Here is an 85,899-nt window from a genome sequence, read left to right on the forward strand (position 1 = left end):
CTTCCTCCGACTCGTCGGCAACGTCACTTGCCGAAGTCTGGTCGGCTTCGTCGCCGTCCGGTTCGCTGGCTTGTATGTCCTCTTCAGCTGTGACGCGCACATCGGCTTCGTCAGCCTTTTCGAGGGCGTCGACAGCCTCGAAGTACTCGCGCCAGGCGTCGTCAACTGAACTGGGATCCTCGTCGTACTGGACCCTCATGTGGTCAATCCACCACTGCTGATCCTTTTCGGACTCATGAGTTGATTCGTGTTGATCGGAGGCGTCCACCGTGGTCACTCCTATCGTGGAAACGTGAGGTTTGCTCGCCTCCAGCATAGAGGGTTTTGTGAGGAAGTCTCTCGATATTGAGATAATTTATCGAGTTTTTGTCAAACTGTGCGTGTGCTGGCCAAATACCCACCCAATACTTGTCTATTCCTTTACATATTGCTACGACGGTGGCCGCGCCGCATGTCCACCACTGTTCATGCCCGAACATTTGCCTGTACACTATTGGTCATCATGGACAGTGACAGTTGCCCCTTGACATTCACTTTAATGATGCCTAGCGGTGTGCCCAGTCAGTCGCACACACATGAGGTTGCCTCGTGGTTTTAGACATCATTTTCTTGCTGCTCGGAGTTGTGCTGACATTCGGCACCTTCATCTTTGTGTCCTCGGAGTTTTCTTTGGTTGCACTTGACCAGGCATCCGTCGAACGGCGAGCATCAGCAGGCGATAAGCGCGCAGCACAAGTCCTGAAAGCCACACGCACGTTGTCCACCCAGCTATCTGGTTCCCAGGTCGGAATCACGCTGACAACTATTTTGCTGGGCTATACAACTCAGTCGGTTCTGACCCGACTGATCAACGACGGCCTGATATCCGTGGGATTGGCCAGCGCCATTGCTGGAACAATCGGCGTACTCGTCTCAGCCGTGCTCATCAATGCATTTTCGATGCTCTTCGGTGAGCTGCTGCCCAAGAACCTTGCTCTGGCGCATCCGCTGAAAACCGCCGGTATGGTGGTGCCATTCCAGATGGCGTTCACGTGGATCTGCAAACCGATCATCTTCCTGCTCAACGGCACAGCGAACGCGATTTTGCGGCTAATAGGCATTGAACCCCAGGAAGAGATCTCCTCTGCCCGGTCGGCGTCCGAACTGGCCGCCCTCGTGCGTCACAGTGCAGAAGAAGGAACACTGGACACCTCCACCGCATCTTTGTTCACGAACTCTATTCGAGTCGGTCAGCTCTCCGCCGTGGACGTGATGTCCGATCGAGGACTGCTGTGCACGCTTGGATCCGACGCGGTAGCTGCTGACGTCGTGGCGCTGTCTAAGGAAACTGGTCACTCGCGTTTCCCCGTCATTGGTGATGACAGTGATGACGTGCTCGGTTTTGTCTCATTGCGCCGCGCGGTTGCTGTGCCGTGGGAGAAACGCTCTGACGTGTCCGTCCTGTCGTCCTCTCTGCTCAACCCCGCCCCGAAAGTGCCCGAGACGATGTCTCTTGCTCCGCTGCTGCTTCACCTGCGTGAAGAGGGCCTGCAGATGGCTGTTGTGGTGGACGAGTATGGCGGAGTTGCCGGCATCGTCACCCTGGAAGACGTCGTGGAAGAAATCGTCGGAGAGGTATCCGACGAGCATGATCATCGTCGCCTCGGTATACGCACCCAAGTTGACGGCACATACCTGGTGCCCGGCAGGCTGCGGCCCGACGAGCTGGCCGAACGGCTCGGAATTATCGTCCCCGACGAGGGCGGCTACGAAACCCTGGCTGGGCTGATCATTGACAATATAGGTCGCGTCCCCGAAACAGGCGACACAGTGGTGGTCGATCGTGTGCGCCTGACTGTCACGCAGATGCAGGGCCGGCGCGTCACGCAAATTGAAGTGGAGCCTCCCCAGACCGATGACCAGGAGCAGGAGGATGAGCTGATATGAGCCCCGCACTTGGCATCTTTCTGACCATATTGCTGTTGGCCATCAACGCGTTCTTCGTGGCGGGTGAGTTCGCCACCACCTCGACCAGGCGATCACAGATTGAGCCTCTGCGTGACAAAGGCGTGCGCGGCGCCAAGCAGGCGATGTACGCGCTCAAACATGTCTCCCTCATGCTGGCGATTTGCCAGCTGGGTATTACGGTGGCCTCCACGTCACTGGGATTCGTTGCTGAACCGGCGATCGCGCACCTCATTCACGACCCGCTGGTGGCAATCGGAATGCCGTCAGCAAGCGCTCACGTTGTCGCGTTTGTTGTGGCCCTCCTGATCGTCCTGTTCGCACATGTGGTGTTCGGGGAAATGGTGCCGAAGAACATCTCGATCGCCATGCCGCACACCGCGCTGCTGATATTGGCTCCGCCGCTCGTCGCGATGGGACACGTACTGCACGGTGTTATTCATGCAATGGACAACGCAGCGAACTGGTTCCTGAAGATCCGCGGAATCGAGCCACAGTCGGAAATTTCCGCGACCTTCACCGTCGAAGAAGTCGCTTCGATCGTCAAGCTGTCGGAGCGCGAAGGAACAATCTCGGACGACCTGGGACTGCTCAGCGGAGCACTCGAGTTTTCTGAAGAAACCGCGAAGTCGGACATGGTCGCCCTCGACGATCTGATCACGGTTCCTCGCGACGCGACACCCCACGATGTCGAGCGCCTCGTGGCGCAAACGGGATTCTCACGCTTCCCGGTGACTGGAGACGGCGACGAAATCATCGGCTACATTCACCTCAAGGACATCCTCTATGCCGATACTGAAAAGGAGCGTCTGGAGCCGATCACCGCATGGAGGATCCGGAAGATGGATCGCGTCCATGAAAATGACGAAGTGGAAGACGCCCTGCGACGCATGCAGAAGTCGGGGACACACTGTGCACTGGTGATGGGGGAATCGGGGGCAGTCATCGGTGTATTGTTCTTGGAGGACATACTCGAAGACCTGGTCGGTGAAGTCAGGGATTCCCTGCAGCGCGGACAGATCGGGTGACACTGTGCGGCAGAGATCTCGGCGGGGGAGTGCAACGTGCGTGATGGTGCCTACTGGCGACCTGATGTGATGAATGACCCGTGCGTCTCACGCGGATTAGGCTTCCCATCTGGCAGTGCATCAGCTAGCCTCGGTCACAGGCCGTTATAGTTTTGTGATCAGAGCTGTCGCGGGTTATATTGATGTCAGTGCTATGCGGCGCAATCAACAAGACGATGCGTCGAGGGCGATATCTGTGGAATTCAGGAAGGAACGGGCATGGGATCTGCGGAATTGACACCGCAAATCGATGCGCCACACACGGTACCTGAACAGGGTCACACTATCGCCTCCCCGTTTCCTCGTCGCAGCACGATCCACCAGCACACACGCCCTGAGTCCATCGACGCGCTCAGCGTGATCTCACCTTTCCCATCTCGCCGCTCGCTGCATGCGGACGCGTCGCCCTCGTCAATCGACGACGAAGCGGCTGACACCTCGCGAAATGAGGCTCTGGTCGGACTGGCCGCGCTTCCCAAACGGGCTGATCGCCACGCTCGTCCAACACGTTCACGACGCGTGCGACGCACCACGACAGCCTATACGAGGCAGAATAATGCGCCGTCGAGCCGCCTACGCACCCGCAAACCGCTGGCTCTCAGCGTCCTGGCTGTCGCCACTATTGGAATTGCGATCCCGCTGAGTGCATTCCTCAGCCCGCAGGATGTGTCCAACCAGCCGGTCGCAGCCACCTACAGCGGGCCTGCTCAGACCAGCTGGGCGACGATTGGAAGCACGACCACGCATGCTGGGACGCTCGAGGCGTACGCCGGTGCCGCATCTCGTTCACGAGCACGCCAGCCACTGGACGTCGACCCGTGTGTGCAAGCAGAAGGTGCCGCTGACGGAAACCGTGCGGTGCGTGAATCTGCCAATGTCATGTGGCCATTGAAGCAGGGCAGCTACGAAGTGACCTCACCGTTCTCCATGCGCGTCTCACCCATCTCAGGCCAGCTCCTCATGCATGAAGGCGTTGATATGGCGTCCACGCTGGGAGAGCCAATCCACGCGATTGCTGACGGCACGGTTGTCGAATTCAGCCAGGACTCCCGCTCAGGATCCTACGTGCGTATTGAGCACCGCCTCCCTGACGGAACCGTGTACTACTCGGCTTATGCCCATCAGAGTTCCAGTGACGTGCTGGTGAAGGAAGGCGACACCGTGACGGCCGGTCAGGTGATCGGTGCGGTGGGCAATGAAGGATGGTCCACAGGGCCGCACCTGCACTTTGAAATCCGTACGGCAGATGACACGCCGGTCGATCCGATGCAGTGGATGCCGGAGCATCAGGCACATTTCCTGGATCAGGTATGTCAGTAAATTCCCAGCGGGCAGATGAGCGAGGACCACTCATCATCGCTCACCGAGGCGGAGCTGACGAGAGGCCCGAAAATACGATGCGCGCCTTCCGCGGAGCCATCGACGCGGGCGTGATCCACCAGGAAACCGATGTGCACCTGACGCTGGACGGTGTCGTTGTCGTCCACCACGACCCCTCCATACAGGTCACACACGGTGAACCGGTCACTATTGCGCAACGTACGTTCGACCAGATCCGCAGCCTTGATACGGCCAACGGTGAGCCGGTTGAACGACTCGAAGACGTGCTGAGCAAACTGCCGCTGGCGCGATGGAACATTGATGCAAAGGTTGATGAGGTCGTCGACCCGCTGATCCATGTCATTGATCAGGCAGAGGCGTGGGATCGAGTTGTCCTTGCCTCGTTCAGTGAGCCGCGTCTGCGCCGCGTTCGCCACGCCCGCCCCTTCGCTTCCACGTCGCTGGGAATGTCAGGGATCGCGAGGCTCATGGGCGCAGCTTCGACCGCCTCAAGTGCGCGCACATGGAACGTTCCTGGACCTGACCAGGGAGTGCTTGCCGCACAAGTGCCACTGGCATTTAGAGGGATTCGCGTGGTCACGCCGCGTTTCATTGCCACGGCACACCGACATGGCCTGGCTGTCCACGTGTGGACACTGAACGCTGCCGCGGATATTGAACACGTCAGGCGAATGGGAGTGGACGGCATTATTACCGACCGGCCCACGATGGCCCTGGAACTCGCGCGCCTCTGATATTTGTTTACTGCACACAGAAGTAGCGATGCGACGTCCGGCGGTGCGAAAATCAACCTATGGAGATTCTGACTGCCACCGGCCTGTCAAGTGCTGCCGGCCTGAACGCGTACATTCCCTTGCTCATCATGGGCGTACTGGACAAATTCACGTCGTGGGTGAATCTGCCACCCGCGTGGAACTGGCTGTCATCATGGTGGTCGCTGGGAATCCTCGCAGTCCTTCTAGTCGTCGAAGTCGTCGCTGACAAGATCCCGGCCCTCGATTCAGTCAACGATATCGTGCACACATTCATTCGGCCGGCATCCGGTGGCATTGTCTTCGCCTCTGGTGTGGGTGCACAAACGGTTGCCACCAACGACCCGGACTCGTTTTTTGCCGACACGTCCAACTGGCTGCCCATCGTCATCGGACTGGTGATCGCGCTGGTCGTCCACCTGACGAAAGCATCCGCGCGTCCGATCGCCAATGTGGCAACCGCAGGCCTGGCCACTCCGTTCATCTCCGCAGGCGAGGACACGGCGTCCCTGGGGATCTCACTGCTCGCCGTGGTCGCCCCCATCATTGCTCTGATCCTGGTCGTCATTGTCATCGCATTCATGGCGTGGGCGATCGTGACGGTGCGCCGCTCCCTACAGCGCGTCCCACGATCAGGTCGTCACGAACGAGAGATCATCAGCGACGCGGACACCCTCGACAATTTCAACGATGCACGAGGGCGGCCTACGCGCGACTAAATGCCGGGTGATCCTTTCCACTGGCTGTGCGCGTGAGCAGGGGAGCGCCACTGCAGGCGGAAGTGCTAAAATCGACAGGCGTTGGCCCCGATAGCTCAGCGGATAGAGCGTCTGCCTCCGGAGCAGAAGGTCGCAGGTTCGAGTCCTGTTCGGGGCGCTCACAGGCAGGCGCTCAATGAGAGATTGAACGCGGGGTGCGCCACAGTGCGGTAACGAGTGGAAGCACGGTGCCGATGCCGTCTAATCTTGAACCATGACGCCTGAAGAACTTTCTGCACTGATCACGCGTATTGTGCGCGATGCCGCCCACGCCGGCACCATCACCCTGGATGAGGCTGACATCCCTGAAACAGTGACCGTGGAACGCCCTCGGCAACGCGAACACGGAGACTGGGCATCCAACGTTGCGATGCAACTGGCCAAGAAAGCACACACCGCGCCGCGTGCTCTGGCCACCGTCGTGGCAGACGCACTGCGTGAGAACGAGGGGATCGACAGCGTTGAGATCGCAGGTCCGGGATTCATTAACATCCGACTGGCCGCAGCCAGTGCCGGCGAGCTTGCGCGCACCATCGTGGAAGCAGGCGAAGCATATGGGCGCAACGACTCACTTGCCGGCACGCATATCAACCTCGAATACGTCTCGGCCAACCCGACCGGCCCGATTCATCTGGGTGGCGCACGCTGGGCGGCCGTGGGCGATTCGCTGGCCCGCTTGATCAGCGCGAGCGGCGCAGAAGTCACGCGCGAATACTATTTCAACGATCACGGCTCCCAGATTGACCGTTTCGCCCGCTCACTGGTGGCGCGCGCTCGCGGTCAGGAAGCGCCCGAGGACGGGTATGGCGGCCAGTACATTCAGGACATCGCAGACCAGGTGCGTCACGATGCGGCGGCAGCAGGGGAGCCTGATCCTGCCACACTGCCGGATGAAGAGGCTGTCGAGGCATTTCGCGCTCGCGGCGTTGACCTGATGTTCGCGCAGATCAAGGATCGCCTGCGCGCCTTCCGCGCCGAATTTGACGTGTTCTTCCACGAAGACTCCCTGCATACCTCCGGAGCCGTCACACGTGCCATCGAAATCCTGCGCGAACGCGGCGAAGTGTTTGACGAGGATGGCGCCGTCTGGCTGCGCACCACCGATTACGGTGATGACAAAGACCGCGTCCTCATCAAGTCGGACGGCCAGGCTGCCTACTTCGCAGGCGACGTGGCCTACTACCTGGATAAGCGCTCCCGCGGAGCAGACGCAGCAATCTACCTGCTCGGCGCTGACCACCACGGCTACATCGGCCGCATGATGGCCATGTGCGAAGCATTTGGTGACAAGCCAGGTGTCAACATGCAGATCCTGATCGGCCAGATGGTCAACCTGGTCAAGGACGGACAACCGGTGCGCATGTCGAAACGAGCCGGCACGATCGTCACCCTTGATGACCTGGTGGATGCTGTGGGCGTTGACGCCGCGCGCTACTCACTGGTGCGCGTATCGATGGATTCAAACGTGGACATCGACCTGGACCTGCTGTCCTCGCACACAAACGAAAACCCTGTCTACTACGTGCAGTACGCACACGCCAGAACCTGCAACGTGGCGCGTAATGCAGCTGAACACGGTGTCAGCCGAGACGCCGGATTCGACCCGTCCGCGTTGGACCATCCTGCCGACAGTGAACTGCTCGGAGTGCTTGCCACATTCCCGGCGCTTGTTGCGCAGGCCGCTTCAATGCGTGAACCTCATCGTGTGGCCCGTTACCTCGAACAACTTGCTGCGACGTACCACGCATGGTACGGGCAGTGCCGCGTCACCCCTCGCGCTGACGAGGACGTGACCGAGTCCCACGTGGCCCGCCTGTGGCTCAACGATGCGGTGACGCGGGTTCTGCGTAACGGACTGGCACTGCTGGGAGTGAGCGCCCCTGAGCGCATGTAGTGCACGCAGCTTGTCCAGCGCCAGGAATCGAGAAAGAGGACCACGATGTCAGCACATGATGCACAGGACGACCCGACTCTGATCCCCAGCGTGCCAGCAAAAGCAACCGTTGATACCCTCGTCTGTCCCGAGCCTTCCGAGCGTGCGGACATGTGGCCGTGGTCAGCTCGCCGCACAGATGATGGTGTCATCGAAATCGGTGGGTGCGCGCTGACGGAGATGGCCGAAGAGTTCGGCACGCCGCTTTTTGTTCTGGATGACCGCGACCTTCAGGCTCGCGCTCGTATGTGGGCGTCCACCATGACCGAGGAATTCTGGGACGGATACGGCATGAACGGTGGCGACGCATTCTATGCCGCCAAAGCTTTCATGTGCTCCCACGTGGCCCGCACCGCCACTGAACGTGGCATGGGCATCGACACCTCCACCTTCGGGGAGTTGACCAGTGCGCTGCGCAGCGGCGTGGACCCCGAGCGGATCGGCCTGCATGGGAACAATAAGTCGGACGAGGAAATCCGTGTGGCGCTCACTGCTGGTAACGGCCGAGGCATTGCCCGCATCTTCGTGGACTCACCTGGTGAAGTGGATCAGATTCAACGCATTGCGGCCGAGAGCGGCGTGACAGCGCGTGTCATGGTTCGAGTGAAGACCGGCATCCATGCAGGTGGCAACGAGATGATTCAAACCAGCCACGAAGACCAGAAATTTGGTCTATCGGTGGCAGGAGACGATGCGATGAGCGTCGTCCGTGCGATTCTGGATGCTCCGAACCTGACGCTGATGGGTCTGCATAACCATATCGGCTCGCAGATCGCTCAGGCTGAGCCTTTTGCCCACGCCGCACGGATAGTCATGGCTTTCCGCCACAGGATTCATGAGGAACTGGGTGTCCTCGTCGATGACATCGATCTGGGTGGGGGACTGGGCATCGCCTATACGTCAACCGACCCGATTCCACCCACACCTGCGCAGGTGGCGCGTGAATTGGCTACAACCGTTCGAGCACAAGCTGAGCGCTATCACGAACCAGTCCCGCGAGTGAGCGTGGAGCCAGGACGCTCCGTGATCGGCACGACAACGGTCACCGTGTACACGGTGGGTGCGGTGAAGGACGTGCAGGTCAGTGACGATCTGGTGCGCCGCTACGTGGCTGTCGACGGGGGAATGTCGGACAATATTCGACCCGCACTGTACGACGCGGAATATTCCGTCACGCTGGCGAATCGGCGGCTTAGTGCTCCGCTGGTGCGCTGCCGAGTGGTTGGAAAGCATTGCGAGTCCGGTGACATCGTCGTGAAGGACGTCGACCTGCCCGCTGACCTGCATCGCGGTGACCTGCTGGTGGTGCTGGCGACGGGAGCCTATGGCTGGTCGATGGCGTCGAATTACAACATGGTGCCGCGGCCAGGCGTTGTGGCCGTGCGCGACGGGAATGCTGAGGTTATCGTGCGTTCCCAAAGCGTGGAAGATCTACTGGCCTGCGACGTGGGCCTCGCCTGACCTGCGTGAAGCTGGGTGAAGCTTCAGGATCACTGGCAGCTGTGCGCCCTATTACGTCAATGCCACTTGCACGAGCGGCGCAGTGCGTTATGGTCGATGCATGGCTGATTCGACCTCTCACGTGAATGACATTGTGTTGAAACAGGGAATGACCATCCCGCAAGTTGGTTTTGGTACCTACCAAATTCCGCCTGAGGAAACTGCAGAACGGGTCGAACAGGCGATTGAGGCGGGATATCGGCACATCGACACTGCCGCTGGATATCACAATGAAGCCGGCGTTGGTAAGGCGATTCGACGTTCAGGTCTGGAGCGTTCCGATATTTTCGTGACGACGAAGTTGCAAAATAGCGATCACGGTGCTGACCGAGCCATTGAGGCGCTGGATAATTCCCGACGTGCGCTTGGTCTCGATGTCGTCGACCTGTATCTGATTCACTGGCCGGTTCCCTCGAAAGATCTTTTTGTCGAAACGTGGCGTTCCATGATCCGCATGCTCAACACGGGAGCCGTGCGCGCGCTGGGCGTCTCCAACTTTCTGCCTCATCACCTCGACCGTCTACGCGACGAGACGGGCGTGACACCGGTGATCTTACAAACCGAAGTTCATCCGTCTTTCTCGCAGCCTGACGTATTATCTGATGCTCGTAACCGGGGGATGGTCATCGAAGCGTACTCACCGTTGGGCCAGGCGCGCGACCTTGAGGACCCGGTGATCCTCGACATCGCTGAGCGTGCCGGTGTCACCGCGGCGCAGGCTGTTCTGGCGTGGCATATGCAACGTGGTCGCGTGGTCATTCCCAAGACCACGTCGCCTGAGCGCATGGAGGAAAACCTGGCTGCAGCTGGTGTGAGCCTGCCGGAAACTGACTTGGAGGCGATCGATGCGCTCCACAGTGAAAGCGGCCGCATCGGGGCGCATCCGGACGAATTTGAGTAAAGAGCGTTTAAACTGGCAGAACTGCGTGTTGCGTAGGGGCTGTTGTGTGTCGCGGCAGTTCAGGCGTAGTTTAGACCAGAAGATATTGACACCTGTAGTGTGTGATCACGTTGTGGACAAACTAATCAGAATGTGAAACCTTGCGTCTTTCTTGAATGCATCTGACTTAACCTGCGGTTTATCTGAAGTTATATTCTCAGATTTCTTTCAACATGGTAAAAGTGAGGTCAAGAATGCGTGTGCAGCGTAATGTAACGCGGGCTGCCCGGCTGACAGCAGTGACGGTTGCTCTTGGCGTGGCCAGCGCTGGCGTCGTCACGGGAGTGGGGAGTGCCCAGCCTGGAACACCAGCTGACGACGGTGCAGAAGTGGAAGTTGCTCAATCTGGAGATGCCCCTCAGTCACCTGATGGCGCCCAGTCAGGACAGCCAGTAGCGGCGAACCAGCCGGCCGCAACAGACAGGGCGGCAGACGAGGGAACCCCACAAGCGGACGATGCGAGCGATCCTGAGCCAGGTGTTCCCTACGTCCAGAATTTTGCGATTAACCTCAAGCGCGGCGTCAGTTCAGATCAGTTTAACTCTGCCGTGGCGGCCGTGCGTGACACGGGTGCCGTGATCCTGCAGCAGTACCCGCAGATCGATTCATTCTTTGCTCAGACAGCTGACAGGAACTTTGCGGAGCTCGTGCGCACAACACTGGCTGACAAGAAGGTGCCGTTGACGAACGTCGGACCCACCCGCTACGCCAAGGTTAAAGGTGACGAGATTGTCGTGGAAGCGGCTCAAGACTCAGCCCCGTCAGGGCAGCCAGGCACATCGACGAGGATGACGGGTCGCAGCCAGCTTGAAAAGAACAGTGAACTGGACCAGGAGTACACACCCGATCCTCAATCCGAAAAAGCGTGGGGTCTGAAGGCTGTCCGTGCCGACCAGGCAGCGGCCGTCGATGTCATGCTTGAGCCGGTCACGGTTGGTGTCATCGACTCCGGTATCGATGGAACTCACGAAGACCTCAAGGACCAGATCGATCACAGCAAATCCGTTGGATGCTCTCACAATGGTATTCCTGACACCTCGTTTGAGGCATGGCAGCCCTCCCCGACATCTGGATCTGATCACGGGACACACGTCGCCGGAACGATTGCTGCAGCGCACAATGGGATCGGCGTTGACGGTGTAGCACCGCATGCGAAACTTGCCGCGATTAAGGCAGGAAACGCTGATGGTCTGTTCTACCCCGAATACGTTACCTGCAGCTTCATCTGGGCTGCAGAACACGACATCGCGGTGACCAATAATTCATACTTCACCGATCCGTGGGAACACTGGCTTCCCACTGAAGAAAACCAGGCTGCAGGCCTGGAGGCCGTGACTCGCGCGGTTGCTTACTCCCACGACCACGACGTGCTCAACATCTCGGCTGCCGGCAATGACGATCGCGACATTGACAACGCGACGACAGACAGTGGCAGCCCGAATGATGTGGCTGGAGCTGCAATTGAGAACCGCTCGTCAGTGGGAGGCGTGGACCTTCCCAGCGATCTTTCCGGAGTGGTCGTGGTCTCTTCGGTGGCAAAGCCAGAGGGTTCAGATCCGCTTGACGGACCCTTCATTCGCTCATACTTCTCGAACTACGGCGCGAATGCTATTGATGTCGCCGCACCTGGATCGAGAATCTTTTCAACGATTCCACTTGGTTTCGACTGGAGGGATGAGACTGCACTGTACGCATCGAAGAGCGGTACATCTATGGCGTCGCCACATGCCGCAGGCGTTGCAGCACTTTTGCGGTCCGTTAACCCGACACTGAGTGCTGACCAGGCAGCAAACCTTCTGCGTGAACAGGCAGGTGGGCGCTACAAGGTCTTGGCCGACCCGAACAACGCAGAGGCGCCAGACGGCAAGGAATACCGCGGCACCGGTCTGGTGGACGCACTGGCTGCTGTCACAGTGAATCAGCCTCAGCCGACGGTTGCGGGAGTGGAGTACTGGGACTCTGAGAGCCAGTCGTGGAAGGCCATTGCGGATGCGAAAGTTGCGCCCCAGGGTGAGTACGTCAGGATTCGTGCAGCAGTGGCCGGGCCCTACACGAAAGCTGCTTTGCGAGTCAACGGTCGGTCCGTGGCCACCCTTGACGGGACTGGCGCCTTCGACTCGCAAGTTGCCTTTCTGGAAGCTGAGTTGAAAGTCGCTCAGGCATTCACTGCGGACAGGAAGCTGAATGTTGCAGTCGACGCGTGGGGACGTAATAACGATGCGCGTGCTGATGACGATGTGACGGTGGCTGTTCAGGGAACTCTGGACACGACCCGCAAGCACGACGAGCAAAATAAGCAGCCAGCTGCATACAGTGCAAAGCCCAGCGTTGCCCGTACCGGCGCATCGGTGCCCGCGATGGCACTGGCCGGTCTTGCGCTTGCTGGAGCTGGAGCGTTGACAGCTTCGCGACGCATGACGCGTTCCTGATTTAGTGAGGATGGCACCGGGTGTAACCGCAGCCGATGTCGCACTCAAACGTGGCGCCTGCACCGTGTGGTGTGGGCGCCACGTTGTCTGTCCAGGCCACCACAGGCAGCGCCGGCGGGAATCCTTCGCTCTTTGAGCCGCCCCGGCGAACCCTCGGCGTTCAACAACCGCCGTTCAACACTCTCAGCGGGATCGCCCTCGTCCCTTTGCGCGCGAGCTGGGAGTAGCCGACAGGGGGTCTTCAGGCCAGGCATGCTTCGTGTACCGGCCGCGAAGCTCGGAGCGAACCTGTTGGTAGGGACCAGCCCAAAACGACGCAAGATCGGAAGTGATCGCCACCGGACGACCGGCCGGATCGGTTAGGTGAATAATCAGCGGAACTCGGCCGTCGACGAATCTGGGCGTAGACGTCCACCCGAATGCTTCCTGGACTCGCAGCGTGAGCGTCGGCCCGTTCTCAGTCCACTCAATGCGCCGACGTGCTCCCGTTGGAATCTCAATATCGGGCGGAGTCAGTTCATCCAGTCGCGCAGCCTGAGGCCAGGGCAACAGCGAACGCAACAGTCGCATCGTATCGATGCTGGTCAGTGGTTTTCCCGAAGCCAAGGCAGGTAAATCCTCAGCTCCCCACTGCGGAAAACTCGAGGCCAATGCTGCATCCGACACATCCGGCCACGGATCTGTGACAGTCTCGTGAAGCGCTGCCATGCGGGCACGCAACTGCACGGCGGTCGGTGTCCACGTCAGCGCTGACATTCCGTGCTCATTCAAGACCTGCTCCATGAGATCTTGAACAGTCTGCGGTGGCAGCGTCCTGAGTGACCGTGACGCGAGTCGAATAGCACCCAGCATGGTGGCCTGTTCGCCGCGAAATCGCTGTGCTGCCGGATCATACCAGGCGCGCGTGTCCTCATGGACAAGGGCGCCCGCACACCCCAGCGCATCATCCTCGCTGAGGGGGAGCGCCGCCCGGATCAGCGCGGTTGAACTGCCTGACGGCCGTGTCATATCGCTCACCGCCAGCCACTGCTGTCCGGCGAGGGGACTGGTGGCGGGCAGGGACGCTCCCAGACCGGACACTGACTGGTAGGACAAGAAAGAATCGCCGCGCCTACGCATGATCCACTGCGGGTGAGCGGTGGCGGCGACGAGGGCAAGCTGGTCATCACGGCTGAGCTGGTCTGCAGGGGCGTGGCGCGACATGTCGGCAGCGTATCGACCCATGAGGCGTGTCAGTCGCGCCGACTGGTCGCGTATATGCGACCACTCGGCGTGCGAGGAGTGGCGCAGACGGCGCACGCTGGCAGCAAGATCGGCGTTGTCACAGCGAATCTGCTCATCAATGATCGCAACACACTCACACGCGGCCTCCACCCCGATGACCGGCGCGCAGGCTGCCAGTGCGTGAGCAAGCGAGGGCGCGACCGGCAGTCGCGCAATCATCTCGCCATGAGGTGTGGGCGCGCCCTCAGTGTCGAGCGCCCCGATAGCGACCAGCGCCTCGCGAGCAGCCTGGACATTGCCCGAGGGCGGCTGATCCATCAACGGCAAGTCAGCAAAGTCGCGCACGCCCCACACCGCGCACTGCAACAGTGCATCAGTCAGATCAGACTCCACGATTTCCGGGGCCGGGGTCTGCCGGCGGCGTGCCCACTCATTTTCCGCGCAGCACCGCACCGCCCAGCCAGGGCCGAGCCTGGCTGCACGCCCCGAACGCTGGACCATCTCAGCTCGTGACGCTGGCACTGTGACCAGGGTGGTGACACCGCGTGCCGGGTCGATGGACGGGTGGCGAGCCAGCGCAGAATCAACAACGACGCGCACTCCGGGAACAGTCAGTGACGATTCAGCGATCGACGTGGACACGATGACGCGTCGCCGTCGCTCGCAGCCCTCAGGCACAGGTGTCAGGATACGGTCCTGCTCGGCCGCCGACAGAGCAGACAACAGAGGCACTATCTCCACGTCGCCCCGCAGACGCGCACGCAACTCATCAATCAGCATGCGGATCTCGCGTGCACCTGGCACAAAGACCAGGACATCTGCGCTGGTGCGCTGCACAGTCTCATCGACAACGCGACCCATGTGAGCCAGGAACTCTCGACTTACTCCCACTCGACCATTGCCACCGACAGGTGCGAGAGCAGAAACGCTCGGTGCGGCAGGCGCCCACGACTGTTCCAGTGGAAACAGCACGCCCGGCGCCTCAATCGTCATGACATCTGCACCCTCGCACTCGCAGGCGTGGGCGCGGACGAAAGTCAGTGTCGGTGCCATATCCAGCGTTGCCGAGGTGAGGAAGATCGTCAGATCCTCACGCAGTGTCTGCCGTACATCGAGCAGGAACGCCAGGGCCAGATCAGAGTCGAGCGCACGCTCATGGAACTCGTCCAGAATGACGGCACTCACTCCCGGCAAATCCGGATGAGCCTGGAGGCGGCGCACCAACACGCCAGGGGTGACCATCTCGATACGCGTGTGCGGGCCGACGGCGCGCTCGCCGCGCACCGTGAACCCGACCGTTTCCCCCACACGCTCACCCAGCAGGGAGGCAATTCGTCGGGCGGAAGCGCGCGCAGCCATACGTCGCGGCTGCGTGCAGATCACCGTGCCGCTGACGCGTGCTGCGACAGCGGGCGCAATGAGCGTCGTCTTACCGGACCCGGCGGTGGCTGACACGACGGCAAACGTCCCCGGGTGCGCGGCGCGCGTCACCTGATCGAGGACTGACACGATAGGCAGGTCCGGTGGATGTGTGATCAGATCAAACAGCGATCGCCGGGGCTCGCTGGCACTCGACCCCGGATCCGTCACAGTGTCAGTGTGCTCACTCGACGAAGTCAGCACTGATCATGAACGTCATCGAGTAGTCCTCGCCCGGTTCCAGCACGATCAGGTCGATCCCGGAATTGAACGCATCAGGCGGGCAAGTCATCGGCTCAACAGCGGTGGCGATACGTCCCTGCTGATCACCGGAGTACACCTGAACCCACGGCGCGTCAGAGGTGACAGACACGGATGAGCCACCCTCGTCACACAGGCTGACTTGCCACGTGCCGTCGGGCAATTCGGTGAACGCGTGATCGACCGACTGGCTGCCGATGAGTCGCCCGGAGCGGAAATCCAGATCCAGATCTTCCACATCCTTCAGCTCGACGGGTGCCAAACGCTTATCGACATCGAAAACCTTGCCGGCCGGAACCGTCAGCGTCATCGCGTCGATCGACTGCTGACCGATCGTGATGTAGGGGTGGTGTGAGCAACCATAGGGGGCAGGTTCGCTGCCCACATTCTTCGCGTAGATCGTGATGCTCAGGCCGCGCTCCGCGCTCAGTGCGTACGTCACCGACAGGTCGAGGGCGAAGGGGTAGCCGTATTGCGGCGGCAGGAATGTGCTCATGGTCGCTGAATCAGAATCGGAGTGTACGACGGTCCAGTCGGTCCAGGACACCAGCCCGTGCAGAGCTGCCCCGGTTTCGATTTCGTTTCGCGGCACGTCCATGCGCTCACCGTTCCACGTGTACGTCGCCTCGGTGATGCGGTTGGGCCACGGTGCCAGCGTTTTGCCGAAGTAGCCCTTCGTCAAAACGTTCGGGTTGAACGGAAGCGTGACATCGCGGCCGTTGAACGTCAGGGAAGCAAGAGCCGCTCCCACCGACACCACGTGAGCGGTGTATGCGCCTGCGCGCAGAGTAATATCGTGTCCGGAAAGTGTGCGTGTCATCGTTCCCACCCATCTGTGCTGGCAATCGTCATAGATTTCTTCCAGTGTAGTGGCTCGAGGCCGCTGCGCTGACACCCCGAGCGCGGGTGACGGAACCCACGCCAAGGGTGGCGCGAGGCACTGCTACATCACCGCTGCAATATCGAAGCGGCGCAGCTGCTCGCGCACCTTATCCACGTGCTCCACACTCGGGGGCTTGACGTCCTCCAGCGTGTACGTCATCCCCAGGTTCTTCCACTTGTCAATCGCCATCTGGTGGAACGGAAGGACTTCCAGACGGGACACGTTCGGCCACTTTTCGACGATCTGTCCCACTCGGTCGATGTTGTCCGGATCGTCGGTCAAACCCGGCACCAGGACGAAACGTACCCATACTTCGGTGCCGTGCTGAGCCAGGCGATCCCCGAAACTGATGGTGGGTTGCAGGTCGCGGCCAGTGACCTTTCGGTAGGTATCAGGATCACCGGACTTCACGTCGAGCAGCACCAGGTTCGTGTCCTCGATCATTTCATCAGTTGCCATCGCACCCAGGAAGCCGGAAGTGTCCAGCGCCGTGTGAATACCCATTTCACGGGCGCCGCGCAGGATGCGTGCAGTAAAAGCAGGCTGCATCAGTGCTTCGCCGCCCGACAGCGTGATTCCGCCGCCGGTGGTACGGAAGATTCTGCGATAGCGCTTAATGCGGCGCAACAGTTCATCGGACTCGATGGGCTGGCCGTCGCGCATATTCAGAGTGTCAGGGTTGTGGCAGTACAGGCAGCGCAGCGGGCACCCGTTGAGAAAAATCGTCATGCGGGTACCAGGTCCGTCCACCGCGGTCACGAGTTCCCACGAGTGAATCGACCCGAGTGTTCCTTCGCGCATACGGCGCAGACGATCTGTTCGCTCAAGGTCGGTCAGCTCCTGCAGGCCGGCTGTGCCCGCCCCGGCCATCCGATTAGCTGGCGGCTGAAAATCCTGGTCGCCGAGCAGCTCAATAGCCACTGGCTGTGACTGTGTCGTCATGTATGCACCTCCTGCCATAAAAAGCGCTTGGCTGCCTGCCATCGTTGAATCGATCGGCAGGCAACCAAGCGGCACGTTTCAGTTTTCTGATCTTCGCATTGCGGTGTCATCGCGCAGTGCCGAGGACGCCCTCGTACCTGCGGGGATCAGGCTGAGTGGTGGAACGTACGGGACAGAACATCCAGCTGCTGCTCGCGGGTGAGCTTCACGAAGTTCACTGCGTAGCCGGACACACGCACCGTCAGGTTCGGGTATTTCTCAGGATGGTCGATCGCATCTTCCAGGGTGGAACGGTCCAGCACATTAATGTTGGCGTGGTACAGCCCCTTGATGCCGCCGTTCTCCTCACGCTTGTCCTTCATGTCGGCTAGGCGCTCATCAAACGTCTTCGTTGCCATGATCTCTCCTTCTCAGGTTGTTTCTAGTATCTCAAAAGAACTGTTCGTCGTCTCAATCAGTCTTCAGGAATGAAGCCGGAATCGAGGATGCCGACCAGGTTCGTGACCTGCTCGCCCTTGTTCCGACCCAGACCTGATGGCGTGATCGTGTTGGTCAACGAAATGCCGTCAAGGGCATCGTTGTAGTCCAGTTTACCGACCGACAACATGGATGCGACCATGCCGTGCGTGTCCACACCGTTCTGCGGGTTGGCGCCCGGCGCGAAAGGCGTGCCGGCCTTGTGTCCGCAGGGGAACGCGCCGGTTGCGCGGCCGTAAACCACGTTCGAGGTAATGGTCAGCACCGACTGAGTCGGGATGGCATCACGGTACAGGGGGATCTGACGGATCTTGTCCATGATGGTGTGAACAACGGTGGCGGCGATTTCGTCTGCACGATCATCGTCGTTGCCGTAGGTCGGGAAGTCACCTTCGACCTCGTAGTCCACAACCAGGCCGGTCTCATCACGCACGGGGACGACCTTGGCGTACTTGATGGCAGCCAGGGAGTCGGCCACGATGGACAGGCCGGCGATACCGCAGCCCATGGTGCGCACGATATCCGAATCATGCAGTGCCATTTCCATCGCTTCGTAGGCGTAACGGTCGTGGCAGTAGTGGATGATGTTGAGGGCCTCAACGTAGGTGCCCACAACCCAGTCCAGCATGTCCTCGTACTTGGCCCAGACCTCATCGAAGTCCAGCGGGCCGTCACCCTTGATGGGCTCGTACTCGTCAACGATCTGCTTGCCGGTCATCTCATCGCGACCACCGTTGATGGCGTACAGCAGAGCCTTGGCGGCGTTGACGCGTGCGCCGAAGAACTGCATCTGCTTGCCCACGCGCATCGGAGACACACAGCATGCGATCGCTGCATCGTCGCCCCAGTGAGCGCGGATCTGCTCATCGGATTCGTACTGGATGGAGGACGTCTCGATCGAGATCGAGGCGCAGAATTCCTTGTAACCTGCGGGCAGGTTCTCATCCCAGAAGATCGTGATGTTTGGCTCGGGAGCCGGTCCCAGGTTGCGCAGTGTCTGCAGCAGACGGAAAGACGTCTTGGTGACCAGTGTGCGACCGTCCTCTGAGAAACCGGCATCTGACCAGGTTGCCCAGTAGGGATCGCCGGAGAAGATCTGATCGTACGCCTCGGTGCGCAGGAAACGCACGATACGCAGCTTGACAACCAGGGCGTCGATGATTTCCTGAGCGTCCTGCTCGGTGATCACGCCTGCCTTGAGGTCGCGCTCGAAGTAGATATCGAAGAATGCGGACAGGCGGCCGATCGACATTGCAGCGCCGTCCTGAGACTTCACGGACCCGAGGTAAGCGAAGTAGGTCCACTGCACAGCTTCCTGCGCGTTCTTCGCGGGGCCGGAGATGTCGAAGCCATAGCTGGCAGCCATGCTCTTCAGTTTCTTCAGAGCCTTGATCTGCTCGGCGTGTTCTTCACGGTAGCGGGCCCAGTGCTCGGAGAACGGCTGATCAGCGTAGCGGTCCTTGTCAACCTGCTTGGCTTCGATCAACGCGTCGACACCGTACAGAGCGACGCGGCGATAGTCACCGATGATACGGCCACGGCCGTAGGCGTCCGGCAGGCCGGTGATGATGTGGGAAGAACGGGCTGCGCGAATACGAGGTGTGTAAATATCGAACACGGCATCGTTGTGGGTCTTGCGGTACTGAGTGAAGATCTTCTTCACGTCAGGGTTGACCTCTTTGCCGGCTTCCTTGATGGCGGTTTCCACCATGCGCCATCCGCCGAACGGCATCATCGCGCGCTTGAGGGGTGAGTCGGTCTGCAAGCCGACGATCACATTGTCGTCGTCGCTGATGTATCCGGGGCCGAACGCGTCAACGTCTGCCGGTGTATCCGTGTCAACGTCGAGTACGCGCTTCCTGCGCTCCTCGGACAGGTAATTCTTCTCCAGTGTGTCCCACAGGCGCAGTGTCTTGTCTGTAGGGCCAGAAAGGAAGGAGGCGTCGCCCTCGTATGGCGTGTAGTTGCGCTGAATGAAATCACGAACGTCGATGTGCTCGGTCCATGCACCGCGCTCGAACCCATCCCACGGGTCTTCGCTGACGGATGTTGGAGCGGTCATCTGGGTGGTCATAATCCCTCTTCTCCGGTTCCGGTCCCTTCGATCTGAAGGGTTTCGGTGGCGTGGTTCGCGGCCAGCCAATGTATGTCTGTTTGACATCTGACCTTATTGTCTCTCGAAAGCGCTGGGCCTTCTAGGAGGATCCTGAATCAGGACCTATGGACTACGTCTCACTGCGCGTGGTTATGCTGACGGCATTCTGAGCAATGGGACAAAAGTCCCATGACGAATGTCGCATTATGCAGTAAGCGACGAGGGAGTCCTGTCCGCGCCGGATCAGAAGCGTGGAATGTTGCGCATATTTGACGTTGCCATTGACACTGCTTCGCCGGCACCGCGGTTCAACACGATCTTCGACATGGCCGTGGCAAAGCCGAACAGCTGCTCGCCGGTAATTTCAGGTGGAAGGCTCAGCGCGTTTGGATCGGTGATGACTTCGACGAGGGAGGGACCGCGATGGCTGAGCGCCCTCGTCAAGGCGTTGCGCACATCCTGAGGATCGTCCACGCGTTCAGCTTGGAATCCCATTGCGGACGCGACATCTGCATAGTGCATGTCGTGCACGTCGGTGCCGAAGTCAGGCATTCCGTCCACGAGCATCTCCAGCTTGACCATGCCCAGCGTTGAGTTATTGAACACGATGACCGTGATGGGCAGGTCATGCATGCGGGCTGTGACCAGCTCGCCGAGCAGCATTGACAGGCCGCCGTCGCCTGAAATGGAGATCACCTGGCGGTCCGGGAATGCTTCCTGAGCGCCGATGGCCTGAGGCAGAGCATTCGCCATTGATCCGTGCAGGAAGGAGCCGATCAGTCGGCGCGACCCCAGCGGATCGATGTAGCGGGCTGTCCACACGTTGCACATGCCGGTGTCGGCGGTGAAGATCGCGTCGCGTGCGGCAATCTCGTTCAGGACGTGTGCGACGTATTCGGGGTGAATCGGCTTGATGTGCTCGACCTTGCGCGTATAGGAGCCGACGGGTGCCTTCATGATCTTGGCGTGCTTCTTGAGCTGCTTCTTCAGGAATGCTGATGAGCGGCGTCCCTTGAGCTGCGGCATGAGGCTGTCAATCAATGCCTTGACATCGGCGCAGATCGGCAGGGACACGTCGGTGCGTCGTCCGAGTTTTTCGGGGCTGTTGTCGACCTGTACGGTCAGCGTGTCAGGCAGGAACTGGTTGTACGGGAAGTCTGTTCCAAGCAGCAACAGGACATCCGCATCGTTCATGCCTTCTGCAGCTGCGCCGTATCCCAGCAGGCCGGTCATGCCGACATCGAAGGGGTTGTCGTACTGAATGAAGTCTTTCCCGCGCAGGGTATGCCCGATTGGTGCCTGCAGTGCGTCTGCCAGTGCAATGACCTCATCATGTGCGCCCGCCACACCGATACCCGCGAAAATCGCGACCTTCTTGGCTTTGTTGAGCATGGTGGCAAGCTGAGCAACATCATCGGGGTTGGGGTGCAGAATCGGACGGCGAGCCGGAACGAACTGGGGTGTGGGAGCCTGCGCCTTCTGGTCAGACACGTCACCGGGAATCGTCACCACTGCGACACCCTGAGTGCCAATCGCGTGACGGATCGCAGCGTTCATGACGCGCGGAGCCTGTTGAGCGGTGGAAACCATTTCGCAGTACGACGAGCACTCCACAAAAAGCCGGTCGGGGTGGGTCTCCTGGAAGTAAGACTGTCCGATCTGCACGCTGGGAATGTGTGAGGCGATAGCCAGGACAGGCGCGCCGGAACGCTGCGCATCAAAGAGGCCGTTGATCAGGTGCAGGTTTCCCGGGCCGCATGAACCCGCACACACTGCCAGTTTTCCGGACACCTGAGCATCAGCGGCAGCGGCGAACGCGGCCGACTCCTCGTGGCGCACGTGCACCCAGTCGATACCGCCCCTGGCGGATCCTCCGGTTTTGCGCACCGCATCAACAATTGGGTTGAGCGAATCGCCCACGATTCCATAGATCCGATGTACTCCAGCTTCCACCAATTGGCTGACGAGTTGTTCTGCGACGTTCATTGCGTCTTTTTCCTTAACCGTCGAGGATCGATCTGCGAATCACCACATACATGCGGCGCATCTTTTACTGTACGCAATCTTGCTGCCATATACCTCGTGATGACGCTCACGAGGGAGCCCTCGCTCGCAGTGACGGTCACCATTGACGAGGGGCGAGCATCAACGACGCGGATCCATGTGCCGCACACTGGACACTGTCGCATCGGGCCTCTGGCCTTGGTTAGGATCACTATCGAAACGTCTGATCAATGAAGGGGTGCACGATGTCGGAACAGCCGCGCACAGTGCGAGTCGCCATCCTGGGAGCGGGAACCGTCGGCTCGCAGGTCATTCGACTGATCCACGAACGAAGCGCTGACTTGAGCGAACGATGCGGAGCGCAGCTGGAAATCTCAGCTGTCGTCGTGCGAAATGTGCACGCCCCGCGTGATGTTGACATCGATCCGGAACTGCTGACAACGGATGCGGCAGAAGCGATCGACCATGCAGACATCGTCATCGAACTGATCGGCGGCATTGAACCGGCACGTGAATACGTGCTGCGGGCCCTGAATGGTGGGGCAACGGTCGTGACCGGCAACAAGGCACTGCTTGCCGCCCACGGTCCGGAACTGTACGAGGCTGCGGCCCAGGCGGATACGGATCTGTACTTCGAAGCGGCAGTGGCTGGAGCCGTCCCAGTTGTCTACGGTCTGCGTGAATCGCTGGCAGGTGACAAGATCAGCCGTATTGTCGGCATCGTCAATGGCACGACGAACTTCATCCTTGATTCCATGCTCAACGCACACGCCAGCTACGAACAAGCCCTTGCCGACGCGCAGAAACGAGGCTACGCGGAAGCTGACCCCACTGCTGATGTCGAAGGGTATGACGCTGCCGCTAAGTGCGCACTGCTGGCCTCTCTGGCGTTCCATTCACGCGTATCCATGAACGATGTCAGCGTCGAAGGCATCTCGCAGATCACCGCTGACGACATGATGGAAGCGGCGCGCACCAATCACGTGATCAAACTGCTCGCCGTGGCTGAGCGTTGCCTCGACGATCTGGGCAATGAAGTGATCAACGCGCGCGTTCATCCGGCCCTCGTGCCGACAGGACACCCACTGGCCACTGTCGACGGCGTGTACAACGCCGTCATCATCGAAGGCGAATCTGCCGGACGGCTCATGTTCTACGGGCAAGGCGCAGGCGGTGCGCCAACTGCCTCAGCGGTATTGTCCGACCTGGTCGCCGGGGCGTCCCACCGTGTGCACGGTGGCCATGCTCCGCGCGAATCCACCTACGCGCATCTGCCGATCATTGAACAGGGCATGACACGCACCCGCTATCAGCTTCGTCTGCATGTTCATGACGATCTGGGTGTTTTAGCTGACGTGGCCTCCGTATTCGCCCGTCACGGCGTATCCATCCACTCGGTCGACCAGCGTGACGGTGAACCGGGTGCGCAAACCACCATCGTGATCGCCACGCACTGTGCCCGTGAGGCTGACGTGCTGGCAGTAGCTGAAGCACTCCGTCAATCTGACGCCGTCATCGACGTGGCGTCGCTCCTACGTATGGAAGGTGAATAACACATGGCTCATCAATGGCGCGGATTGCTGCGTGAATACGCTGAGCGGCTCCCACTGGAAGAATCCGACCCGGTTGTCACACTGCTGGAAGGTGGCACACCACTGGTAGAAGCTCCTGCCATTTCGAAGCGCGTCGGAGCGCGCGTCTGGCTGAAAGTGGAAGGCGCCAACCCGACTGGCTCGTTCAAGGACCGCGGCATGACAATGGCCGTGTCCAAAATCGCCGCCACCGACACCCAGATGATCGCCTGCGCCTCCACCGGCAACACGTCAGCCTCGGCTGCAGCCTATGCTGTGGCTGCCGGACTGCAATGCGTCGTGATCCTGCCCGCCGGAAAAATCGCTGCAGGAAAGCTGGCCCAGGCCATCATGCATGGTGCCCGCCTGGTTCAGGTCGACGGAAACTTCGACGATGCGCTGCGCATTGTGCGCAAGCTGACGGAAACCTACCCTGTCGCACTGGTCAACTCGGTCAACCCCTACCGCCTACAGGGGCAAAAGACCGCCGCATTCGAAATCGTTGACGCGCTGGGCGATGCGCCCGACATTCACATACTGCCCGTGGGAAACGCCGGGAACATTTCCGCCTACTGGATGGGTTACAACGAATACGCTGGCCAGAAAGCTGTCACCACGATGGAAGAGTCCTACCGGAACCTTCCAGCCGTTGCCACACACGTACCGCAGATGTGGGGCGTGCAGGCAGCCGGAGCGGCACCATTTGTTGCCGGACACCCCATCGACAACCCGGAAACAATTGCGACCGCCATCCGGATCGGATTCCCTGCGTCGTGGGATTTCGCCTCACGTGCGCGCGACGATTCCAAGGGACTCATCACCGCTGTTCCCGACGAGGAAATCATGCGCGCCCAGCAGATCATCGCCGGCGAAGCCGGAGTATTCGTCGAGCCGGCATCTGCCGCATCCGTGGCCGGGCTGCTCCGCGCAGCTGAAGACGGACGCGTTCCGCGCGACGCACGAATTGTGTGCACGGTGACGGGCAATGGCCTGAAGGATACGAAGACGGCGCTCGCGGCTCTGCCTGACGGGGGTGTGCAGGCCGAAGTCGTTGCACCCGACACGCACGAAGTTGCTGAACTGCTGGGGTTGAAGTAGCCGACGTTACCGAGGTGCACGCAGGCGCATCGCTGTGCCGTTAGTGGGCGATTCGGCGCCGTGTGCGGTCTAGACTAAGTTTCATCGCCTCATGAACGGCGGCGAGCGCCGCCCTCGTTCACTGTTAATCAATGTGTGGGAGACCATCGTGCAACTGCGTGCGGATTTTGCTCGTGTCAGCGTGCCGGCCACCAGCGCCAATTTGGGGCCGGGTTTTGACTGTCTCGGGATCGCACTGGATCTGCGCGACATCGTGTCCGTTCACGCCACTGCCGGCCCGACCAGCATTGTTGTCGAGGGCGAAGGGGCAGGCACTGTCAGCGAGGGCGACGACAACCTGATCGTGCGTGCGATGCGAGTGGGCTTGGATCATGTGGGCGCGCCGCAGGTAGGCGTGAGAATGCACTGCCATAACGTCATTCCGCACAGCAGGGGATTAGGCTCATCGGCCAGTGCCGTCGTGGCGGGACTGGCCCTGGCGCGCGAGCTGATCCGCGACGCTGAGGCGCTGGATGATCACACGATCCTGCAGCTCGCCACGCACATGGAAGGACATCCGGACAATGTGGCCCCCGCAATCGAAGGCGGCATGACAGTGGCGTGGATGGGTGATGATGACGCTCAGGCCCTGCGATTTGAGCCCCCCGCGTCGATGACGCCCACCGTGTTTATTCCTGATTTCCCACTCGCCACGTCGAAGGCGCGTCAGGTCCTGCCCGACGTCGTGCCCTATCGCGATGCTGTTGCCAACATTTCACGTGCAGCTGTGCTGGTTGCCGTCATGTCCGACAATGCGCGCACTGTCGGCTCGGACGATGCGGATATCAGCCGCTGGCTTTTCGACGCAACTGAGGACCATCTGCACCAGGAATACCGGCGCGCCGTGATGGAGCCGTCACTGGCACTGGTTGACTGGCTGCGTGAAGCCGGCGTGGCGGCAGTGGTCTCCGGCGCAGGACCCACTGTCATGGCGTTGAACCACGTGGATGATGACATGCGTGCGAGCGCGCAGCGGTCGGGTTGGACTGTGCGCTCTCTGGCTGTCAGCGGGGATGGAATCCGAACAGATCGCCCGCAGCGTCCCAATGTGTGATTTTCCGCTCAACAATCCTCGCATTGCCACGCGAAAGATGGCATAGTGGGGGGAGAAGTGGTTAAACTTTTCAGCGGTGACTGTGTTGTACAGTCATAGCCGCTGTGTCGGCCATCCTGGTACTCGTCACAAGACTTGTTCGACGTGTACACCTCCGTTTGTGTATCTTTCAACGGATTTCATCTGCCCGCATAGGGCGATCAAGTGAGGAACAATTAGTGAGCAACGATCACACTGATGGCGCATCGAATCACGCGCCATTGTCAGCCATGAAGCTGACGGAGCTGAAGGCACTTGCAGCGCAGATGGGGCTCCGCGGAGTCTCGACCATGCGCAAGGCCGATCTGGTCTCCACCATCGAAGCCGCCCGCCGCGGCAACAATTTGTCTCAAGCACGCTCAGAGCACAAACGCCCTGCCGCTGACGCCTCTGAACGCCACCAATCTGAATCGACAGGCGAACAGGCCTCGACACCGACACGGTCACGAGGACGTCGCCGCGTCGCCACTGCCGGTGCTGTCGAGCCGCGTCAATTCTCACTCGACTTTCCTGGGTCGGACTTCCAGAGCAAGCCGCTGGCTCCCAAGGGTGACGGCCACGACGAGGGCGACTCATCTGACGAGCACCGCGAACGCAAGCCACTGGCCCGCAAGGGCAATGGTCACGGACGTTCACGCTCCAACCAGTATGAGCGCAACAACGAGGCGCGTGAGAATCGCGCGGCTGCCCTCGATGTGCGTGCTGAACTCGCCGGTGTTCACAGTGATGATGACTCGGCCGACGCCGAGCAGTCCGGTAGCGAGTCAGCTCACCGCAAACTCAATGAGATTGAACTGCCTGAAGGCGACAACGCGAACAACTCCCGTGGGCGCGGTCGCAGAGAACGCAATGCGCGCCGCCGCGGACGAGACCGTGACGAGCGCCGAGACCGCTCAGATCGTTCGGAGCGAAATTCGCGCAACAACCGCCGTCGCGACAATGAGCCGGAAATTCGTGAAGACGATGTGCTGGCACCTATCGCAGGCATCCTGGACGTTCAGGAAAACCACGCCTTTGTTCGTACCTCGGGATACCTGGCCGGCCCGAACGATGTGTACGTCACTTTGGGCAATGTGCGCCGATGGAACCTGCGCGCAGGCGATGCCGTCTCCGGTGCGGTGCGTCAGCCTCGCGAAGGCGAGCGCCAGCGCCAGAAGTACAACGCACTGGTCAAGGTGGACACCGTTAACGGAATGTCTGTCGAGGAAGCCGGCGAGCGCCGCGAATTCGGCAAACTGACACCGCTGTACCCCAATGAGCAGCTGCGCCTGGAAACCACCCCGAAGGCCGTGACGCCTCGCGTCATCGACCTGGTGGCACCGATCGGCAAGGGACAGCGAGGATTGATCGTCTCCCCTCCGAAGGCCGGTAAGACGATGATTATCCAGCAGATCGCCAAGGCAATCGAGGTCAATAACCCTGAGGTTCACCTCATGGTCGTCCTGGTTGACGAGCGTCCTGAAGAAGTCACCGACATGCGCTCTATTGTCAAGGGTGAAGTCATCGCCTCCACCTTCGACCGCCCCGCTTCCGACCACACCACGGTTGCCGAACTTGCCATTGAGCGAGCCAAGCGCTTGGTCGAGCTGGGACAGGACGTTGTCGTGCTGCTCGATTCACTCACGCGCCTGTCACGCGCCTACAACCTGGCGGCACCGGCGTCAGGTCGTATCCTCTCCGGTGGTGTGGACGCTTCCGCGCTGTACCCGCCCAAGAAGTTCTTCGGCGCAGCCCGCAACCTCAAGGAAGGCGGCTCACTGACCATCGTGGCCTCTGCCTTGGTGGAGACCGGGTCCAAGATGGACGAAGTCATCTTTGAAGAGTTCAAGGGCACCGGCAACATGGAACTGCGCCTGTCGCGCGCGCTGGCAGATCGTCGAATCTTCCCGGCCATCGATGTCAACGCCTCGGGCACTCGTCGCGAGGAAGTCCTGTTCAAGCCTGAAGAGCTGCGCATCATGTGGAAGCTGCGCCGCGTCCTCGGATCCCTTGAGCAACAGCAGGCACTGGAAGTGGTTCTGGACAAACTCAAGGAAACCCAGTCCAATGCTGAGTTCCTCATGCTGATCCAGAAGACCACGCCGAACGCTGACTAGATTACCCACCGGCGGTGCGGGTGGGTAATCTCACCTGCACCGCCGGTACATCATCTGGATCTATCGGCCGGAAAGTGGCACAATTGCAACTCGGTTCCGGTTCACCGCGTAATGCGCGATGTCGATGATTGCGCATGCGGACCCGGCGTCCTCGAATCCCGTAAGGAGAAAACCATGAAAAAGGGTATCCACCCCGAATACGTTCCCACCACGGTGACGTGCACATGCGGCAACTCGTTTGAAACACGCTCGACGATTACGTCGGGTCAGATGCGCGTGGACGTGTGCTCCCAGTGCCACCCGTTCTACACGGGTAAGCAGAAGATTATGGATACTGGTGGCCGCGTGGCTCGCTTCGAAGCCCGTTACGGCAAACGCAGCAAGTAGCGTTTGACTTCAGCGCCGGTGACCCGTCAGGGCACCGGCGTCTTTGTATCGCACATCTTTTCGCCACAATCGGAGGAGCTCGCATGGCATCGGCATCACACGCAGATGAATTCCCGACGCTGCAGGCACTGCTCGAAGAGCACCATAGTGTCGAGCAGCAAATGGCAGATCCTGCACTGCACAACGATCAGGCAAAGGCTCGTAAAGTGGGGCGGCGCTACGCCGAACTGAACCGTGTTGCCGAGGCTTACCAGCGCTACTGCGCAGCCAGTGACGATATGGAAGCAGCTCGCGAACTCGCCGAGGAGGATCCGTCATTTGCGGATGAGGTGACAAGCCTGGAGGAACAGACCTGCCAGGCGCACGATGCCCTCGTCGATATTCTGACGCCGCGCGACCCTGACGACGCGCTCGATGTGATCCTGGAAGTCAAGAGCGGTGAAGGCGGCGAAGAATCCGCCCTGTTCGCAGCAGACCTGGCACGTATGTACGAGCGCTACGCCACCACGAAGGGATGGTCGGTCACCGAACTGTCCTCCACGCCCACCGAGCTGGGCGGTTTCAAGGACATCACGATGGCGATCCGCGCCAAAGGCACACCCAGCCCGGAAGAAGGCGTGTGGGCTCATCTCAAGTACGAGGGTGGCGTTCACCGCGTCCAACGCATTCCTGTCACCGAATCGCAGGGACGAATCCACACCTCTGCTGCCGGCGTATTCGTCATGCCGGAAGTCGAAGAAGATGACGAAGTTGAAATCGACCAGAACGATCTGCGCATCGACGTCTACCGTTCGTCAGGGCCTGGCGGACAGTCCGTGAACACGACGGACTCGGCTGTGCGCATCACTCACATTCCGACCGGCATCGTCGTGTCGATGCAAAATGAGAAATCGCAGCTGCAAAACCGTATCGCAGCTATGCGCGTGCTGGCATCCAGACTTGCTGCTGAAGCCAGGGCCAAGCGTGAGGCTGAAGCCAGCGCACAGCGCCTGTCTCAGGTACGCACCGTTGACCGCTCGGAGCGCATCCGCACCTACAATTTCCCGGAAAACCGCATCTCTGACCATCGCACCGGTTTCAAGGCCTACAACCTTGACCAGGTGTTGTCCGGCTCCCTGGATCCTGTCATCCAGTCAGCGATCGACACTGACGAGGCAGCGCGCCTGGGCAAAGCGGGCGATGAATAGGGCACTGAACGAGCAGCTGGTGCTGCCGCGTTCAGCAACCTATACGCCACGCGAATTGTTCGCGTGGGGCAGACGCGCCCTTCAAGCAGTCAACCTGGAGGGAGCACACGCCGACCAGGATGCCCGTGAGCTGCTGGAATGGGTACTGGGCTGTGACAGCCTCGTGAGCGCCCCGGACCAGGTGGGCGCGCGCGCAGCAGAACGCTACCGCTGCGCCATCGCATCGAGGCGCACCAGCATTCCTCTGCAGCACATCACGGGTCGCATGTATTTTCGGATGCTCACCCTGCGCGCAGAGCCCGGCGTATTCGTTGTTCGACCCGAAACCGAAATGGTCGCGCAGCACGCCATTGACGCGGCGCGAACCTGCAGTGCGGATGAGCCTGTGGTGGTGGACCTGTGTACAGGGTCGGGAGCCATCGCACTTGCGGTTGCCACCGAGGTACCCGCCTCGCGCGTTCTTGCCGTGGAGATTGACGAGGCTGCCTGTCAGCTTGCCGCTCGCAATATCGCTGACATCGAGCCGGTGCGCGTTCATCTGGTACGCGCCGATGCATTATCCGCCCTCGTCGAATACGAGGGGAGGGCCGACGTTGTCGTGTCGAACCCGCCGTATGTTCCCGGCAGCGCCCACCCTACGCAACGCGAAGCGCAACTGGACCCGCCGCGTGCCTTGTATGGCGGGGGAGAAGATGGGCTGGTGATCCCACGTGGCATCATGACCCGGGCGCGCGCCCTGCTGGCTCCGGGCGGCACACTCGTTATGGAGCACGCCGAATCTCAGGCAGAGGATCTGGTGGCATACGCTACAGCTCAGGGCTTCACGAATGTGCATACGGCACCGGATTTGACGGGACGGCCCCGCATGGTTATCGCAACCGCCCCCGTCGTGGAACAATAGCCGCGTGGCACATTCGACTATTCTTCACTGTTCACATGGCATCTCAGCGCAGGATCTGCAGCGCATCCGCACGTGTGTCAACCGTGGTGGCCTCATCGTCATGCCGACCGACACGGTCTACGGGATCGGCGCAACCGCACACGACCCTGCCGCCGTCGAAGCTGTTCAACACGCCAAGGGGCGAGGACGCTCCAAACCACCGCCGGTTCTGGTCGCAGATAATGAAGCGCTGGACGTGCTTGGCACTGACATCAGTGAGAGCACGCGTTTACTGGCGCGACGGTTCTGGCCTGGAGGCTTGACGCTGATCGTCCGCGCCCACCCCGACCTGGGCTGGGATCTGGGCGACACGGGCGGCACGATCGCACTGCGCATGCCTGATAGTGAGGTGGCGCTGTCGATTTTGCGCGAATGCGGTCCAATGGCCGTCACATCAGCGAATCTGACGGGCGAGCCTCCCGCCACCAGTGTTGAGGCGGCCGCTGCCTCGTTCGAGGATCACGTCGACCTGTATATTGACGGTGGTCCAACGGCGGGGGCGACTCCCTCGACGATCATCAATATGGCCACGGAGCAGCCCACACTGATCCGCCTGGGCGTCATCGACCCGCGCGACCTGGAAGATACGGCGGGCTGCACTTTTAAAAGTCCTGAGGACAAGTAGAGGCCGCCACCGATGAAGGTCTACCTGCTGCTCATGCTCATAGCCAGTGGTGTCACCGCGATTATGACGCCGCTGGTGCGATGGACATGCCTACGGTGGGGGATTGTGCCGAAGCTGCGTGAACGCGATATTCAGGTCACACCGATACCGCGACTGGGTGGCATCGCCATGACCGTCGGTCTGCTCATCACTTTGCTGATCGGCTCACGAATCCCGTACATGGCGCCCGTGTATTCGACCAGCATCCCGTGGGCAGTGATGGCAGGTGCTGCAGCCATGTGCGTGCTGGGCGTGCTCGATGACCTGCTGGAGCTGGACTGGCTGACCAAACTGACCGGACAGATCCTGATCGCCGGTCTCATGGCACTCCAGGGTGTTCAACTCGTTTCATTTCCCATCTTCGGCATCACGATCGGGTCGTCACGGTTGTCGCTGATTGCCACCGTGTTCGTCATGGTCGGCATCGTCAACGCCGTGAACTTCATTGATGGTCTGGACGGTCTGGCGGCCGGAGTCGTGGGGATTGGTGCGGCCGTGTTCTTCGGGTATTCCTACCTGCTGTCACGCCAGCTTGGTGCACAGTCATATGCGACAACCGCGTCACTGATCGTGATTGCACTGGTCGGGATCTGCGCCGGGTTCTTGTGGTACAACTATCACCCCTCGTCCATCATGATGGGCGGGGGAGCTGAGACGCTGGGATTGATTCTGGCTGCCTCCGGTGTCATCGTCACCGGTCAGATCGACCCCAACGTGCTGGAGCGAAGCCAGATCATCGCCGGTCTCATGCCGATTATTTTGCCCCTGGCTGTGATCGTCGTCCCCATCGGAGATCTGATGGTGACGGCAGTTCGACGCATGATGCGTGGGAAGAGCCCATTCCACGCCGACCGCTCCCACTTCCACGATCGCCTATTGGCACGAGGACGTTCCCATCGCGCCGTTGTCATGATTTTGTATTTATGGACGGCGATCATTTCGACTGCCGCATTGTCCTTGCTGCTGGTTGAATGGAATCGGACAGTGATGATTTTTGTGCCGTTGATTGTCCTGGCCACGATCCTGACCGCATCTGAATTCCCGTGGAAGATATCAGCGCGCGCACGCCCGCCACAGTCCGAGGCAGATGCGCCCGACCCGAGATCCGAAAGGTAGCCATGTCACTCGACCATGACCACACGCCCACCCGCGCAGCTACTCAGCCAGCGATGAATCGCGCCATGACAGCGCTGCGCCGGTTCATAGTGCTTGCAGGCGTCGTGATGACAGGCGGGGTCCTGGTGTGCTGGGCGTTGATGTCAACGGTCGGCTGGACGACCGCGCTGGTCAGCATCCTGGTTGTGGCAGTCCTGTGCGCCGCCGAATTCGTTGCACTGCCGCGCATGGTCGCGCAGGGACCGAATCTGTTTCTGGCGTGGATCGGCGGGGGATATTTGCTCAAGCTTGTGGCAGTGGCGGTCGCGCTCTTGGCATCGCGCCCCCTGGGGCTCAATCACCGCGTTGTCGCGATGACAGTAATCGTGACAATCCTCTCATTGATGGTGATTGAACTCGTGATTTTGATGCGTACACGCATCCCCACGGTGGTCCCAGTTGCGACGCAATCCGGTCAAGTGGCGCAAACTCGCGACCACTCCCGCACGCGGTTAGGTGAGCACGATCCGGGTGCTGACACCTCAATGTGACGTTTGTCCCGCGTATCAGGTGGTTTTGGCACTAAAGAGGGTCTGAACCCTGTTAGAGTAGGGACGCTGCAACGCTCGTGACACCACGTGTCGGCTAGCCTGTAGAGCAGTGCATGCGGATCGAAAGGAGGCCGTCCTCGGCGATGTCAACGACCCAGGTGTCCACACAGGTCACGTCACGCTCCGCTGAGCCCAGGCGACGTAACCTTCCGCTCTGGTACTGGATTGTCACGGCAGGTCTGGTTCTTCTGATAGCTCTGACAGCTATCCCTGCGCTGCGCAGCCATCCCCACAGTCCCGGTGTGACAGATTTCTTCCCGCCATCACTGTTCGGACCTGAACACGGTACGGTGGTCAACCGCCTGACACTGGCACGCATCATTGCTGCGGTGCTGATCTGCGCTCTGTTTGTTGCTGGCGCAATGAGGGCGAAGATCGTCCCCACTCGCTTCCAGCAACTGATTGAAGCATGTGCCCTGTTTATCCGCGATTCGATCTCCATCCCGATGTTGGGGGAGAAGCGAGGGCGACAGTACGCGCCACTGATCGGCGTCTTTTTCTTCGGCGTGATCGCAATGAACATCACCGGTATCGTTCCCGGTATCAACATTGCCGCCTCGTCGGTAATCGCTGTGCCGCTGGTGTTCGCAATCTTCTCCTACGTGTCGTTCATCTGGGCGGGTATCCGTACCCGCGGCGTCGGCACGTTCTTTGCTGAGCAGCTCTTGCCGAAGGGACTCCCTAAGCCGGTTTACCTGCTGATCACTCCCATCGAGTTTTTCTCAACATTCATTGTCCGCCCTGCAACGCTGGCGATCCGACTCCTGTGCAACATGATGTCGGGACACCTGTTGCTCGCATTGACGTTCTTCGGGACGTCAGCCCTGCTGGCGGCGGCAGGCTCGCTCAAGGCTCTGGCGGCCGTCACATTCGCGGCAGCCATTGCAATGACGCTTTTCGAGATCTTCGTCGCCTTCCTGCAGGCCTACATTTTTGCCACGCTGACTGCTGTCTACATCAAGTTGTCGGTGGAGTCCCATTAGTCAAATACACAGCCGCTCGGCACACACAGAAAAGGAAGAATCCATGACCGGAACAATCGCCTACATCGGCTACGGAATTGCAACCCTCGGACCTGCTTTGGGTATTGGCATGCTGGTGGGCAAGACCCAGGAAGCAACCGCCCGTCAGCCTGAGGTTGCCGGCCGTCTGTTCACCAACATGATCATCGGTGCCGCACTTGTCGAAGCCCTCGGCTTGATCGGCTTCGCAATGCCCTTCGTCGTTCAGTGATATTCATGTTGCCAATGCAAGAAGCAGGAGATGCGGCGGCTGGGACGAGCGTCCTCGTCCCACCAGTGGCCGAAGTCTTTCTGTCTGCCATCATTTTGCTGGGAATCTGGCTTGTCATCGGCAAGTTCGCTCTTCCCCGCATCTACGCGATGATGGATGAGCGCGAGGAGCGCATCGAGGCCGGTCTGCATGCTGCTGAACAGGCACGTGAAGACCGTGCACTTGCTGAACGCGAACGCGAAGAGGCGTTGGCGCAGGCCAACGTTGAAGCTCATTCCATTCGCGAGCAGGCAAATGCTGACGCGAAACGCATCAGGTCTCAGGCTCGCGAATCCGCCCAGGAAGAAGCCGCCCGCATTCAGGAGAACGCCCAGCGCCAGATTCAGGCTGAACGCCAGTCAGCAGTGGTTTCGCTGCGCTCGGACATTGGTGAGCTGGCAACCCAGCTGGCCGAACGCATCGTCTCGGAGCAGCTCAGGGATCAGGATCTGTCACATCGGGTGATGGACCGCTTCCTCGATGACCTTGATGACATGTCGTTGAGCACAGCTGCGTCGACCTCCGCACAGCCGCAAGGAACGAACGCATAATGCGCAGATCAAGCCGCATGAGTGTCGATGCCGCACAGTCAGTTGTGTCGCGCATCTTGTCGCCCACGTTCTCTGAAACTGACCAGGGACTGCGTGTGGCGGAAGAGCTCTTCGCTATCGCAGATATGGTCAGGGACGATTCACGCTTGGGTCGCTCATTGACCGATCCGGCGCGCGCTCGTGAGGACAAGGTGCGTCTGGCTGACGACTTGTTCGCCGCCACGGTCACCTCTCAGACGCTCGAGGTGATTCACACTCTCGTTGAGGGCGAGTGGTCATCGTCCAGTGACATTATCGAGGGTCTGGAGCAGGTGGGTATTCACGCTCTTCTGCGTGACGCGAAGTCTCATGACGGCTTGGACCGGGTTCTTTCCGAATTGTCCGACATTCACCAGGTCCTCCTGTCCAACCGGGAGCTGCGCACGCAGCTGTCGGTGCTGGGGCGTGGATCATCTGACGATCGGGCAGCTCTGGCGGAAAAGATTTTCGGACCTCACGTCAGCGCATGGACTCTGCGGATTGTGCGCCGCCAGGTCGGACGGCTCAACAAAGGACAGCTGATGTCGCATCTGCGCCATATCGCGCAGGACGCAGCGTCCCTGAAAGACGAAAACCTGGTGTCCGTCATCAGTGCCGGCCCGTTGACAGATGCTCAGATGCATCGCCTCCAGACGATGCTCAACGAGAAACTGGGCGAAACGGTCAGCATCGACATGACATATGATCCCTCCCTGATCGGAGGATTCCGAATCATTTCCGGCGACCTCGTCATAGATTCATCGATAGCAACGCGACTACGACAGTTGCACCAATCCCTCGCGCACTGATAGATGATGGCGCACCACAATACACAGACAAAGGAAACGCTCAATGGCTGAACTCTCGATTAGCTCCGAAGAGATCCGCTCGGCTCTCGATTCTTTTGTGGACTCCTACAAGCCCACTCAAGCGGCAGTCGAAGAAGTCGGACACGTCACCGAAACGGCCGACGGCATTGCCCGCGTGGAAGGCCTGCCCGGTGCAATGGCAAACGAGCTTCTTCGCTTTGAAGACGGCACGCTTGGCGTGGCCATGAACCTCGACGTGCGCGAAATTGGTGCCGTTCTGCTGGGTGATTTCAGCGGCATTGAAGAAGGCCAGCCGGTTCACCGCACAGGTGACGTTCTGTCTGTGCCGGTTGGTGACGGATACCTGGGGCGCACCGTTGACCCCCTCGGCAATCCGATCGACGGTCTGGGCGAGATCCAGGATCTGACGGGTCGACGCGCCCTCGAACTTCAGGCACCCGGCGTGATGATGCGTCGTTCGGTCCACGAGCCGCTCCAGACCGGTCTGAAAGCTATCGACTCGATGATTCCGATCGGACGTGGCCAGCGTCAGCTGATCATCGGTGACCGTCAGACAGGTAAGACCACCATCGCGATCGACACGATCATGAACCAGCGTGATAACTGGCTGTCGGGCGATCCGAGCAAGCAGGTGCGCTGCATCTACGTGGCGGTTGGCCAGAAGGGTTCGACGATCGCATCGGTGCGCTCCACACTGGAAGAAAACGGGGCGATGGACTACACCACCATCATTGCCTCACCGGCATCCGACCCCGCAGGCTTTAAGTACCTTGCGCCCTACACCGGATCCGCTATCGGACAGCACTGGATGTACGAGGGCAAGCACGTCCTCATCGTGTTCGATGACCTGTCCAAGCAGGCCGAGGCCTACCGAGCCGTGTCCCTTCTGCTGCGTCGCCCACCGGGGCGTGAAGCATACCCCGGCGACGTGTTCTACCTGCATTCACGTCTGCTGGAACGTTGCGCCAAACTCTCCGATGAACTGGGCGGCGGATCGATGACGGGTCTTCCCATCATCGAAACGAAAGCGAACGACGTATCGGCCTACATTCCGACCAACGTCATTTCAATCACCGACGGCCAGATCTTCCTGCAGTCGAATCTGTTCAACTCGAACCAGCGCCCTGCAGTCGACGTCGGTATCTCGGTGTCCCGCGTGGGTGGCGACGCTCAGATCAAGGCCATGAAGAAAGTGGCGGGCACGCTGAAACTGACGCTGGCCCAGTACCGTTCGATGGCGGCGTTCGCAATGTTCGCTTCCGACCTTGACGCCACGACCCGTTCACAGTTGACTCGTGGTGAGCGTCTGATGGAACTGCTCAAGCAGCCGCAGTCCACGCCGTACCCCGTGGAAGAACAGGTCGCATCGATCTGGGTGGGTACGCACGGCTACCTCGACAAGCTGGACGTGTCTGACGTGAGTTCCTACGAGCATCAGCTTCTGGACTACCTGCGCTCACACTCCGACGTGCTGACCACGATCCGCGAGACTGGCGTGCTGGATGATGACACGGAGAATGCTCTGCGTGAGGCCGCAGAGAAGTTCACGCAGCAATGGCTGAGCGCTCAGCCAGGTGAGAACCTGGAGGACGGCGAGGTTGAAGCTGAACATTCACGTGAAGAGATTGTCCGTCGTCGCCGTGAGAAGAAGGCCTGATCGATGGCTGGTCAGCAGAGGATCTACAAGCAGCGCATTGCGTCTACGCAAACGCTGAGCAAGGTCTTCCGCGCCATGGAGATGATTGCAGCCTCCAGGATCGGCGCGGCGCGTCGCGATGCGACCGAAGTGGGACCCTACGAGCAGGCGATCACGCAGGCTGTGGCCTCAGTTGCCATCCACACGGATATGGGGCACCCGCTGACCGACGTGCGAAACGACACGCCTCGCGTGGCCGTGCTGGTGGTCGCTTCTGACCGAGGCATGGCGGGTGCCTATTCAGCGACAATTCTGCGTGAAACAGAGCACCTGATCACCACGCTGCGCGAAGAAGGGAAGACCCCGATCCTGTATACCTGCGGGCGTCGCGCCAAGAATTACTTCAGCTTCCGTGGCGCTGAGATCGAGCGTTCGTGGGAAGGTGAATCGGACGAACCCAGCCTGGAGATGACGCACAGCATCGCCGAGGAACTGCTGAAGCGGTTCCTGGATGAGGACAGGATGACCGGCGTGTCCGAGGTTCACCTGGTCTACACGCGATTCAGGAACATGATGAGCCAGATTCCTCAGGTCAGGCAGATGCTGCCGCTGACTGTCGTGGATGCCTACGGTGAAGGCGAGACAAATGAAGTCGATCCGGTAAAGGACGACGGATCGCTGCTTTTCCCTGAATACGAATTCATCCCGTCTGCGCGCGACGTCCTCGATGCTTTGCTGCCTCTTTATGTGGAAAGCCGCATCCGCAACGTTCTGCTTCAAGCCGCCGCATCGGAACTGGCGTCGCGTCAGCGAGCGATGCACACGGCAACCGACAACGCTGAAGAATTGATTACGAAGTACACGCGTTTGGCGAATTCGGCCCGCCAGGCGGAGATCACGCAGGAAATTAGTGAGATCGTGGGCGGGGCCGACGCCTTGGCTAACGGCTGAGCCCACATGATGGAGAAGATGACCATGACAGAATCACCAGAAACCGGCGAAGGCCGAGTTGCCCGCGTCGTCGGCCCCGTTGTCGACGTCGAGTTTCCGCCTGACCGGATCCCGGCCCTCTACAACGCACTGCAGGTGGATGTGGAGCTGCCTGACCAGGGCGAAGGATCCGAATCATTCGTCATGACGCTGGAAGTCGCACAGCACTTGGGTGACAACCTGGTTCGCACAATCGCACTCAAGCCGACTGACGGCCTGGTGCGCGGTGCCCGCGTGCGCGACACCGGCGGCCCCATCACTGTCCCGGTCGGTGACGTCACCAAGGGACACGTCTTCAACGTGATCGGTGAACCGCTCAACCTCAAAGATGGCGAACAGCTCGAAATCACAGAGCGCTGGCCTATTCACCGTCAACCACCTGCATTCGATCAGCTTGAGCCACGCACCAAGATGTTCGAAACGGGCATCAAGGTGATCGACCTGCTTACCCCCTATGTGCAGGGCGGCAAGATCGGCCTGTTCGGCGGCGCAGGCGTGGGCAAGACCGTGCTGATTCAGGAAATGATTCAGCGTGTTGCTCAGGATCACGGCGGCGTGTCCGTGTTCGCCGGTGTGGGCGAACGTACCCGTGAAGGCAACGACCTGATTCACGAAATGGCTGATGCAGGCGTCTTCGACAAGACCGCACTGGTCTTTGGCCAGATGGACGAGCCGCCGGGGACCAGGTTGCGTATCGCGCTGACCGGCCTGACGATGGCGGAATACTTCCGCGATGTACAAAACCAGGACGTGCTGCTGTTCATCGACAACATCTTCCGTTTCACTCAGGCAGGTTCCGAGGTGTCCACCCTGCTGGGCCGTATGCCCTCGGCCGTGGGTTACCAGCCGAATCTGGCGGACGAGATGGGCCAGCTTCAAGAGCGCATCACCTCTGCCGGTGGTCACTCCATTACCTCGCTGCAGGCCATCTACGTGCCAGCCGATGACTACACGGACCCCGCGCCGGCTACCACGTTCGCGCACCTGGATGCGACCACGGAACTGTCCCGTGAGATCGCGTCGAAGGGTCTGTACCCGGCGGTTGACCCGCTGTCATCGACCAGCCGTCTGCTTGACCCGGCTGCGATCGGCCAGGAACACTACGATGTGGCAATCCACGTCAAGGCCATCTTGCAGAAGAACAAGGAGCTGCAGGACATCATCGCCATTCTGGGTGTCGACGAATTGTCCGAGGAAGACAAGGTCACGGTTGCGCGTGCACGTCGAATCGAACAGTTCCTGTCACAGAACATCTATATGGCTGAAAAGTTCACCGGCCAGCCAGGCTCCACCGTTCCGCTGTCAGAAACCATCGAAGCCTTCAAGCGCATTGCCGAGGGCTACTACGACAAGGTTCCTGAGCAGGCATTCTTCAATATCGGCGGCATTGAGGATCTGGAGCGCAAGTGGCACGAACTTGAGGCAGAATCCTGATGGCCGAGACAGGGGCGCTGAGCGTCAAAATCGTGACGAAGCGAGGCCTGTCCTGGCAGGGAGCTGCGCAGTATGTGCAGGTCCCAGTCGAAGACGGCTCGCTGGGCATTTTGCCTCATCGTCAACCATTGTTGGCTAGATTGAAAGAAGGTCCCGTCATTCTCACCATTGGCGACGACACGAAGACATTTCCGGTAGCCGGCGGATTCGTCTCCGTGGATTCTGACGTTGTCACCGTTGTTGCAGAAGGCATGGAGTCCTGAGAACACTGAGAACTACGTCCGTGATGAGCATTCATCACGGACGTAGGCGATATTACTGCATGGAAGGAGCTACAGCATCATGAACACTGCGTTGGTGTGGGCGCTGTGGCTCATCGTCATACTCGCCGTCATCGCTATGCTGATCGTCGGCTATATCAATGTGCGTGCCCGCCGGCTGGACACCTACCTGGGATCGTTTAGATGCTGGGCGCGCCGAGACTCTCAGTCCGGCTGGACAGCCGGAGTCGCCCATTACGGAGTCGAAACCCTCACCTGGTACCGCCTGGTGGGGTTTTCCATGCGGCCGGTTTTCTCAATGCCTCGACGTACCCTTGAAGTCTCAGCGCCCGACACTCGCTCTGTTGACGGAACCATGATCGAAGTGCATCTGGTCTCCGGTGATGATCGCTGGCAGGTGGCGATGGCCGCATCCAGTTACAACGGCCTGGTGTCATGGGCAGAATCTGGCCCTCCGCGTTCCTCGCAATCGTCCATCGACTAAAACGAGCAAAAAGGCAGGCACGCTTTCGTGCGTATCGTAGTAGCAACATGTTCAGTTGATTATTCAGGCCGGCTAACCGCGCACCTGGACAAAGCCCCGCGCGTCATCATGCTGAAGGCAGACGGCTCGGTCCTGGTTCACTCCGATGGCGGCTCCTATAAGCCGCTGAACTGGATGAGCGCCCCGTGCCATATGCGCATCGATGAGCCCAGCACCGATGAAACGGATCTAGGCGTGAGCGAGGTGTGGACTGTTCAGGCCGCCAAGTCTGACGACCAGCTGCTCATCCGTATTTTCGACGTTCTCCACGACGTCAACGAGGACCTCGGCGTGGATCCGGGCCTCATTAAGGACGGCGTGGAAGCCCACCTGCAGGCTCTGCTGGCTGAACAGGTGCCCTTGATCCTGGGAACGGGATACTCGCTGGTTCGCAGAGAATATCCCACGCCAATCGGGCCGGTGGATCTGCTGGTGCGCGACGAACACAATGTTCCCATCGCTATCGAGGTGAAGCGACGCGGTGGCGTCGACGGAGTGGAACAGCTCACTCGCTACCTGTCGCTACTGGCCAGAGATCCCCTGCTTTCTGACATTCGCGGCATTTTCGCTGCTCAGGAGGTCACGCGGCAGGCACGCACACTGGCAGAAGACAGAGGAATCCAAGTAGTCGTACTCGACTACGACGCAATGCGAGGCGTCGATGACGCAGAATCTCGCCTGTTCTAGGAAAAGAGAGACCATGACGGATCAGACTGATCAATCCACTTCACTCGTTGCTCTTCGAGGACGGGTCGTCACACCGGATACGGTGATCGACGATGGGGCAGTGGCGTGGGACCGCGACACCATTATCTGGGTCGGTGATGCGGCGGCGCAGGAGGCCCCCTCGTCAATTCGTGAACAACTCAATGATCTGAAGCCGAGCGATGACATCATTATCCCTGGCCTCGTCGACGTGCACTGCCACGGCGGTGGTGGCGAATCGTTCCCGAACGCGCAGACCCCCGAGCAAGCGATGACGGCTGTTACCGAGCACCGCGCTCACGGGACGACCTCCCTTGTTGCATCGCTGGTGACTGCTGACGCGCAGACCCTCAAGGAACGTGCTGCCATGCTCGCCACGCTGGCCGATCGAGGGGAGCTGGCTGGAATCCACTTTGAAGGTCCGTTCGTGTCTCATGAGCGCTGTGGCGCGCAGGACCCACAGTTCATCTGCGACCCGGATCCCGTGCTGACAGCTGAACTGCTGGACGTGGCTGGCGGGCACGCGGTGACCATGACCGTGGCGCCGGAGAAACCGCACGCCAGCGGTGAGGGTTCAGTGGCTGAAGTACTGCGCGAGGGGGGTGCTCTGCCATCGTGGGGGCATACGGATGCAGAGCCGGACGACGTTCGAGCCGTCTTTGAGGACGCCCGAGGACGCTACGCTGATCAGCTGAAAGACCCGGACCATACACGTCCCCTGGCGACGGTGACGCACCTGTTTAACGGCATGAAGCCGATGCACCACCGCGATCCCGGTTCCATTGCAGAGTTCCTTGCAGCGGGTGCGCGAGGTGATGCGGTCGTGGAGATGATCTGTGATGGTGTGCATGTCAATCCCACGCTGGTGCGCTGTGTGTACGAGGTTCTCGGACGGTCGCGCTGCGTCTTCATCACTGATGCGATGGCTGCTGCCGGAATGGCGGATGGCAGCTACCAGCTTGGGCCTCAGGCTGTGACGGTAACTGATGGGATTGCTCGTCTGACTGATGGCGGAGCGATCGCCGGTGGAACAGCTCACCTGCTCGATTGCGTGCGCGTCGCAGTAGGCGCTGGAATTCCGCTGGTCGATGCGGTATTTATGGCATCTGCTCAAGGTGCGAGAATCCTTGGCGATGAGACGGTGGGGGCACTCGAAGTCGGCAAGCGTGCTGACGTGGTCTGTCTGGATTCTGAGCTGCACCCCTTGCGCGTGTGGCGCGCGGGTGTCGTGTGCGATAGGAATAAGTAAGAGCGGCAAGACGACGTAGGCGGCCAGAGGAGCGATCACGACATGGGGCGGGGCAGACGGTCACGAAAACGACCTTGGGGCGGCGAACATCCGCGCCTCGATATGAGTCGTCTGGCCTCCATGCCGCTTAGTGCCGAGGGGCCTGGTGGGCTGCACTATCAGGTGTCGTACGTGTCGGGATCGCAGAAGACGTACACGTGTCCTGGTTGTGTCCATCCGATTGCTCCTGGCACACCTCATGTGGTCGCGTGGCCCGAAGAAGCACCCTTTGGATGGGATCAGGGGGTGGAAGCCAGACGCCATTGGCACCGGCATTGCTGGGAGCACCGGCTTCGGCCCCTCTGAGCCTGACTTGTTGGGCCTGTCTCGTGAGCCCGTCAGGCACTGCCCTTTTCGACTCTGCGATATGATGGATTATTACCATCGGTTCTGCGCTCACATCAACGGGCACTGTATTGTGAATGACATACGAGGAATTTTTGCGGAGGAGCGGACACTGTGAGTGGTATCAGACGTTACGCCAGCGCTTTAGCCCTTGCAGCAGTGGCTCTTGTTGCTGGCATCATCGGCATTTTGACACTGACCGTTTGGGCACCTGGACAGCACATTGAGGCCAAGGCTGACCCAGATCAGCCCTATGTGATGACGCGTGCGCGTGTGCTCCCTTTGAAAGCAGAAGACGTGACAGTGACCGTCGAAGCTGCCGATGCGTCGACGCCCGTCAGTGTCGTGGTTGGATCCACTCCTGATGTGATCGGGTGGCTCGGTGACGAGGCTTATACCGAAGTTGTGGGCCTGGAAGCTGGTATGACACAGCTGAAAGTAACCGACCATGCGGAAACGGATGCGAATCAGGCGCAATCGTCGGATGTGGCTGATGGCGAGCAATCCGCAGCTGCTCCTCAGTCAACGGCCGATGGCCAGGCACAGTCCGAAGCTCAGACTGCCAAGGAAGAAGCTCAGTCGGGGGCCTCGATTGCGAACCCGTTGGATAATGACATGTGGTTGGATCAGGCAGCCGGCCAGGGGAGCGCGTCGCTCACACTGAAAGCCGTTCCTGACACGGTGTCCGTACTGGCCACGACAGACGGTTCGAAAGCCCCGACATTGACGTTGACTTGGCCGGTTGAGCGCACCAATATCGCAGCGATCGCCGTTTGGCTTTTGACCATTGTCCTGGCACTGATCGCCGCAGTCATGGCGGTCATCATCTGGCGCAACCAGCGTCGCCGCGCGGCACGTGCCGACGAGCTGAAGTCTCGTGACCAGGCTGATACCACCGACACCGCCCCGATCGACATCTCCCAGATGCCAGACGCCGAGGAAGCCTCTGACGAGGCAGACGATGAGGGTGACGTGTCGCAAGCTGAGGACGGTACCCATGAAGCAGACAAGGCTGAGTCGCTTGATGTCAGCGAGCCGGTCCCGGTAGCCGACCTGACAGATGAAGCTGACGGCTTGCCTGAGGAGCAAGCCCACCGGCAAGAACACGATCACTGTGAAGAGGTGAAACGCTCCGAAGAGGCGAACCAGTACGAAGCAGCGGAAGAGCCGGAAGAACTTGCTGAATCCGCTGAACCTGTCGAGCCGGCCATGAACGGCGAAGCTGAAGACCTCGTCGAACAGAAACAGGCTGCCGAACCCGCTGAGTCGGAGGAAGCTGTAGAACCGGCTGAGCTTGCTGAGCCGGCTGAGACTGCAAAGCCAGCCGAACCAGTCGAACATTCGGCCCCCACCGATTCGGGTGTCATTGACATGTCCGTGGCTCGTGTACCGATGGTCTTCCCGACGCGACGCGCATTACGCGAAGCGCGCTCCCGAGGCGAAGAATCGGTGAATATCGATGGCCACGAATTCAACACTGGCCTCATCCCGATCGTCCCGTCGGCGCACCAAGCAGACAGCGGCGACACCCTCGTACGTCAGACAGACGGCGACCGTGCGGAAAACGAAGCCGACCATGTGAGCGGCACTGGACACGCGAGCCGAACCGACCGTTCACAGGACGGCGACGATCCACGGGGCGACGATACACAAGCTGACGCCGAACGACCTCAGGACACTGGCCGTTCCCAAAAGGGCGCATGGACGTCCATCATGTCGAACTGGCTGCATCGTGACGGAACAGGATCGACCAAGGAGGAACAGTGATACGCCGCCGCATCTGCGCTGCCGTGGTGATGCTCGCATCACTGTCGATGGTCAGCGCCTGCTCGTCAGGAGAAATAGAAGTACCGGCCACTGAACAGCCAGCGTCCGGCGCAAACGGTGCGGCCAACCTGGATGCCAACCGCATCAACGCGATCCTCGGACATATCCAGGCCGCACTCGACCAAGCCAGTGACGAGGGCACGACCGAAGCCCTGTCCGGACGCGTCAAAGACCCGGCTCTGCGCATGCGCGGTGCACAGTTCGTGCTCGCCAAAGCCAAGGACACCACGGTGCCGCAGCTGAGTCTCACCGGGGAAATGGTGACATCGACCAACTCAACGACGTGGCCGCGAATGTTCCTGGACATCGAGCAAAGCTCGGACGGGGAACTGCCGATTGTTTACGTCATCACTCAGCAGGATGCGCGCTCCAATTACGAACTGGAGAACTGGGTGCGCCTTCTGGGCGGCTCAGAATTCACGACAGCCCCACTGGAGACGGGTGCAGCATACGTACCTGCCGATGCCGACGGCTTCATCATGACGCCCAGCGAAGCAGTGGAAAAATATGTCGAAATGCTCAATTCTGGCACCGCCGGATCCGACATGTTCGCAGAAGACGAGTATGCGCGCTCGCACTTCGACGAGATCGCATCGCTCGGACAATCCGTGCAGGCCGCCGGTACCGTCACGGCTCACGCACAGACGGAGGGATTGCCGATCTCAGGACTCGTCTTGAACAACGGATCAGCCCTCGTGTCCGCATCGTTCGCAATGACGCACACCTACCAGCGCACGGTTGCCAGATCCACCATGCAGCTGGGCGGCTCCCCTGCGGCTATTAACGAGGGAGACCCCAAGGTTATCGGATCGGCATCTGCGAAATATCTGGTCTCGGTTTTGATTGAGCTGCCGCAGGCCGGATCCGATCAGAAAGCTCGCGTCATCGGCGCTGAACGTGTGATCGAGCAGGTCACGCGCGATGATTCAACCAAACCCGAAGGAGAATAAGTGGCAGAGAGTGATCCATCAATGGCGCAGCACAATTCGCAGCGGGAACCAGCCTCGCGTGCAGCGCACAGCGCGGAGGCCTCCGAACAGTCTCACGTGCAGCGTCAGGTCGCCGATTCTCACGGTGCCGTTGACCTGTCCGCTTCGGGCGTCCCTGCTGCCGCTCCTGCCGACGGTGATGCCGGGGTGCAACTGAACGTGCCTTTGATTCGCGACTGCGATGACGCTCAGTTCGAGGACATCATGGCAACGTCACGCACTGTTCCTGTGCTGATGGCACTGTGGTCATCGCGCTCCTTGGAGTCATCGTCCGTTCTGTCCATGCTGGAGGGGATCGTCCGCGAAAGGAGCGGCGCCTTCCAGTTGGTGAAGATCGAGGTGGAGAAAGCTCCGGGCATCACTCGCGCACTTCAGGTGCAGGCCTTGCCGACGGTGTGTGCACTGATCGGTGGGCGCCCGATCCCGCTCTTCCAGGGAAATGCGATTAAAGAACAGGTCGTGCCGGTCCTGGATGAACTGTTGACGGCAGCCCAGCAGATGGGGGTTACGGGCCGCGTCGCAGTCAGCGGGGAGGACGTGAAGGCGCCCGTACCGCCTGAACACCAGCATGCGTTGGACCTGGAAGAATCAGGTGACCTCGACGGCGCGATCGCGGCGTGGGAGAAGATCGTGGAGCGCAATGCGCGCGACCACGATGCCGAAGCCCAGTTGGCGCGCGTGCGTCTGCTTGAGCGCGGCACGGCTGGGAATGCGGATAACGACCTGGATCATGCTGATGAGCTGTTTAACGCCGGCCAGCACGCTCAGGCCTTCGACGTTCTGATCAGCGCTTTGGAGCACAGCACCGATGATGACAGGCGTGAAGAGCTGCGCACACGCATCCTGGACTTGTTCCGCGTGGCCGGATCCTCACCGGAAGTCAACGCTGCCCGTCGCAGGCTGGCAACCGCTCTCATGATCTAGAGGCTGGTGTGGTGATCGCACCTGAGGCAGCTCGAATCGGCTCGTCCGCGCGTCGGGGCAGTCTAGTGCTCGCCGGCGACGCTGCGCCATACGTGCAGGGCTCGGTCATCAAATAAGCAGAACACGATCCTGATTGCGTGCTCGTCCTGTTCGCTTTCATAGGTGCGAGCCGCCTCTATGCCGATACTCGCAACCTGTTCCATATCCCAGCCGTACACTCCTGCTGAAATTGCAGGGAACGCTACGGAGCGTGCACTGATGTCCTCGGCAACCCGCAGACTCGACGTGAAGCAGGAGCGTAGCAGATCCGGGTCAGTCTGCCCGCGATGCCGGTTAGGTCCGACAGTGTGGATTACCCAGCGCGCCGGCAGTCTGAAACCCTCAGTCGCTACAGCGTGCCCCACGGGAAGACCATCAGGGAACTGGCTGGCACGCACTTTCTTGCAGGCGGCGAGCAGGTCGGGCCCAGCTCCGCGGTGAATTGCCCCATCCACGCCGCCACCACCCAGCAGTGACGAGTTCGCAGCGTTGACAATGGCGTCCACCTCAAGTGTTGTGATGTCGCCGCTGATCAGTTCCATCATTGCTCGCATATCTCACGGGCGGTTGAGCGAGCAGGCAGGAATTGCTGCCCGTCCGCTCAACCGTCCGTGTCTAGTTCTCAGATGTGACAGGACGCAGCCAGAGCGCACCCAGCGGTGGCACGCGCAGCTCAGCCGATGCTGGCCGGCCGTTCCATGGAACATCTTCAGCGATGACCGGCCCCATGTTGATCACACCGGATCCGCCGAACTCTTCGCTGTCAGTGTTGAGGATTTCCTCCCACTGGCCGCTGAACGGCAGCCCCACGCGGTAGCCCTCGTGAGGTGTGCCGGCAAAGTTCGTGACGCAGACAAGGAGGTGCTGCTTGTGATCGGAGCCCATTCCCTTGCGGATATGGGAGATCACGTTGTGATCGCCGTCTGACGCGTCGATCCACTCAAAGCCCGTGTAGTCGTCGTCCCACAGCGCGGGATCGTCGCGATAGATCCTGTTGAGAGCCGACACCAGCGACAGCAACCCGGAATGCAGATCGTCATCGAGCAGCCACCAATCCAGAGAATGCTGCTCGGTCCATTCCTGTTCCTGCCCAAATTCCTGTCCCATGAACAGCAGTTGTTTGCCAGGATGTGACCACTGGTAGGCGTACAGTGCGCGAAGCGAGGCCATCTTCTGCCACTTATCACCGGGCATCTTCGAAACGAGCGAGCCTTTGCCGTGAACGACCTCATCATGGGACAGCGGCAGAATGTAGTTCTCGGAGAATGCGTACACCAACGAGAACGTGAGTTCACCGTGGTGCCAGCGACGGTTGACAGGGTCTTCCTGCATGTACCGCAGCGTGTCGTTCATCCAGCCCATATTCCACTTCATGCCGAACCCCAGGCCGCCTCCTGACGTTGGCGCGGTCACGCCGGGCCACGCTGTTGACTCTTCAGCCACCATTACGATGCCGGGGTGACGCCTGTAGGCAGTTGCGTTGGCTTCCTGCAGGAACTGGATAGCTTCCAAGTGTTCGCGACCGCCGTACTGATTCGGCCGCCACTGGCCTTCCTTGCGTGAATAATCCAGATACAGCATGGAGGCCACCGCATCGACACGCAAGCCATCGACGTGGAACTCCTCGAGCCAGTACAGCGCGTTGGCAACCAGGAAGTTGCGCACCTCCCGACGCCCGAAGTTGAAGACGTACGTTCCCCAATCCGGATGTTCACCACGCAACGGATCGGGATCCTCGTACAGGGGAGTGCCGTCGAAACGGGCAAGCGCCCAGTCATCCTTCGGGAAGTGGGCTGGCACCCAGTCCAGGATGACGCCGATACCTGCCTGGTGGAGGCGGTCCACCAGATAACGGAAGTCGTCGGGCGTGCCGTAGCGTGAGGTCGGCGCGTAGTACGAGGTGACCTGGTAGCCCCACGAACCGCCGAACGGATGTTCAGCCACCGGCATGAATTCGACGTGCGTGAAACCGGCTTCGGTGACGTAGGCGATCAGCTCATCAGCGAGCTGACGGTAGCCCAGCCCCTGTTTCCAGGATCCAATGTGGACTTCGTACACTGACATGGCAGCGGTGTGCGGGGTGGTGTGAGCACGCCTGTCCATCCACTCATCGTCATCCCACCTGTGGAAACGGTCGGTGACAACAGAGGCAGTTGCCGGAGGAATCTCGGTGGCACGTGCCATCGGGTCAGCCTTTTGGAACCAGTTACCGCCCGGCCCTCGGATCTCGAATTTGTAGCGCGCTCCCACGCCCACACCTGGGATGAACAGCTCCCACACGCCGGACGATCCCAGTGAGCGCATTGCGCTGGCGCTGCCGTCCCAGTAGTTGAAGTCGCCGACGACGCGCACGGCAGACGCGTTGGGCGCCCACACCGCAAATGCGACGCCCTCGACGTCACCCATCGGGCCGGTGTAGTGAGTCAGATGTGCTCCCAGAACTTTCCACAGTTCTTCGTGTCGTCCCTCGGAAATGAGGTAAATATCCATTTCGCCCAGTGTGGGCAGGAAACGGTAGGGGTCGTCCATCAGTGTCGTCTGGTCACCGTAGGTCACGCGCACTCGGTAGTCGGGAATATCGTCACATTCAAAGACGGCAACCCACACGCCGGATCGTTCGTGAACAGCGTCAACTGTTTGATCGGGCGTGACAATTTGGACAGCGTCGGCCAAATGATGCACCGTGCGGATCGTCACTGACCCGTCACTGAGGTGCGCTCCGAGCACGGCATGAGGCAGGTAGTACTGCCCCTGCGCCACTGTATCAAGGAGGTCTGGATCTTGAGGAATCGGTGAGGCGTTCATGACCTCATTTTCCCATGCACACGGTCACGGCGTGGCCGTTCGGATGGTCGTGGCGTTCTTTGCAACAAACGACCGTCCGATGTGCTCCACGTGTCGACCGTTTTACCGCTCAGCCAGTTCGGTGAGCGCATCGAGGGGAATACTCAGCCAGTCTGGACGCATCCTATGTTCGTAGATCGACTCATAGGCTGCCTTCTCAATGATCAGTGCAGTCATGAGTGCGTCGTCGCGACCCGAGAAATCAGCGTGATACCCCTCAAGGAACGCACGCTGGTGCTGGCTGACCCACTCGTGAGCGACGGCATCGTCAATCGCTGAGTCATCATCGGCAAGGCGTCGTGCCTGCGCCATCGCATAGTCGAAGGAACGCAGCATCCCGGCAACGTCCTTGAGCGGTAGGTCAGGGGCGGTGCGCTCGGCCAGGGGGCGCAGCGGCTCGCCCTCGAAGTCCAGAATCTTCCACCCATCATCGCTGAGCAGGGTCTGCCCCAGGTGGTAGTCGCCGTGAATGCGGGTCGCCTGAAGCGGCTCGTCCCATTGTGCGAGCTGGTCCAGCTCGCGGCCCAATGTATCCACGAGTTCGCCGGTCAGGCCAGGGACCTCAGCGTGCGCAGCATCGAGGTTGTTGCGCACCCGCGCAGCGATCTGCGATGGCGTCGGCCCGTCAGCAGTGGGCAGAGCCCTCGCCAGAATCTCATGCATCTGAGCTGTCACGGTACCCAGTGAACGTGCCTGCTCGGTAAGATCTTCACCGCGGGAGGCACCATCGACAAAGAAGACGAAACCGTCGCGCCCATCGCGTACCAGCTCACTGATAATGGTCGCCACACACAGTTCCGATTCCTTCTTGGGCCACGAACGCACGCGTGCCGGGACGGCAACGTAGCCGAAAACGCGTGGCACGTGGTTCCAGTCAGCCTCGCATAGCGCGGTGGGCACCTCAACATCCGGGTGAGCACCCTCCGTGAGCACGCGCAGTACCTTCGCGATGATTCCAGGAGTCTCGTCTGTGGTACCTCGGAAAATAACCGAGGTGTTCGACTGCTCGCCTCCATACACCTGTACCTGGTCACGCATGTCGCGCATGCGTTCAACGGTGTCAGCATCCACCGTTCCAACGGCACGACCCATCGCCAGCCACGTGTCCCAAAATGCCCACACCGACACGCCGTCCAGAATACTCAGGTCACCAATCGATCCGATGGGGTCGCCCTCGTCAACGTCCGTCGCAGGATTGTCGAACGTTTCGGCAACGTCGTCTCCGGCCTGCGGAACGAGAACGAGGGGGACGTTGAGCAGTTGCGAGCCGGCCTGGATGATCAGCAGGCGAACTGACGCTAAATCACCGGAATCGGACTCCGGAGTTCCCGGCGGTTCCAGATAGCCTGAATCGGCATTGAGCTCGCCAATGACCTGCAATGTGCGGTCGCTGGTGCGTGGGAACCATCGCCTCGACGTGAGCCACGGGGCGATCGCTTCCAGGAGTTGAATGGAAGACGGTGCGTTACTCATCTTCTTCCTCACTTTCTGGTTCAAGGAACGTCACGCCCAGCCAGTAAAAGCCGTGGCGCGGCAGCGTGATGTCCACCGTCTCATCGTCACGCACATCCGGGAACGCGTTGCCCGATCCAAGATCGTACAGATGCCAGCCGGCCATGCCGGGCAGGTGGATCTTCGCGGAGTGCGGTTCAGTGGACAGGTTGTTGACGCACAGAATCGTTTCGGATTCGTCTCGGCGCAAGAACGCGAGCACAGCATCGTCAGAGGACCACAGCAGCGTCATGTCACCAAATCCGAACGGCGCATGCTTGCGGCGCGTGTTCAGCATCTTGCGCGTCCAGTTCAGCATCGAGGTCGGGCGGGTGGCGTGCTCGGCCACGTTCACTGCGCGCTGGTCATAGGTCGGTGATGAAATTCCCGGCAGGAACCACTGATCCTGCGGGGCATCGGAAAAGCCCATCGTCGGCGTGTCATCCCACTGCATAGGGGTGCGCACGCCGAAACGGTCAGGCAGATCCACGTTGTCACCCATACCGATCTCATCGCCATAGAACAGGAACGGGGAACCGGGCAAGGACAGCAGCAGCGCGTAGGCCAGTTCAACCTCGCGGCGCGAGGCATGCAGCAGCGGCATGAGTCGTCGACGTATACCGACATTGGAACGCATGCGCTCTTCAGGGCAGTACCACTCATACATCCTGGCGCGTTCCTCGTCCGTGACCATCTCCAGGGTCAGTTCATCGTGATTGCGCAGGAAAACACCCCATTGGCCACCCTTGGGCAGGGGAGGGGTGGCAGCCAGGATTTCGCGCAGCCCGTGGGAGGATTCTTCGCGCAGTGCGGCGAAAATGCGCGGCATGATCGGGAAGTGGAAGCAGATATGGCACTCGGGTGCCTCATCGGTTCCAAAGTAGGCGACAACCTCGTGAGGCGGCTGGTTCGCCTCGGCAATCATGACGGTGCCGGGGAACTCTTCTTCGACCATTGCGCGCAGGTCCGCGATGAACTCGTGCGTGGCCGGGAGGTTTTCGCAGTTCGTACCTTCTTCTTCGAACAGGTAGGGGATGGCATCCAACCTGAAGCCGTCCACACCGGTGGTGCACCAAAAACGCACCACGTCTTTCATGGCTTCGCGCACCGCAGGGTTTTCATAGTTCAGGTCCGGCTGGTGTGAGAAGAAACGATGCCAGAAGAACTGGTGGCGCTCCTCATCCCACGTCCAGTTCGATACTTCCGAGTCCACGAAAATGATGCGCGCGTCGGCGTATTCGTTGGGTCGGTCACGCCAGACGTAGAAATCGCCGTACGGTCCGTTCGGGTCGGAGCGTGAGGACTGGAACCACGGGTGCTGGTCGGACGTGTGGTTCATGACCATGTCCAGCACGATGCGCAGGCCTCGTTCATGTGCGGCTTCCACGAGGGCACGGAAATCATCCATCGTGCCGAAGCGTTCGTCGATGCCCTTGTAGTCGGAAATGTCGTAGCCGCCGTCGGCCAGAGGGGAAGGAAAGAACGGGGGCAGCCAGATTGCATCGATACCGAGCCACTTGAGGTAGTCGAGCCGCGAGATCAGGCCGGGAATGTCACCCACGCCGTCGCCGTTGGAGTCCTGGAAAGAGTGGATCAGCAGCTCATAGAAGACTGCGTGGCGGTACCAACTGGGGTCGTCGGCCACAGGGACGAGGGCGGCTTCATCCTCGTGTGGCTGGTCCACCGTCATATTGTGGAATGGTGAGAGTTGCGCATAGTGGCTGGAGGTGGCGGTCGTCGTCTCAGGTGCGGCGTCCAGTTCAGCGCGCGATGAATCATCAACGGTCATGGCATCATACTGCCAGTTACGGCGCGCTGATGCACGGTGTGTATGCATTTCATGCCCGGCGAGTGGGACCCGCGGCGCCTGGAGGCGCGCGGTGCATTCTACTGTTGCTGTTCAACCCCAAAGACGTGTCCGATGCGGGTCCACGGGCTCAGCCGCACCACATTCGACGCACCCCAGCGGTACTCCATGCCGTCCAGTTCATCGACAAGGTTCAACCCGCCGCCGTGGCCAGCGTTGAGCAGCTCCATGCCGGGCGCGTTGACATCGAGGTCAACAGAGCCCCACACTTCATGATGCGGATCCAGTGAGACCACCACGATCACCGTGTCCGGGTTCCCATCAGGTGTGAACTGTCCGGGAATGTGCCGTGAGAAGCACAGCAACTGGTCGTTGGATGTACGGTGAATGCTGATCTGGTGAAGCTGCTGCAGGGCACGATGTCGCCCTCGTGCAGTGTTGAGCAGGGTGAGCAACTGAGGAATACCCGTGCGCTCCGCATCCTCCCACCTGCGCGGACGGTACTCGTATTTCTCGTTGTTGATCTGTTCTTCAAAACCGGGGCGCGGTACCGATTCGACCAGCTCGTAGCCGGAGTAGATGCCCCACGTCGGAGCGCCGCATGCGGCCAGAATCGCGCGGATTGCAAACATGGCGGTGCCGCCCTCGGTCATCTGCGGCGTCAAAATATCGTGCGTCGTCGGCCAGAATGTCGGGCGCATCAGGTGCGGTGTCTGCTCGGAGACTTCCTTGAGGTACTCTTCGATCTCCTTCTTATAGGTACGCCACGCGAAGTACGTGTAGGACTGGTCAAAACCGACGGCACCCAGCGTGCGCATCATGGCGGGGCGAGTGAACGCTTCAGCCAGGCAGATCACGTCTGGATATTCGCGATGCAGCGTGTCCATCATGCGTTTCCAGAAGTTCACTGGCTTGGTGTGCGGGTTGTCCACTCGGAAAATCTTCACGCCGTGTGCGATCCACAGGCGGAACAGGTCGTGGATCGCTTCGAACAGGCCTTCAGGATCGTGATCGAAGTTAATGGGGTAGATGTCCTGGTACTTCTTGGGCGGATTCTCCGCATACGCGATGGAGCCGTCGGCTCGCTGCGAGAACCATTCGGGATGGTCCCTGACCCACGGGTGATCCGGTGAACACTGCAGGGCAAAGTCGAGTGCGACCTCCATGCCGCGTTCGTATGCGGCAGCGACGAATGCATCGAAATCGTCAAAATCTCCCAGGTCAGGGTGAATCGCGTCGTGGCCCCCTTCATCTGACCCGATGCCGTAGGGGGAACCAGGATCGGTTTCCAGAGCATTCAGCGTATTGTTCTTGCCCTTGCGGAACGTCGTGCCGATGGGGTGAACTGGTGTGAGGTAGATGACATCAAATCCCATCGCACTGATGCGATCGAGTTCCTCAATTGCGGTGCGCAGTGTGCCTGAGACCCATGTGCCATCAGGGCGCTGGAATGCTCCGGCTGAGCGGGGGAAAATCTCATACCAGGAGCCCACCAGGGCGCGGGTGCGCGCGACATGCAGCGGATAGGCCTCAGTGCGACCGACCAGGTCACGCAGTGGGTACTGACGCACAATGTGGCGCACAGAAGACGATATACCGGCCGACAGGCGCTGCTGGTTTGATCGGGTGGCATCGCGCATGATGGAGATTGCACTGTGGAGGACGCGCGCATGGGGCTCAGCCAGACCCTGCTGGTCAGAATTGGCCAGTGCCTTCCCTTCGATCATGCGCTCAAACAGGCGTGCGCCCTCTTCCAGCATGAGGTCAGCGTCGATGTCGGCATCGACTTTAATGGTGGCATCATGTCGCCACGTAGCGTAGGGATCTGACCACGTCTGAATGCAAAATGACCAGTTGCCGGGTCGGTCAGGCATCACCCATGCCTCGTAGCGATCCAGACCGGGTGCAATATCCACCATTGGAGCAATCGTGTGGTCATGTCCGTCGGGGTCAATCAGGACCGCTTCGGCCTGATAGGCGTCGTGTCCCTCGCGAAACACCGTTGCGCGAATGGGGAATGGCTCACCGGCGGTCGCCTTGGCTGGAAGTCGCCCGCCTTCCACAACGGGGGAGAGTTCCACCGCGGGGATGCGTGTCACGGTCATGTCGAGTGGTCGAGAAGATTTGTGGCTCACATTGTTAGGGTACTGAATTTGGGAGGCACGTGGGGGACCATGGGTGGTGTGCGCATCGCCGAGAAGAATTCCCATGCCGTATCTTGTGGTCGCATCAAGGCTGAACGTGACTGAGCCATGACACGTTCGAGACCCCACGTGAAACGTCAATGAAATTTTCTCACCATGCATTCAGCGGAGTTATTCACCATTCGACGCTGAATGCAGGGACCACTAGACTGCTGTGTGTGAGAATGATTCAGCGTATTACACGCGGGTGCTTCAGCTGCTGCAGCGTGTCTAACTGAAGGGATTGATTACTAGATGTCGTATAGCCTGGCTGATGCAGCCACTTCGCAAGTCCGCTCCTTTTCAGGTCGACCAGCAGATCGCTCCACCCTCATGGAAATGTGGCAGGGCCTTTCTGCGGCAGTTGTTGACCGCGTCGCGAGCGACTGGGATCGTACCAACCGTCTGTATGCAACCAAACGACGGGAACACTATTTCTCGGCCGAATTCCTGATGGGTCGCGCCCTGCTGAATAACCTGTCGAACCTCGGCCTGACGAACGAAGCAGAAAAGATCGTCAATTCTTTTGGCCAGACGCTGTCCGATGTCCTGGAACAGGAACCGGATGCAGCGCTGGGCAACGGTGGCCTCGGGCGACTGGCAGCCTGCTTCCTCGACTCATGCGCCACACTGGACTACCCGGTGAACGGCTACGGAATCCTGTACCGCTACGGCCTGTTCAAGCAGCTGTTTGAGGACGGCTTCCAGCGTGAACAGCCCGATGCGTGGATGGAGGAGGGCTACCCCTTCATTGTGCGCCGCGAGGAAGAACAGCGCATCATTCACTATGCCGACATGGATGTGCGAGCCATTCCCTACGACATGCCGATCACCGGATACGGCACACGCAACGTGGGAACGCTGCGACTGTGGCGTGCAGAGCCGGTTGAAGAATTCGACTACGACGCGTTCAACTCGCAGCGCTTCACTGACGCCATTGTCGAGCGTGAAGCCGTCGCCGACATTTCACGCGTGCTGTACCCCAATGACTCCACGTTCGAGGGCAAGATCCTGCGCGTGCGCCAGCAGTACTTCTTCTGCGCCGCCTCGCTGCACGACATTGTTGCCAACCATATTGCCCAGCACGAGGGCGACCTGACAACTCTGGCTGATTTCAACGCGATTCAGCTCAACGACACTCACCCGGTTCTGGCTATCCCCGAACTGATGCGAATCCTGCTGGATGAGTACGGCTGGACGTGGGAAGCAGCATGGGACGTCGTCAGTCACACGTTCGCGTACACGAACCACACGGTGCTGGCTGAAGCGCTGGAGAAGTGGGAGACATCGATCTTTGATCGCCTCTTCCCGCGCATCATGGAAATTGTGCGCGAAATCGACCGCCGCTTCCGCATCGACATGACTGAGCGCGCCATCGACGAGGGAACCATCAACTACATGGCTCCGGTCCAGGGCAACATGGTGCACATGGCGTGGATCGCCTGCTATGCGTCGTATTCGATTAACGGTGTGGCCGCGCTGCACACAGAAATTATCAAGCGCGAAACGCTGCGTCAGTGGCATGACATCTGGCCCGAGCGCTTCAATAACAAGACGAACGGTGTGACCCCTCGTCGCTGGCTGCGTCAGTGCAACCCGCGCCTGTCCGCCCTGCTTGACGAGGTGACCGGCTCAGACCAGTGGGTCACCGATCTTGACGTCCTCGCACAGTTCACTGACAGCGTTGACGAGAGTGTTCTGCAGCGACTGATCGACATCAAGCATGACAACAAGGTTGACTTTGCTCAGTGGATCAAGAACCGCCAGGGCATTGAGGTCAATCCTGATGCGATCTTCGACGTGCAGATCAAGCGTTTGCACGAGTACAAGCGCCAGCTGATGAATGCGTTCTACATTCTGGACCTGTACTACCGCCTCAAGGAGGATCCGTCACTGGATCTGCCGCCGCGCGTGTTCATCTTCGGTGCGAAGGCAGCGCCGGGATATGTGCGTGCCAAGGCGATCATCAAGCTGATCAACTCAATCGGGGATCTGGTCAACAACGATCCTGACATTGACGGGCGCATCACAGTTGTCTTCGTGGAAAACTACAACGTCTCGCCTGCTGAGCACATCATTCCGGCTGCTGACGTGTCTGAGCAGATTTCAACTGCCGGCAAGGAAGCGTCGGGCACCTCGAACATGAAGTTCATGATGAACGGTGCACTGACGCTGGGCACGCTCGATGGTGCGAACGTGGAGATTCTGGACGCTGTTGGCCAGGATAACGCCTACATCTTCGGTGCCACGGAAGATGAGTTGCCTGAGCTGCGCCGCACATACGATCCGCGCTGGCACTATGAAAACGTACCTGGACTGAAGCGTGTGCTCGATGCAATGACTGACGGCACGCTGGATGACGGCGGCACAGGTGATTTCCATGACCTGCGTCTGTCACTGCTGGAAGGTAGTTACGATCCGGCCGACGTGTACTACGTGCTGGGTGATTTTGATGCCTACCGCACGGCTCGCGACCAGATGGCGCGTGACTACTGTGACCGCCAGGCATGGGCACGCAAGACATGGGTCAACATCACGAAGTCGGGACGTTTCTCATCGGACCGCACGATCCGCGACTATGCGCGCGAGGTGTGGAAGCTTGAGGCAGCCCCGATCGACCAGTGATCCTGTCACGCTGAACTATTCAGGCTCGCTACATGTCGTAGCGAGCCAATAGTTCGCAAATTCGACGTCTCCTTGCTGGATACGGGGAATGACGTCACGGGCGTGTCCTTCACCGACTTCGGGGTTAAAACGCTGGATGACGTCAAGATCGGGGAATTTGCTGATCTGCGTCACTGCTGTGTTCACACGGTCCGCGTTTCCACTGTTCGTGGCGATAACGAATTCCTTGATCCAGGCACACTCCCAGTCAAGGGCTGCGAGGACCGCAACATCTCCTTCGGCGGTGACGACTGTGACGGGAGTGTCGGCAGACGGGTCAGTTTGCTGTGCCTGACGCATTGCTACGGGGTTATCGGCGCCGGACGTGTACTGAATGTGATCGGTGCTTACTGAATCCACTTCAGCGCCTACTGCCCATGGAAGCAGGTCGGCAACGGTGGGAGGGGTGGCGCCGGGCGGGTATTCCTCGCCCACTTGTGCCATTTCCTGCTGTGCCTGAGTGGTGATCTGCTCTGGAATATCGGCGCTTTGAGCGTATTGTGCAAGATCAGGATTGCGCGCTTCAGTCCTGTTTGCCTGCGTGCTGGGCGTGAGGACGAACAGTGCAAGACAGGTCGCTGTGATGCATAAGAGTCCTGCTGCGATCAGAAGAATGCGCGTGGCGCGCATGTGATTCGTGATGGATGTGTGCATGAGTACTGGATCACTCCCCATACTGATCGAGATTCTTCCCATGGCGGCGCGCCTATCTGACACGAGCGCAACCGTATCTGCTTTCCAACTACGTCGTTAGTATTGAGTCTGTAGTAAAGCAGTGTAGCACGGGCATCGCGATCTCGTCAATCACACCATTGACGCACTTTCCAGCAGTCGACCGATCGCGTAGGTGATGATCATTGCCGCACTGCCGGCGCACACCAGTCGCAGGACCGACCTCTGGCGCGGAGAGCGTCCCAGCCACGCGCTGATCCACCCTGTCAATGCGAGAGCCACAAATACAGACACAAAGGTTGACACGATGCGAAGCGGTGGGGGAGCCAGAACCATTGTCAGCATCGGCAGGGCAGCACCGCTGACGAATGCGATGAAGGAGCTGCCGGCCGCAGCCCACGGACTGGTCAGTGAATCCGAATCGATGCCGTACTTGAATGAAATGACGGCATTGACCGGCTCATGTGAGGACAGGTCCGAGGCAACCTGGTGCGCGCTCTCCTCGCTCATGCCGCGTTGCAGACATACCTGCTTGATCTCGTTGAAAGCGTGGCCGGGATTGCGGCTCTGTGCCACGTGCTGCAGGCGGACAATTTCGCGCTCAGTGTCACGTTGAGTGGATACCGATACGTATTCGCCGATTGCCATTGACAGTGCTGCCGAGGCGATACCGGCGATTCCGGCAATCACGATGGCATGTGTGTTCGTGGGGTCGACAGCGGCGATGCCGATCAGTAGACCGGCGATCGACACAATGCCGTCATTGGCTCCCAACACTCCTGCACGCAGCCAGTTGAGCTTGGAGGAAATGAAGCCCTGCCGTTCACTGCGCACCGCTTCGACAACAGTACTCATGAGAGCACATTATCGCAGGTCAAAGCGGGTTTCTAGCAAGGAAAAGCTGATCTAAAAATGGCCAGCTTACGCAAACCTTGGCTCGCTCAGTACACCATATCCATCGCGCGACGCACCTCAGCCAGCGTGCGATCAGCCTGCTCATTGGCGACTTCATCACCGTGATGGAGAACCTCCAGCAGGTAATCCTCGTTAGCGGCCAGCTCTTCACGGCGCTCGCGGATCGGCGCGAGGAACTCGTTGAGCGCGTCGGTCACGACTGATTTGAGCGTGCCGCCGCCACCATCGCCGATACGGTCGGCAATGGCGTGGGGATCCTCGCCAGTGGCCAGTGACGCCATCATCAACAGGTTCGACACCTCGGGTCGATTCTCCGGGTCATAGGTGATGACGCGATCAGGATCAGTCTTGGCTTTCTTGAGCACACGCGCCGTCTCATCGGCAGTCATATCCAGCTCGATCGTGTTGCCACGAGACTTTGACATCTTGTTGCCGTCGGTGCCCAGCAGCAGCGGAGTCTTCGACAGCAACGCGTCAGGGCGCGGGAAAACAGGATGCTCCTTGTCGGCGCGCCCGTAGCGGCGGTCAAAACGCTGAGCGATCAGGCGTGTCTGCTCCAGGTGGGGGAGCTGGTCCTGTCCCACCGGCACGAGGTTCGCCTTGCAGAACAGGATATCTGCGGCCTGATGCACCGGGTAGGTCAGCAGCAATCCCGACATGGCGCGACCGTTCGTCGCATCAAGCTCTGACTTGACCGTAGGGTTGCGATGCAGTTCAGACTCGGTGACCAATGACAGGAACGGCAACAGCAACTGGTTCAGTGCCGGCACTGCCGAGTGGTTGAAGATGATGCTGCGCTTTGGGTCGATACCCACGGCCAGGTAATCGGCAACGAGGCCCAGGACGCGCTGGCGCAGCGGGCCAACAGCGTCGCGGTCAGTGATGACCTGATAATCGGCCACCAGAACCCACGTTTCAACGCCGCGGTTTTGCAGTTCCACGCGGTTCTTCAACGTGCCGAAATAGTGCCCCAGGTGCAGCTTTCCGGTCGGCCGGTCGCCGGTGAGGATGCGGAATCGCGACGGATCCTGATCAATGGCTTCCTCAAGTTCAACGGATCGGGCCTTTGCCCGTTCCAGCGAAGCGTGGTTGGTGGAATTTTCAAGTTGGTCTTCACTACTAGTCACGCCCGTAGTCTACCGAATGATGAGGGGTGCGTGCTGACAACATGACGATCACGGACTGTGGCTCGATCGTCACTTCGTCCCCACAACGGACAACTTCCAGTCTGTCAGGAAGCCCGCGTTCCAGGCGCTCGATGTCTCCCTCGACGTTGATACCGCCATCGGAAGGGCACGACCAGGAGGTATCCATGACGACGTACCAGTCAGAGCCGCGCCCGCTCACCAGACGAACCGTGGCAACATCCAATGTTCCATTCACCACAACGAGGGCGTCGCGGTCACCCAGCTGATACCCCGAACGGAGCATCTGGAAGACACGGTTGTGCTCCTGAGCCCAGCCATCCTGCGCAATGTCGTGAGCGTCACGATCAAACCACCCCAGATCGGCTATGACATCGCCCTCAGCTATCCTGCCATCTGCGAAAAGGGAGGGACGCAAGACCGGATGATGACGTCGCAGGGCCAGCAGCCAGCGAACAGTGGCGAGCTGCTGCTTCTGCGAGTCCGACATGTTCCAATCGATCCATGAGATGGGAGAGTCCTGGCAGTAGGCGTTGTTATTGCCGAATTGCGTGCGCTGAAACTCATCGCCCGCCACAATCATCGGAGTACCAGACGAGGTGAGCAGCGTCGTCAGCAAATTGCGCTGGCTCCTGTGACGCGTGGGGTAAATGTCCTGCAGGAAGTCAGAGCTGGCTGGCGACCCGTTCAGCGCGTCGTGAGCGTCATCGACCGGAGTCTGCGCAATAGTGCCCTCAATGCCGTGGTTCCACGAATGATTATTCGTCGTACCATCGCGGTTCTGTTCCAGGTTCGCCATGTTGTGTTTGTGATCAAAAGCGGTCAGGTCAGCCAGGGTGAACCCGTCGTGAGCTGTCACGAAATTCACGGAGCGCCGCGGTCCGTCAAAACGGTGACCACCGTGAGCAAACAGATCAGAAGAGCCGGACACGCGTGTGGCCAGCTTCATCGGGCCGATCGCACCGCGACCCATTGCCAGGGACCTGAAATCGGAAAGCCAGAACTCGCGCACCGTGTCGCGGTAACGATCATTCCACTCAGAAAATGGTGAGGGGAAATTACCGGTCTGCCACCCGCCCGGGCCAATGTCCCACGGCTCGGCAATGAGCTTGTCCTGGCACAGGTCCTCATCGGTTCCGATCCCGATAAGCAGAGGGTGCATCGGCGCAAAGCCCGTTGAGAAGCGTCCAAGCGTGGCCGCCAGATCGAAGCGGAAGCCATCGATCCCCATTTCGCGCGACCAGTAGCGCAGTGAATCCAGCACCATTTTCATGGCCAGTGGCTCGTCCGTGTTCAGCGAGTTGCCCGTTCCCGTCACGTCGATCATGCGACGAGGGCGCCCATGATCGAATCGATAGTACAGCGGTGCATCAAAACCGCTCCACGACAGTGTCGATCCCGTTTCCGACCCTTCGCATGTGTGGTTATAGACCACGTCCAGAAGCACCTCGATGTCGGCCTGATGCAGGATCGACACCATGCCTCGGAACTCATCAATCACACCCTGAGCGCCGCGCCTGCGTGCAGCCTCGGTAGCGTACGACGGTTCAGGGGCAAAGAACGACAGCGTCGAATAACCCCAATAATTCGTCAACCCGCGTTCAATCAGGAACGTCTCATCGTGTTTGGCGTGGATGGGCAGCAATTCCACAGCCGTGATGCCCAGCTTCTTCAGATAGTCCACCGCTGCGGGGTGCGCCAGTCCTGCGTAAGTTCCCCGCAGGTCATCCGGAATGTCAGGCATATTGAGCGTGAAGCCCTTGACGTGCAGCTCATAGATCACGGTCTGGTCCCACGGTGTGCGCGGTTTGTCGGCAATGTCGAACTGCGTGGACACGACAACCGAGTGCGGCATGTAGGGTGCTGAGTTCAGGTCAGACTGTTCCAGCGGATAGGTTGCCGGGTACAGGTCCTCGTCAACGGTGTGCGCGTGAACGGCAGCCCCCATCTGGACCGAACCGGCTAGGCCGCGCCCATAGGGGTCCAGCAAAAGTTTTGCCGGATTGTGAAACATTGCGGCGTCAGGATCCCACGGGCCGTGGACTCGGAAACCGTAGTGCGTTCCCAGGCCTGCGCCGTCCAGGTGCCCATGCCAGATTCCGTCTTCGGGTCCGAGCAATGACCAGCGCTTTTCATGTGCCGTACCGTCATCTGCCAGGATGCACAGATCCACGCGCGTCGCATGGCGCGCCACAACAGCAACGTCGATTCCGCCTTCACGCGCATACACTCCGATCCGGCGAGGTGTGGGATTCGGTGAGGGGATGCGCGGTGCAGGAGCGGCGAAGTCGTGATCGGAGCTGGGCACCATGTTTCTTTTACTATCCATTTACTCTCAAACGTGTGTCAGGCAGGCACAATTCCTGTCTCGATTGTAAGTGATCACCCCCAGTCATGCGTCTCAATGACGGCTCTGACCGCGCATTTCTTCGCGAGGAGCTGAGACGCTTCTGGTGGACGTAACGTAAGCCACCACGAGGTTCGCCTCAAAGTGTGGCACGCTAAAGGCATGAGAATTGCAGTATGTGTCAAGCACGTACCTGACGTCCAATCGGAGCGTCGTATCGAAGACGGGCGGTTGGTACGCGGAGAAGATGACGTGCTCAATGAACTCGATGAAAACGCGATCGAGGCTGCCGTCTCCCTGGTCGAAGAACACGGCGGTGAAGTGATCGCAGTGACAATGGGGCCGCAGGACGCTGAAGATGCCCTCGTGCGCGCACTTCAAATGGGAGCCGACCGCGCCATCCTCGTCACTGATGAGCGTCTCGAAGGCGCAGACGTGGTCACCACGGCGCGGGTGCTGGGAGCCGCACTCGACCAGCTGCGCGAGGATGAGCCTCTCGACATGGTGATCACCGGAATGGCCGCACTTGACTCTCTCACCTCGGCGTTGCCGGCGGCACTGGCCACGATCCTGCATCTGCCATACCTGGGTCTTGCCCATCAGATGAGCCTGACGGGCGAGGAAGAAGGGCCGTGGACTGTGACGATTCAGCGCACCGCTGATGGCTTTGATGACACGCTGACCAGTTCCACTCCTGTCCTCGTGTCGGTAACCGACCAGATCAATGAGCCGCGCTATCCCTCGTTCAAGACGATGCGTGCTGCGCGTTCCAAGCCGCTCGACGAGCTCTCACTGGACGATGTGGACGATGCGTCGCTCGATGAGATTCGCCAGGACGGCGCTCCGCGTGCCATTAACGTCCTTGATGCGCAGGAACGTGAACGCGACGGTGAGGGCACGATCGTGGCCGATTCGGGAGACGGCGGTCACCAACTGGCTCGCTACCTGATGGAGGAGTGCTGATTATGGCAGAAACACTTGACCAGCCGTTGCTGGTGATGACCGACCACACGGGTGACGACGCGCAGGGATACACGCTGACCCCGGCATCGCACCAGCTCCTCACACTGGCACGCTCACTGACCACCGGGCCGATTACAGCGATCGCTCTGAACAGTGCGCCGGACATGGAGGCGTTGGGAGCGCAGGGCGTGGCGCACGTCCTGAGCCCGGACCTTGCCGACCATTCGCCGCGCATCAGTGCTGTTGTGGCGGACGCGGTTCGAGCCTGCTTCGACCGCGTTCCAGATGCTGCCGCCATTTTGTGTGTGGCGAATTACCGAGGGCGAGAGGTTGCCGCTCGGCTGGCTGTCCAGCTCGACTCGGGTGCGGCTGTTGACGTGTCAGATGTGCATATCAGCGGCGGCGTTCTCCACGCAGCCAAGACAGTTCTGGCCGGAACATGGGAAACGACAATGGAAATCACTCGCGGCACGCCGATTATCGGTCTGCGGCCCTCGTCTGTTCAGGCCGAGGACGCAGAGACGGCGACCACGCCTGACGTGACCACCGTGCCCGTGAAGTTCAGTGCAGAAGCCGACGCCGTTCAGGTCCCACAATCCGTTCACGCCGCGGGTGACGGACGCGTGTCACTGACCGACGCAGACGTCGTCGTGGTCGGCGGGCGCGGCACCGGCGGAGACTTCTCACTGGTCGAACAGCTGGCTGACGAACTTGGAGGTGCGGTGGGTGCAACCCGCGTTGCCTCAGATGAAGGGTGGGTACCGCGTTCCATCCAGATTGGCCAGACCGGCGTGTCAGTGGCACCGTCGGTGTACATCGGCCTGGGCGTGTCCGGCGCAATCCACCACACTGTTGGTATGCAAGCCTCCGACACGATCATTGCCGTGTGCGATGACCCGGATGCTCCGATCTTTGAGATCGCTGACTTCGGCATCGTTGGCGACATCTTCGAGGTCGTTCCGCAGGCTCTGGAGGATCTGCGGGCGCGAAAGGACCAATGACCACGCCCACGCACTATCTGGATTTTGCGGCGACCACGCCGCTTCGGCCCGTTGCCCGGGAAGCCTGGCTGAAAGCCCAACATGACTTGACGGCCACCCCCGGCAACCCGTCCTCCCTGCATGCGGGTGGGCGTGCTGCCCGCCGGATGCTGGACGATGCGCGCGAACAGATCGCAGACCTGCTGGGTGTGAACCTGCACGAAGTGCTCTTCACATCCGGCGCCACTGAATCTGACGCCCTCGCCGTGGCGGGGACAGCTCGCGCGGTGCGGGCTGTCAACCCTGCACGCAGCGTTGTGGCAGTGTCCGCCCTCGAACATGACGCAGTGGCACATCAGCGCGAGGTCCTTGAACCTGCCGGATTCACGTGGCAGGTACTGCCTTCCAGCGCTCAGGGCATCACATTCATTGGCGAGCTCGACGCTGCACACCTCAGTGAGCACTTGGCGGTGGTGTCGGTGTGCACGGTGTGCTCGGAAGTGGGAACCATTCAGCCGGTTGCCCAGCTTGCCGACATATTCGGCGCTGCCGGTAATGATCCGGTAAGAGCTGCGCGTGGTCAGCGCCCCATCATTCACACGGATGCGGCTCAGGCCTTTTCATGCCTGCCGATCAGCATGGACACCCTCGGCGCTGACCTGCTGAGCATCGGGGGACATAAAGTGGGTGCGCCTGTGGGGACGGGCATCCTGGTCGCGCGGCGCGGCATCCCGTTGACAACGGACCGACCCGGTGGGGGGCATGAGCGCGGAATCCGTTCGGGAACACCGGACGTGGCGGGCGCGGTTGCCCTGGCTGCCGCGATGGTCGAATGTGTTTCCGAGCGGGATCAGATGCATCGGCACTGCTCGCAGATGCGTCGCGAGATCCTTGACCACCTGCCTGAGGGCGTGTCAGCGACGGTGGGGGATGCGCCCACCGTGCCCTCGATCATTCACCTGTCGATGCCGACCGCACATCCCGAAGTGGTGCTCATGGCGATGGACCGAGCCGGTGTGATGGTGTCAGCAGGCTCTGCTTGCCATGCTGGTGTGACACGCCCATCTGAGGTGGTCACGGCAATGGGCAGATCGGAACGTGAAGCACTGGGCGTGCTACGTGTGTGCGTCTCCACATCAACAACCCTCGACGATGTGCGCGCACTGTGTCAGGCTCTACCTGACGCGCTTTCGCAGGCGCAGGCAATGGACGGATTCGATGAACGGGGACATGTTGTGAAGGAGGACAGATGAGGGTACTGGCTGCACTATCAGGGGGAGTGGACTCTGCTGTGGCGTGTGCGCTCGCTGTCGAAGCAGGCCACGATGTGGTTGCCGTTCACATGGCGCTGTCCAGCCAGCGTCAGGAATGCCGCATCGGTTCACGCGGATGCTGCTCGGTGGAGGACGCAGGGGACGCCGCCCGCGCGGCGCAGACACTGGGCGTGCCGTTCTACGTGTGGGACCTGGCAGAGGAGTTTGAACGAACTGTCATCACCGACTTTGTCGATCAATATCGCCAGGGGCATACTCCCAACCCGTGTGTGCGATGCAACGAATTCGTGAAATTCCGTGAACTGGCCGATCGCGCCCGCACCCTCGGTTTCGATGCCGTGTGCACCGGGCACTACGCGCGCGTTATCGACGGTCCGGATGGTCCCGAGCTGCATCGCGCCCGCGACGAAGCAAAAGACCAGTCCTATGTGCTGGCCATCATGGGGCGCGAGGAGCTTTCTCGTGTTATCACACCGCTAGGCGATGCGCCCGATAAAGCGTGGGTGCGTGCCGAGGCGGATCGGCGCGGACTGGGCGTGTCCAACAAACCCGATTCCTACGACATCTGCTTTATCCCTGACGGCGATACGCAGGGCTTCCTGCAGCGCGCCCTTGGCAAGGACATGGGTGAGATCGTGGATGCGGACGGCAACATCGTGGGTGAACACGGTGGATACTGGAACTTCACGGTGGGGCAGCGCCGCGGATTGCGTTTGGAACGACCGGCCGCTGACGGCAAGCCGCGCTACGTTCTGCGCACCAATCCACAATCCAATCAGGTGATCGTGGGGCCTGCTGAATTGCTGAGCGTGGATCACATTTCGACCACCGACGTGGTGTGGATGGCGCCGCGCTCCCTCGCCACTGTTGATCAGGAGGCGACCGTCGCGTTCGGGTCTGCGTTGGCCGGACGGATGCTGGCAGATGTCCCCGAGGATGTCCTGACCGCGCAGGTGCGCGCTCACGGAACGCCCTCCGTTGTCGCCGGGGTTCATATTGACGAGGGCGACGCTGCGCCTGCACTGAGTGTGGATCTGGCTGATCCGATCCGCGGCGTGGCTCCGGGCCAGTCGCTGGTGCTGTACCGAGGTACGCAGGTGATCGCTGAAGCAACGATCGAGTCGACCGCTCGGCGGGGAAGTGTGTCCGGTGTCTCGCGAGGCGTGAGCCATGAGGGAGCCCGTGCCAGCTAGAAACCGTTAGAATAGATGCCGCGTAAGATAAATGTCGCGCGCGAGTGGCGGAATTGGCAGACGCGCTGGATTTAGGTTCCAGTGTCTTTGACGTGGGGGTTCAAGTCCCCCCTCGCGCACTCTTGTGATGTATCGGGACATCGTGGACATTGTGTTGGCGGTGTCCCGGCTTTTTTGTGTGTGGCGGTGGCCCGATCCGGGGCTAATGCCCGAAATATGTGTATGGGGTGGGCGTGTCCGGTCCTTCATAAACTTCCTAATGCACTGACGCTACTGCTCTGCCAGTGCCCGGTGTGCACAAGCCCCTAAAAAGTAGCGCGAAAGTGCACATTCCCCTAGATTTAAGTGGTCGGCATGCACATACCCCTAAATCTTGGGCCTTCCCGTGCACATGCCCCTAAAAAGTAGCGCGAAAGTGCACATTCCCCTAGATTTAAGTGGTCGGCATGCACATACCCCTAAATCTTCGGCCTTCCCGTGCACAAGCCCCTAAAAAGTAGCGCGGAAGTGCACATTCCCCTAAATCTTCGTGATCCGGTTTCCGCGCTATTTCTATAACCGCTGGTCAGAGCCTTGTTCCTTGTTGGCCTACCCGGCAGCACGGAGTTTAGCTAGGGGAATGTGCAAAATTCGCTTTAAATCTAGGGGTATGTGCACCGTTGCGCGGCAGTTTTAGGGGTATGTGCACAATTTGTCTTGAATCTAGGGGAATGTGCACTGAACGATCGCGCTGCCTCGGCCGGCCCCTCTGTACGAAAGGTCGCGGGCGGAGGTTTTCGGAATGCTGTCATACTTGATCATGCTACATAAGAAGTTGGCTATGCTGTGAGTGCAGTGATGCGCGCGAATCGTGTGAGTGGCGTTCGTGTGTGTCATGTGGAGTGTTCTCGTCCCACAACTCGGGTGAATCCAAAACTTACTCGGGTAAAAGAAAGGTCACGTGAGGGCAATGAGTACGAGTGGTGGAGTTCAAGAAAACGGCGTGTTTTCGCGGTTTGTGAAGAACCGCAAGGCTATGGTCGTGGCGGTGTGCGTCGCGGTTGTCGTCGCACTGGTGGTGGCGATTATTGGCGTGAGCGCCTACCGCTCTCATGCGGCACACCAGGCGCGCAGCGAGTTTGACATGGCGCAGTCTGCTGCCAGTGGCGCATACACGTCCCTGGCGGACGCGATCAGTGGGGGTGAGCAGCTGTATGCCGACTCGGAGGGCAAGGTGGCTGACGATGATTCGAGCCGGGCTGACCTTCGTGCCGCACTGGACGAGGGAGCAGCATTGACGATGCCTGCCGCCCAGTCGGGCACCACCCGTGAGCTGGCTGATGGTGCGCAGTCATTGAACGATTCGGCTGGAGTGTTCACCAGTGCCGCCGAGAAGATTGAGGATGCCAGCACTCAGGTTCGCTCCGCGATGACCTCCCATTCGAAAGACCTGATGGTGGCTGCGCGCGACACTCTCAAGGCGGAAGTAGACAAGGCTATCAAGGTTCTGTCCGACACGACCGGCAAAGTGAGTGACGACGCGACACGCACCACGGCTCAAAAGACTGTGGACGAGGCGACAGCCCTGATCGGTCAAGCTGACGCTCTCAGTGGCGAGTCGGCTGACCCGTTCGACGAGATGAGCGCGAAACTGACTGAGATGACTGGCCAGGTGAAGGCTGCTGCTCAGAAGGTGTCGGATTCTCACGCCGCGTGGAAGAAGGCCGAGGAAGCCAAGGCTGCGGCCAGTGAACCTGCTGGCGACTCGGGTTGGGTGGAGCCGACGTATTCGGAGCCTGACTACACGTCGGGCGGCGGCTACGTGGAGCCGGACTACTCTGCGCCCGCACCTGCTCCAAGTGCTCCTGCCACTGGCGGGAACACCGGCGGCGGGGACGAATACACGTGGGAGTGGCAAGATGCTGGGGAGCAAGACCTGTGTTTTGAAATGGATACTAAAGGTAACTCATGGCTTGTCCCGTGTAACTGACATCTGTCCCGGTGCTCCGTGGGGTCTGCTGGCTGGAATGCTGGCAGGCCCCCTTTTTTGTGTTACCCGACTCACACAGCGCGGTGTGGGCTTCATGTTTGTCGCATTAGAGGTAGATGACGGAGGTTTTGCCGCTTCCGCCACTCTAGCTAGAGAAGAACAAGGAGTATCACAATGCAGCAGTCGACGCCCATTGGGCGAATTGCAGGCCGTGTGGTCGCGATCCTCGTCGCGTTCGCGCTTGCCTGCGCCGGTGTGATAGCGGCACAAAGACCCTCCCATGCGCTGTACTTCCTCGACAAGGGAATGCACATTCCGATCAGCGTGGGTGCGCAAGAGAGCGGCCAGGGATTCTGGTTCGGCCCCTACGACTCCCCTAATGGCGTGCCTGGAGAAAACGTCTGGTGCGTCCAGATGTGGAAGTACAACCCTCAACCAGGCCAGAACGCTACGCTATCGAAGATGAGCGGGACACGCTCGTTCGCCCCAGCCGACCTGAAAGTCACCAACTCTCAGGCAGCATGGCTGCTCGACAAGTATCAGCCGAACCTGGATAAACGACACGGCGCGGCACTCGGCTTTCTGATCCATCAGAACTTCGACCAGGATCATGCCAGACACAACATCGCCCAGGACGTGAAAACCATGTACAACGATGTCAAGCGCGTTCAGCCTGATATCCTCTCCCTTGCGCAGGCAATGGCACAAGAGGCTCGCAATTCGGGCGGCTTCAACGCGAAAGATGCAACAGTGACCGGTGAGGGTGATCGTCAGGGCGCTATCCACAACATCGGTGCCGCCGATAACAAGGGCAACTGGATCGCCGGGGCAAACGCGAAAGTCACGCTGTCGGGTCCGGCTGTCTTCACGTCAACCGGCACGAACGTGTGGACCGGCAAAACGAGTAACACACCGATCAGCCTGGAGTGGCGCTCCACCGGAAACGGAACGGTCTCCAGCACTTACACTTACAGTCATATTCCGCGTTTTTCTCTGAACAAGGTGCATGTCAGCGGCCAAATCCAAGACACCGTCACCTACCCACCCAAGTTCCCCGGCGACCCTGAAGAAATCAACAAGCCTGTGCCGCACTTCGAAGTCATCTTCGACTTCCAGCCCCAAGCCACCACCGTGGCCGACCCCAAAGTCGGTGACAACGGCACCATCTCCGACAAGGTCACCGTCATGGCAGACCCCACCTACGGAGACGGCAAATGGGTCCAGATCGACGGCACATACGTGCCCGTCACCTTCGAAGGCACCGCTTACCACACCGGCATGACAAAACCCACCGTCGCCGACACAGGACCGAGCAGCGCCGGAGCAAATTGTTGCTGAATATGCGCGACACACTGTCCGAAGCGGCCTCAAGCTTGGCGCTGCTCAAGAGCCCTGATGCTGGTCAGCAGCTGTCTATCGCAGCGGAATTTGCGCGCTGACATGCTGGACGGTTGTCCCGACCTGTGTGCGACGAACGATGAGGAGGAAGGACTTGTGGGGCCTCCCCGTCGATACATCATGCAGATCGTGGACGACGACGGTATCGACGCACTGACCATGCGACGGCTCGGACACGACCTCGGCGTCGATCCGATGATGATCTACCGGCATTTTTCCAACAAAGCGGCGGTGCTTGACGGCCTGATGGAGGTCATGTGGCGCGACGTCACCGTACCGGCAGCCGCCCAGACAACACCTTTGTGGCGCGAGCACCTGGTCGCTGTGATGCACACTTTGAGACGCGCATTGCTCAGACACCCTCGTGCCATCTCAATCGTCGGCACACGCCCCGCAACCGGACCGGAACTATTCGCCCTGATGGAACGCCTGCTGGCGTCTCTCGCGGAGGCAGGAATGCCTGTGAACTCCCAGGCTGCCGACCAGTTGAACGCTCTGGTGAACTACACGGTTGGTCATGTCCTCGCAGAGGCGGGGGAGCCAGTGGGCGGCGAGGCCGACCAGATGAGCCACCAAACGGTACTTCCAGCCTCGTTTCCGCTCCTGGCGGCCGTCTTCAACAGCGGATGGCGCTACGATGCAGACCGCCAATACGACTATGCGCTGCGAGCAATGGTGTACGGCTGGAGCGAAGCTACGAGGGAGGCCGACGGCGCACTGACCGAGGGAAAGAGCACGAACGCCGAGGGTGGCGCGACTGCCTCGCAAGCCATGTTGGATGGACGCGACTGAGATGAGCACCGCTTCATCCACCGGCACGCCTTCGCCAACCGACGCGCCGCCACCAACTGGCGGGCCCTCAGGGGCCAACTCGTCTGCACCGACCAGTACTCCGACGCTTACCAACTCACACGAACACGAAGGCCGGCGCCGCTTCGCCCTGGTCTGGCTGGCGCAGCTGATCGCCAAGACCGGCAACGGCTTGACACCGTTCGCTCTGACCATCTATGCCTACCAGCACACCGGCCTGAGCACGTCGGTCGCGCTGATCACGCTGGCAGGCTTCCTGCCCGCCGTCCTGTTGGCACCGCCCGCCGGAGTGCTTGCCGATCGATTTGACCGCACACGCCTGATGGCGATCGGCAATATTATCTGCGCCGTTGCACTTGGTCTGGTGTGGGCAACAATGCGCATGGCCGCAGACAACATGGTGCTGATCTGCCTCACACTCGCACTCGTGTCTGTGGGAGCGGCACTATTGGATCCTGCGTACCGCGCAGTTATCACGGACCTGCTGCCACCTGAACGTTACGCCAAGGCCAGCGGCCTGGTTCAACTGGCATCTGCCGCCCAACTGATCGTCGCGCCTGCCGTAGCCGGAGTGCTTATGGCTCGCAGCACGATCCTGGTAGTCATCGCGATTGACATCGCGATGACTACTGTTGCGGCGCTCCTGATGGTGCTGATCGCGATGCACGCTCACCCGGGGCAAGATTCGCAGCGAGCATTGATCGACGGTTCGCAAAATACCGGCGTGCAGGAGGCTGGCTTTCAGGATGCCGCCCAGCAAGGCGACGCTCCGGAGGGTGCCGCCCAGCAGGGTACTGGGCTGGAGAGTGCCGCCCAGGAGGATCTTGCTCCGCAGGCTGCTACCCAGCATGACGGTGCGACGGCATCCGGCAGTGGTTTGCGCGACGCACTCGAATACCTGGCGGGTGCACGCGGAGTACTCGCACTGGTCGGCCTGGCAACCCTCATCACGTTCTGCATGGGATTCCTGCAAACCCTGCTCACCCCGTTGATGCTGGACCTGACCAGCGAGGACACGCTCGGAATCATTCGCTCTGGCGCCGCGGTGGGAATGCTGGTGTCCAGCCTGATCATCGGCGTGGTCGGCATGGGCACACACCACCGCCGCTTCATGGCAATCTTCCTGACACTGGGCGGCATCCTCGTCGCCGGTATCGGGATGACCACCAACGTCCTCGCCATCGGCGTACTGTGTGCCGCGTTCTTCATGACGCTGCCACCGCTCAACACCAGCGTCGAAGTCCTGGCCCGCTGCGCCATTCCCAACCAGGCACAGGGCAGAGTCTGGGGTCTGATCGGCTTCATCTCCCAGATGGGCTACATTCTTGCCTACGCCGTCTCCGGCATCCTCGCTGATCACGTGTTCACCCCGCTGCTGCAGCCCGGCGGCCCGCTCGCCTCGAGCCTGGGAACGATCATGGGAACCGGCCCGTCACGCGGCATCGGCATCATGTTCGCCCTGGTGGGCCTGGCGCTGATCGCCCTGGCCGTCGCCGTGCCATTCATTGCCCCCGTCGCCCGCATCGAGCAGGCTTTACGCCTGGATCTAGACCATCAACGAGGACGACTATGACTCCACCCATGATGCTGCGTTTCATCCGCAACGACCTGCGCCGCGACAAAGCAATTGTGGCCATCTTGATCATGGTGATGACCCTGAGCGCGTTCCTCATGGCAAGCGGAGCAATCGTTTGTGAACGACTGAGCGGCGCGGTCGATCGCATCTTCGACAAAGCCCAACCGCCTCACTTCCTGCAAATGCACCAAGGCGAGGTCGACCACGATGCCCTCGCTGCCTTCGCGCAGGACAACCCCACGATCGACAGCTGGTTCATTGAGGACATGATCGGCATCGATGGGCAGGCGATCCAGTGGGAGAGCGCCCACGACAGTCAGGCCGGCGATCTGTCAACCAGCATGATTGACAACCTCTTCGTCACGCAAAACGACCAGTTTGATTTCCTACTCGATGCGACCGACGACAGCTTGGCACGCCCCACACCCGGCCAGGTATTTGTTCCCGTCGCCTACCGCGAGCAGTTCAATTGTGCCGAGGGCGACCTTCTCACACTCCAAGCGGGAAAACAGCCATTGGCACTACGCATAGCAGGATTCGTGCGAGACGCGCAGATGGCCTCGTCCATGTCATCGTCCACACGCTTCGTCATCTCAGACGAGGACTTCAGCGCGTTAGCGAACAGCGAGATGACGAACCGGGAAATCATCGTGGAATACCGCCTGACGGATCCTGCAATGAGCGGCGATATCCAACGAGCCTTTGAAAGCAACCATGCGCTGCCCCATAACGGCCAGGCCGTCACCGGCACGATGATCCGCATGATTAACGTTCTCAGCGATGGGCTGACCGCACTGGCGTTTATTTTCGCCAGCGTCATCCTGATCTTCATTGCACTGTTCAGCGCCAGGTTCGTGATCCGAGGCAGCCTGGAAGACGACATTCACGAAATCGGAGCAATGCGGGCGATTGGTGTGCCGGCACGAACCATTCGCACGCTATACGTGGCACGATACGCAGCGATGGCACTGGTGTCATGTGTCGTGGGCGCAGTATTGGCTGCGTTCGCCTCACGCTGGTTCACCGCCACCATTGCGGTGAACTTTTCACAAGCCCCGATCAATGTGTGGACGGTGTGCGCGCCGATCATCGCACTGGTCATCCTGTTCGCCTTGATTGTCGGTATCTGTGCACGATTACTGCGAGCCGTCGGCCGCGTCAACATTGTCGACGCACTGATTCACGGTGATATTCGCACCGCGCGCCCGCGGCGGCGTGCGGGCCGATCCCTGGTTGCGCTCGGCCAGCCAGCTCCCGAAGAACGCACGCTAGGCCAGCGCAGGTCTAGTCATCGCGCGTCCGGCCGGTCAGCGCCTGGGAAACGCGCGTCTCGGAAAAACTCACTCCGGCACCCTGCTCGCCTCAACAGCCGTATCTCATCAGCCTTGCTGCGCAGCAGCCACGGCTCACTGAATACGCGCCTGGCACTGGCTGACCTGTGGGAAAAGCGCGGGCAGTGGTTCCTCATGCCGATCCTGTTCTTCGCCACAGCCGTCCTGGTCACAATACCCATGAACCTTCTGACCACGTTCGACAGCCCGAAAATCGTCACCTACATGGGGGTGCCGGAAGCCGACCTGATGATCAACATCCAATTCTCCTCACCCCAGGGCACAACACCTGACCAGATTCGCACCGACGTTGAGGCCGCCCTCGTCAATGACCCGAGGATCGAGCGCGTTGAATCGTACGCGCGACTCCTGTGGGAAACCCCGACGGAGGAAGGATTTGAACCTGTACTCACATACCCCGTACAACCCTGATACTACGGGGTTTCCGCGTCGCTGACCACCAACTCCGACCCCCGCGCGTCACATATGCGTCAGATGAGGCGTGATCGCAGCGGTAGTTGAACATTGAAACAAGGCGCGGTTTATAGATAGAGACGACCCCGAGCATCACGCCCGAGGTCGTTGCTGTCCACTGTGGTCACCGCCGGGCGCAGCCCGGCCGGGAGGGTTCATGAGGGGTCGCAGCGCCGGGTGCGACCCCTCCACAACAACCCGGCTTCCCGGCCAGGAGACACCATGACCACCATCACCGACGAACAGCGCGAAAAGCTCGAAACCGCATGGAACGCCCTCGACAAAACGACCCCCGTGAGCGTACGCGCCCTGGTCGCAGCGACGCGACAGGTCAGCCCCGACGGCAAGGGAGTCCGGCCCGAGGCCGCAGGCCTGTATCTGAAAGAACGCAACGAGGCCGACGCCGCGCAGGCCGAAGCAGGCGAGCCCCCGACCAGCGTCACCGAAGCCCTTCACCAAGCCACCGGCAACGTCTTGGGCGTCATCTGGACCGAAGCGCTACGTCAAGCGCGTGCCGAGACCGCCGAGGCCCTCCAAGCCGCGCAGCAGCGCGCCGACAACGCCGACGTGGCCGCCGCCGAGGCCGATGAACAGGCCGCCGAGGCCCGAGCCGCGCAGCAGGCCGCCGAAGAACAGGCAGCCAAGGCCCGCGAGGAAGTCAACGTAGCCAATGAGCAGGCCGCCGAGGCCCGAGCCGCGCAGCAGGCAGCAATAGCGACCATCGACGCTCTGAGCGCGCACATCGAGAAGCTGACTCGAGTGATCCACGACCAGTACGAGGAAACACGAGGAAACGTTTCCCACTGTTTCCGGGATACACGCAACAGACACGCGAAGACCGACGACAACGGCCCCGTGGGTGATCCCACGGGGCCGTTGTTTTTCTCTCCACTCGTCACCGACGCCGCAGCCAGCGCGGCCAGTCAGGCATCTCCCGGTCACGCCAAACGCCGATCACACCGGCGACCCAGTGCACACACCAGATCACGACCCCCGTGCCTGGTATCAGGTGCGGGGGGGTCCTGTTTTTCTCCCATCAACAGGAACATGAGGAACGAAATGACCACCTCGTGATAGGAACATCAGGACCATACGAATACGGAGTTTGCTAACAGTACGCGGTTTCACCGCTACTGATGGTCTCACCGCCAACAGCCGAAAACCCTTGTCTACCAGCACATTCTCCACTTTTCCGTTCACCGACCAGACTTCTGTCCATTGGTCATGTGCGCCGTTCAGAACTGACCGACGCCAATTTTGTTCCTATCGGTCCTACTCGTCATCCGGCGTTTTGTTCCTTCTGTTCCTGCTCGACCCGTGCCTGGGCGACCAGTGCGTACATCCGCGACCGGCTGATGCCCACCACACGGGCAACCTCGTGGCTGGTCAGGTCGGAGTTGTCGAGCAAGTCCATCCGCTCCACCGTTGCCGGGGTTGGTCTCGACCACAGCGTCGTAGGTGACCTCATGGCCGGTCGTAGTTGGCCCGACGCTCGTACTGTGGCGTTGCTGGAAGTGGCCCTCGATGTGAGCTTGTCTAGCTCTGCCTAACGCCCCCAGGCAGAGCTAGAGCTTGTTAATGCATTCTAAAAACGGAAGAGCCTGATTACTCGGGGATCTCGCTGAGTTGGGCCTCAATCCGATCCAACCGCTCGGTGATGTTGCGTAGGTGCTCCACGATGAGTTGGTTTGAACCATCGATCGCCGTCGCCGTTTCGCGTCGTGCGCTGGTGACGGTGCGTACCACCCAGACGGTAAGAACAACGAAGACCGCGAGTGGTAGTGCGGCGGCGAGGATGATAAGAAATACGGTAGCGGTAAGTGTCACGAAGATTCCCTTTTCTGTTCTTGATTAATCAGGTGCCTAATGTGGTCTGGAGTTACTTCAAGCTGAAACGGAGCGACCCAGTAGTGCTTCCTCACTCGGCTCTCTCCGAGCTGTTCCAGGCCACTCTCGATGAGTCCAGCAGCTTCCAAGCGGTTGAGGTGCTGGTAGAGCAGTGGCCGAGACATCCCGAGTCGGCGGGCCAGCTCACTGACATGGGTCGACTCCGTCTCTAGGGAGGCGATAATTCGCAACCGAGGCTCACTTCCGAGAGCACTGAGCATCTGAGCGAGCCGTGCTGCGTCCATCACTCCTCCGTATCGTAATCGAACGATGTCAGGTGTAAGTATATGCTTACAGTCAGCGGTGCGCAAGTTCTGCCGGGTCTGGCGGAGACGCTGGCTGCTCACCCGGGGTGGCCGGTCGGACTGCGGGCCGGCCTGCACCGCCGGCGAGTACGGGAGGGGTCGACCTCATGGGGTCGGGTGCCCTGGCCCGCTGTTGTGCCGAACAGCAGTCGGTAGGCGGCCCCGGTTGCGATTTCCGAGACATTTCACCGACCGGACTCCCGCCCACTGGTCATGTGCGCCGTTCAGGTCCGACCGACGCCAATTTTGTTCCTCGTGTTCCTACTCGCTATCCGGCGTTTTGTTCCTTCTGTTCCTATCCTTCAGGTTCATGGGGGCCGTCAGGTTGGTCGCGTCAACGTCGCCTCAGCCAGCGCGGCCAGTCAGGCATCCCCCGGTCACGCCAAACGCCGATCACACCGGACACCCAACGAACACACCAGATCAATGCCGCCACCGCACCAGCGGTGCCCAGACCAGCGACCAAGAACCGCCCCACCGTCCCCCAGGTCGAGATCGCACCCCCGGCCCACTGGAACGCCGCGACGAGACCTGAAACCAACATCCACACCCCGGCGACCACCGTCGCGACCGGCAGAAGCGCCAAGGCCATCGCCGCAGCGGCTAACCACGCCTGCCTTGAGTCGATCCGTTCGGCTCGCTCGGTAATCGCCTCAGCACGTTCGTTCACGGCGTCGAGGTTCGCGGTGATCCGTTCACCGATCACCTCACCGGCCCGCGCGGCAGCAGCGTCGATCGACGAGGCGGCGCGTTGCTCGATCCGGGCGACCACGTTCATGGATTGAGAGTTGAGCTTCTGGTTCTCGTCGGCTTGACGGGTCAGACGGTCAATCCCCGAGACCATACCCGCGTGATTCCGTTGAGCTTCTTTCGAAATCAGGCGGGCTGACTCGCGTAGCTGCTTCCCGTCGAGAGCGCTGGCGAAGGCGTTCAGCGTCTTCTCGATCTCGTCGAGCCTGTTCAAGACGGGCTGCATGTTGTCGGAGCGCGGCATGTCGAGCTGAACGCGCAAACTCTCCCGCAGCTCCGTCACCTGTTCGATCAACGCGTTCAGCGCGTCGGTTATCTGATTCACAAGGAGGATCATCTCTGGAGACGGTCCGGACGGGGGTGAGGGCGGGGGAGCTTCCTTCTCCCTGAGTTTGTCGAGTGACGACATGGTTGTTGGTCTCCTTCTCTCGTTCTCGGTTGGCAGCGAAGAATTCCTCGACACCCTCAGGTGTGAACTGCTTCGACAGGCGCGAGGTGCGGGCGCGGTGCTCGGAGCGCTTGCCCTCACCCCGAAGGTCTTGGATGTAGAGCGTCCAGGTCTCTTTCCCGGACTTCTTGGACGCGGACGAGTGAATCCGCATGGTCGGCATGAGGTCGTCAGGGTTGTCTTTGTTATGCCGCCGGACCATCTGGTTCTGTTCTTCGATGAGGTCGAACAGGGCTTCCCGGTCAACACAGCGCGGGTCGGTGAGCGCTTCGTAGAACCGGTCACCGGCTTCACGGTCCAGACCACCAGCGGCGAAGTCCTCACGGCGAAGCTCCCAATCCGCCGGAGCCTTCTGGGGAACCTTCACCACCGACAGACCATGCTCACGCATCAGTTCATCGTTGACCCCCTTGACACCGATCTGACCACCGCGCTCGGGTCGGTCATGGAAAGTTCGATACTGGGACAACGCCTTACCGGTCTGGCGGTCGTGGTTGATGACAAGGATGTGGTTGTGGACCTTCCCGCCCTTGCCGTCGGTGTGGGTGACGATCATCGCGTCCGAGTTCGGGTGCATGCGCTTGGCGAGTTCGTAGCCGAGGTCGTTGGCACGTTGGATGTCGTCGCGGTCGTCGCGGTCGAACTCCGGCCCGAAGGATTGCCGGTAGGTGAGCACTTCCACTTCACGACGGTGCTGCACCGCGAGCGCGTGCGCACGAGCCGCGAACGCCCCCGGCGGACCGGGTACGTCCGAGGTGAGGGCGACAGCGCGATCATCACCCTTACCCCGGACGTACCTCTCTGTGTTGGCAGCCGACCGGCTCGGAGCGTAGAAGCTGGTGCTCACGAGGCGGTCCGATCACCAAGGAGTTGACGGACCTCACGCAACAGCTCAACCAACTCACGACCCTCAGACCCCAAGAGGACGGGCTCACCGGCCCGCGCCCGACGGTCGAGATCATTCACATTGACGGCCAACGGTCGAATCTGTCTCGCCAGGACGACCGCATCGTCGGAGACCGACGCCGAGGTCGCAAGCTCGGACACCCGAGCCGCGACCGCCGCGTCGATCTCGTCGGTCCGTCGAGCGTCCAAGGCGTCCCGGACGACGGCCCTCACCCACGCGGACACCGTGACGCCCTGCCGACGAGCACGCCGCCGCACAGCGGCGAGCGTGGCATCGTCGCAGCGGACGTCAAGATGACCGGACCCTTTCCGACGGCTCGCAGACCGAGCCGCCGGAGCAGGGTCCCGAGGTACCGCGCGTGAGGTACCTCGCACATCTGGTGCGCAGCAAGCAGTAACGCTGTCGGACACTCGGCTAGCGCCTCGGTCCTCCACCGCTGCTTGCGGGGGGCCTACGGCCCCCTCGACCCCCGTCCGGTGGTCCCGCAACACGTACCGTGTCATGCCTGCCCACCACCGTTCGACGCTGCCGCGTCGGTACCCTTCGCACGCTTGGCATCGCACTCATCGACGTACGCCGCGTACATGCGATCGGAGGTCTCGGACCGCAGACCATTGACCCACTCGGCCATGTTCGGGTCAGCCTTCACGACCTCAGCGAGCACCGCAGCGTCCACCTCAGCGGCGTGAGATTCCTGCCACCGCTGACGCCGACGCAGGTCCCTCAATTGCTCGTTCATGGTGTCGCGCTGGGTCTCGATTTCCTTGATTTGATCCTTGAGATTCTGGGTCATGTTCAAGTCTCCTTCAGGTAGAGAATTGGTTACCAATTTGGCGTTGGCCAGGTACGTTGTGGTTGGGCTGATGGGTTACTTTGAGCGTGAATCGCACCGCTGCTCCGGTGGTCACCGGCCTGTGGTCAGGGGGCCGAAATCACCCCTCACAGATTCGTTCACCGAGGCCGTCCAGGACATCGGAGAAATCATCCGTCGAGGCCGTGAGTTCGTTGGCGATGAGTTCACGCGCTTCGTTCACCGGGGCGAACTGACGAGCGAGAATTTGACCTTCAAGTTCACGGCGTGCTTCTGGTGGTTGGACGTGACGCGCCTTATTCATGGCGTCCACGAGGCCCAGTCGGAAGTTCCCCAGAGCCTCGACTTCCCGGTAATCCCCGACCCCGATCACCGCCGCGTTCACGTGAATGGAAAGTGTGTCGTTCGTGAACGGCAGACGGATCGGCAGATGAAGGAACGAGGTTCGTTCGGCGTCTGGATCGGTGACACCCATCAACTTATCCACTTCGGACAGCGAGTAGAGACACCTTTGCAACCGACGTTGCACGGACTCGAAATCCTCACCACTGACCACCAAGTGATCGTGGACGAACTGTGTCATTCCGTATCGTGTTGGCACGTGACGAGGCGATGGCGACAGCGCGAACAGCGAGGCCACATCGAGGTTGTCCCAACCCCGCATGTATTGGCCTTCTGGACGGGCGAGATTCCGCCACAAGAGAACACGCTCACCGTCGTACTCATCCGCCGAGAAAGGCAGCTCACAGACCCCCGCCGGATCGCCCGCCAACTGCCGCGCCAGACCCAACGCGATGGTGTCGCGGAGGACAGAATCACGCCCGGTAACGGCGTAGGTGAATCGCATCGGCGGCAACGGTGCGGTCAACAGGTACGCGGCACGGTTTCGACGTAACGCGTTCAACGACGTGGCCCCACGCCGCACCGCCTCACGCACGCTCATGCCATTCGTGACGGCCATTGCGAGTGACTTCGAACGACCACGGGCCGAGCCGCCGGACAAACGACGTTCCATGAGCTCGTTCACCTCGGCACGCCAGTCCCAACCGGGCGAGGAATGCACCTTGTCATCCGGGTAGCGGACCTTCCCCAACGTCTGGTGCTGGTAGGGGTCCTCGTGGGTCAGGTAGCGCAGGCAGTCCACCAACCCGGCCCGACCCCCACGCACCCGCTGAACGGCCCGATCCGGCAAGTCCAACCAGCGGGCGATGGTCTCGGGAGAAATGTCCTTCTCCGTAGCCAGGACACCTTGAACGTGATCTTCAGCGGCGTCTTCGTCGTGGAGGATCACGGCCCACTTCTTGATCGTGCGACGCTCGCTCAGCTCCGATTTCAATCGATCGAACGAGCACAACAGCTCCCCAGTTTCGGGGTGCCGGACGTGCTGCGTGAATCGGTAGACGCGCGTGGGCGTGGTCATCGCCACCACCCCCCAGTGGCATGAGGTACAGAAAGTGCAAGCGTTGAGGTCGAATCTGTACCCAAAATGGGTACAGAAGGTACAACGGGTACAGGGCGATCTGTACCTGAACTCCACTGTGTATGACGCCCCCGCGCGCGGCGCAAACGCCCGTATATCAGCGTTTCGTGATTGTGACGGGGAGGGCGAGGTACAAAAGGTACAGAATAATGCGTACACACGCACACACACGCATAAGGAGAGTCTCCAAAAAACGTGTCACATGTGTCACAACATGGAGCAAATGCTGATATACCAGCGTTTCCGCTGTGACACGTAGAAATCGCTCGTGTCACAGCGTTTTGGGGGTTGATCGAGAAAGCCTGATATACCAGCGTTTTCGGCTGTGACACGAGAAACGCGCACGTGTCACAGCTCGTGTCACACCTCATCACAGATCACCGCCGATCAGCGGTTTGACCATGTGACTTTCGAGTTCGTCAACGCGGACGCGGACGGTGCGAGAGTCAGCGATCCGGTAGCCCTTGATCACGCCATCGGAAATCCGGCGACGGATAGTACGAGCTGAAACGCCGAGATAGAGGGCAGCGTCTTCGAGAGAGATATAGCGGGCTGCAATTTCAGCCATGAGAGTCTCCAGACAGGTTCAACTGTCCGGAGAGGGATGCTTTCCCGGCTTGTCATCTGGGCGGTGTGAAGTACCGTGCGCAGCTCGCCAGCGGGCATCGCCCGCCATTGCATTACAAGGGGTGCTACCCCTCAACCCAGCCTCTCTAGCTGCCCCACCTGCCGAGCAGGGACTTACGCGTTCTGTTTCTCGTCGGAGGATTTGCCGGTCGCTACTCCGTTCGGCGCGCTACGCCGTGGGGCGATGGTCGCGGTGATCGCCTCCACCCTCGGGGTTATCCCTCTTCTATCACCTTGCGATCGCGGTGCTATGAAGACTTGCCGCGATTCTATACACAGCAGTCAAGCCACGTCAAGCCGTGCAAAGACATGAAAAGACCCCCGGACACCCACGTCCGAGGGTCCAATCAGATTGGTCAGATCGCGCCCACCAACTGAGCGTCGAGCCGCCGAGCCCGTTCGAGGTCGCGCTGATCATCGGCGGTCTGGTACCGCATCGCCATGTTCGGCGTCGTATGACCGAGCATGCGCATGAGTTCTTTGGTGGTGGCACCGCCCTGAGCAGCGATCGTCGCCGCCGTCCGCCGCAGGTCATGGATACGCAGCTTCGGACGATCGAGCGCCTCACGCCCCTTGCGGTGGGCAGCGTCGAGCACCGAGGAATTCAGCGGGCTCACGCCATCCCCAGCGGGGAACACCAGACCGTCCTTCCCGTTCATCGGGGAGGCCTGCAGATGCTCACGCAGCGCCGCCACCAGGACCTTCGGCATCGCCACCGACCGCGAGGCCGCGCGGGTCTTCAACGATTGGTCGGAGTCCCAGCCCCACGAGTGATCGTCCACACGCACCCGCTTCACCGCCTGCTGAACCCGCAGGACGCCGGAGTCGAGGTCGATGTCACAGCGGCGCAGCCCACGCACCTCACCCGACCTAAGCCCGCACAGCGCCGCCACCATCACCATGACCCGGCGTTTCTGGGGAACGGCGGCGAAATACTGACTCAACTCATCGACACTCAACGACTCACCGGTGTTCACCGGCTCAGGACGCCCAGCACCCTTGATCCGGCACGGATTCACCGCGATCACCCCGTCATGCACAGCATCATCGAGCAAAGACTTCAACGTCTCGTATGCCCTCCCGTTGGCTGTCGGACGCGACGGGTCCAGACCCACCCACCACGACCGAACGTCGGCTTCAGTCAAGCGTTTGAGCCTCTTGGAGCCGAGGACGGGCACCACGTACAGCCGAAGGTCCTTGCGATAGAGGTCCGCCGTGGTCTGTTTGAGAGGTTTGCGAGCCCGACGGCACCGCGCCTCAACAGCCTGCTCACACCACTCTTGCAACGTGGGACCCAGCTCGCGGGCCGCTTGTTTACGGTCCGCCGGTGGCGACCAGCGATCTTCACTGATCAGACGGCGCTCACCGGCAAGCCACGCTTCAGCGTCCATGCGGTTGATGAAGGTATGTGGGGCGTTGTGCCATGTCCCGTCCGGGCCGGTGTACCTCGCTCGGTATCTACCCGACCGTTGCTTGCTGATGCTTCCAAACCCTCGTTTCTGTGTCATCTTGCCCGCCTCCCGAGTGACGCGCGTCAGATATGCGTCACTTCAAAGTCATTTCTAGTCATCTCGTGTCATCTCCTGGCATGTACGGTGATACGAGAAAACCCCGCCGTAGCGGGGTTTTCTCAAGATCGGCGGAGTACGCCGAACGTGCGCGAGAGAGGATGGGAAACTCTGCGCGCCGATGCGGGCGACTATTCGAACACCACGATGCAGTTCGCCAGCGGTACCGCGCCAGCAGACGGGCAGATCGCACTGAGTGTACTCAATGCTCGCAAACTGTCCGCAGACGTGGGGGATCTGCTGACCGTGCGCCGCAACGGTGTCGAGCAGCACCTACAAGTCAGTGGAATCTACCAGGACGTCACCAGCGGCGGCTACACCGCGAAAATCCAGCACACCGCCAGCATGTCAGAAAGCGGCGCACGAGACGGCGATGGCGCAGCCACCGGCGAGAATCCCGACACCAGGTGGACGATCTTTGCCCACCTCAGTAGGCAGGCACTACCAGACGGCATGTCGGCCGAGGCTGCAGCACGCGCGCTCGCAGAGGAATACGGCCAGGCACACCCGGGTGCCAGCATTATCGCGATGCGCCAATATATTCAGCAGACCCTCAGTCACATTACCGGCGGGCTGAGCATGGCGTCACTGGTTTCCGCCGTTTTCGGATTCGCTGCCGCTGCACTGATCACTACGCTGTTCGTGCGCCTGCACACGAAGAAAGACCGGCACATCATGGGGATCTATACGGCTCTGGGCTTTTCCTGGAAGGAACTCAGCGTGCAGATACGCATCAAAGTCGTGGTGAGCTGTGTGCTGGGCATCGTCTGCGGTGTCCTGTTCTGCGCGACGCTTGGGCAGTACTTCGTCGGTGCTTTCCTGGGAACCAGCATGGGACTGGCAGGACTCACCTTCATTGTCCGCCCCCTCATCGTCTACTGCCTGTACCCGCTGATCATGATTGCGCTTGCTGTGGCAGGCGCCTTGGTGGTTTTGGCAGGTTTGAGACGAACGGATCGAAGTCAATGGCTCAGATAAGGCGGCAGCCTCCCTCGTCAATGAAAGAGCCAATGAAAGGACGACATATGGAAGCGCGCGAACCTGCAGGTCACACACAGCAGGCGGGGCAGACGCTGCTGCGCGTGAAGGACCTGACGAAGACCTTTTCGACGACGGAGCCGCCCACGCAGGTGCTGCGAGGCATCGACCTGGAGGTGCAGCGCGGACAGTTCGTGGCCGTGATGGGGGCGTCAGGTTCGGGGAAGTCCACATTGTTGTATTGCATGAGCGGAATGGATCGACCCACCGGCGGTTCCGTCGAACTGGCAGGGCATGAGCTCACCGAGCTGAGCGACTCGCAGATGAGCCACGTGCGCCTACATGAGATGGGTTTCGTTTTCCAACAGGCGCACTTCCTGAAGAACTTTACGATTCGCGACAACATTGCGCTGCCCGCCTTGAAAGCTGCCGGACGGTCAGGGACGAGGGCGGCCGAGGAACGCGTCAACGCACTGATGGAGCGATTCGACCTTGGCGCAGTAGCTGATCATGAGATCACCCAGGTATCCGGGGGACAGCTCCAGCGCGCCACCATCTGTCGCGCACTCGCCACCCAGCCATCGATCGTGTTCGCTGACGAGCCAACCGGTGCGCTGAACACCTCCATGACCGGTGAGGTGCTGGAAGCGCTTGAGGAAGCACATCAGGATGGCACCACCATTGTCATGGTGACACATGACCCGATGTGCGCTGCGCGCGCGGACCGGATCGTCTACCTGCGTGACGGGGTGATCGTGGATGCCATCGACAGCAGGAAACTCGATAGGAGGCACGAGGGCGACGCGGCTGACCGGGATGATTACCAGGCGGCCAGGACAAGTGAATTGATGAGATGGTTGCAGTCCAAAGGATTCTAGCGTTGCCGTGATACGGCAGGATGGTTCCTTCATGAGCGCTCGCAGCGGGCGTGACCTACAGTGGTGGATGACGACGGACAAATACGGCGGACACATGAGGAGGCTGCCATGGCTGAACTGAAGGTGGGGGACAAGGCTCCTGAATTCACTTTGGATTCCACGCACGGCACTGTGTCACTGACTGACATGCTGGCTCGTGCTGCACGCGGCGTGGTGGTGTACTTCTACCCGCGTGCGTCCACGCCCGGATGCACTACCGAGGCGTGCGATTTTCGTGACTCGCTGGCCTCGCTGCAGGGGGCAGGCTATGAGGTTGTCGGAATCAGCAAGGATGACATGGCGGCGCTGGAAAAGTTCGAGGCAAACCAGTTACTGACATTTCCGCTGCTGTCAGATCCGGAAGGCACCGTGATCGACGCCTATGGGGCCTTTGGCGAAAAGATGAGTTTCGGCCGCAAAATTCTGGGACCAAAACGTTGCACATTTGTCGTCAACCCTGACGGCACGATTGCCCTTGCACAATATGGCGTCAGGGCTTCAGGTCACGTCAAGCGTCTGCGCAGGGAACTCGGCATCGACTGAGTCGTACAGCGACGGTCTGCGCCTGCAGGTTTGGAGGGCAGGTGCCCGTGTCCCAAACGAGGCGCGACAGCTCTGTGCGCGTGTCGGCTGAAGGTGTGACGTGTGTTTCATGGACGGGATGACGTGCAAACTCGTATATACGTTGTGTGGATGAATTTGATGAGGCGCATGATGCGGTTGACTGTCAGGTGGCGGGCGCTGAGCGTCATGCCCAAGCGGCGGTGAGTTTTCAGCGCCGGG

72 protein-coding genes and 2 tRNA genes (1 of these 74 running past the window's edge) are annotated in these 85,899 nt (G+C 60.3%); 49 read left to right on the top strand and 25 right to left on the bottom strand.

Annotation, left to right across the window (positions count from 1 at the left end; translation table 11 throughout):
• Positions 1–316: the 5' end (the start) of a multifunctional oxoglutarate decarboxylase/oxoglutarate dehydrogenase thiamine pyrophosphate-binding subunit/dihydrolipoyllysine-residue succinyltransferase subunit gene (locus tag AC1EJZ_RS06900; protein ID WP_092648701.1), read on the bottom strand. The gene continues 3,467 nt to the left of window position 1, outside the view; only the first 316 of its 3,783 coding nucleotides appear in the window; it begins with the start codon at positions 314–316; its stop codon lies beyond the left edge, outside the window.
• Positions 317–588: 272 nt separating this feature from the next.
• Between AC1EJZ_RS06900 and AC1EJZ_RS06905 the strand changes: the two genes are divergently transcribed.
• From AC1EJZ_RS06905 to AC1EJZ_RS06950, 10 genes are all read left to right on the top strand, one after another.
• Positions 589–1,926, top strand: coding sequence for a hemolysin family protein (locus AC1EJZ_RS06905; protein WP_092648700.1), 1,338 nt, complete (start codon positions 589–591; stop codon positions 1,924–1,926).
• On the top strand, positions 1,923–2,972 hold the full coding sequence (locus AC1EJZ_RS06910) for a hemolysin family protein (RefSeq protein ID WP_058237005.1): 1,050 nt from the start codon (positions 1,923–1,925) through the stop codon (positions 2,970–2,972). Before AC1EJZ_RS06905 ends, AC1EJZ_RS06910 begins: the two co-directional genes overlap by 4 nt.
• A gap of 258 nt (positions 2,973–3,230) precedes the next feature.
• Complete coding sequence (locus tag AC1EJZ_RS06915) at positions 3,231–4,331, top strand: M23 family metallopeptidase (protein ID WP_058237004.1); 1,101 nt, start codon at positions 3,231–3,233, stop codon at positions 4,329–4,331.
• Positions 4,322–5,086, top strand: a complete 765-nt coding sequence (locus AC1EJZ_RS06920; protein WP_070726404.1) for a glycerophosphodiester phosphodiesterase family protein — start codon at positions 4,322–4,324, stop codon at positions 5,084–5,086. Before AC1EJZ_RS06915 ends, AC1EJZ_RS06920 begins: the two co-directional genes overlap by 10 nt.
• Positions 5,087–5,145: 59 nt before the next feature.
• Positions 5,146–5,823: a DUF4126 domain-containing protein gene (locus tag AC1EJZ_RS06925; RefSeq protein ID WP_074026192.1), complete on the top strand. Its 678-nt coding sequence runs from the start codon at positions 5,146–5,148 to the stop codon at positions 5,821–5,823.
• A gap of 84 nt (positions 5,824–5,907) precedes the next feature.
• Positions 5,908–5,980, top strand: a tRNA-Arg gene (locus AC1EJZ_RS06930).
• A 96-nt stretch (positions 5,981–6,076) separates the two neighbouring features.
• Entirely contained in the window at positions 6,077–7,756 is a 1,680-nt protein-coding gene (gene argS, locus AC1EJZ_RS06935; RefSeq protein ID WP_058237002.1) for an arginine--tRNA ligase, read from the top strand.
• A 45-nt stretch (positions 7,757–7,801) separates the two neighbouring features.
• Entirely contained in the window at positions 7,802–9,256 is a 1,455-nt protein-coding gene (gene lysA, locus AC1EJZ_RS06940; RefSeq protein WP_058237001.1) for a diaminopimelate decarboxylase, read from the top strand.
• Positions 9,257–9,356: 100 nt separating this feature from the next.
• On the top strand, positions 9,357–10,196 hold the full coding sequence (locus tag AC1EJZ_RS06945; protein ID WP_480294372.1) for an aldo/keto reductase: 840 nt from the start codon (positions 9,357–9,359) through the stop codon (positions 10,194–10,196).
• 239 nt (positions 10,197–10,435) lie between these two features.
• The gene (locus tag AC1EJZ_RS06950; RefSeq protein WP_480294374.1) at positions 10,436–12,664 is read left to right on the top strand and encodes a S8 family serine peptidase; all 2,229 of its coding nucleotides are present in this window, start codon (positions 10,436–10,438) and stop codon (positions 12,662–12,664) included.
• Between the two features lie 183 nt (positions 12,665–12,847).
• Here AC1EJZ_RS06950 and hrpB read toward each other — a convergent pair whose 3' ends face one another.
• The 6 genes from hrpB to AC1EJZ_RS06980 form a co-directional block, all read right to left on the bottom strand.
• Positions 12,848–15,478: an ATP-dependent helicase HrpB gene (gene hrpB, locus AC1EJZ_RS06955; RefSeq protein WP_480294375.1), complete on the bottom strand. Its 2,631-nt coding sequence runs from the start codon at positions 15,476–15,478 to the stop codon at positions 12,848–12,850.
• A gap of 13 nt (positions 15,479–15,491) precedes the next feature.
• Positions 15,492–16,388, bottom strand: a complete 897-nt coding sequence (locus AC1EJZ_RS06960) for an aldose-1-epimerase (RefSeq protein ID WP_480294376.1) — start codon at positions 16,386–16,388, stop codon at positions 15,492–15,494.
• Positions 16,389–16,511: 123 nt separating this feature from the next.
• Positions 16,512–17,393, bottom strand: a complete 882-nt coding sequence (gene pflA, locus AC1EJZ_RS06965) for a pyruvate formate-lyase-activating protein (RefSeq protein WP_058236998.1) — start codon at positions 17,391–17,393, stop codon at positions 16,512–16,514.
• 146 nt (positions 17,394–17,539) lie between these two features.
• Positions 17,540–17,791 (bottom strand): autonomous glycyl radical cofactor GrcA2, encoded by a 252-nt coding sequence (grcA2, locus tag AC1EJZ_RS06970; RefSeq protein ID WP_058236997.1) that lies wholly within the window; start codon positions 17,789–17,791, stop codon positions 17,540–17,542.
• Positions 17,792–17,847: 56 nt separating this feature from the next.
• Positions 17,848–19,944, bottom strand: coding sequence for a formate C-acetyltransferase (gene pflB, locus AC1EJZ_RS06975; RefSeq protein ID WP_058236996.1), 2,097 nt, complete (start codon positions 19,942–19,944; stop codon positions 17,848–17,850).
• A 264-nt stretch (positions 19,945–20,208) separates the two neighbouring features.
• Positions 20,209–21,951 (bottom strand): pyruvate dehydrogenase, encoded by a 1,743-nt coding sequence (locus AC1EJZ_RS06980; RefSeq protein ID WP_070726417.1) that lies wholly within the window; start codon positions 21,949–21,951, stop codon positions 20,209–20,211.
• 263 nt (positions 21,952–22,214) lie between these two features.
• On the opposite strand from AC1EJZ_RS06980, the gene AC1EJZ_RS06985 reads away from it, so the two are divergent.
• The 24 genes from AC1EJZ_RS06985 (at position 22,215) to AC1EJZ_RS07100 (ending at position 46,363) form a co-directional block, all read left to right on the top strand.
• The gene (locus AC1EJZ_RS06985) at positions 22,215–23,522 is read left to right on the top strand and encodes a homoserine dehydrogenase (RefSeq protein ID WP_480294378.1); all 1,308 of its coding nucleotides are present in this window, start codon (positions 22,215–22,217) and stop codon (positions 23,520–23,522) included.
• Between the two features lie 3 nt (positions 23,523–23,525).
• On the top strand, positions 23,526–24,638 hold the full coding sequence (thrC, locus tag AC1EJZ_RS06990) for a threonine synthase (RefSeq protein WP_285015672.1): 1,113 nt from the start codon (positions 23,526–23,528) through the stop codon (positions 24,636–24,638).
• A 148-nt stretch (positions 24,639–24,786) separates the two neighbouring features.
• On the top strand, positions 24,787–25,731 hold the full coding sequence (thrB, locus tag AC1EJZ_RS06995) for a homoserine kinase (RefSeq protein ID WP_070726485.1): 945 nt from the start codon (positions 24,787–24,789) through the stop codon (positions 25,729–25,731).
• Between the two features lie 218 nt (positions 25,732–25,949).
• Positions 25,950–27,866, top strand: a complete 1,917-nt coding sequence (gene rho / locus AC1EJZ_RS07000; RefSeq protein WP_480294379.1) for a transcription termination factor Rho — start codon at positions 25,950–25,952, stop codon at positions 27,864–27,866.
• A 174-nt stretch (positions 27,867–28,040) separates the two neighbouring features.
• Entirely contained in the window at positions 28,041–28,253 is a 213-nt protein-coding gene (gene rpmE / locus AC1EJZ_RS07005) for a 50S ribosomal protein L31 (protein ID WP_058236992.1), read from the top strand.
• A gap of 83 nt (positions 28,254–28,336) precedes the next feature.
• The gene (gene prfA / locus AC1EJZ_RS07010) at positions 28,337–29,440 is read left to right on the top strand and encodes a peptide chain release factor 1 (RefSeq protein ID WP_480294380.1); all 1,104 of its coding nucleotides are present in this window, start codon (positions 28,337–28,339) and stop codon (positions 29,438–29,440) included.
• Positions 29,433–30,341, top strand: coding sequence for a peptide chain release factor N(5)-glutamine methyltransferase (gene prmC, locus AC1EJZ_RS07015; protein WP_070726427.1), 909 nt, complete (start codon positions 29,433–29,435; stop codon positions 30,339–30,341). The genes prfA and prmC overlap by 8 nt, the downstream gene beginning before the upstream one ends.
• A 4-nt stretch (positions 30,342–30,345) precedes the next feature.
• Positions 30,346–31,005 (top strand): L-threonylcarbamoyladenylate synthase, encoded by a 660-nt coding sequence (locus tag AC1EJZ_RS07020; RefSeq protein ID WP_070726430.1) that lies wholly within the window; start codon positions 30,346–30,348, stop codon positions 31,003–31,005.
• Between the two features lie 12 nt (positions 31,006–31,017).
• On the top strand, positions 31,018–32,160 hold the full coding sequence (locus AC1EJZ_RS07025) for a glycosyltransferase family 4 protein (RefSeq protein WP_092648683.1): 1,143 nt from the start codon (positions 31,018–31,020) through the stop codon (positions 32,158–32,160).
• A 2-nt stretch (positions 32,161–32,162) separates the two neighbouring features.
• Positions 32,163–32,690 carry a hypothetical protein gene (locus AC1EJZ_RS07030; RefSeq protein ID WP_480294381.1) on the top strand — a complete coding sequence of 176 codons (528 nt, stop codon included), beginning with the start codon at positions 32,163–32,165 and terminating at the stop codon, positions 32,688–32,690.
• Positions 32,691–32,833: 143 nt separating this feature from the next.
• On the top strand, positions 32,834–33,733 hold the full coding sequence (atpB, locus tag AC1EJZ_RS07035; protein ID WP_285015655.1) for a F0F1 ATP synthase subunit A: 900 nt from the start codon (positions 32,834–32,836) through the stop codon (positions 33,731–33,733).
• Between the two features lie 43 nt (positions 33,734–33,776).
• On the top strand, positions 33,777–33,983 hold the full coding sequence (gene atpE / locus AC1EJZ_RS07040) for an ATP synthase F0 subunit C (RefSeq protein WP_092648680.1): 207 nt from the start codon (positions 33,777–33,779) through the stop codon (positions 33,981–33,983).
• A 5-nt stretch (positions 33,984–33,988) separates the two neighbouring features.
• Positions 33,989–34,573, top strand: coding sequence for a F0F1 ATP synthase subunit B (locus tag AC1EJZ_RS07045; protein WP_092649113.1), 585 nt, complete (start codon positions 33,989–33,991; stop codon positions 34,571–34,573).
• Positions 34,573–35,400: a F0F1 ATP synthase subunit delta gene (locus tag AC1EJZ_RS07050; RefSeq protein WP_480294384.1), complete on the top strand. Its 828-nt coding sequence runs from the start codon at positions 34,573–34,575 to the stop codon at positions 35,398–35,400. The genes AC1EJZ_RS07045 and AC1EJZ_RS07050 overlap by 1 nt, the downstream gene beginning before the upstream one ends.
• A 43-nt stretch (positions 35,401–35,443) precedes the next feature.
• Positions 35,444–37,078, top strand: coding sequence for a F0F1 ATP synthase subunit alpha (atpA, locus tag AC1EJZ_RS07055; protein WP_092648678.1), 1,635 nt, complete (start codon positions 35,444–35,446; stop codon positions 37,076–37,078).
• Positions 37,079–37,081: 3 nt separating this feature from the next.
• Positions 37,082–38,008 carry a F0F1 ATP synthase subunit gamma gene (locus AC1EJZ_RS07060; RefSeq protein WP_058236983.1) on the top strand — a complete coding sequence of 309 codons (927 nt, stop codon included), beginning with the start codon at positions 37,082–37,084 and terminating at the stop codon, positions 38,006–38,008.
• An 18-nt stretch (positions 38,009–38,026) separates the two neighbouring features.
• The gene (gene atpD / locus AC1EJZ_RS07065; RefSeq protein WP_371935771.1) at positions 38,027–39,481 is read left to right on the top strand and encodes a F0F1 ATP synthase subunit beta; all 1,455 of its coding nucleotides are present in this window, start codon (positions 38,027–38,029) and stop codon (positions 39,479–39,481) included.
• A complete protein-coding gene (locus AC1EJZ_RS07070) occupies positions 39,481–39,744 on the top strand; it encodes a F0F1 ATP synthase subunit delta/epsilon (RefSeq protein ID WP_058236982.1) in 264 nt (87 codons plus the stop codon). The genes atpD and AC1EJZ_RS07070 overlap by 1 nt, the downstream gene beginning before the upstream one ends.
• A gap of 79 nt (positions 39,745–39,823) precedes the next feature.
• Positions 39,824–40,246, top strand: coding sequence for a DUF2550 family protein (locus tag AC1EJZ_RS07075; RefSeq protein WP_058236981.1), 423 nt, complete (start codon positions 39,824–39,826; stop codon positions 40,244–40,246).
• A gap of 27 nt (positions 40,247–40,273) precedes the next feature.
• A complete protein-coding gene (nucS, locus tag AC1EJZ_RS07080; protein ID WP_058236980.1) occupies positions 40,274–40,972 on the top strand; it encodes an endonuclease NucS in 699 nt (232 codons plus the stop codon).
• Positions 40,973–40,985: 13 nt separating this feature from the next.
• A complete protein-coding gene (locus AC1EJZ_RS07085) occupies positions 40,986–42,239 on the top strand; it encodes an N-acetylglucosamine-6-phosphate deacetylase (protein ID WP_058236979.1) in 1,254 nt (417 codons plus the stop codon).
• Positions 42,240–42,737: 498 nt separating this feature from the next.
• Complete coding sequence (locus AC1EJZ_RS07090; protein WP_141757307.1) at positions 42,738–44,390, top strand: hypothetical protein; 1,653 nt, start codon at positions 42,738–42,740, stop codon at positions 44,388–44,390.
• Positions 44,387–45,400 (top strand): DUF8094 domain-containing protein, encoded by a 1,014-nt coding sequence (locus AC1EJZ_RS07095; protein ID WP_480294387.1) that lies wholly within the window; start codon positions 44,387–44,389, stop codon positions 45,398–45,400. The genes AC1EJZ_RS07090 and AC1EJZ_RS07095 overlap by 4 nt, the downstream gene beginning before the upstream one ends.
• Positions 45,401–46,363 (top strand): tetratricopeptide repeat protein, encoded by a 963-nt coding sequence (locus AC1EJZ_RS07100; protein ID WP_227469280.1) that lies wholly within the window; start codon positions 45,401–45,403, stop codon positions 46,361–46,363.
• 62 nt (positions 46,364–46,425) lie between these two features.
• Here the strand turns inward: AC1EJZ_RS07100 and AC1EJZ_RS07105 are convergent, their stop codons facing one another.
• From AC1EJZ_RS07105 to AC1EJZ_RS07125, 5 genes are all read right to left on the bottom strand, one after another.
• The gene (locus AC1EJZ_RS07105) at positions 46,426–46,947 is read right to left on the bottom strand and encodes an O-acetyl-ADP-ribose deacetylase (RefSeq protein WP_058236975.1); all 522 of its coding nucleotides are present in this window, start codon (positions 46,945–46,947) and stop codon (positions 46,426–46,428) included.
• Between the two features lie 70 nt (positions 46,948–47,017).
• Positions 47,018–49,207, bottom strand: a complete 2,190-nt coding sequence (gene glgB, locus AC1EJZ_RS07110; protein WP_092648671.1) for a 1,4-alpha-glucan branching protein GlgB — start codon at positions 49,205–49,207, stop codon at positions 47,018–47,020.
• Between the two features lie 102 nt (positions 49,208–49,309).
• Positions 49,310–50,719: a phosphotransferase gene (locus AC1EJZ_RS07115; RefSeq protein WP_058236973.1), complete on the bottom strand. Its 1,410-nt coding sequence runs from the start codon at positions 50,717–50,719 to the stop codon at positions 49,310–49,312.
• Positions 50,712–52,427, bottom strand: a complete 1,716-nt coding sequence (treS, locus tag AC1EJZ_RS07120; protein WP_058237816.1) for a maltose alpha-D-glucosyltransferase — start codon at positions 52,425–52,427, stop codon at positions 50,712–50,714. The genes AC1EJZ_RS07115 and treS overlap by 8 nt, the downstream gene beginning before the upstream one ends.
• A gap of 197 nt (positions 52,428–52,624) precedes the next feature.
• The gene (locus AC1EJZ_RS07125) at positions 52,625–54,649 is read right to left on the bottom strand and encodes a maltotransferase domain-containing protein (RefSeq protein ID WP_092648670.1); all 2,025 of its coding nucleotides are present in this window, start codon (positions 54,647–54,649) and stop codon (positions 52,625–52,627) included.
• 333 nt (positions 54,650–54,982) lie between these two features.
• Between AC1EJZ_RS07125 and AC1EJZ_RS07130 the strand changes: the two genes are divergently transcribed.
• A complete protein-coding gene (locus AC1EJZ_RS07130) occupies positions 54,983–57,352 on the top strand; it encodes a glycogen/starch/alpha-glucan phosphorylase (RefSeq protein WP_058236971.1) in 2,370 nt (789 codons plus the stop codon).
• Between the two features lie 15 nt (positions 57,353–57,367).
• Here the strand turns inward: AC1EJZ_RS07130 and AC1EJZ_RS07135 are convergent, their stop codons facing one another.
• The 4 genes from AC1EJZ_RS07135 to glgX form a co-directional block, all read right to left on the bottom strand.
• The gene (locus AC1EJZ_RS07135) at positions 57,368–58,045 is read right to left on the bottom strand and encodes a hypothetical protein (RefSeq protein ID WP_092648669.1); all 678 of its coding nucleotides are present in this window, start codon (positions 58,043–58,045) and stop codon (positions 57,368–57,370) included.
• 150 nt (positions 58,046–58,195) lie between these two features.
• The gene (locus AC1EJZ_RS07140; protein WP_092648668.1) at positions 58,196–58,918 is read right to left on the bottom strand and encodes a VIT1/CCC1 transporter family protein; all 723 of its coding nucleotides are present in this window, start codon (positions 58,916–58,918) and stop codon (positions 58,196–58,198) included.
• An 86-nt stretch (positions 58,919–59,004) separates the two neighbouring features.
• Positions 59,005–60,105, bottom strand: coding sequence for a tryptophan--tRNA ligase (gene trpS / locus AC1EJZ_RS07145; protein WP_092648667.1), 1,101 nt, complete (start codon positions 60,103–60,105; stop codon positions 59,005–59,007).
• Entirely contained in the window at positions 60,098–62,452 is a 2,355-nt protein-coding gene (glgX, locus tag AC1EJZ_RS07150; RefSeq protein WP_257590276.1) for a glycogen debranching protein GlgX, read from the bottom strand. Before glgX ends, trpS begins: the two co-directional genes overlap by 8 nt.
• A 180-nt stretch (positions 62,453–62,632) precedes the next feature.
• Between glgX and AC1EJZ_RS07155 the strand changes: the two genes are divergently transcribed.
• The 11 genes from AC1EJZ_RS07155 to AC1EJZ_RS07205 all read left to right on the top strand — a co-directional run bounded on the left by AC1EJZ_RS07155 (position 62,633) and on the right by AC1EJZ_RS07205 (position 75,512).
• Entirely contained in the window at positions 62,633–63,433 is an 801-nt protein-coding gene (locus tag AC1EJZ_RS07155) for an electron transfer flavoprotein subunit beta/FixA family protein (RefSeq protein WP_058236966.1), read from the top strand.
• Positions 63,434–63,435: 2 nt separating this feature from the next.
• Positions 63,436–64,434: an electron transfer flavoprotein subunit alpha/FixB family protein gene (locus AC1EJZ_RS07160; RefSeq protein ID WP_480294390.1), complete on the top strand. Its 999-nt coding sequence runs from the start codon at positions 63,436–63,438 to the stop codon at positions 64,432–64,434.
• Positions 64,431–65,666 carry a cysteine desulfurase family protein gene (locus AC1EJZ_RS07165; protein WP_480294392.1) on the top strand — a complete coding sequence of 412 codons (1,236 nt, stop codon included), beginning with the start codon at positions 64,431–64,433 and terminating at the stop codon, positions 65,664–65,666. The genes AC1EJZ_RS07160 and AC1EJZ_RS07165 overlap by 4 nt, the downstream gene beginning before the upstream one ends.
• The gene (gene mnmA, locus AC1EJZ_RS07170; protein WP_480294394.1) at positions 65,663–66,880 is read left to right on the top strand and encodes a tRNA 2-thiouridine(34) synthase MnmA; all 1,218 of its coding nucleotides are present in this window, start codon (positions 65,663–65,665) and stop codon (positions 66,878–66,880) included. The genes AC1EJZ_RS07165 and mnmA overlap by 4 nt, the downstream gene beginning before the upstream one ends.
• Before the next feature lie 38 nt (positions 66,881–66,918).
• Positions 66,919–66,999 (top strand) — tRNA-Leu (locus AC1EJZ_RS07175).
• An 830-nt stretch (positions 67,000–67,829) separates the two neighbouring features.
• On the top strand, positions 67,830–68,849 hold the full coding sequence (locus AC1EJZ_RS07180; RefSeq protein WP_480294396.1) for a hypothetical protein: 1,020 nt from the start codon (positions 67,830–67,832) through the stop codon (positions 68,847–68,849).
• Between the two features lie 174 nt (positions 68,850–69,023).
• The gene (locus tag AC1EJZ_RS07185; protein WP_480294397.1) at positions 69,024–70,187 is read left to right on the top strand and encodes a hypothetical protein; all 1,164 of its coding nucleotides are present in this window, start codon (positions 69,024–69,026) and stop codon (positions 70,185–70,187) included.
• A 102-nt stretch (positions 70,188–70,289) separates the two neighbouring features.
• On the top strand, positions 70,290–71,039 hold the full coding sequence (locus tag AC1EJZ_RS07190) for a TetR/AcrR family transcriptional regulator (RefSeq protein WP_480294398.1): 750 nt from the start codon (positions 70,290–70,292) through the stop codon (positions 71,037–71,039).
• A 1-nt stretch (position 71,040) separates the two neighbouring features.
• Positions 71,041–72,630, top strand: a complete 1,590-nt coding sequence (locus AC1EJZ_RS07195; protein WP_480294399.1) for an MFS transporter — start codon at positions 71,041–71,043, stop codon at positions 72,628–72,630.
• A complete protein-coding gene (locus AC1EJZ_RS07200; protein ID WP_480294400.1) occupies positions 72,627–74,396 on the top strand; it encodes an ABC transporter permease in 1,770 nt (589 codons plus the stop codon). The genes AC1EJZ_RS07195 and AC1EJZ_RS07200 overlap by 4 nt, the downstream gene beginning before the upstream one ends.
• Before the next feature lie 264 nt (positions 74,397–74,660).
• Complete coding sequence (locus AC1EJZ_RS07205) at positions 74,661–75,512, top strand: DNA-binding protein (protein WP_480294401.1); 852 nt, start codon at positions 74,661–74,663, stop codon at positions 75,510–75,512.
• A gap of 205 nt (positions 75,513–75,717) precedes the next feature.
• On the opposite strand, the gene AC1EJZ_RS07210 is transcribed toward AC1EJZ_RS07205, so the two are convergent.
• The 9 genes from AC1EJZ_RS07210 to AC1EJZ_RS07250 form a co-directional block, all read right to left on the bottom strand.
• Positions 75,718–75,906 (bottom strand): hypothetical protein, encoded by a 189-nt coding sequence (locus AC1EJZ_RS07210; RefSeq protein ID WP_480294403.1) that lies wholly within the window; start codon positions 75,904–75,906, stop codon positions 75,718–75,720.
• A 137-nt stretch (positions 75,907–76,043) separates the two neighbouring features.
• A complete protein-coding gene (locus AC1EJZ_RS07215) occupies positions 76,044–76,265 on the bottom strand; it encodes a hypothetical protein (RefSeq protein ID WP_480294404.1) in 222 nt (73 codons plus the stop codon).
• Positions 76,262–76,570, bottom strand: coding sequence for an ArsR/SmtB family transcription factor (locus AC1EJZ_RS07220; protein ID WP_005882021.1), 309 nt, complete (start codon positions 76,568–76,570; stop codon positions 76,262–76,264). The genes AC1EJZ_RS07215 and AC1EJZ_RS07220 overlap by 4 nt, the downstream gene beginning before the upstream one ends.
• A gap of 394 nt (positions 76,571–76,964) precedes the next feature.
• The gene (locus AC1EJZ_RS07225; RefSeq protein ID WP_480294406.1) at positions 76,965–77,474 is read right to left on the bottom strand and encodes a hypothetical protein; all 510 of its coding nucleotides are present in this window, start codon (positions 77,472–77,474) and stop codon (positions 76,965–76,967) included.
• A complete protein-coding gene (locus tag AC1EJZ_RS07230; protein WP_480294407.1) occupies positions 77,458–78,675 on the bottom strand; it encodes a relaxase/mobilization nuclease domain-containing protein in 1,218 nt (405 codons plus the stop codon). The genes AC1EJZ_RS07225 and AC1EJZ_RS07230 overlap by 17 nt, the downstream gene beginning before the upstream one ends.
• A gap of 559 nt (positions 78,676–79,234) precedes the next feature.
• Complete coding sequence (locus tag AC1EJZ_RS07235; RefSeq protein WP_480294409.1) at positions 79,235–79,528, bottom strand: hypothetical protein; 294 nt, start codon at positions 79,526–79,528, stop codon at positions 79,235–79,237.
• Between the two features lie 139 nt (positions 79,529–79,667).
• Complete coding sequence (locus AC1EJZ_RS07240) at positions 79,668–80,966, bottom strand: hypothetical protein (protein WP_480294410.1); 1,299 nt, start codon at positions 80,964–80,966, stop codon at positions 79,668–79,670.
• A gap of 430 nt (positions 80,967–81,396) precedes the next feature.
• A complete protein-coding gene (locus tag AC1EJZ_RS07245; protein WP_480294411.1) occupies positions 81,397–81,594 on the bottom strand; it encodes a helix-turn-helix transcriptional regulator in 198 nt (65 codons plus the stop codon).
• A gap of 415 nt (positions 81,595–82,009) precedes the next feature.
• Positions 82,010–83,161 (bottom strand): tyrosine-type recombinase/integrase, encoded by a 1,152-nt coding sequence (locus tag AC1EJZ_RS07250; protein WP_480294412.1) that lies wholly within the window; start codon positions 83,159–83,161, stop codon positions 82,010–82,012.
• A 147-nt stretch (positions 83,162–83,308) separates the two neighbouring features.
• Here AC1EJZ_RS07250 and AC1EJZ_RS07255 point away from each other — a divergent pair, with 147 nt between their 5' ends.
• From AC1EJZ_RS07255 to AC1EJZ_RS07265, 3 genes are all read left to right on the top strand, one after another.
• Complete coding sequence (locus AC1EJZ_RS07255) at positions 83,309–84,199, top strand: ABC transporter permease family protein (protein WP_480294413.1); 891 nt, start codon at positions 83,309–83,311, stop codon at positions 84,197–84,199.
• Positions 84,200–84,231: 32 nt separating this feature from the next.
• Positions 84,232–85,077, top strand: coding sequence for an ABC transporter ATP-binding protein (locus AC1EJZ_RS07260; protein ID WP_480294414.1), 846 nt, complete (start codon positions 84,232–84,234; stop codon positions 85,075–85,077).
• A gap of 108 nt (positions 85,078–85,185) precedes the next feature.
• Positions 85,186–85,659 carry a peroxiredoxin gene (locus tag AC1EJZ_RS07265; protein WP_092648661.1) on the top strand — a complete coding sequence of 158 codons (474 nt, stop codon included), beginning with the start codon at positions 85,186–85,188 and terminating at the stop codon, positions 85,657–85,659.
• Positions 85,660–85,899: the final 240 nt, after the last annotated feature.

This window comes from Pauljensenia sp. C0170B5 (assembly GCF_056590195.1).

What these genes read in the sequence shown, in the direction of transcription:
- AC1EJZ_RS06910 (WP_058237005.1), top strand. Translation starts at nt 1,923, where the DNA reads ATGAGCCCCGCACTTGGCATCTTTCTGACCATATTGCTGTTGGCCATC.
- AC1EJZ_RS06915 (WP_058237004.1), top strand. Translation starts at nt 3,231, where the DNA reads ATGGGATCTGCGGAATTGACACCGCAAATCGATGCGCCACACACGGTA.
- AC1EJZ_RS06920 (WP_070726404.1), top strand. Translation starts at nt 4,322, where the DNA reads ATGTCAGTAAATTCCCAGCGGGCAGATGAGCGAGGACCACTCATCATC.
- AC1EJZ_RS06925 (WP_074026192.1), top strand. Translation starts at nt 5,146, where the DNA reads ATGGAGATTCTGACTGCCACCGGCCTGTCAAGTGCTGCCGGCCTGAAC.
- argS (WP_058237002.1), top strand. Translation starts at nt 6,077, where the DNA reads ATGACGCCTGAAGAACTTTCTGCACTGATCACGCGTATTGTGCGCGAT.
- lysA (WP_058237001.1), top strand. Translation starts at nt 7,802, where the DNA reads ATGTCAGCACATGATGCACAGGACGACCCGACTCTGATCCCCAGCGTG.
- AC1EJZ_RS06945 (WP_480294372.1), top strand. Translation starts at nt 9,357, where the DNA reads ATGGCTGATTCGACCTCTCACGTGAATGACATTGTGTTGAAACAGGGA.
- AC1EJZ_RS06960 (WP_480294376.1), bottom strand. Translation starts at nt 16,388, where the DNA reads ATGACACGCACACTTTCCGGACACGATATTACTCTGCGCGCAGGCGCA.
- pflA (WP_058236998.1), bottom strand. Translation starts at nt 17,393, where the DNA reads ATGACGACACAGTCACAGCCAGTGGCTATTGAGCTGCTCGGCGACCAG.
- grcA2 (WP_058236997.1), bottom strand. Translation starts at nt 17,791, where the DNA reads ATGGCAACGAAGACGTTTGATGAGCGCCTAGCCGACATGAAGGACAAG.
- pflB (WP_058236996.1), bottom strand. Translation starts at nt 19,944, where the DNA reads ATGACCACCCAGATGACCGCTCCAACATCCGTCAGCGAAGACCCGTGG.
- AC1EJZ_RS06980 (WP_070726417.1), bottom strand. Translation starts at nt 21,951, where the DNA reads ATGAACGTCGCAGAACAACTCGTCAGCCAATTGGTGGAAGCTGGAGTA.
- AC1EJZ_RS06985 (WP_480294378.1), top strand. Translation starts at nt 22,215, where the DNA reads ATGTCGGAACAGCCGCGCACAGTGCGAGTCGCCATCCTGGGAGCGGGA.
- thrC (WP_285015672.1), top strand. Translation starts at nt 23,526, where the DNA reads ATGGCTCATCAATGGCGCGGATTGCTGCGTGAATACGCTGAGCGGCTC.
- rpmE (WP_058236992.1), top strand. Translation starts at nt 28,041, where the DNA reads ATGAAAAAGGGTATCCACCCCGAATACGTTCCCACCACGGTGACGTGC.
- prfA (WP_480294380.1), top strand. Translation starts at nt 28,337, where the DNA reads ATGGCATCGGCATCACACGCAGATGAATTCCCGACGCTGCAGGCACTG.
- prmC (WP_070726427.1), top strand. Translation starts at nt 29,433, where the DNA reads ATGAATAGGGCACTGAACGAGCAGCTGGTGCTGCCGCGTTCAGCAACC.
- AC1EJZ_RS07025 (WP_092648683.1), top strand. Translation starts at nt 31,018, where the DNA reads ATGAAGGTCTACCTGCTGCTCATGCTCATAGCCAGTGGTGTCACCGCG.
- AC1EJZ_RS07030 (WP_480294381.1), top strand. Translation starts at nt 32,163, where the DNA reads ATGTCACTCGACCATGACCACACGCCCACCCGCGCAGCTACTCAGCCA.
- atpB (WP_285015655.1), top strand. Translation starts at nt 32,834, where the DNA reads ATGTCAACGACCCAGGTGTCCACACAGGTCACGTCACGCTCCGCTGAG.
- atpE (WP_092648680.1), top strand. Translation starts at nt 33,777, where the DNA reads ATGACCGGAACAATCGCCTACATCGGCTACGGAATTGCAACCCTCGGA.
- AC1EJZ_RS07045 (WP_092649113.1), top strand. Translation starts at nt 33,989, where the DNA reads ATGTTGCCAATGCAAGAAGCAGGAGATGCGGCGGCTGGGACGAGCGTC.
- AC1EJZ_RS07050 (WP_480294384.1), top strand. Translation starts at nt 34,573, where the DNA reads ATGCGCAGATCAAGCCGCATGAGTGTCGATGCCGCACAGTCAGTTGTG.
- atpA (WP_092648678.1), top strand. Translation starts at nt 35,444, where the DNA reads ATGGCTGAACTCTCGATTAGCTCCGAAGAGATCCGCTCGGCTCTCGAT.
- AC1EJZ_RS07060 (WP_058236983.1), top strand. Translation starts at nt 37,082, where the DNA reads ATGGCTGGTCAGCAGAGGATCTACAAGCAGCGCATTGCGTCTACGCAA.
- atpD (WP_371935771.1), top strand. Translation starts at nt 38,027, where the DNA reads ATGACCATGACAGAATCACCAGAAACCGGCGAAGGCCGAGTTGCCCGC.
- AC1EJZ_RS07070 (WP_058236982.1), top strand. Translation starts at nt 39,481, where the DNA reads ATGGCCGAGACAGGGGCGCTGAGCGTCAAAATCGTGACGAAGCGAGGC.
- AC1EJZ_RS07075 (WP_058236981.1), top strand. Translation starts at nt 39,824, where the DNA reads ATGAACACTGCGTTGGTGTGGGCGCTGTGGCTCATCGTCATACTCGCC.
- AC1EJZ_RS07085 (WP_058236979.1), top strand. Translation starts at nt 40,986, where the DNA reads ATGACGGATCAGACTGATCAATCCACTTCACTCGTTGCTCTTCGAGGA.
- AC1EJZ_RS07105 (WP_058236975.1), bottom strand. Translation starts at nt 46,947, where the DNA reads ATGATGGAACTGATCAGCGGCGACATCACAACACTTGAGGTGGACGCC.
- glgB (WP_092648671.1), bottom strand. Translation starts at nt 49,207, where the DNA reads ATGAACGCCTCACCGATTCCTCAAGATCCAGACCTCCTTGATACAGTG.
- AC1EJZ_RS07115 (WP_058236973.1), bottom strand. Translation starts at nt 50,719, where the DNA reads ATGAGTAACGCACCGTCTTCCATTCAACTCCTGGAAGCGATCGCCCCG.
- treS (WP_058237816.1), bottom strand. Translation starts at nt 52,427, where the DNA reads ATGACGGTGGACCAGCCACACGAGGATGAAGCCGCCCTCGTCCCTGTG.
- AC1EJZ_RS07125 (WP_092648670.1), bottom strand. Translation starts at nt 54,649, where the DNA reads ATGACCGTGACACGCATCCCCGCGGTGGAACTCTCCCCCGTTGTGGAA.
- AC1EJZ_RS07130 (WP_058236971.1), top strand. Translation starts at nt 54,983, where the DNA reads ATGTCGTATAGCCTGGCTGATGCAGCCACTTCGCAAGTCCGCTCCTTT.
- AC1EJZ_RS07135 (WP_092648669.1), bottom strand. Translation starts at nt 58,045, where the DNA reads ATGCACACATCCATCACGAATCACATGCGCGCCACGCGCATTCTTCTG.
- AC1EJZ_RS07140 (WP_092648668.1), bottom strand. Translation starts at nt 58,918, where the DNA reads ATGAGTACTGTTGTCGAAGCGGTGCGCAGTGAACGGCAGGGCTTCATT.
- glgX (WP_257590276.1), bottom strand. Translation starts at nt 62,452, where the DNA reads ATGGATAGTAAAAGAAACATGGTGCCCAGCTCCGATCACGACTTCGCC.
- AC1EJZ_RS07155 (WP_058236966.1), top strand. Translation starts at nt 62,633, where the DNA reads ATGAGAATTGCAGTATGTGTCAAGCACGTACCTGACGTCCAATCGGAG.
- AC1EJZ_RS07160 (WP_480294390.1), top strand. Translation starts at nt 63,436, where the DNA reads ATGGCAGAAACACTTGACCAGCCGTTGCTGGTGATGACCGACCACACG.
- AC1EJZ_RS07165 (WP_480294392.1), top strand. Translation starts at nt 64,431, where the DNA reads ATGACCACGCCCACGCACTATCTGGATTTTGCGGCGACCACGCCGCTT.
- mnmA (WP_480294394.1), top strand. Translation starts at nt 65,663, where the DNA reads ATGAGGGTACTGGCTGCACTATCAGGGGGAGTGGACTCTGCTGTGGCG.
- AC1EJZ_RS07180 (WP_480294396.1), top strand. Translation starts at nt 67,830, where the DNA reads ATGAGTACGAGTGGTGGAGTTCAAGAAAACGGCGTGTTTTCGCGGTTT.
- AC1EJZ_RS07185 (WP_480294397.1), top strand. Translation starts at nt 69,024, where the DNA reads ATGCAGCAGTCGACGCCCATTGGGCGAATTGCAGGCCGTGTGGTCGCG.
- AC1EJZ_RS07190 (WP_480294398.1), top strand. Translation starts at nt 70,290, where the DNA reads ATGCTGGACGGTTGTCCCGACCTGTGTGCGACGAACGATGAGGAGGAA.
- AC1EJZ_RS07195 (WP_480294399.1), top strand. Translation starts at nt 71,041, where the DNA reads ATGAGCACCGCTTCATCCACCGGCACGCCTTCGCCAACCGACGCGCCG.
- AC1EJZ_RS07200 (WP_480294400.1), top strand. Translation starts at nt 72,627, where the DNA reads ATGACTCCACCCATGATGCTGCGTTTCATCCGCAACGACCTGCGCCGC.
- AC1EJZ_RS07205 (WP_480294401.1), top strand. Translation starts at nt 74,661, where the DNA reads ATGACCACCATCACCGACGAACAGCGCGAAAAGCTCGAAACCGCATGG.
- AC1EJZ_RS07210 (WP_480294403.1), bottom strand. Translation starts at nt 75,906, where the DNA reads ATGAGGTCACCTACGACGCTGTGGTCGAGACCAACCCCGGCAACGGTG.
- AC1EJZ_RS07220 (WP_005882021.1), bottom strand. Translation starts at nt 76,570, where the DNA reads ATGGACGCAGCACGGCTCGCTCAGATGCTCAGTGCTCTCGGAAGTGAG.
- AC1EJZ_RS07225 (WP_480294406.1), bottom strand. Translation starts at nt 77,474, where the DNA reads ATGGTCTCGGGGATTGACCGTCTGACCCGTCAAGCCGACGAGAACCAG.
- AC1EJZ_RS07235 (WP_480294409.1), bottom strand. Translation starts at nt 79,528, where the DNA reads ATGACCCAGAATCTCAAGGATCAAATCAAGGAAATCGAGACCCAGCGC.
- AC1EJZ_RS07240 (WP_480294410.1), bottom strand. Translation starts at nt 80,966, where the DNA reads ATGACCACGCCCACGCGCGTCTACCGATTCACGCAGCACGTCCGGCAC.
- AC1EJZ_RS07245 (WP_480294411.1), bottom strand. Translation starts at nt 81,594, where the DNA reads ATGGCTGAAATTGCAGCCCGCTATATCTCTCTCGAAGACGCTGCCCTC.
- AC1EJZ_RS07250 (WP_480294412.1), bottom strand. Translation starts at nt 83,161, where the DNA reads ATGACACAGAAACGAGGGTTTGGAAGCATCAGCAAGCAACGGTCGGGT.
- AC1EJZ_RS07260 (WP_480294414.1), top strand. Translation starts at nt 84,232, where the DNA reads ATGAAAGGACGACATATGGAAGCGCGCGAACCTGCAGGTCACACACAG.
- AC1EJZ_RS07265 (WP_092648661.1), top strand. Translation starts at nt 85,186, where the DNA reads ATGGCTGAACTGAAGGTGGGGGACAAGGCTCCTGAATTCACTTTGGAT.